The organism is Marinobacter segnicrescens (assembly GCF_900111555.1).
Taxonomy (GTDB): Bacteria; Pseudomonadota; Gammaproteobacteria; order Pseudomonadales; family Oleiphilaceae; genus Marinobacter; species Marinobacter segnicrescens.
Genome location: NZ_FOHZ01000001.1, coordinates 460,598 through 574,814, shown reverse-complemented (window position 1 = coordinate 574,814; position 114,217 = coordinate 460,598). Strand labels below are relative to the sequence as shown.

Below are 114,217 nucleotides of genomic sequence, written 5' to 3'. Positions count from 1 at the left end.
GCGGGTGTAGGCCACGGTGCCCCGGGTGGTGCGCACTTCCCGTCGCTCCGGGCTGATGCCCACCACGAAGGTGTCCGCCAACAGGCGAATCCCGAGTCGGTTTGCCGCATCGGCAGCGCTCTCCCGCACCAGGTCCCCAGGCTGCTGACCCCGGCTCAGGGCCACGGACAGCTCCGGTTTGTGGTAACGGTCAGCATGGCAGGCGCTGACCAGGGTGATGGGGGTCTCGGCGTCCAGGTGGCGGATCGCTTCCACGACTGACCACCCGGCAATGCCGGCACCCACCACGACAATGCCCGGCACCTTGCTGAAGCTGGTGATGCCCACCGGCGCGGCTGCGGTAATCTCCTGCTTTTCCAGCAGCTCGAAGTCGGACTTGGTGACACCGCACAGGGGGCATTCCCAGTCATCCGGAATGTCCTCAAATCGCGTGCCCGGGGGCAAGCCGCTGTCCGGGTCGCCTTCCGCCTCGTCGTAGATCAGGCCACAGGCGAGGCAGATATACTGGCGCCAGGGGCGTTCTTCCAGGTCGGTTTTACGGGTACTCATGCCGGAACCTCCTCTCGCATCAGTTTGTCCATCTCCCAGCGCAGGTGCTTGATGGCCGGTGTCACGATGGCTACGAAGTGGGCTTCACGGATCCGGCGCTGGGGGGCGGAATTCATCAGGTACCCGCGGGCGCCCTGGTGAAGCAGGGCGGACTGGGAGGCCTTCAGGGACAGCTCGGAACCGTGGGCTCTCAGTTCCAGCACATCGAGCAGGTAGTCCTTGCTGCCGTCATAGGGGGTTTCTGCAAGCCGGGCCGCGCGTTTGGCTACCTCGTCAAATTCGGCCTGCAATTCGTCGGGGCGGTTGTGCAGGTACTGATTCACGTGCCCCAGCTGGTTCTCCACCGCACGGATGGAATCGATGGAGCCCTGGATGACACCGGCGGCGATGCCCACCTGCAGCAGGATGAACGCACCGCGGATCTTCTGGATAAACGGCCGGGCCGGGTCCGCAATGATCTGGTCCTCGCTGACGAAGTAGTCGTCCAGGGGCACCGACCAGGTGCTGGTGCCTTCCATACCCGAGAACTCCGGGCAGGGTCGCAGGGGCACCCGGTCATCAATGTCCAGCAGGAACATCACTTCGTGGGAGCGGCTACCGTCATCGCGGTCTACGCCGGCAATGGCGCCACAGTACTGTCCCTGGCCAATGTGGCTGACCCAGGGCAGGGTACCGCTGACCCGGTACCCGCCCGGTACCTTCTTCGCTTTCAGGGCCATTTTCTCGATGCCGGTCAGGGCCTTCATGGGATTGGACAGGGCGGTGCCCCCGAAGGTCTGGCCGGCAGCATGGCCCTGCAATCGCTCCAGCAGGGCCGGGTTGCCGGACTGCTCCATGTAGAGTCCGCAGACATCGTGGCACCAGGTCATGAACCCGGTGGAGCCACAGTGACGGCTGATCTCCTGCATGCTCGACAGCGCCAGTCCGAAGCGACTACCGTGTTGGTCCAGGTGAGTGGCGAAGGCGCCGGCCTGGCCCAGGTCTGCCATGATGTCGGTCGGGTAATAACCTTCATGGTCGATGCGGTAGGCGTTGGGCGCCAGCTGCTCGCTGGCAACCCGGGCGACCTCAGCCTGCACCATGGCGTCATCGGCCCAGGGGCTTAACGGTGGGTTGGATACGGCGACGTTATTCATGGCAGTTCTCTCCTCTTGGTCCTCGCCTCTGTGTGGGCCGGTTCAGTCCATCAGGCTGATGCTGAACGGGATCGGGTTGCGCATGGTGTTGGCCACCGGGGAGAAGTAGTTGGCGTGCTGAACGATCTCGTCCAGCTGTTCCCGGGTGGCATCGCCTTCCACCAGCACCTTGACGCGGATTTCCTGGAAGCCCATCTGATCGGGCTTCATTTCCGCACCACCGGCACCCCAGGCCGCCGGGTTGCCGATATCCCCTTCCAGGAAGATCTCCAGTTTGCTGAGTTTGACCTGCTTCCAGGTGGCCACGGCGGTGATGCCGACGGCGAGGCAGCCACCCAGGCCGGACAGCACGATCTCGCCGGGTGCCGGCGCGGTGTCCTCACCGAACAGGTGCAGGGGCTCGTCCACCACCACTTCATGCTGATTGACGTGGCTGACGGTCCGGTACTGGCCCTCGGTAACCGTGTGGACCTTGTTGGTGCCGCGGGTGCCGGGGTTGTTGCGCCCCTTCTCGGCGAAGGCCAGCAGACCCTCCCGGTCGATCGGACGCAGGTAGGTGGAAACGGTTTCGGGTTTGGTAGGCGTTGCAGTGGTCATTGGCAATTCTCCAGTGGCTTTGATGACACCGCGCGGTCCGGAACGGGCCTCGCGGTAACCTGTTATGTCCAGAGCAGGAGCTGTGCCAGTTTCGTAAGTTTTATTTTTGTGTATTTAAAACAGATGGTTATGATTTTAAGGATGGCGGTTCGGAGGATTTCGGCGGGAAGTGTCGGACATTGTCCTGATGACAATGTCCGACAATGTCGGTTGGTGGTCAGGGCGCATTGGTCAGTTCAAGCTTGTCCAGCCGGTAGCGGAATTGGCGGGCGCTCATGCCCAGTAATGCCGCAGCCCGCGTCTTGTTGCCGCCGGTCTGTTGAAGGGCGTTCAGCAATTGTTCCTCTTCATCCTCCCGGACCCAACGATACGGACGGGAAGAGGCGGCAACAGGGGCTACAAGGCCCGGTTCCGTGATGCGGGTCGTGGCAGCAGGTTCCGCGGCGCGCGGGTAATTTGATACAGCCGCCTGGCCCGCCTCCAGGTGCTTGTTGATCACCGATTCCTGGCGCAGGATGCTCTCGATGTCGCTGACGCTGATGTTGCCGTCCAGTGCAATCAGTACCGCCCGCTTGATCACGTTTTCCAGCTGGCGGATATTGCCGGGCCAGTTGTAGCTCTCCATCCGCTCCAACACACCCCGCCCAAACAGGGTGTAGCGGCCGTACTCGCGATTGGCGCTGAGCAGGAAGTGCCGGGCCAGAATGCGAACATCGCCGTCCCGTTCCCGCAGCGGCGGCAGGTGGACCGGGAACACATTCAAGCGATAGAAGAGATCCAGGCGGAAGGTGCCCTGGTTGACGGCCTCCTGCAGGTTCTTGTGGGTTGCGGTGACAATGCGCACATCCACCGGTACATCCCGGGTACCACCGACCCGCTGGATAACCTGGCCTTCCAGCACCCGCAGCAGCTTGGACTGCAGTTCCATGTTCAGGTCACCGATCTCGTCCAGGAACAGGGTGCCACCGTTGGCCAGTTCGATCTTGCCTGGCTTGGTGGCGGTCGCGCCGGTGAAGGCACCTTTTTCATGACCGAACAGCTCGGACTCCAGCAGCTGCTCGGGAATGGCGGCGCAGTTGATGGCCAGGAAGGGCTGGTCACAGCGTTTGCTGTTGAGGTGGAGAATCTGGGAGAACCGCTCCTTGCCGGTGCCGGACTCACCGGTCAACAGCACCGTGACCGGGGTATCGGCTACCCGGGTAATCTGCAGCAGGGCATCCTTGACGGCGGCGCTTTCCCCCAGGATGCCGTGGTTGTTCTGTTGCTGCTCCAGGGCCACCTTCAGTTCCTGGTTTTCTTCCCGCAGGTGGCTGGTACGCTCTTCGATCAGGGTGTTGATCTTGATGATCTGGGCGATAAAAGTGGCCAGGATGCGTAGGATCACCAGGTCGGCATTGATGGCCCTGGGCCGCATGCGCAGCCGGTGTGCCGCCAGCACACCAACCGTGAGATTGCCCTCCATGATGGGCACCGCCAGGTAGGAGACAATGCCTTCAGGCAGGGTCGCCCGGTCCACGGTCCGGAACAGGAAGCCGGGCTCCTGGTCTACGTCCTGCACCACCGCCTGCTGCCCGGTTTTCATGACCTTCCCGGTAACCCCTTCCTCGAAACTGTAGAGGCCCCGTTTGCGCTCCTGGTCGGTCAGTCCGTAGCTGTACCGAATGGCCAGCAGGCCGTCCTCATCCGATGGTAGCAGCACCCGGCCCCGGTTGAGTCCCAGCATCTGGGACATCAGGCGCAAGGTACCGGTGATGGCCACCCCGGGGGTAGCGGACTGACCGATCAGCCGGGCGGCTTCCTGCACCACGGTGAGGTCGGCAGCGCCGGTGTCAATGGGCGCGTTGGTGGTCACGGACGAAATCGGCTGCGTGTCCATGGTGTTCATTCTCCTGGCTGGGCAACGACAAAAGCCCGCTCAGGGAGCAGGCTTGTTGCAGGAACGGGAATCCGGGCAATGGCTATTCGACATGCCAGTTGAAGCGCTTTATGAGCAGGCCGCAGATGGTATCCAGCCCGTAGCCTATGAGGCCGATGACAAGGACAATCGCTGCCAGTGTGTCGTAGGCCAGGGTGTCCCGGGCATCATTGATGGCGTACCCCAGACCGCTGGTCACCCCCAGGTATTCCGCGGGCACCAGCACCACCCAGGCCACGCCCACGGCAAGCCGGATGCCGGCCATGACATCGGTCATGATCGCTGGAAGGATGATCCGTCGCAGCATCTGCGGGCCGGAGGCGCCGAGGTTCTTCGCCACCTTGAACCAGTTCGGGTCGATGCGGCGAACGCCGTGTGCGGTGGAGAACATGATCGGCCATACGGTGGCCATCACCAGCAAGAAGATGATCGCAGCGTCCCAGGTGGCAAAGGCCAGCACCGCAATCGGCATCCAGGCCAGGGGGCTGATCATGCGCAGGAACTGGAACGGCACGTTGGCGATCTTCATCGCGGTGCCCACGTAGCCGATCAGCACCCCTACAGGGACGCCGATAACCACGCCCCAGAACAGGCCGATCAGGACCCGGTACAGGCTTGAGACAATGGTGGGCCAGATGTCGCCACTGGCCACCAGGTCGTAGAGGGCGCTGAAGGTAGGCGCCGGGGCGAAGTTGGCGAAGGCCCACATGTCCGGGTCATTGGCGACTACGTAGCCCCCCAGCCACCACAGGGCGAGGAGCGTTGTAATGCCAATGGCCGGATAGCGAAGCGCAGCCAGCCAGCTGATGACAGGGGCGAGGTTGACCTGCGCCCCGTTGGCACCGCTGAGTGCCTGTGTTGTCTGAGTACTCATAGCTTGATGGCCTCCTCCCGTTCGAATGGGTTATCGGCGTTAAACCCGGGGCCCTGCTGCCAGCCGGTGTGCTTTTCCATCGCGGCTTTCACAAAGCGGTAATCCACCAGGTCGTCGGCAACAAAGTCCGCGTCCAGGTCTTGCAGGAAGGTGGTATCACCACCCACCAGTGTGTTTTTCAGTTCATTAACGATCAGCCGGGTGGCGGAGGGGTAAGGCCAGGGCTGGAAGTCGATCCGTCCGCTGCCCCATTGCGGGTTCTGGATGGCGTCCGGTGTGGCGTAGCTGTCCTCGTCGTAAAGGGTCATTGCCCGTTCGACAATGTCAGCTTTCATGGGCAGGTAGCCCTTGCCATCCTTCGACAGCATGCGGGCTACTTCCGCCTTGTTCTGCTGCGAATAGATCTGCGCCCGGACGATGGCGTTCATCACTTTCTGACTCCACTCCGGGTTGGCGTTCACCTGGTTCTCATTCATGCAGACCACGCAGCAGGGGTGGTTTTTCCACATGTCGCCGGTGAAGCGCAGCATCTTGCCACCGGCCAGCATCTCGCCAACGGCGTTGAAGGGCTCAGCCACGATAAACGCGTCGATCTTGCGCGCGGCCAGGGCCGGGGGCATGTCCGGTGGGGGCATGATCTGCAGGTTGACTTCGTTGGGTGCCAGCGTGTCCCCCTGGGATTTAATCACTGGCGTCAGGCCAGCGTGGCGCAGGCCCATCTGCAGCACAATGTTGTGCATGGAGTACCAGTAAGGCACGGCGATCTGCTTGCCACCCAGTTCGGCAAAGCTCTCCACATTCGTGTGTCGACCCACCACCAGCCCGGAGCCGTTCAGGTGGGCCCAGGCCATGATCTTGACCGGGAAACCGTTGTTGTAGCGCATCCAGACGGGGATCGGCTTGAGCAGGTGCACCAGGTTGAACTTGGCGGCGGCAAAGCCTTCCACCAGCGGTGACCAGCCCCGGATCAGGGTCGGCGGCTCGGTTTTCAGGCCTTCATCCTCGAAATAGCCCATGGCATGGGCGACCAGCAGAACCGTGGCGTCGGTAATCGGCAGGTAACCGATACGCACCACTTCGTCCTCAGGCGCCTGCATGCTGCCCCAGGCGGAGGCGCTGGCGGTCAGGCCGAACCCGGCCGCCAGGCCGCCGGCGGCCATACTGTCCAGCAGGAAGTCACGCCGGCTCATCTCGTGTTTTTGCAGATAGGCCAGCTCATCGGCGGGGATATTGCTTTGCTTGCTTCTTGGCTTCTTCATGGTCAGGACCTCAATGATTCAGGCAGAGTCTCAGGCGGCGTTTTCGGCGTCGTCATCGGTGGTTTCAGTGATGGCCTTGCGGCCGGCCAGTCCGTCATCGGTATCCTTGAACTGGGTCATCAGCTGGTCGCGCAGGGACTGGAAGCCCGCGTCCATGTGGCGGCGGGGCCAGGGTAATTCCACATCCAGCTCGCCCACGATGCGGCCGGGGTTCTGGGACATGATCATGACGCGATCCGCCATGGCGATGGCCTCATCGATGTCGTGGGTAACGATGACCATGGTGATGTCCAGGTCGCGGCAGATAGCGGGAACCTCTTCCTGCAGGGCGGTGCGAGTGAAGGCGTCCAGTGCGGAAAAGGGCTCGTCCAGCAGCAGGATTTCCGGATCGGTTGCCAGCGAGCGTGCCAGTGCAACGCGCTGTTGCTGTCCCCCGGAGAGGCTCTGCACATTGACGTCCCGCTTGTCATGGAGGCCCAGCATCTCCAGCAGTTCGTCCACCCGGCTGAAGGCTTCGGTCTTGGCCATGCCGGAGAAAAGCAGACCAAGCGCCGCGTTCTCCCGCACGCTCATCCACGGGTAGAGCGAGGCCTTCTGGAACATCATGTTCCACTTGGCGCTGGGCCGGGAAACCTGGTGGCCGTTGACGCGGACGCAGCCTTCAGAGGGAATCAGCAGGCCCGCCAGCATGTGCAGCAGGGTGGACTTGCCACAGCCACTGCGGCCAATCAGCGCGACCATCTCACCGGGTTCGATCCGGTTTTCGATCTTCTCCAGGGTTGGTGCCGCCCCGCGGCTGAAACGGTGGGTGATGTAGTCGAGGGAAATCGTGGCGCCCATAGTGATGCTCCGGTCAGGTATCTGGTCCGGTATCAGCAGGTTGTGTGCCACATCACTAAAGTGACGGTTATACAGCGGGTTGGCTGAAACAGTGAGGCTTTGTCAGGCATTGTCACCACCGGACAATGTCCGACAATGGCGCACTATGGGAAATGTGCACCGGGGCCGGGCGTGGACTAAGTAGTCAGACGGGATACTGGCCCTCAGATAACGTTCGCCACTCCGAACGGAATATGCACCATGGGGATATTGCCCCCGGCGGATTGCAGGTGGCTTTGCTGGTCGTCGAAGAACATGTGGGGGCGAAGCACGCTCAGGATACGGTCCTTGGTCATGCCGCCGAGGAAGAAAACCTCGTTGGCGTCGACGCCCCAGTGCTCCAGGGTAGTGATGACCCGCTCGTGGGCCGGGGCGCTGCGGGCGGTGACGATGGCGGTACGCAGGATGCGCTGGTAGTCCGGGTCAGCGTTGCTGGCCTCGTCTTCCAGTTGCTGCAGTAGGGACAGCTTGCGGAACAGGTCGGCCAGCGGGCCCGGGCTGTGGGGAACGTTGGCCCGGGAGGTTTCATGCTCGTGGAAGGCTTCCAGTTCCTGGCTTTTGTAGACCCGCTCTGAGGCATCATCGGCGATGACCCCATCGAAGTCGAAGGCAATCCTCAGCTCCACGTCGTCTTCCTCATCCACCACATGGGAGGGCAGCACTGTCCCTGCCGGGTATTCATAGGCGATCGCCTTCTGCACATCCTGTTCGTTGGACGACAGGAACAGTGACGCATTAAAGGCAGGGATATAGGGATAGGGCGACTTGCCCTCCAGGAAGGCCGCCCGGCTGATATCCAGGCCGTGGTGGGCGATGGAGCGGAACACCCGCTTGCCGGTAATGGCAGAATTGCGGGACAGCAGCACCACCTCCACCGGGCTTTTTTCCGGGAAGCGCTTGTTGATATTCAGAAACCGGCGCACAAACGGAAACGCCACACCCTTCTCCAGCGGCTGGTCCAGGTGCGCCTCCTGGTAATCCCGGTAGGCGACGGCGCCTTCCTCCTGGAACACCCGGTCTGACTCGGTCAGGTCAAACAGCGCACTGGAGGCGACGGCGATGACCAGTTTCTGTTCAATGGGGAAGGGCATGGGGCAGGGGGTCCTTATTACTTTTCGAGTCTGCTCCTGATCTTTTTGAATACTTCTTCACCGGGAATGGCTTCTCTCTTGCCAGACTCCAGTTCGGCAAGTCGAGCTTGCGCCACCTCAGCCCATTTCTCGTCAAGAGCGACCTCGGTCGGATTCAGGCTTTGTAGCAGGGATTCGATGACGTGCGCCCGTTCATCAACAGGTAGTGCGCTCGCTTCATCAATGAGTTCTTGAATACGCATATCATTCGCTTCTAGTATTGCCGGGCTAATGGCACGCCCAGCGAGAAGGGCTCCAGATGGAACCCTATCAACGGCTACAAAGATTGATTCCTGGGTATTTCAGAACGCAACTGCGCAACCTGCTCCACGGTAAGTCCAGAAATCTCAGCAATCATCTGGTCATCCATGTCAGTGCGGTCGATCAGTTTGTGCGCGGTTTCCAGGCGTGCCTTTTGGAGTCCTTCCTGTCGCCCCTCTTCACGATCTTTCTTCGACCAATGCTGCAGGTTTTCCGCTAACATGCTTTGATCCTCCACCAGGCTGTTCACGTTATCCAGATTCACGTCTGCGCTCATCCGTACCAAGTGCCGCTTAAGCCAACGGGTTATGACCCTATCCAGGCGGTGCTTGTTTGGTGCGGCTTCGATGATCGCAACGATTCGGTTGACTGCCGCTTGCAACGCCTGCCGGCTGCTGGCGAACTCTATTTCGAAAATGCCGCTGAGCGCCGACGGTCGCCCATGCAGTTCCGCTTTAGTGTATGCACCTTCATCCACCAGATAGTACCGAAGGTGCGGCTGGTACGGTCGGAGAAAGTCCGGTGGCTCCGGCACTACCATCTCGTAGATATCCTGCCGGGCCGTCCAACGCCTTGACCCATTATATAACACTACTGGAAACACGGGCGGCAACCCCTGTCCGGAACGGGCGGACTTCTGTTTTCGCAGGTGATCGTAGAAACATGCCACGTAGTGCATCAGCCGGATTGGCATGGTGTGGTCAACGGAAGACTGGAACTCCAACAGAATGTAGACGTAAACCTCCTGCAGGCAGCCTTCCCATGCCATTTGCACTGACCAGACGACATCTTCGAACTTCTCCTCGAACAGCGGGGTGATGTAGTTACCGCTATGGTTCTGAAGCGTAGAGAAATCCATTAACATGGCCAGCTCAGGCGGGGTAAAACCCTCAATCAGTTGCTGAACGAATTCCGGGTGGCTGAAAAGCTCCTTATAGCCGGTGTCATGATGATTCCTTGACATGTATTGCCTCCTGGCTGAATTCCGAATCGCGGGAAGACTATATATTTATACAGTCTTTGGCAATCGGGCAACAAAGCTCTTACTTGGTATTTCACGCACTGTCCGGAAAACCATGTAGGCAAGAAACGTTGCAGCACAGCAGTTAGACTGGGTGAATGCTCAGGGAGGAAAGAAGGCCCCTTATGAAACTCGTCTGCATCTCCGACACCCACAGCATGCACCGCCGCATACCCGAGATTCCGGATGGTGATGTATTGATCCACGCCGGCGACTGCCTGGGTGCCGGCACGCTGGAGGATGTGGCGGACCTGAACGACTGGCTGGGCACGCTGCCACATCGCCACAAGATTGTCATCGCTGGCAACCACGACTGGGTCTTCCAGGAAGCGCCGGACCATGCCCGGGAATTGCTCACCAACGCCACCTACCTGGAAGACAGCGGTATCGAGATTGAAGGCGTGCGCTTCTGGGGCTCACCCTGGTCACCCACCTTTATGGACTGGGCGTTCATGCAGGACCGGGGTGAGCCCATTGACCGTTACTGGCAGCGCATCCCGGCCAATACCAATGTGCTGATTACCCACACCCCGCCCAATGGCATCGGAGATGAGGTAGACACCGGGCTGCGTTATGAAAGCGTTGGCTGCGAGGATCTGTTGGTGAGGGTCCGCCAGGTGAAGCCGCAGGTTCATATCTACGGCCATATCCATGAAGGTTACGGCGAGCATGCCCGCTGGGACACAAGGTTTATCAATGCCAGCACCTGTGATGAGCGGTATCGACCGATTAATCCACCGATGGTTGTAGAGCTGGGGATGGGAGCGCTCGAAGCAGAAACCTCAGACTGAGCATCGAAGTATGGGACACTCGGAGGTAAGTGGCATGGCTCTCATGTCGCGGATTCCGGCATAGCGAACCCTCAAGAACTTTGTTAATTTTCCAGTTCAACAGGAAGTTGTCCGTTATTAACCGATACCCTCAGGGACGAACCATGCCTTCATCCATCTACTACCCGAACCGCGTCTGCTCATCCCGTGACATCGCCAAGATGTCCTGTCCATCTGATCTGTCGCCCGAAGACTTCGAACGGCGCCTTCTGGCAGCCAATGGCCGGCCGATCAACACCAGTAATCTGTGCGCACCACACAAACCGCTCCTGCTGCCCTCTGCCAGGCAGGACGATTCAGTGGATATCAGCCAGGTTCTGTCATGCACGCCGGAGCAACAACACACGCTGTCACATCTGAGCCATTACGCTGGCGGCGCCGCCGTAATGGGCATGGCGGATTTTCTGTGGGACACCAGGCTGTCTGACGTTATGGGTGACCTGAATACCTTTGGCGGTAACGGCATGGGTGCCGCGGTGGCCCAGTCCGACAAAGTGTTGGATGCAATCAATCGCTACGATATCGCGAACAAACGGTTTGAGGACCTGAAGAATCACCGCGCTGCACCAAGAATGGTGAACGCTGCAAAGCTACGGGCAGACGCAGCGTTCCGGGAAATGAACCAGGTTCTCTACAGCCGCTCACTGAATTACCTCAATAACAATGCGTTTCGGATGCGTCAGACCACTAACGCCACCGGCCGGCCAGTATGGGAATCCATACCGGTCCGCAACACAGCTGACGTACAGAAGCTGGCAAGGTTCGCGAAGGTAGGCCGGGTAGCGGGCCCCGGTTTTATTCTGCTTGATGGCTACCTGCGAGCAAACAGCGTTCACCATGCCTGGAAAAATGGCGACCCGACCTGGAAGCGTGAGGCCGTTGTCCAGAGTGGGGCGTTTGCTGGTGGTATTGCTGCCGGGGCCGCGATTGGCTTTGTGATAGCGTTGACGCCGGTTGGGTTGGCTGTTGCTGTGGTCGCTGCTGGCGCAGTAGCAGTCGGATCCGATTACCTCCTTAAAGGCATTTTCGGAGACTTGTACGATCTGGTAACAGAGTGGTGAACATGCCGGTGGGATTGCTTATCTCTATAGTGGCGGGAGGGGGTATGCTACTCGCAATGCTGAGCATGCTATTACTTAGGATTACTCTCACGTACCGCTTAAAGAAGAAGCTGAAACCGACTGGGGAGTACTGGCGTACCGGTACTCTCGATCTGGACTTCGGCAATACCGTTCTGTTTGCGCTGGTCTGCACGCTCCCCTTCGCGCAGAGGTCGGATTTTTACAAGGCCGTCTATCCAGACCTGGATATAAAGGCGTTTGCGAATCCGTTTGAAACGGTTTTAGCCTACAGCATGGTGACCGGGTTCGCGGTGTTTTTTATTGTGGGGCCTTTCTACTATATCTTCGCGTGATCATTTCGTTGGAGATGCGAAGCATTTGCCCGGCCGCCCCGAAAGGCGCTCCCCATAGGTGCAGCGACAGACCTCGGCAGGCCCTTTACGCGGGGTAGGCAAGTGCTCACTACCTGACGAGCGAACACTTGCCTCGTACATCCTCATCGATCGTTCAGACTATAAACCCCCGGCATTACGCCGGGGCACGTTGCTCAGATCCCGTAAGAGGTGACATCGACCTTGGAGAACACTTCCTTCCAATACAGGTCGCGGAGCTCTTCCCGGGTTTCGATGCCTTCGACCTTACCGACCCATTCATCCAGCATTTCCTTGAACTCGGCCATCCTCGCCTCGGCTTGCTGCACGTCGTACCGCTCAGCGTAGCTTGATGCCACCGTCTTGAGGTCTTGTTCGATAAAGTCCCTGGTCATCTGACGAAACTCCTCATCCGGCTCGTGGAGCGTCAGTTCCGGCTGCTCGTCGATCCTCCTCAGGGCCTCCTCATGGTCCTCCAGATAAAGCTTGGCTATCTCGGCGGCAATGGTCGCGGCACCATACAACACCGAGGTGCGATCCTCCTCTGACAGGCCTTTCCAGGCATCGGCATTCATGCTGGTGCCAACCCCGCCGAACGTGCCGCCAGGAACCCCCATGGTGACGTCGCTGGCGATCTCAATAAACTTGAAGTTGAGATAATCCGACAGGTTGTGGGCCGTACAGTCGACCACGCCCTGGTCGAGTCCTTCATAGGTTTCGTTAACCGGAATGGAAACGGGGGAGCCTCCCATGGCCGTAACCCACCGAGACCACTGGGGGCCGCCAATACGGATGCGCTTGCCTTCCATATCCTCTTTGCTGGTAATCGCACCATTGCAGAAGAGGCCGTAGGGCGAAGAACTGGCGAGCCCCAGGAATATCTGATTACGGTCATGGTGTTCCTGCAGGCAAGCGGGACAGTTGTTTATCACGTATTCGGACACTGCGCCGGTGTAGGCAAACACCGCGTCCTGCGGACTCACATCGGCAAGCTCAAGCGCCATGGTTAACTCTGTGAGCATGATGGTATTGGGGAAATCGGACGGGAAATAGGGCGTCAGCACCGTGCCCAGATCTGCCATGCCGTCCCGCAAACCGGCCGGCGTTTCCATAAAACTGAGCAGGGACTGAATGTAGGCTTTGACGGTAACGTCACCTTCCGAGTGCTCTTCAACCGCATCGGCGAAGACGTACACCGCCTTGGCACCCATGGAGTTTAACGGGGTACCGGAAGCAAAGCTGAGTTCCTTGGCGCCTGCGATATTGGCGGTAGCCAGTCCTGCGATGGCAATGCCGGTGGCAATGGTCTTGAGAGGGGGTATCGTTTTCATTGTTGTGTCCTCATTTCGTGAGGTTGGGGGTAACCACCCCTGAGGCAGAGGTGGTCGTGCAAAAAACACCCACTAGTTCACAACGTAGATGGCGGTTCGGTTTACAGCAAGGAAGCGAAAGGGTGTTTTGCGAGGCTTTTTGTCAGGTGGGGGGCGTCGTTTCCAAGGATTCCATGGAAATTCGGTATGTTAAGGGTTAACGTTCTCTTACTGGCTTTCGTTAGCTAGCGAGCATATATGAATGCCCGTGGTCACGATGCCGTTCTCCTGGAAGTCATCAACGTGGAACGTAAATGATGCAGCAGACCGGAATCTATGAGCAGCTGATCACCAAGCTCATTGAAAGCCGCCTGGATAGAAACAGGTTTTACGTTGGCGAACGCCAGCTCGACGGCAGCGAAGCGTCGGTTTGGCTGTCACGATTCCTCTCCAACATCCTGGAGTTTGCCATTGAAGCGGTGCCGTCGGGCGAAGATCGGCTGCAAGAGCAAATCGAACTCTCCAACCAGCTGCTGATGTGGCTCAAGAACCAGATTTCAGACGAAGGCTTTCTTGAGGAAAACCTTCTCGATAGCCAAGGCAAGATCCTCACCGCGCTCTACGAGTTGGAGAACCCCGTTGCTGCCAACCTTAAACAATACGTCGAAGACATTTTCCCGCTAACAGGCCTGACCCAAAGCGAATTGTTCTCCGGCAGTAATGCCGGCCTTTCACTGGAATCTGAGCTCAAGCGCGAGATTCTGTCGGCAGACAAGATTTACTGGCTGGTATCGTTCATCAAGTGGGCCGGCATCCGCATTTTCCGGAAAGAGCTGGAAGCCTTCACTGCCAGTGGGCGAGAGCTGAAAATCATCACCACGTCCTACATGGGGGCGACCGATGCCAAAGCCGTTGAGTACCTGGCCAGCCTGCCGAATACCGAAGTGAAGCTGAGCTACAACACCGAGCGTGAGAGGCTGCACGCCAAAAGCTATTTATTCCTCCGGAACACAGGCTTTCACACGGGTTACATTGGCTCATCAAACCTCTCCCGATCGGCGCTGACTAATGGCCTTGAGTGGAACCTGAAGATCACCTCTCAGGAAATTCCGCACATCATCAACAAGTCTTTGAGTACTTTCGAAACTTACTGGGCGTCAGATGAGTTTGAGCGGTTTGATGGGCAGGCTGAGAGTACTGAAAAACTCAACCGAGCTCTAAAACAGCAAAAAGGCTTGGATGCTCCAGGTACCGCCCACTATTTCGAAATAACTCCGTTCCCCCACCAGAAGGACATTCTGGAGCAGCTAGCTGTTGAGCGAGACGTGCACCAGCGTTTCCGGAACCTCGTGGTGGCCGCCACAGGCACTGGCAAGACCCTGATCTCGGCGTTTGATTTTCAGCGGTTCATGAAAGCAAAGCCGTCCGCCCGTTTTCTGTTTGTGGCGCATCGGGAAGAAATTCTGCGGCAGGCCCGCGAAGCCTATCGTGGCGTGCTGCGAAACAATGGCTTCGGCGAACTTTGGGTGGGCGGTCAGTTGCCTGAGCACTATCGCCAGTTGTTCGTGTCTATCCAGACCCTGAACAACCAGCTGGGTCAGCTGAAGCTGACGGAAGACTATTACGATTACATCGTAATCGATGAAGTGCACCACATCGCTGCATCGAGTTATCGGGCGGTACTGGAGCACTTCTCGCCCAGTATATTACTTGGCCTGACTGCAACACCGGAGCGTAATGATGACGCAGATATCCTTAGCGACTTTTGTGGAGTCATCGCTGCTGAAATCCGGTTGCCGGAAGCAATAAACCGACGTCACCTATGCCCTTTCCAGTATTTCGGTATTGATGATGATACCGATCTGCGAACTATCCCGTGGCGTCGGGGCCGTTATGAGCCCGCTCAGCTGACCAATCTGTATACACATAATCATAGCCGTGTGAAAAAGATTGTTCGCAGTTTGAGAGAGATCGTCACCGATGTAGGAAGTATGAAGGCTTTGGCCTTTTGTGTTGATCATCAGCATGCGAACTTCATGGTGGAGCAACTCCTGCTGCACGGCATCAAGGCAGACATTCTCACCAGTGACAATAGCCACGAGCGCCAACAAAAGCAGCAAGCTATTCGCTCGGGGCAAATAAACGTGCTGTGCGTGGTCGACATCTTCAACGAAGGCGTCGACATTCCGGAAGTCGATACCTTGTTATTCCTGCGCCCAACCGAAAGCTTAACCATCTTCCTGCAGCAATTGGGCCGCGGCCTGCGTTTGTCGGAGGACAAAGAATGCTGCACGGTGTTGGATTTTGTAGGCAACTCCCGTCCTGAATATGACTTTGCCAATAAGTTCAGGGCACTGGTGGGTAAGTCGGAACGCTCGATTACCGAGGAGCTCAAGCAGGGCTTTCCCCATGCACCGCTCGGTTGTCGAATTGAGCTCACCAAGAAAACCCAGGAAATGGTGCTGAGCAACATACGGCAAGCCACACTGACCATGAAGCGGTTGGTATCTCTTGTTCGCCAGTTACCGCAGCATTCCACTCAGCCACTCACGCTGAAAAACTTCATAACCCAGCATCCCTACATCGATCTGAACGAACTATATAAACGGGGCAGTTGGGCGGAACTGGTGAGCAAAGCGAAAGACGAGGACGTAGCCGATGAGTCGTCGTTCAAGCTGGCGAAAAAGGCCATCTACAATCGCATTTTGACCTGTGACGATCACCAGTATCTGCTGTTCCTCAAGAATCTATGCCAGGCAGGGTTTAGATGGGACAGCGCCAGCAATCGCCAGGCACTCATGTGCCATTATGACTTCTGGCAGAAATCCGGGCCACAGCTGGAGTTTGATTCGATTGCCCAAAGCCTGGCGGAACTCAGTAAGCTGGGGCTGGAACAGGAGCTAGTGGACGTGCTCGACTGGAAACTGGCGAAAACCAAGCACGAACAACCGGCCATGCCGGAGTTACAGGCAGTTCCGCTGCGACTGCACGCCCGCTATTCCCGAGAGCAGATTCTGGTTGGCTTTGGTGCCATGACGTTCGAGCACCAGCCGCCATCGAGGGAAGGTGTTTATGTCATTCCGGATCAGAATATTGAGCTCCTGTTTGTGACCCTGGATAAGAACGAAAAGCAGTTCTCCCCAACCACCATGTACCACGACTACGCCATCAACGAGCGGTTGTTCCACTGGCAGTCGCAAAACAGCGCGCGACCAGACAGAGGGAAGGGGAAGAACTACATTCAACACCGTGCCATAAACAAACGGTTAATTCTGTTTGTAAGAGAGAAGGCCAAAGACGAATATGGTCGCACGATGGGGTTTGTGAATTACGGTGAGGTCGATTACGTGTCGCATACTGGCTCGCAGCCCATGAATGTTACCTGGAAGCTTCGGACGCCAATGCCCAACTTTATGTGGCAACAGGCGGCAAAGCTGGCCTCAGCATGACCTACGCCCCCTACAATAAAAACGCCCAAAAGTTCTTCAACCAATACCAGTCCCTGACCTTCGAACAGGTCCACAGCGACTGGTTTCCCCTGCTGGAGAAAAGCTCCGGTCTGGCACTGGATGTCGGTGCGGGCAGCGGCCGCGATGCGCTGGCACTGGCTGAGCGCGGCTGGGATGTCGTCGCCGTGGAACCCGCAGGGGAGTTACGCCGCTTGGGTGAAGCGGCTACCGTCCATCGGAGTATTCAGTGGGTCGACGACAGCCTGCCGGATCTGGCCGAAATCCGTAAACTCAGTTACCGCTTTGACCTGATTCTGGTATCGGCCGTGTGGATGCACATTGCCCCCTCTTCCCGGGAGCGGGCGTTCCGGATTCTGACGGAGTTGCTGGCACCATCGGGCACTTTGGTCATCACCCTGCGGCATGGTCCCGGCGATGGGGAGCGGGTCTTTCATGAGGTCAGCAAGGCAGAGCTGGATGGTTTTGCCCGGCATCGGGCGGTGGTGCCTGTGCCGTTGGTTGGCAGCACGGCGGCAGACCAGTTGGAGCGGCCGGAAGTATGGTGGGAAACGGCGGTTTATCGTCTGCCGGATGATGGCACCGGGGCGCTGCCCACGCTCCGGCATATCATCGTTAACGATGATAAATCCTCCTCTTACAAGCTGGGGCTTTTGCGCACCCTGGTTCGGTTGGCTGACAGCTCGTCGGGGCTTGTAATCAACCGAACAGACGACTGGGTCGATTTACCCTTGGGAGCTGTTGGCCTGTTCTGGCTGATGCAGTATCACCCGCTGGTTTTACGGCACCGGTTGCGGCAGGCGCCTGGCTCGAAGGGTTATGGATTCGCTGGCGAGGACTTCTATGCGCTGGAGCAGTTGTCGCCACTGGATTTCAGGCCAGGGTTGTCGTTGTCGGCTGTGCACGGCCCCCTGGTCATGCGCGCAATCAGGCAGGCCGCTGCCAATATCCTCAAGAACCCCGCCCACTTTACAACCTGGCCAGGAACCAATCGGCCCGTCTTCGAGGGGGCTGCCAACCGCATACGTATTCGTGAAGAGCCGGTTACGCTGGACCGGGAAACACTGTCCCGGTTCGGGGTATTCCGGGTGCCTGCCATGCTGTGGGATACCTTCAGCCGCTATGCCTGCTGGGTGGAGCCCGCCATTGTTAACGAATGGGTCAATCTGATGTCCGGCTGGGAGGTGCGATACTCCACAGAGATTTATCACAAGGCGCTGCAATGGGCGGAAGGCCGGCGGGATACGTCCCTGATGCGAAAGCTGGTGGAGCAGCAACTGGCGGAGGGCAGGGTAGAGTGCGTCTGGACGGCACGTAACCTGTCCCAGCAACGGTATGACATTGACCACTGTTTCCCCTGGTCGCGCTGGAGCAACAATGATTTGTGGAACCTGTTGCCGGCTTCCCAGATGGCCAATGCCGCCAAGTCCGAGAAGTTGCCGTCCGATGCTTTGCTGAAACAGGCTCGCCCAAGGGTGACCGAGTGGTGGGAACGAGCCGTTATCGGAACCGAGATCGAGTCCCGGTTCTTTGCAGAGGCCGAAGCCGCATTGCCTTTGTTGGGTGAGAGCCGTTCTCTTGACTCGGTTTTCGAGGGCATGCTCCAGCAACGCCTGCGGCTGAAAACCAACCTTCAATTGGCTGAATGGCTGGGGGTGTAATTGTGCTCCGGCCCTACCGCGTCGCCGTCTACGGCACCCTGAAACGCCACCAGTCAAACCACCGAGTTCTCGCCGGTTCCCGGTTAGTGGGTGAGTGCTCGCTGAATTCCATCGTGCTCTATGACCTGGGGCCGTACCCCGGGGCGAAGCTGGAGCGCAGTCAGGGTGTCTTGATTGAGGTTTACGAGGTCGACGGTCCTACCTTTGCCCGGCTGGATGCGCTGGAAGGTTATGATGCCGCTTCGCCTGCTATGGGCCTGTATGACCGCAAGCTTTTAGACACGCCCCTGGGCAGGGCCTGGGTGTACATCTACAACCACGCTGTGTCCAAGGGCGGTGAGATCCGGGTGGGTGGATGGCCGCAATAGCTTGTTGCCAGAGCCCAAGCGGATCGTCTGTGGCCCGGCCTCAACGCATGGCTTTCAGCGCCTTCGCCCATTTGGCCATTTCTTCCAGCATGGTGTTGGCAGAGCTGGTATGCATATCGGCCGCGGCAAAGCTGCCGTCATCGGCCAGGTTTTCCCAGGGCATCTGCACCATAACGCATTCCACCATGGGCATCATTTTTACCGTGGTGACCAGGTTCTTGGCGGCCTGGGCAGAGCGTAAGCCCCCGGATACGCCACCGTAACTGACGAAGCCGCAGGGCTTGTAGTTCCATTCGTTGTAGACGTAGTTGACGGCATTCACGAACGAGGGTGGCGGGTTGAAGTTGTATTCCGGCATCACAAACACATAGGCATCGGCACTGGCCACGCTTTCGGACCAGGCCCTGGTGTGGTCGTGCTCGTACTTCTGGGTACGCGGGTGGTTGGGTTCGTCATAAATCGGAAGGTTGAAGCTGGCCAGGTCGACCAGTTCGCTGTCGAATGCTCCGTGGGTACCGGCAACCTCGTGAAACCACTCGCCGACAGATGGGCCGATACGCCCGGGGCGGGTGCTACAGATGATGGTTTGGAGTTTGAGCGACATGATCGGAAATCTCCTTTTTGAGCCACTGCATGGGGTGATGAAGTTATTCGCTTACTAACTTAATCTAGCGCCGTTTCGAACATAATGATATCGGGGCTTTTTGGCAGAGTTGTTCAACCGATTCGACGGTTGATTCGATCTTTGATTGCCACTCGACGCCCGGCATGGGCATCTCTATAATCCGCCACTCCGCAGGAGAGAGGGCTGAGAGCCCCGCCGAAGGCGCAAACTCCCATAAACGCTCAGGCACAGGTACTGCGGGCATTTTTTAACGCCGTCTGGAGAGAGGCTGCACAGCAGCCCACCGAAGGGGCAAGCAGGGTCAGGCCCTGTACACTCTCAGGTATCAGGGACAGGGGGAGAGGCCACAGAAACGCAGGAGTGCTGTGTGCTGACCTCTATCTATATGATTGCCATTACCGCCGAAGCCATGTCCGGAGCGCTGACTGCCGGCCGGCGGAACATGGATCTGTTCGGTGTTGCCGTGATTGCCTTTTTCACGGCCCTGGGCGGTGGCACGGTGCGGGATATCCTGCTGGGTAACTTCCCGGTTACCTGGACCCAGCACCCCCTCTACATCTATATGACGATTACCGGCGGTCTGGTAACCATTGTTATCGCCCGGTTCATGCGCCACCTTCATCAGCTGTTTCTCGTGCTTGACGCCATTGGCCTGGTGGCCTTTACCGTGATTGGCTGCAATGTGGCCCTCAGGCTGGGCTATGAGACGGTCGTGGTGGTCATGGCAGGAATAACCACAGGGATTTTTGGCGGCATTATCCGGGACATCATGTGCAATCGGACTCCCCAGGTACTGCGCCACGAGCTCTACGCCAGCGTTTCCCTGGTGGTGGCGCTGTTCTATCTCACCCTGCTGAACCACGGGGTGGGCGAAAACATCACCCTGCTGGCGGCGTTCAGCCTTGGGCTGTTGCTGCGGATGTCTGCCATCCGCTGGAAGCTGTCGCTGCCGGTGTTCAGTTATTCCCGCGCCCGCTGGGATTGAGGTGGTTTAAACAAGCCGTGTATACCTGAATCAGGGGGTGCCGAATTTGTTTATACCATTCGCTTAAGCACAGCCTCGCCCCGGAAGTGGTGCAGCAGAGTCATGCCGATGTGCCCGATGATCAGGACCGTCATGGACGAGACCAATACAGGACTGTATTCAGCCAAACCGGAAGGCTGAAAGTTGTGTTTTGAGTACCTGCCCGGACCACGGTTTCTGCCCGGTGTCGTCACCTGCGGCGCCGGCGGCCACCATCAGTGGCAACAGGTGTTCCTCGTGCCCTGACGGGTGGCACTGGTGGGCATAGGGTGCTGAGCTCCAGTGGTCGAGCCTGTCCTCCCTTTGCGCCGCTGGCGCTTCCATAGTCTCGCTCAGCCAGGCGTCAAAAGCCTCGGAAAGCGGCGTGAAGTGAGGGTCGCCGTAGCCGCGCATATTATGAAAACTCATGCCGCTGGCGATGATCAGTACGCCCTCCCTGCGCAGCGTCTCCAGGGCCTTGCCGGCCCGCTGGTGGGTTGCAGGGTCCAGGTCGGCGCGCAGGGAAAGCTGCACAACCGGAATGTCAGCGGCGGGGAACATCAGCTTCAGCGGGATAAACATGCCATGGTCAAATCCCCGCTCCCTGTTCTGCCGGCAGGACAGTCCTGACTGGGCCAGAAGGCCGGTAACCCTTTGTGCCAGCGCCGGATCGCCCGGGGCGGGGTAGGTCAGCTCGTAGGTATGTTCGGGAAAGCCGTAATAGTCGAAGATGAGCGCGGGCTGTTTGCCGGCGGTCACGGTGAAATCTTCTGTCAGCCAGTGGGCGGATACCATGAGGATGGCCCGTGGTTTTTCTGGCAACGATGAGTGAATGTTGCGCAGAAAATCTGCCATACCATGCCAGGCGTCAGCGGGTGTCCAGTCCATAAAGAAGCACGGGCCCGCGCCATGGGGAATGAAAAGGACCGGCTGGGTAGCGGGTGCAGCGGAGAACGCTGGATTCGCCATGGTTGGTACCTCGCTGGATATTGCGATTGATCAATAGCTGGTAATTTACGTTTTATTCGCGGGTGCGAGAACCTGCTAAAATCGGAAAACACCTTTAACCAGGAGTGTGAAATAGAATGCTGGACCGCTTTATCAGCATGAGGGTGTTCGTACAGGCGGCCACCCATGGCAGTCTTTCTGCTGCCGGCCGGGTGATGGACATGTCTCCGGCCATGGCTACCAAGCATATGGATGCGCTGGAGGCTCGGCTGGGCGTGAAGTTGCTGCACCGCACCACCCGCAAGCTGACACTGACGGATGCGGGCACGGAGTTCCTGGAGTCGTGCCGCAGCATTCTGCAGGAGCTGGACGAGGCGGAAGCCGAAGTCAGCGTACAGCGCACGGAAGCCGTCGGACGACTGCGCATGAATCTGCCCCACTCTTTCGGCACACGTTTTATTGCGCCCCTGTTACCGGAGTTCAGTCGTCGTTATCCCGGAATCGATGTAGAGGTGGGGCTCAGCGATGCGCAGCATGACCTGATACGGGAAGGCTGGGACCTGGGCGTTCGTATTGGTCACCTGGCGGACAGTTCGCTCAAGGCCCGTCGGCTGGGCAACTGTCAGCTATATGTGTGTGCCTCACCCGACTACCTGGCGCGGCACGGCCGACCTCGCCGGGTGGCGGACCTGGCTGAGCACAACTGCCTTGGCTATACCTTGTCGCCCCTGCAGGGCAAGGGCCCCTGGGCCTTCGGTCGCCAGGGGGATATCAAGGTGCCGGTGCACGGCAATCTGACAGCCAATAATGGCGATGCCTTGCTGGCTGCGGCTGTGGGCGGGCAGGGCATCATCTACCAGCCGGACTTTATCGTGGACCGGGCGATCGCCAAGGGTGAACTGGTGTCACTGGAGCTCGACCAGCCGTTGGTGGAGCTTGGCGGGCTTTATGTGATGTTTCCGCCGGATCGCCGTTTGCCAGCCAAGGTCCGGCTGATGATCGACTTCCTGGTTGAGCAGTTTGTGGGTTCACCCGCCGGATAAAAAAATACCCCGGTACCAGCGGCACCGGGGCGAGGCCTTGAACCGGGAGATGGTCCAGGTCAAGGAGGCAACTTCAGCAAGTCACCGAAGGGTTCTTTTGTTGATTGTCAGCCGTTATCGCGTTTCCAGTCCCGCTTGATCTTCTTGGCCAGGGACCACTTGTGGACCTCGGTGGGGCCGTCGTATACGCGGAAGGCGCGGATTTCACGGAATACCTGTTCCACGATGGTGTGCTCGGTCAGGCCGTTGCCGCCCATTACCTGGACGCAGCGGTCGGCAATGCGCATCAGGGCTTCACTGACGGCGACCTTGGCCATGGAACTTTCGGTGCCGCCTTGTTCGCCCCGGTCCAGCACGCTGGCGCACCAGTCGATCATCAGCTGGCATTGCTGCAGGTCGATCTTGTTCTCAGCCAGCATGAAGCCGACACCTTCGTGGTCAATCAGCTGCTTGCCGAAGGCCATGCGACGGTTAACGTAGTCGGTGGCAATCTCGTTGGCGCGGATACAGGCACCCAGCCAGCGCATGCAGTGTGACAGGCGGGCCGGTGCCAGGCGTACCTGGGCGTAGCGGAAGCCGTCGCCGGCTGCGCCGAGCATCTGTTCTTCCGGCACCCGCAGGTTCTTGATAGTCAGTGTGGCATGGCCCCCAGGCATGGAGCTGTCCATGGTATTGGGCACGTTATCGATCTGGATCGCCGGGTTTGGCAGGTCCACCAGGAACATGCTGGCCCCTTCCGGCGCCTTGGCCATGATGATGCCGACACCCGCGCCCTGGGCACCGGTAATAAACGCCTTGCGACCGTTGATGACCCACTCGTCGCCGTCTTTGTGGCACTCGGTCATCATCATGGACGGGTCAGACCCCGCACCACCTTCCTGGGACGGCTCGGTCATGAAGAACGCGGAGCGCTTCTCGCCAGCCACGATGGGTTTCAGGAAGCGTTCCTTGATCAGGTCGCTGCCCATCTTGCCCAGCAGGAACATGTTGCCTTCGTCTGGTGCGGCCGTGTTACAGGCCAGCGGGCCAAGGGGAGAGAGACCGCTGCGGATCAGCACCATGGCGGTGCCACGCTGGCTCAGGTGACCGCCTTCCGGGAAGATGTGGGGTGTCAGTACGCCGGCCTCCCGGGCCTTGGCGCGCATTTCCTGGGTCAGCTCATCGGTAGGGCAGTCGTGGTGGTCCCGCCGCGGGTCGCTTTCATAGGGAATGACCACATCGCGAACAAACCGTTCGACTTTCTCGGCGATTTCTTCCGCCCGAGCCCGGTCCGGAAAGCTGTCGTCTGTTATCGGGTCCATGGTGGTGTTTGTCATTGTTATCTCCGGCAAAGGTCTTGCAGGCAGTTCGCTCCGTTGAAGGGAGGCGATGCCGATCAGTCTGGTATAGGTCTCATTGTGGCTTCGTGGGCCATAACTGCCATCGTCGTTATGGACGAAATAGTGCGAGCGCTCTATAGATTAAAGCGAGGTGATTGGCCAGACAAGGACTTTTATTAAGGAGGTGGATAAGGGTTGGAGTGCGGATTGACCTGGAGTGGAAACGGCGGGTGGTTCCGCAGGGCCTGGTGGCAAAGCAAGGGCTCTTGAGCTTTACTGTGTTTGTCGTCCACATCGCTTCGCAGGAGGTTTGCGATGAACAGAATTGTGCGATTTGTCGCCGTTTCCATGATGCTCGTTGCACCGGTTGCCCTGGCTCAGGGGCAGGGCAGTCAGGGGCGGCCCGCGGGCACCATGATGTCCCAGGAACAGATGCAGCAAATGCAGCAAAATATGTCCCGTATGCAGGAGATGAACCAGAGAATGCGGGGCGATACCGGTCAACAGCGCGAGCAGCGGAATGAGTTGATGCAGCAGCATATGGAGCAGATGCAGCAGCACATGCAGATGATGCGGGGCATGTCCGGGCCGCAGGGAATGATGAATAACCAGGGTATGGGAAATCGCCAACAGGGCGGTAACAGCCCGGGCATGCGGAATAACCAGGGCATGTCCCCAGGTCAGGGCGGCCCGGGACAAGCCGGCTCCGGGATGAACACTGATGAACGCGTTCAGCTCATGGAGCAGCGCATGGACCAGATGCAGCTGATGATGGAACAGATGCTGGAGCACCAGCGTCAACTTCAGCGTGACTTGCGGTAACGTTTAACCCAAGTAGATTGTCGTAATGGTCGGGGCCTGCCGGCCCCGGCCATTCCGAAACCTGGCTTCGGGTTATTGTTGGGGGGACTCAGGAACTTTCTGCTGCGACGTATCCTTTGAACTGCTCCCGTAGCTTCGTTTTGAGCAGTTTGCCGGTGGCGGTGTGGGGTAGCTCGTCGACGAACGCGATGTCATCCGGCAGCCACCACTTGGCGACCCGTTCACCAAGGAATTGCATCAGGTCGTCGGAGGTAACCGTGGCGCCTTCTTTTGCAACCACGATCAGCAACGGCCGCTCCTGCCAGGTCGGGTGGTGGATGCCGATGACAGCGGCTTCGGCCACGTCAGGATGTGATACCGCCTGGTTCTCAAGCTCCATGGTGGAGATCCACTCGCCGCCAGACTTGATGACGTCCTTGGAACGGTCAACCAGTTGCAGGTAGCCATTGCTGTCGATGGTTGCGATATCGCCGGTCGGGAAGTATCCATCGGCGTCGAGTTGGTCACTGTTGTCTTTCTTGAAATAGCCTGCGGCAATCCATGGGCCCCGTATCATCAGGTTGCCGACGGACTCGCCATCCCAGGGTTGCTCGTTGCCTTCGTCATCGGTGATCTTGGACTCGACGCCCCAGATGCCGCGCCCCTGCTTGGACTTGATGGCAAAGCGCTCGTCCTTGGAGAGGTTTTTGTGCTTGGGTAGCAGGTCGCCGTTCACAAATCCGAGGGGGCTGGTCTCGGTCATGCCCCAGCCCTGCATGACGTCAATACCATTATCTTCGAACCGCTCGATCATGCTCCTGGGTGGCGCAGCCCCGCCGATGCTGACTTTTCTGAGGGGCAGTTTTGACAGGTCCAGCCCGGGCTTTGAATCAATGTACTGCAGGAACATCAGCCAGACGGTTGGCACACCCTGGGAGAAGGTGACACCTTCCGTGGCCATCAGGTCATACAGGTTTTCACCATCCAGCCGGGGTCCCGGCAGCACCACCTTCGCGCCGGTCATGGCGGCGGCGTAGGGTATGCCCCAGGCATTGGCGTGGAACATCGGAACGATCAGGAGCAGGCACTCGGATGCGCTGATGTTGGCGCCGTCCGGGGTTGCGGCCATGATGGTATGGAGGACGGTGGAGCGGTGGGAGTAGAGGACGCCCTTGGGGTTGCCGGTGGTGCCTGACGTGTAGCAAAGCGATGAAGCCGTTCTCTCGTCAAACAGTGGCCACTGGTAGTCGGGCTTTTCTGCCTGCACCAGTTCCTCGTAACAGTAGAGGTTTGGCAGGTCCATGTCCGGCATGGAGTCCTTGTCGGTCATGGCAATATAGAATTCAACGGACTTCAGCTTTGGCGCCAGTTTCTGGACCAGGTCGGTAAAGGCGATGTCGAACATCAGCACCCGGTCTTCTGCGTGGTTGATGATGTATTCAATCTGCTCCTCGAACAGTCGCGGGTTGATGGTGTGCAAAACCGCCCCGGAGCCGGAGACGCCGAAATAAAGCTCCATGTGCCGGTAGGTATTCCAGGCCAGGGTGCCGACCCGGTCCCCTTGCTCGATACCCAATTTTTCCAGTGCGTTGGCTACCTGTTTCGACCGGTTTCTCAGCTCAAGGTAATTGGTCCGGTGGATCGGACCTTCTACCGTTCGGGTGACAATTTCCGAGTCCGGATGAAACCGGGCGGCGTGCTCGATGAGGGAGGAAATCATCAGGGGATGCTCTTGCATGATGCCCAACATCGCGATCTTCCTTATTGTTGTTGGTGTTCCAGGGAATCGCGGCTCCTTCCTGTCGGGGGTGGCCGCGAATGCGTTGAAGCTAATAGTGAGCTTGGTTGCTACTTAAACAACGTAGAAGTGGCCGGGAAATCCGGCCATCGTCGGAATGGACGAATTATGATCAGGGGCAAGGAGGTGCCGGGAGAGAAAGGCGTACTAAATAAGAAGGTTTTCAGCCTGGAACATTGGCCATGGTTGCCTGCATCAAGGCAACGGTTTTTACACTGTCGCCGGAGTAGGCAAGAACCTCGCCCCGGCAAACCGACAGCATCCGGCCAGCGGTTTCCAGCCTGCCAATGGCGACGAAGCGCTCACCGACGGCGGGTCTGACAAAGTTGGTCTTGAATTCAACGGACACCACGGTATGTCCCTCCGGTGCCCGGGTCAGGGCGGCATAGCCGCAGGCGGTATCCACAAGACTGGTGACAACGCCGGCATGCAGGTAGCCAAGCCCCTGGGTAAGGTCTGGCGAGAAGGGCAACTCTATCTGGACTTCACCGTCGGTAATGGACAGCAATCGGGCCCCCAGGGTTTTCATCAGGCCCCGGGCGTGGAAGCTGGATTCAAGTCGGTTCTGGAGATCGTTCATGGGATGTTTTCGGGTCAGGTGTCAGGGTTGTGTTGAAGGTCCAGGCACAGGGCCAGGATGGTACGGCCCAGGTGCTGTGACGTTCTGCTGTAAAGAGCGCTAGCTCGCCTTACGCTGGTTTCGCAGCATCTGGGCTTCTTCCAGGGGCAGCCACTGTATGTTGAGCTGATTTTTCTCGATGTTCACGACGCCCTGGCAGAGGTTGGCCTGGTGCTGACTGGCCCGGTGGCTGATCAGGTCATCCAGGAGTTCCAGCAGTGCCGATTTGAACCCGGATTCCTGGAGTCTGCGCTGGTCCTTTTGGGACAATTGCCAGGTAGCATGGCTCAGGCGTTCACCCTCGTCAGCAAAGAAAATCACATCTCCTGTGACCGGGGTATTCCCCAGATACTGGCTCGCCAGTTGTGCCAGCCTCTCCTGATCCACGGACGGTGTATAAGACATTTCTGTACTCCTGATGCTGCAATTACCTGAGCGCCCATGTCCACCGGGTTTCCGGTTGACTGCGGGTTTTGCCTTCCCCGCTATGGTCGCATGCATGCTCTGGATAGGGAACTAATAAACAGGATATCCGCATCCCGGAGGTCAGCGCAATAAAATTGACCGATCGTTTGGTGGGTACTAGGTTGAGTCTTGTAGCTCGAAACAACAATCACAAAAACCGGGAGATCATCATGAGCGGTATAAGAACGACAAAAACGTTTCTAATCGGCTCTCTGGCCGCAACCTCGATCCTTTCATCAGTCAGTGTCGGTGCAGAAACATTAAAATACACAACGGGTTACCCGCCCAATACTACTGCTGCGATTGCCGCCGAGGATTACGCCAGCTATCTGGATGAGCTATCCGGTGGTTCCCTTACGGCGAAGGTGTATGCCGGGTCTTTGCTTTCCTTTGCCGAGACACCCTCCGGCATCGCCCATGGTATGGCAGATAGCGGTCTGCTTTTCCTCTCTTATTCACTCGCTGAGTTCCCATACTCCAATATGGTCGCAGAGCTCACCATGATGCTCGAAACGACTGGCGTATCTCCGGAAAAAGCTGGCCTGGCCTATGCGGGAGCTATGTCGGAGTTCATTTTCTCAGACTGTCCCGAATGTACGGAAGAATTTGTTGAGCAGAATCAGGTTTTCCTTGGCGGGGCAAGCAGCCCTCCCTATTGGCTGCTTTGTACCACGCCAGTGACTGACATGGACGATATGCAAGGCAAGCGTTTAAGGGCGGGAGGGGCCCAGTGGTCACGATGGGCGGAAGCCATGGGCGCAACACCTATATCTGTTTCGGCAGCAGAAACCTATGAGGCCCTGAGTCAGGGGGTTATCGATTGCACGATGATCGTTACCACAGATCTTTCGGTCTGGAAGCTGGATGAAGTGGTCACGGATATTACCGTCCAGGTGCCTGGCGGCGTTTATGGTGGTTCTGCCATTAACAATACCAACCTGGATGTGTGGAAAAAACTTTCGGTAGATCAGCGAAAGGCGTTGGTGAAGGCATCGGCCATGCTGTCTGCGGAAGCGACCTGGGGGTATGTGCAAGAAGGCCTGAATAACCTGGAAACCGCACGGTCCAGTGAAGATATTCAGGTCCACGAGCCTTCTGATGCCCTGGTTAAAAGGTCAATGGAGTTTATTGCGAATGATATCGAGGCGGTGGCGGCCAGTTATGAAGAGCGTTTTGGTATCGAAAATGCCCACGAACGGATCTCAGGATTCAGGGAAATGCTGAACCGCTGGTCGGACCTGGTCGAGGACGTTGATGATGCGGATGAGCTGGCTGACCTTTACTGGAGGGAGGCCTTCTCAAAGGTTGATGTGGAGCATTATGGTCTTTAGTAACCCATGATCGATAACGAGCTTTGACTCCGGGATTATGACAAGGATGTCGCAGGGCCCGGTGACCGTCACAGTGGTGCTTTGACTATGAAGGTTCAGGGGGAAAGAAGGTGACAGAACAACAATTCGAGCAGCGGTTCTGGCAGAAATTGTATGACCCGGGCCAGCCTGGAGAAATACACCAGGAATACGGAGATATGTTGTCGGTATTCCGGGATGCGGTGCGACAGCGCCCGGACATGCCGGCTATTTTGTACTTTGACGGTAGCTTGTCGTTCAGTGAGGTCGACAAACTTTCGGATCAAATGGCCAGGGCATTTATCAACAACGGACTTGGCGCCGGTGACCGGTTACTGATGGTGATGCAGAACGTGCCGCAGTTTGTGCTGGTACTGATCGCTGCGTGGAAGGTCGGAGCGATCGTGGTGCCTGCAAACCCCATGTACAAGTCGAAAGAGTTCGAATTTGTCCTGGAGGATTGTGAACCGACCATTGTTGTCCTGCAGGATGAGTTTTACCACGCTGTTGGCAAGGACGTTACCGAAAACCACGGGGTGGGAAAGGTTTATGTCACCTCGGAGGCGTTTTTCCAGGGCGAGAACGACCCGAGGGTATTCGGTGATACGGCCTCCGGTGCAGAGTGCCCGGAATTTATGGAGGAAGTTTCGTCGTTACCGGCAGGCGACATCCCCGTTATTGAGCGGACGAATACGGACACAGCAACGATCGTCTATACCTCTGGCACGACCGGCAAGCCCAAAGGCGCCATGCACTCCCACGGCAACCTGTCTTTCAACGCCCAGGTATCCCGGGAATGGCTCAGAATGGCGCCCGGGGAGCCTAACCTGGCCATCGCGCCCCTGTTTCATATTACTGGCCTTGTGGGCAACCTTTGTTCCGCGCTGTTGGCCGGGTCGCCCCTGGTCCTGTACCGGCGATTCGTGCCCGACATGGTGCTGGACGAGATCAGAAGGCACAAACCGGTGTTTACGGTGGCGCCAATTACCGCATTGATTGCCCTGATGAATGTTCCCGGCGTGAAGCCCGGTGATTTCGAGAGTTTCAGGCTGGTTCTTTCCGGCGGGGCGCCGGTACCTCCCGCGGTGCGGGATGCCTTGCGGGAAAAGCTTGGCATCATTGTGCGCAATGCCTACGGGATGACGGAAACCAGCGCAACGGTGACCGTGACGCCCCTCCAGTACGAGGGGCCGGTCGACCCGAAATACGGCGCCCTGTCGATCGGTGTTCCGGTGTTCAATACCGATATCCGGATCGTGGACGACCAGGGCAAGGAAGTACCTGCAGGAGAGGAGGGTGAGCTGCTGATAAAAGGGCCCCAGGTCATCTCCGGTTACTGGCGGAGGCCTGAAGATCAGTCCATTGTTGATGGGTGGATTGCGACGGGCGACATAGCCACTGTCGACAAGGACGGCTGGGTTTACCTGATTGACCGCAAGAAGGACATGATCATTGCCTCCGGTTACAAGGTCTGGCCCAGGGATGTGGAGGATGTGCTTTACACACATCCGCAGGTTCGCGAAGTCGCCGTAGTGCCGGCCAGGGATGATTACCGGGGTGAGACTGTGAGAGCCGTCGTCAGCCTGACCGAGGGCGCAACGGTGACGTCGGACGAACTGATCGACTATTGCAAGGAGCGCCTGGCGGCCTATAAGTACCCCAGAATCGTCGACATTATTGAGGACCTTCCAAAAACCCCGACCGGGAAGATTTTGCGGCGGGCCTTGAAAGAGACCTGAATCAGCTATCTGTCGAAAATCGGAGATATCCCATCCATGTCAGACATAGATCTGTCGGTCGCCGAGCATGTGGCTACCATTACCCTGAGTCGTCCGCCTGTGAACGCGCTGACTCTCGGCATGATGCAGGCGTTGGTCGAGGCCCTGAAAGCAGCCGATGCCAATGAGGAGGTACGAGCGGTCATCCTGACCGGTCAGGGCCGGTGTTTCTCGGCAGGGGTTGATTTGCGTGAGCAGCTGGCGGCGCTTGAAAGTGATACGCCCGGGCCGACCAGTGTTGGCCTGGATATGTACGATGCCCTCCTGAACAGTCGCAAACCCTCCATTGCCGCCATCAATGGTCCCGCGCTGGGCGCGGGTCTTGGTATCGCGTCGAGCTGTTGCATTCTGGTTGCCAGCGATAATACCTATGTCGGTATTCCGGAAGTCAACGTGGGCATGCTCGGTGGTGCCCGCCATGCCATGCGCCTGCTAGGCCACTCCACGGTTAATCGAATGCTACTCACTGGTCACCAGCTGGATGCCCGTGAGCTTTTCCATCGCCGGGTTATCGAAGCCTGCCTTCCACAGGAGGAATTGATGCCCTATGCACGGACCATTGCCAGGGAAATAGCGAAAAAAGATCCCGCCGCGGTTCAGATGGCCCGGAAGAGCCTGGCGGATGTAGAGCAGATGGGGGTGCTGGAAGGTTATGGCCTGGAGATGGGTCTGGCGACGGAGTTGGGCAAAACTGAAAATGCCCGTGGCGCCATGAGGGCGTTCCTGAATCGATGATAGCCGTTCTCCTGGCGATGCTGCGAGTGGCGGAATGAGCAGACTGACTCAGGGTGCGTCTCTGACCGTTGGGCTACCGTGATTTTGCGTTTGATTGGCTGGGGGGCCACTATGAAAATCGGGTTTTCTGGTTGTTCCCTGTCACAGTGCAAACGAGGAGGTTGGTATGACTTATACCCTGGATCGCACAATCCGCGATGCGGACTTTGAAACTGTTGACGAACGCACGCGCAAGGCGTTGGCAGACAAAGGCTTTGGTGTGCTGACCGAAATTGACGTCAAGGCAACCATGAAGAAGAAGCTGGACAAGGACATGGCCGGCTACCGCATTCTGGGAGCCTGTAACCCCGGCATGGCCTGGGAGGCCATCGGCGCTGAACCAAAAGTCGGGGCCATGTTGCCATGCAACGTCATTCTGCGTGAGACGGACGATGGCATTGAGGTCAGTGCCATTGATCCGGTCGAGTCCATGATGGCTGTCGACAACGATGAGCTCAAGCAGATTGCCGGCAAGGTCCGGGATATGCTGGCTGAGGCAGTTCAGGCCATTTGATTAGCCAGGGGGTCAAATGTGTTCCCGGCGAAGCGATGGATAACACTTTGCGTTGTGGGAACCATGGATTCCCGGCGAAGGGATACGTATAGTTGGGTCCGCACCAATATGGTTTCATTTTGAAACAACAATAAAGGAGCTCCCCCAATGAAAAAGTATCCCCTTGCTGCGGCTATCGGTCTGATGGCCATGGGTTCTGTGGCTGTCCAGGCTGCGGAGCTGCGGTTCGCCTCGGGTTATCCGCAGGGCAGTATCACCAGTGATGCCCTGGGCGTGTTTGAAGAGCGCCTGGACGAGCTGTCCGGTGGCGATGTCAGCGTTCGTGTATTCGAGCTGTCGCTGCTGAACCTGCGGGAAACCCCGGCTGGCATCCGCGACGGCATGGCAGATATGGGCGTGGTACTCACGCCGTACTTCCCGGCGGATTTTCCCCACACCAACATGGTGGCGGAAGTGTCCATGTCCATTGAGCTGACCGAGCGTGGCTCATCCCAGGCGGGTCTGGTGTATACCGGTGCCATGTCCGAATTCATCTTCAGCGAATGCACCGAGTGCCGTGACGAGTTTGCCGCCCAGAACCAGCTGTTCCTGGGTAGCGCTGCCACACCGCCTTACTCCCTGTTGTGCCGTGAGAAGGTGGACAGCCTTGAGGCCCTGGAAGGCAAGAACCTGCGTACGTCCGGTGCCCAGTGGGCACGTTGGGCCGAGTCTGTGGGCGCCAACCCTATCACCATGTCTGTTAACGAGATCTATGAAGGTCTGAGTCAGGGTGTGGTGGATTGCTCGGTTCAGTCCACCTCGGAATTGTCCGTCTTCAACCTGTTTGAAGTGGTGGACGACATCACTGTGAACTACCCCAGCGGTACCTTCAGTGGTGTGGGCTCAGCCAACATCAATCTGGACAGCTGGCGCTCCCTGAACGAAGAGCAACGCCAGGCGCTGCTGGAAGCCACATCGGTTCTGTCTGCCGAGTTCAGCTGGGGCTACGAGAAGGGCGCCGTAGACAACGAGCGCACCGCCGAGGAACAGGGCATTGGCCTGACCCAGCCCTCGGAAGCCATGGTTGAGAAGAACCGTGAGTTTATCCGTGAAGACCTGAAGACCATCGCCTCCGCCTACGAGGAGCGCTACGGTATCCAGAATGCTGACGAGAAGATCGAGCGCTTCCGTGAGCTGCTGGGAGAATGGCGCGAGCGTATTGATGGCGTCGAAAGCAGCGAAGAGCTGGCGGACCTCTACTGGGAGCACGTGTTCTCGAAGGTCGACGTTTCTCAGTACGGCCAGTAATCCCTTTCAGGACGATTTGACCGGGCCAGGGACGGCCTGCCTGATCTCTTCCTGTCCATTGCGCTATTCTCCCGAATAGCCTGGCGGCTTCCTGAAGCCGGCCAGTCCCTCTGCTTCAAGCAGCCGTGCGAATCCCAGTGTTGTCAGATCCCTGCCCGGTGCACCGATCACCTGGATGCTATATGGCAGTCCCGCGTTGGTCACTCCAATCGGAACGGAGGTGGCAGGCAGCCCCAGCAACGTGGCGAGGGCAATCCAGCAGAACTGGTCGTAGTAGGGGCGGTTCTCGCCGTTGACCCGGATCTGCCGGCGATAGGGCGGGTCACTCTGGTCGTGGCGGATGGCCGTGACCGGGTTTACCGGCGTCAGCATGACATCCACTTCCCGGAAAATGTCCTCTACCTGTTCCCGCATTTTCTCCCGGGTTTCGTTCCAGTGCATCCAGTGGCCGATGCTCTGGCTGGTGCCTCGGGCGAATTCCGCCATGCCGCAGGTCATGGGTGTTACCCGGCGCAGGGGCTTTTCGGCCAAGGCAAAGAGTTTGAGGCGCCGCTTCTGGCGGCTGGTCATGCCGCTACCCAACAGGCTGCCCAGCAGGTTGAAGTAGGCCGGCATGATGTGGGCCAGAGATAACAGCGGATGGGCCAGGTCCGTCACCAGGGCGCCACCGGCGGCCAGGGTATCGGCCAGTTTCCGATAGGAGTTAGTCAGTTCGTGGTCTACGGGGCACTCCGGGTCGTCCAGCCACAGGCCAATACGGGCTTCGGCCAGGGTTTCAACAGCTGCCGGCTCCATACTCAGTTGCCAGCTGCGGGCCAGTTGGGGGCGCGGGCCGGCAATCACTTTTAACAGGGTTTCCAGGTCCTCCGCCGACCGGGCCATGGGCCCGCCTTCTGCCAGGTCCGGCTGGCTGATGGTGCCCGGCGGGCCAGGGATATGGCCGCGGAAGGAAATCAGCGTGCGGCTGGGCTTGTGCCCGAATACGCCACAGAAGTGGGCCGGGGTGCGGATGGAACCGGCCAGGTCGCTGCCCACTTCCAGTGGTGTCATGCCACTGGCCAGGGCCGCGGCGGAACCACCGGAAGACCCGCCGGGGGTGTGGTCCCGGTTCCAGGGGTTATAGCTGGTACCGTAAACCCGGTTGTAGGTCTGTATGTCGGAGGCGTAGTAAGGCACATTGGTCTTGCCGATGATAATGGCGCCAGCGTCCTGGAGCCGCCGGATTACATCCGCCGGCTGCTCTGGCCGGTATCCGGACAGCACCGGAGCGCCTGCGCAACAGCCCAGGCCGGGTACTTCCCAGGTGTCCTTCACTGTCATGGGCAAGCCATGGAGGGGGCCGCAGGGTTCACCTGCCTGGCGTTTACGGTCGGCTTCCCTGGCGAGGCCAAGGGCCCTTTCCTGGTCCAGGTCGATGACGGCGTTGAGGGCCGGGTTATGTCGTTCAATTCGTTGGAGCAGGGAGCGGGTGATCGCTTCACTGGTCAGGTCGCCTGCCTCCAGTAATTGCATTAGCCCGAAAGCGGTAAGGTAATGCAGCGATTGATCCATGTACGTCTCCCGGATAAGGCATCGGCCCTGACAGGGTCAGAGTTCCTCGCGCCACCGTTTGTGGTGAACCTGGTCCTTTATAGCGTCAATGATCTCCAGCGTCAGGTTGATCAGTACCTCATTGTCCTGGCGACGGGACACTTCGGGTTCTCTGGTGGCGTCGAAGGTCCTGGGGTGTGGCATGAATACATCCACCAGGTCGGCAATGAAGTCGTGGTTGCGACTGCTGGAAAGGTCTTCCATCACCTGGTTGATGATATTGGCGGTGATGTCGCCGATGGCTTCCTCCAGCGTGCCCCGTACCTGGTTACCGAAGATGGGCAGCAGCTTGAGGCGCGAGAGTTCCGGGTTCTGACGGATGGCGTCGCTGATGCGGTCCTCCATATATCCGCGCAGGGCGTCCCGGTTGGGCACATAGCCCTGGTTGGCCATGTCAGCCACCCGGTCCGATATCCAGCCCACCAGGACGTCCCGGCGGGGCAGGATGATGTCATGTGAGATGCGGTCCAGCAGCGGGGAACCCCGGCGTACTTCCTCCTGCATGCCTGACAGTACCTTCAATACGATGCGGTCGGACAACTCTTCCATGAAGGCTTCATAGTAAAACGCGAGGAACTGGTACAGCCGCGTCTTCGTAAAGTCGATAACGCCGTAGCGGTGCAGGCGGTAGATAATGCTGATCACCCGCAACACCCGCAGGAAGCGCATGCCACTGGTCGGTATACAGCCAAGCAGGTCGTACCAGTGGATAAACGGATAGAAATACCACCGCTGATAAAGCCCGATGCGTATGGCGTAGAGCCAGCGCACGAAGAACTCTGTCAGAAAGATGCTGACGAAGATCAGGTCGTAGAAGATGAAATTGCGGTGTACCGGGTGATAGGCATTGTAGAATGCCGGCAGGGATTGCTGGAAAAAGTCCTGGATGGCCGCGAAGCTGTATATGGAATCGAAGATAATCAGTGCCAGGTTGAGGATCAGCAGACCCAGCATCAGAAAGTCGACGACAAACCAGACGGTCTGATGGCTTTTCTTGAGATTCTCCCTGTTGATGGTGAACATCCGCTGGCAACAACTCCCCTGACGCCTGGTTGAATGGAGACGTGTCCGGCAACGACCCCGGCGATCAGTATTTGCCGCCGATTCATGGTGTTGTCAGACGCTTTCCAACAGACTAGCGTATTTGGACGTCCACGACGAACTCCTGACAGGGCAGCCATTTGCCGGGGAAGAACCACAGGCGTCGTTAAACCGGAGCCGGATTTGCGAACCAATTACACATCAGGACGATTCTCCCTCGGCGCTGTGGCGTCGCTGGTGCTGGCACTGGCGCCTTTGGCAAACGCCAACCAGCTTGATATCCGGATTGAAGGGGATTACCCGGAGCTTTTGCAGAACGCCCGCGCTTTCGTCGGCGAGGTGGAGAACCGCAGCCGTCCGTCATTGCGCCGCTACGGTCGCACCGCGGAAGACCAGGTCCGTGAAGCCCTGCGCGCCCTGGGGTACTACAGTCCGTCTATTACCCGCCGGATTCAGGACGGTGACCCGCCGGTACTGATTCTGGAAGTGGTGCCCGGTGAGCCGGTGCGTGTTGCCTCCCGTGAAGTGACGATTTCCGGTCCTGCGTCCGAGGACCCGGACTTCAGCGCCAACCTACCGGAGCAACCAGCACAGGGCGATATACTGAATCATGGCCAGTACGAAACCCTGCGCCAGGTGATCAGCAGCCGCGCCTCACGTCTTGGTTATTTTGACGGTGAGTTCGAGCAACGCACGCTCAGAGTCAATCCGGAGACCCGCGAGGCCGACATCGTGCTGCACTTTGTCAGCGGCGATCGCTATCGCATGGGTCAGGTCAGCTTCAACGAAGACCACGTGTTCGACCAGTCCCTGCTGCGGCGGTTTGTGCAGATTGAGCCGGGTACTCCCTATCATGCTGACAAGGTGGCCGAACTGAGCTCAGACCTGTCCAACAGCGGCTATTTCGAGCAGGTACTGGTGACGGCACCGCCCTCGGAGGCAGAAGACGGCGTTATCCCGGTGACTGCCCGGGTCAGTGAGCGTGATCCCCGCTCGGTGGCTGCCGGTGTTGGCTTCTCCACGGATGTCGGCCCCCGTTTCCGGGGCACCTGGACTGAGCACTGGGTGAACGAATGGGGCCATCGCCGTGGCGCGGAGACCGAATTATCGGCGCCACGCCAGAACATCACTGGCTGGTATGAGTTGCCACTCGATCCGCCGATGACCGATTCCATACGCCTCTCGGCCGGTTACCAGCGGGAGGATATCGAGGATGTGCAGTCAGACCGGTTCACTGTCGGCCAGCAGTGGCGCCACCGGATGGATAATGGCTGGACGCGTGTACTTTCCATGCGCTGGGAGAATGAGCGGTTTGATATCGGCAACGCAGAGTCCGGCAATACCCGGTTATTGCTGCCAGGCATTGCCTTCTCCAAACGCCATGCCGATTCCCCCATCGATCCTTCCCGGGGATACAGGCTGCAGTTTGATGTGACCGGCGGCTTGCGGGACGCTTTCTCGACGGTTGATGTGCTGCATGTGAACTCCGAGGCTCGGGGGCTGATAACCCTGGCAGACAATCACCGCTTCCTGACCCGGTTCCAGCTGGCCGGCGTGGCCACCAACCGGTTCTCTGACGTGCCGCCGTCGCTGCGGTTCTTCGCTGGCGGTGACCAGAGTGTTCGGGGTTACGGTTACGAGACCCTGTCGCCGGAAGACAGTGAGGGCAACGCCGTGGGCGGTCGCTATCAGGTAGTAGGCAGTGTGGAGTATCAGTACGAGGTGGCGGATAACTGGCGCGTGGCCGCGTTTGTGGATGAGGGCAATGCCATTGATAACCTGAACGACCCCCTCGCCACCGGCGCCGGCATAGGCGTGCGCTGGATCAGCCCGGTTGGGCCGATCCGCTTCGATGTGGCCAGGGGTCTTGATGATCAGTTTGGCGGCGGCTGGCGCCTGCACTTCTCCATGGGGCCAGAGCTATGAGCCGGGCGACCCGTTTGTTGACCAGTCTGTTCAAGTGGCTGCTGATCACCCTGGTGATCTTGCTGTTGTTGTTGGTAATCGTGGTTGGCGCAATGCTGGCGGCCTTGCGGTCGGAGACTGGCACTGCCTGGGTGCTGGAGCAGATTCCGGGACTGACAACGGAACAGGCGAGGGGCTCTTTGCTGGGGCAGTGGCAGGCAGCGCAACTTTCCTGGAATGGGTATGGTGTGCAGGTGCATGCCGAGGAGCCTGTCATCGACTGGTCGCCCACCTGCCTGTTCCGCAAAACCTTCTGCCTTGATCGCCTGGAAGTGGCGTCACTGGACGTTACCCGGATGCCCGATAGTACCGTGCAAGAGGACCAGGCCTCGGGGCCGGTGCAACTGCCCGAGGTCAACCTGCCGGTTAACCTGGATATCGGGTCGGTGGACGTTGGCAGGTTCCGTTTCAACGACACCCTGATCTGGGATCGCCTCAGGCTGCAGGGCGGCGGTGGCGGTGCCGACTTTCATATCCGCGAACTCAGCCTGGTCCGGGAAGACGTGACGCTGGCGCTTGACGGTCGCCTGGAAACCCGTGGCGACTGGCCCCTCGCCGTACAGGTGGACCTCAGCCTGCCGCCACCCCGGGGCGAGCAGTGGCGTATCGTCGGCCAGTTCCGTGGCAGTGTGCGTGATTTACGGGCGGAACTGGTGTCCAGTGGCTATCTCGACGGACAACTACAGGCCGAGCTGGCGCCGCTGGCGCCGGACCTTCCCGCCAGTGCCCAGTTCCGATCCGAGGCTTTCCTGGCCCTGGACACGCTGCCAGAAACCCTGACCCTGCAGGAGTGGCGGGTCGATGCCCGGGGCAACCTGGCGGGTGGCTATCGCGTCAATACCCGGGCGCAGCTTCCGGGGCAGCGGGGACCGGTGGACCTTGAGCTGTCTGCCCTGGTGACCGCCCAGGAGGCCAGTGACGTGCAACTGAACCTGACCGGCCCGTCCGCCGGGGGTGATGGCCAGGCCGAGCTGAACCTGGATGGTGCCGTCCATTGGGCAGATGAACTGTCCGTCCGCGCCAATGTGGACATGGGGGCCTTTGCCTGGTTCGACCTGTTACCGGATATGACGCCGCCCCCGGTCACCATTACCGCCCTGCAGGCAAGCGGTGAGTACCGCAACGGTGAATACAGTGCCACCGTGGACCTGGACGCGTCCGGTCCCATGGGCGACGCTACCCTCGACAGTCGCGTGCAGGGTGACCTTGAAAAGGTACGGCTGGACGAGCTGACCATGACCACGGGTGGCGGTCGTCTTCAGGGGCAGGCGGACGTCGGCTTTGCCCAGGCGCTGAGCTGGCAGGGCGAGTTCGTGCTGGAGGAGTTTGATCCAGGCTACTGGGTGCCACAGGCGTCGGCCAGCATCAACGGTACTGTTACCTCCCGGGGCCAGCTGGACGATGAAGGTCAGCCGGAGTTTACCGCCACCTGGGACCTGGACGGCCAGTGGCAGGAGGCGCCGCTGACCAGCCGTGGCGAGCTCAGTGCTGCGGACCGGTTGTGGCAGGTATCTGACGTCATGGCTGCCATTGGGGCGAACCGGCTGTCGGTTTCCGGCGAGCTACGTGACCCGCTGGGAGATGCCCCGGCCATGGCCCTTGAAGGTTCGCTTGATCTGCCTGAGCCGGAAACCCTTCACCCGGAACTGGCCGGCAACCTGCGGGCGGAATTCGATCTGGAGGGACCGATGCTGGCCCCTGCCGGTACCCTGACGGCCTCGGGCGAAGGCCTGGCCTGGCAGGACCAGCTGAGCATCAGCAACCTGTCCCTGACCGCCCGCCTGGACGCGAACCAGGCCCTGGAGGCCCGCCTGGAGGCTGGCATGATTCAGGCCAGCGATCAGACCATCGAGCAGGTGCAGGCAGACCTGGCCGGCACCCTGGAAGACCATCGCCTGGAACTGGGTGTGCGGCATCCCCAGGCAGTTCTTGATATCACGCTGGCCGGCGGCTGGGTGACTGAGGACGGCGGCCAATGGAGCGGGCAGCTGGCGGATGGCCAGGTGCAGCTGTCGGAGCCGGATCAGACCTGGCAGCTTGAAGCCCCCGCGGACCTGGGCTGGCGCAACCAGACCCTGACCCTCGGGGCCCACTGCTGGCGCTGGCAGGACAGCACCCTGTGTGCTGGAGACCAGACCCTGTTACCCGATACCGCGCTGGACCTGGAAATCAGCAATCTTCCTGCCTCTGCCCTGTCACCCCTGTTGCCGGAAACCATTCGCTGGAAGGCTCGAATTGATGGTTCGCTGGTGTTGTCCCTGGGTGGCGAAGGCCCCACCGGCGACGTGCGGGTGTCCGCCGGCCCGGGTGAGGTGGACGTCGTGCTGGATGAAGACTGGGAGACACTCAGTTACCGGACCCTGACCCTGTCAGCGAATCTGACACCGCAGCAGGCGGATGTGGCACTGCGGCTGGACGGTGACAGCCTTGGGGCGCTGTCGGTGGACCTGACCGTTGATCCCAATGCCCCGGACCGACCGGCCAGCGGAACCTTCAGTCTTACCGGTTTTGACCTGGCGATGGTGGGCTCGTTGCTCAACATGGAGGAGGTCAGCGGCCTGGTGGAAGGTTCCGGGCGGCTGGACGGTCCCCTGCTCGCCCCCCGTGTGGACGGTGAGCTGGTGCTCTCTGATGGCCGTGTGATCGATCCCATGGTACCGATTCCCGTGTCTGACCTGAACCTGCGGCTGGCCTTTGCCGGCAAGCGGGCCACCCTGGAAGGCAACTGGCGAAGCAACGGTAGCGGCCGTGGCGAGATCGGTGGTGCGCTGGACTGGGAAGACGCACCGGTGCTGACGCTGGTACTCGAAGGTGACCAGCTGCCGCTCAATTACGAACCCTATGCACAGCTCAAGGTTTCGCCGGACCTGGAGCTGCGCTTTGTCGATGGCGACCTGACCATAGCGGGCCGGGTGGCGGTGCCCAGCGGTCAGATCGAAGTGCGGGGACTGCCGGAACAGGCCGTGGCGGTGTCTGGTGACGAAGTGATTGTCGGCCGGGAGCCGGAGCCGCCGCCGGTCCGGTCCATGAATATGGATGTCACCGTTGTGGTAGGGGAAGACCGGGTATCTTTTGAAGGATTCGGGGTTACTGGCAACCTTGAAGGCGAACTGCGCATTGGTAACAACATGGATACCCGCGGTGCGCTACAGCTGGTTAAAGGTCGTTACGAGGCCTTCGGCCAGGAGCTGGACCTGCGGCGGGCGCGGCTGGTGTTCGTGGGTTCGGTGGGCGAGCCCTACCTGGATATCGAGGCCGTACGGCGGGTCGACAATGTGGTGGCGGGTATCCGGCTCAGTGGATCCGCCCAGGAGCCACAAACGGAAGTGTTTTCGGAACCCCCCATGTCCCAGGACCAGGCGTTATCCTATGTCATTCTGGGGCGTCCCCTGCAAAGCCAGGGCGACCAGGGCCAGGTGAGCCGGGCGGCCCTTTCCCTGGGGCTCAACCGGGCCAGTGGTATTACCCGGGATATCGGTGAGGCGTTCGGCATACAGGACCTGACCCTGGAAGCGGAAGGCTCCGGGGAGGGCTCTGCCGTGGTTGCCAGCGGTTACCTCACAGAAGATCTCAGCCTTCGCTATGGTGTGGGCCTGTTCGAGCCCATTACCACGGTGGCCCTGCGGTATGACCTGGGACGTTATTTCTATGTGGAGGCGGCCAGCGGGCTGGCGTCGTCACTGGATATCTTCTACACCCGGGATTTCTGATGATCGCCTGCCCGCTACGCCTGCCTGTTGTTCAACTTATTCCATTGTGAACGTCGCCTGCACCGTGGCGGTGATTTCCCGGGGCCCCACCTCACTCACGGTGTCGGCCTTTGCGGATGCTTCTGCCATGCGCATCATCACCGGGCCGCTTCCTGAGGATTGCAGGTTCAGGGATTTCACTTCACCGCAGGTCATGTCCAGTTGTGCGGCGGCAAACCGGCAACGCTCCCTGGCATTGCGGATCGCAGCAGCCAGGGCGTCCCGCTGGAGTCTTTCCTCGTCAGAATGGAAGAACTGGTGCTGGCCCAGGCTGTAGTTCATTCCCAGGTTCTGGGCTTTCTCCAGTACCGGGTTGAGCAGGTCCAGGTCGTGGATCTCGAATGTGATGGTCTGGCTGGCCACGGCAATGGTTTGCGGCTCTTCGTCCTGGCTGTTTCCGTCCCGGACTGGCCGTGGTGGTTCCCGGCGCTGGTACAGGTGGGCTGAGGCGTCGCTGTAATCCACCAGTTCCCCCCGTATGTCTTCGATGGCGTCACGCCACTGTTCCATGGTGGACCGGACCTGCTCCAGCGCCTTGTCGGCGTCCGGGTGTTCTGCATTGATGGAGAAGCTGAGCCTGGCACTGTCCGGCATATAACGCACCTGGCCCTCACCACTCAGGCTGACTTCGGGAGTATCGGCAAGTGCTGCGCCGGCTGGTAGCATCAGGGCCAGCATTACCGGGCTGAAGATTCGACGAAAAGGGTGGTCACTCATGGTCTGTTCCTTCTGACGTTGGCGGCGGGCCTTCGGGTTCCGGGTATTCACCCCGGGTCAGGCGGGCCAGTTTCAGTTGTTCGGCGGTGCGTACAAAGTCCCGGAATATGCGTCGGTGTACGCCGTGGTAGAGCAGGTACTCCGGGTGCCACTGAACACCCATCAGCCACTGCCCGTGGGTATTCTCGATGGCCTGCACGAACAGGTCATTGTCCACGGCGCTGACCTTCAGTCCACTGCCCAGCCATTGGATGGCCTGGCTGTGGATGCGGTTGGCGCCGATTTTCCGGGTACCGGCAATACGCCCCAGTCGGGTAGGCTCCACGATGCCCACCGGTTGCAGGGGTAGTAACAGCGGTCGATGGCGGGTTTTAACCCGCAGTGGCGTCACATCCTGGCACAGGGAGCCGCCCCGGAAGACGTTGATCAGCTGCGCGCCCCGGCAGATACCCAGTACCGGCAGGTGCAGCCGCTCCGCTTCGGTCAGCAGGACCTGGTCGGTACTGTCCCGCAGCCGGTCATAGCGTGCATTGATGGTTGGCTGTTGGCCATAGAGTTCCGGATGGATATGACTGCCACCGGACAACACGATGCCATCAAGCAACGAGACATCGACCTTGCTACCGGGCCTGATGTAGTGGGTATGGGCTCCATAGAGCCTCAGCCCCAGGGCGATCAGACGATCGGCGGTACGTTTTCGGGACGGGCCGCTGATGCCGATGGTGAGGCCGGGTACTTCCTGTTCCGCGGCGTTATCGGTTTCAGACATAACCCCGGTTCTCCAGCCAGTGCTGGCAGCGGGTACGCCAGGTGCTGGTGAGGTTACGGAACGACAGGGTGCGGCTCTCCCGGAACAGGTCGTTCAGCTCCTGTTGATGTTCAGGGTTGGCGACGACCTGCTCCAGCACGACCCAGTCGTTCCAGACGGTGGAGAAGTGCCAGCGGGGGTTGTCGATGTCGCAGTCCGGGAGCCGGTAATGCAGGGTAGGGCGGGACTTGATGCGAGGGTCTTCCACATATTCTGCCAGCAGGTCCGCGTTGATATGGGCAAACAGTGGCAGCAGGTCGAGGGCCCGGTTGCGGGTAGGATTATCCTTCAGGTAATCCCGCATCAGGATTTCCATATCCGGCGAATAGCCTTCTGCGACCAGCTTGTCGACGTATTTGCTCGCCCAGGGTTCAATGTAGGTGGTTACCTTGCGACTGAAGTCCAGCTGGTGACGGCCCTTCAGCCAGTCATACAGTGCCGCGAATGTCTGCAGGTAGCGGCGCAGTGTGTCTGCGTCCAGCGCAGGCAATTCGGGATTCAGCTGCAGGCCGAAGGCATAGAGAATGGCCTCACGGCTGCCTACGGCCCCGGCTTCCCGGAGGTGATCCACCAGGGCCTCAATGGTCTCCAGTGCCTCGAACGGGATGGGGGGCGAGACGATTTCCAGTGGCACCAGCCGCTCAGCCGCATAGTCAATAACGTCCATGGCATGGCCGCCCAGCTCGCGCAGGGACTCCGGCACCCTGTGGTCCTGAAGGTCCAGGTCCTTGATCGGGTCAGAGTCCAGTTCGACTGTGAACTCCCCCAGCGGCGAATCAATCCGGCTGACGTAGCGGCTGGCGGTGCTGGCCTTGCCGCCCAGCAGGTCGGCCGTCAGCGCTACCAGTTTTTCGTAGCCCAGGCCCGATATCTCGATTTCCACGCCCACCCGACGTTTTTCACCCTCGTCGGTCGTTAGCACATCGGGCATCTGGCAGCGCTCTGGCATGTATTCTTACTCCCTGAAAGTGGCACCGGATTGAGGTCAGTACGTCAATGTAACAGCTTCCCGGCCCGCTGGAAAAAACCTTGGTAACAGTTCACCTGTGTACCGCAGGCAGTTGTGCGGGGGTAAAAGTCGTGTCGGGGTTTACACTGGATAGAATACTGTATAAAGTTGAGTTACTGTATATAACACCAGCACTAGCCACGAGGGCCACTGCTCATGAAACTCACTGCGAGACAAAGCCAGGTACTGGACATCATCCGTCGTCACGTGGATGAAACCGGGTATCCGCCCACCCGTGCGGAGATTGCCGAAGAGCTGGGCTTCCGTTCGGCCAATGCTGCCGAGGAGCATTTGCGGGCACTGGCTCGCAAGGGTGCCATCGAAATGGTGCCGGGTACCAGCCGTGGCATACGCCTGCCGGAAGAAGAGCAGGACCCGGGGCTCCCGGTCATCGGCCAGGTGGCGGCAGGTAGCCCCATCCTCGCCCAGGAGCACATCGAGGACTATTGCACCCTGCAGCCGGAGTTCTTCAACCCGTCTGCCGATTACCTGCTGCGGGTGCGGGGCATGAGTATGAAGGATATCGGAATACTCGATGGTGACCTGTTGGCAGTGCACCGTACCCAGGATGTCCACAACGGCCAGGTGGTAGTAGCCCGTGTTGGCGAGGAAGTCACGGTCAAACGTTACCGGCGGGAAGGCCCCCAGGTTTACCTGGTGGCGGAGAACGAAGAGTTTGAGCCGATTGTCGTCGACCTGCGGGAGCAGGAGCTGGTCATTGAGGGCCTCGGGGTTGGCGTGATTCGACAGTCCGACCTGCACCAGGTGCATTGATTGTTCAGGCTGGTGCCATCCGGTGTCAGCCCGCAGTATTCCGGGAGGAAGTCATGGAACAGCTGGGTTTGAGTGTAAACACAGAGTTGCTGCCGGTCGCCGAACCGGCACCGGAACCGCGTGGAAACGTGACCGAGGTGATTCTGCCGCCGGGGCAGGTAGAAAACTTCCAGTTGTTGTTGCCCATGCTGACCCAACTGAATCAGGAGCGGCGCTGGCTGGCCTGGATCGACCCGCCCCAGGAGCTGGTCAGCAAGTGGCAAACCATGCACGGGATTGTTGCCAGCGAGCTGCTGGTGCTGAGGTCAAGCCGCGACTATTCCGCCTTTGAGCTGGCAGAGAGGGCATTAGGGGCGGGTACCTGCCATGCGGTGGTAATGTGGACCACCCGGTTGTCGAATCGGGATTTCGGGGCGCTGGAGCAGGCATCTGCCCGCGGCCAGAGCCACGGGGTGATTCTGCGGTGCCGCTAATGACGCAACGTTGCCTGGTTTAGTGCAGGGTGTGGTGGGCGTGCAGCTCGAAATCCTCCGGGTCGGCATCTTCCCAGTCTACTGCATCGTTGATGTGGCTCACGGCCTGGATGCCGGCGTCGATCATGGCGCGGGCAACGGTCATGTCGCGGTTTTCCATCAGCTCACGGGCTTCCTGGGAAAACGAGATCTTCACCAGCGGGGCCGACTCATCGTCCACACGCTTGAGCGCATAGTCGCCGTCGCTCAGTTGTACAATTTCAAAGAATGAAGGTGACATAGAATCCTTACATCAAGCCCGGGCTGCTACCATTCAGCATGGCGCTCGCCCAGGTCTGTCATGAATGCTTTCATGGCTGCCAGGGTTTCCAGCAGGCCGTCCGCAGAGCGATCGGGCCCGGCAGCCGTCGATACAGCGATAATATTCTCTTCCGATACCGTTTTCTGCTGCCGCGGAGGCTCGCTCTGGGCGACCTCCAGCTGCTCCAGGTGGTTCAGCCAGCTACCCGGGGTGCGGGCCAGGTCAGTCAACAGCTCAGCGTCCGGCGTATCGGCGATGAGTGTGGTCAGCTCTTCCACGGTGGCTGGCGTCGCCCGGTTTTGCTGGTGATAGCGGGCTACCAGGGCAAACATCAGTTTGCGAGCCCGCAAAGCCAGCTCAATAGCCCCCTGCAACGTGGCTTCCCGATCAGCGGCGGAAGCCTGCTTACGGGACAGTCCGGCCAACTGGGTTGCCAGGTAGAGCTTCTGTGACACCAGTGTCTGCCACTGTGCTGACATGGCTGGCTGTACCTCGTCGGATGAATCGCTGATTAACGGGGTATCTTACCAGAATCTGTGTGCAATTTCTTCCGCTTTCTGGCGCTGGCACGCGGCTGCGTGTGGCATTGTTTCGCCTGGCCCCCATGGCCAGGCAGGGACTTTGTAGCGCCGTGGCCTGTATACTCGAACGAAGCTGCCTGAATTGGATAAGCCGTCGGCTTAACTCGGGCAACCCTGACAGTATACGGAGGCCTGGCATGACCAATGACGCCCATGAAGCCCTTGCAAGGCTGGATGAACGAATTGACCAGCTGCAACGGGCGCTGGAAGCCCGGGACTGGACGCGACTGGGTGAGCTCAACGCGGATGTCCGGACGCTGATTGACCCGGTGATGGATGCCATGGAGCAGAGACAGCTGGCGCCCACCGAGGTGCAGAAACGTTTGCGCACCCTGGAGCAGTTTGTGCAGCAGGCGGACTCAAAGGCACGCGAAGCCCGCGACGAAGCCAGGGAGGCGCTGGAGCAGGTAGGGCAGAACCGCAAGGCAGCCAGCACCTATGCCAGGGTGTCGGGGCGGGACCGTTCCTAGAGTCCGGGACACTAGCGTCCTGGACACTGGTAGATTGAGGGAGATTTCCGTCATATCAGGTCGCATCCTGCGATAACTGTGTGACCCGCGTCATAAAATTGACTCTCACCGATTAAACGTCTTAAATAGCGCTCAAACAATATCGCTGGACGGATCAGGGCTTCCCCGGGCCCGTGTCCGTTTTTCATGCTGTGCTGACCAAGAGATTCAATCTGAATGTCGATGACCGATACTGTGCTGGTGCTGAGCAGGGATGACTCACGGGCCAGGGATCTGAAAACCATACTGGAGTTCATTGGCAAGGAAACGGTACTGGACGACGGTGCATCCCGTGAACGGTTGGCAAGTAACGACGAGGCGGCCCTGGAAGAACTGGGCCTCGCTGTGATCAGTGCCGAGGATGACAGGGAACTGCGGGAGGACATCGAGCTGGTCTGTCACGCTGAGGCGGGGTTGCCCATACTGGTGGTCGGGGACCCGGATCTGGGCGGGCTGGACAAGGACTGCCAGGACCGCGTGCTCGCCCGGGTGGAGTGGCCCCCCAATTACACCAAGCTGATCGATTCACTGTACCGGGCTCAGATCTACCGGGACCAGCACACCCGCGCCCGGGGCCGGGGCCAGCAACGGGACATCATGCTGTTCCGCAGTTTGGTGGGTACCTCCCGCAGCGTAAAAGGCGTAAGGGAGTTGATGAGCCAGGTGGCAGACAAGGACGTGAGCGTACTGATTACCGGCGAGTCCGGTACCGGCAAGGAAGTGGTTGCCCGTAACCTCCATTACCATTCACCCCGGCGAGAGAAGCCCTTTGTACCGGTCAACTGCGGCGCCATTCCTGCGGAGCTGCTTGAGAGCGAGCTTTTCGGTCATGAAAAAGGTGCGTTCACCGGTGCCATTACCGCCAGGGTAGGTCGCTTCGAGCTGGCAGAGGGCGGTACCCTGTTTCTCGATGAAATCGGCGACATGCCACTCAATATGCAGGTCAAGATCCTGCGGGTGTTGCAGGAGCGTACCTTTGAACGGGTGGGCAGCAACAGGACCCAGAGCGCGGATGTACGGATTGTTGCGGCCACCCACAAGAACCTGGAGGACATGATCGAGAAAGGGGACTTCCGCGAAGACCTCTACTACCGCCTTAACGTATTCCCCATTGAAATGCCTGCCCTGCGCGAAAGGGTTGAAGACATTCCGTTGCTGATCAACGAATTGATTGCCCGCATGGAAAAGGAAAAGCGGGGTTCGTTGCGACTCAACTCCGCCGCCATCCTCAGTCTGTGCCGCCACGACTGGCCTGGCAATGTTCGTGAGCTGGCCAACCTGGTTGAACGTCTCGCGATCATGCACCCCTATGGGGTGATCGGCGTCCAGGAACTGCCCAAGAAGTTCCGCTATGTGGACGACTACGACGAAGACTTGCCCATCGACGAACAGGCCACACCGTCAGGCGGCATGCCCGGACTGGTCGGGTTGGATGCGCCGGCTTTGTTGCCGGTCAATGGCATCGACCTCAAGGACTACCTGTCGAACCTGGAAAAGCAGCTGATTCAGCAAGCGCTCGATGAGGCCAACGGTGTTGTGGCCCGGGCGGCAGAAAAACTGCGAATCCGCCGGACGACGCTGGTAGAAAAAGTGCGTAAATACGGTCTTCGCGACGAAGACGACAGCTGACGGATTTCTGTCAGCGCCGGCGGTCCGGGTCGGGTTTTTGCTTTTTGTGGTCTCCAATCGTTTGTAATTAAAGAAAAAAGACGTTCTGGCACGGGTCCTGCTAATACCCTTCTGAATCATTACATTATGGTCAGGGGGAAGCATGAGACAGATCCAGACGGCAGTACCTGCCTCCCGTGCCGGGAAGTTCGGTTCCGCGAGTACGAGGGATGCGGCTGCGGATGCCAATGACAAGGTAACCGCGTTGTTCCCGGCCCAGGAAGACGATGCGGTGGATTCCGCGCTGGATCTGTTCAATCAGATGTCCCGCCAGATCACCGACTCCTACCGTACCCTGGAGTCCCGGGTGAACCAGCTTTCCGGCGAACTCACTGCCGAAACCCGTCAGCGCCAGCGTGAGCTGGAAGAAAAGGAGCGCCTGGCGGATCGCCTCTCCACCCTCTTGTCTGCCCTGCCTGCCGGCGTGATTGTTCTGGACAGCCAGGGCACGGTTGCCCAGTGCAATCCCGCTGCCATTTCCCTGCTGGGTGAGCCCCTGGAGGGCGAGCGCTGGGTGAGTGTGATCCAGCGATGTTTCGCACCCCGGCGCGACGATGGCCATGAAGTCTCTCTCAAGGACGGCCGCCGTGTCAGCATCGAGATTCGAACCATGGAGAATGAGCCGGGTCAGCTGATCCTGCTCACTGATCTTACCGAGACCCGTCAGCTCCAGGCCCAGTTGGCCCACGCGCAGCGGTTGTCGGCCATGGGCCGCATGGTGGCGTCCCTGGCGCACCAGATTCGTACGCCGTTGTCCGCCGCCATTCTCTATGGTGGGCACCTGTCCCAGCCAGACCTGGATGAAGCATTGCGCCAGCGCTGCGCAAGCCGTCTGATGTCCCGCCTGACCCACCTGGAGTCCCAGGTACGCGACATGCTTACCTTTGCCCGGGGTGAAACCCGGTTGGCGGAGGCACTCTCTTCGGACCGTATTGAGGAGGGCCTGAGGGCGGCGGTCGATGGCCTCAACCTGGCGGATAACCAACAGGTAGAACTGGTCGCCCATGGTGCCCCGGTTCCGCTTATGTGTAACCAGGAGGCACTGGTAGGCGCCTGTATGAACCTGGTTAACAATAGCCTGGAAGCCGGTGCCGGGCGCGTCGAAATCTCGCTCACGGGCTGCCAGGACGAGCTGGTCATTGCGGTATCTGACAATGGTCCGGGCTTCCCCGGCCATAAGGCCGAGCAGCTGATGGAAGCCTTCTACACCACCAAGTCCCACGGCACTGGCCTGGGGCTGGCGGTGGTACAGGCCGTGGTCAAGGCCCACAACGGCCAGTTTAGCCTGGCGCCCACGCCTGGCGGGGGAGCCTCTGCGTCGGTTCGTTTGCCTGCCGCCCGCAACCCGAAAACAACATCCTGACAAAAAAGGACAGTCGGAGGACATCATGGCCCGACCCCAGATTCTCATTGTTGAAGACGATCATGACCTGCGCGAAGCGCTGGTAACCACCCTGGAACTGGCCCGTTTCCGGGTGCGGGAGGCCGCATCCGGTGAAAAGGCGCTGGAGGAGCTGGCCCGTGGGCCCGTGGATATGGTGGTCAGTGACGTCAATATGCCGGGAATGTCCGGCCATGACCTGTTAGCCGAGGTGCTGAAAAAGTACCCCGGCCTGCCCATGATGCTGATTACCGCCTACGGTCAGATCAGCGATGCGGTCAGCGCCATGCAGACCGGCGCTATCGATTACCTGGTCAAGCCCTTCGAGCCCCAGGTGCTGGTGGAGGCGGTGGACAAGGTGGTGGGTGCCACGGTAAGCCGCCGTCGCAGCAGTGACGACCCGGTGGCTGAGGATCCCATCAGCAAGCGGCTGTTCCAGCTGGCGAAGAAGGTTGCTGCAAGCGATTCCACGGTGATGATTTCGGGTGAAAGCGGCACTGGCAAGGAAGTACTCGCCCGCTTTATCCACCAGAACTCCAGTCGCAGTGACCAGCCCTTTGTCGCCATCAACTGCGCTGCGATTCCTGAAAACATGCTGGAGGCCATCCTGTTCGGCCATGAGAAAGGCGCCTTTACCGGGGCCCACGCGTCGGTGCCGGGCAAGTTCGAGCAGGCCAACGGCGGCACCATACTGCTGGACGAGATTTCCGAGATGGACCTGGGGTTGCAGTCCAAGCTGTTGCGGGTCCTGCAGGAGCGGGAAGTGGAGCGGGTTGGCGGTCGTCGAACCATTTCCCTGGACGTGCGGGTGCTGGCCACCACCAACCGGGACCTGGCGGACTACGTTCGTGAAGGCAAGTTCCGGGAAGACCTCTATTATCGATTGAGTGTGTTGCCAATGCACTGGCACCCGCTCAGGGATCGTCCGAAAGACATCCTGCCCCTGGCTGAACACCTGCTGCGCCAGCACAGCCGCAAGATGAAGCTTAGCGGTATCACCCTGGGCGCCAATGCCCGCCAGGCCCTGGAGAATCACCGCTGGCCAGGTAACGTGCGGGAACTCGACAATGCCATCCAGCGGGCGCTGGTGCTGCACCAGGGAGCTGAAATCCAGGCAGAGGACCTGTGCCTGGATATGGGAATCACCGGACTTGGCGGTGTCGCTGCCGTCCCTGCCGCACCAGCGGCACAGGCGGGATCTGCCCCGATGGAGGCCACGGCTAGTGCTGCAGTATGCGGTGATACGGGCGCGACAGCACCTGTGGCTGCGGTGTCGGAGCCTGCGGATGAGTCGGCCTCGCTGGGGGATGAGATCCGGCGTCGGGAGTTCCGGATTATCATTGACACGCTTCGCCGGGAGCGCGGACGTCGCAACCGGGCGGCAGAGCAACTGGGTATCAGCCCCCGGACCCTGCGTTACAAGCTGGCACAGATGCGCGATTTTGGCATCGACCTGGACGCCGAGCTGGCAATGGCGGTCTGACCCTGAAAGCTCTCCGGAAAAGGCGCCTGCGGGCGCCTTTTCTGTTTCTGGCCCGGGTATGCGCCTTCTCCAGCACGTCAAAATCCCGACAGCGTTCTGTGGTCGCAGCGGGCCTTATTATTTAACACGCTGTAATCATTGATTAATTGTTAGTTGGTCAGAACTTTGCATTCACCCCGTCGAAACCTGTTCAGCGCCACCCCAGGACACCGGGCGCGCAAGAGCTTTTGGAACCGGGAGACGAGCAATGGTCCAGCGAGCCGATATCAATAACGTCCTGTCCGAGATGCGCAATCTGCGGGCGCAGATGATGCAGAACCAGCGCATGGATAACGACCTGGCGATACGTGGCCAGGTGGACAAGCCGTCGGGCCCGGAAAAGGTCAACGAAACTCCGGGCTTTGGCGATATGCTCAACCAGGCCGTGAACAAGGTCAACGACCTGCAGTCGACCACCGGCGAACTTCGAACCGCCTATGAGCAGGGCGACCCAAACGTGGATATCACCCGGGTGATGATTGCCTCCCAGAAATCGTCGGTCGCTTTTGATGCCCTGTCCCAGGTTCGTAACCGGGTGGTCAAGGCGTATGAAGACATCATGAACATGCCGATCTGACGGCCGGTATAACGAGTTAGTAGCGGAGCAACCCCATGGCCAGTATACCTGCAGACGCCACCTCCACTGAGCTGTCCACCACCGGTTCGGACACCGAAAGTGAAAGCCGCAGCGACCTGCTGTTTGGCTTCAACCGCCTTAACCTGCTGCGGCAGATCGGACTTATGGTGGGGCTGGCTGCCAGCGTGGCACTGGGCGTGGCCGTGGTGCTGTGGGCACAGGAGCCCAACTACCAGCCGGTGCTGGGAGATCTCTCCAGCTACAACCCGGAAGACGTTTCCCGCATCCTTGACCAGAGTGGCATCGAGTACCGCATGGACGGCCGCTCCGGTGCCCTGCTGGTGGCATCGGACCAGGTCTATGACGCCCGCCTGAAGCTCGCTGCCGAGGGCGTGACCGACAGGGACACCATTGGTTACGAGTTGCTGGACCAGGAGCAGGGACTGGGCACCTCCCAGTTCATGGAAACCATCAGCTTCCGCCGGGGCCTGGAAGGTGAGCTGGCCCGGACTATCGGCAGCATGCGCAGTGTCAAATCCGCACGGGTGCACCTTGCCATTCCGGAGCGTTCCGTCTTTGTCCGTGATGCCCGCAAGCCAACTGCCTCGGTATTCCTGAATGTCTTCGCTGGTCGCCGGGTGGAGCAGGAGCAGATCAAGGCCATCGTCAACCTGGTGGCAGGCAGTGTGCCGGAGATGAGCCGGGAGCAGGTGACCGTGGTCGACCAGAACGGCAACCTGCTGACCGGCCGTGAGGAGGATGCGAATCGCCGGGACATGCAGGAACAGTATGAATACACCGAGCGAACGGAGGAGCGCCTGACCAGCCGGGTGGCTTCCATGATTGCACCGATTGTCGGCGACAGCCGCTTCCGCGCGGAAGTCAGTGCCGACCTGGACTTCTCCTCTGTCGAGCAGGCGGAAGAGCTCTTCAACCCTGAACAGCAGGCCATTCGCAGCGAGCGGGAAATGTCCGAGCAGCGCGCCAGCGGTGCCCAGGGCGGTATTCCCGGTGCGCTCTCCAACCAACCCCCGGGTCAAGCCGCTGTGCCTGAGCAGGCCGCAGCCAACGCGGACGAAGAAGAGGGTGGCCAGGCCCAGCCAGTGGACATCCGCCGTGAATCCACCCGCAACTACGAAGTGGACCGCACCGTCAGCTACATTCGCCAGGCGCAGGGAGGTATCAAGCGCCTGACCGTTGCCGTGGCCGTGGATGACAAGCGGGTGGTGGATCCGGACACCGGTGAGGTCAGTTACCAGCCATGGCAACAGCAGGAGCTGCAACGCCTGAATATGCTGGTACGTGATGCCGTGGGCTACTCCGCTGCCCGGGGTGACAGTGTCACGGTGATGAACACGGCGTTCGCACCGGAGCAGCCGGTGGAATACGTGGAGCCTTCGTTCTGGGAGCAACCCTGGTTCTGGAACCTTATGAAGCAGGTGCTTGCCGGGGTGGTAATCCTGGCGCTGGTCCTGGGCCTGCTGCGCCCGGTCCTCAAGACCATTTCCGGTGGCAGCCGGCATGGCCGGGAGGATGGCGCTGGCTCAGGCGGAGGCTCTTACGATGACCTTGGTATGGGTGCCGACAGGGCACTGGCGGATGCCATGGGCGGTCAGGATGAGTTGCTTTTGCCTGGCGCCGCTGACAGCTATGATAGGCACCTGAACGCTTTGAAGGGGCTGATTGCCGAGGACCCGGCCCGGGTCGCCCAGGTAATGCGCCAGTGGGTGAACGTCGATGAGTGAAGAAAATCGCCAGGACGGGGACAATAAACAACTCCGCCGCAAGATACCCCGGGTAGAGCAGGCCGCAATCCTGCTGATGTCCCTGGGTGAGTCCGACGCCGCCGAGATCCTGCGTCATATGGGCCCCAAGGAAGTCCAGCGGGTCGGGGTGGCCATGGCCCAGATGAAGGACGTGAGCAAGGATGAAGTGTCCTATGTGCTCAATGAGTTTGTCGACGCCGTTGGTGGCCAGACCGGCCTGGGTGTGGGCAATGATGAGTACATCCGCGCCATGCTGACCCAGGCCCTGGGGGACGACAAGGCCAATAGCCTGATCGATCGTATCCTGATCGGCGGTAACACCACCGGCCTCGACACCCTCAAGTGGATGGAGCCCCGCGCCGTGGGCGATATCATTCGCTATGAGCACCCCCAGATCCAGGCCATTGTTATCTCCTACCTGGATCCGGACCAGGCGGCCGAGATCCTTGGCACCCTGGACGACAAGGTTCGGCTGGATGTGATGATGCGGGTAGCGGCCCTCGAGAGCATCCAGCCCCAGGCCCTGCAGGAACTCAACGATATCCTCGAGAAGCAGTTCTCCGGCGGCTCCGGCGCCCAGACCAGCCGTATCGGTGGCGTCAAGCGGGCGGCCGACATCATGAACTTTATGGACCGCTCCATTGAGGGCGGCCTGATGGATTCGATAAAGGATATGGATCCGGACCTGGCGTCAACCATCGAAGACCTGATGTTCGTGTTTGATAACCTGGTGGAAGTGGACGACCGGGGCATCCAGGCCCTGCTGCGGGAAGTGTCTTCCGAGGTGTTGGTGGTTGCTCTCAAGGGTTCTGATGATGCGGTCAAGGACAAGATCTTCCGCAACATGTCCAAGCGTGCCGCCGAGTTGCTCCAGGATGACCTGGAGGCCAAGGGCCCTGTCCGCGTCAGTGAAGTGGAGTCCGCCCAGAAAGATATCATCACCATTGCCCGTCGTATGGCGGAAGCGGGTGAGATCACCCTCGGTGGTGCCGGCGAAGAAATGATGTGATGAAGGATTCCCGTCGCGGTACCCGAGTTCCTCCCGAAGAACTCAGCGCCTGGGAGCGTTGGGAGTTGCCGTTGCTGGACGAGCAGGGCAACGAGATCGCCCGTGAGGAAGAGGTGGACGTCAAGCCGCTGACAGCCGCCGATATTGAGTCCATCCGTCAGTCGGCCTGGGAAGAGGGCCTGGAAGAGGGCCGCAGTTCCGGCTATCAAGAGGGCTTCGCGAAAGGTTCGCAAGACGGCCGTGAGCAGGGCTATCGCGAGGGCCGGGAAACCGGTGAAAGGGAAGGCCGGGAACAGGCCGAGCAGAATGCCCGCAGTGCCATTGACGAAAAACTGGCGCGACTTGAAAGTGTCATGGCCGAGTTGGTGGCACCCATTGAGCAGCACCAGGACGAACTGGAGTCTGCCCTGGTCAACCTGGCTACGGTACTGGCTCGGGCGGTCATCCACCGGGAGTTGTCCCTGGACTCGTCACAGATAAGGCAGGTGGTTACCGATGCGGTCAACAGCCTGCCGTCGACCCGTGAGAATGTCCGGGTTCGCGTTCATCCCTCTGACCTTGACTGGGTCAGTGAAGTCGCCGGGCGCCTCGATGCGGAAGTCGCGATTACCGGGGACGAGTCTATCCTCGCGGGGGGATGTAAGGTGGAAACCCGCCACTCGCTGGTGGATTACACCGTTGAAAAGCGTTTCCAGAAGGCCGTTCAGGGCATGCTGGAGCAGCAGATCGGCAGCGCTTCAACCGGCGAGAGCGAACAGCTGGAGTCGGTGATGGGAGAGCTGTCTGATTTCCACCGGGATGTACTGGACGAGCCGGGGGAGTCCGACGATGACCAGCAGCCTGGCTGATCGCCTGCAGCGACTGAGCGGCAATATACCCCCTGAACCCGCGCCGGAACTGTCCGGGCGCCTGACCCGTATGGTTGGCCTGACCCTGGAGTGCGTGGGCTGTCCCATGGTCGTGGGCGATCGCTGCCTGATCCTGGGCCAGGGTGATGCCACCGTGGAGGCGGAAGTGGTGGGGTTCGAGGACGACAGGGTCTACCTGATGCCCCTGACCGCCATTGATGGCCTGCGCCCCGGTGCCAGGGTGGTGCCATTGTCGGCGGCCAGCAAGGTTCCGGTGGGCGAGGGTTTGCTGGGGCGAGTGATCAATGGCAACGGCGAACCGCTGGATAACCATGGTCCATTGCAGGCCGAAGCCCGGGTGCCGCTCTCCGGCGAGATCATCAACCCGCTGAACCGCGCCCCCGTTCGCACCTCCATGGATGTGGGTATCCGTGCCATCAACAGTCTTCTGACCGTGGGCCAGGGCCAGCGCCTTGGCCTGTTCGCCGGCAGTGGCGTGGGCAAGAGCATGTTGCTGGGCATGATGACCCGGTTTACGGATGCGGATATTACCGTCGTTGGCCTGATTGGCGAGCGGGGTCGGGAGGTCAAGGAGTTCATCGATGACATCCTGGGGGAGGAAGGGCTGTCCCGTTCAGTGGTGGTTGCCTCGCCGGCGGATGACTCGCCCCTGATGCGCCTGCGCGCCGCCATGCTGACCACCCGTATCGCGGAATACTACCGTGACCAGGGCAAGCGCGTTCTGCTGCTGATGGACTCCCTGACCCGCTATGCCCAGGCCCAGCGGGAAATCGCCCTGGCGGTAGGAGAACCACCGGCGACCAAGGGTTATCCGCCATCGGTGTTTGCCAAGCTGCCACAACTGGTGGAGCGCACCGGCAATGGCAAGCCCGGAGGAGGCTCGATTACCGCGTTCTATACCGTGCTCACGGAGGGTGACGACCAGCAGGATCCGGTGGCGGACTCGGCCCGGGCCATTCTTGATGGCCATATCGTGCTGTCCCGGCGCCTGGCGGAAGAGGGCCACTACCCTGCCATTGATGTGGAAGCCTCCGTCAGCCGGGTTATGCCCCATGTTACGGACAAGGACCATTTCGCCCGGGCCCAGCGTTTCAAGCAGGTGTATTCCCGCTACCAGCAGGCCCGGGACCTGATTAGCGTGGGAGCCTATGTGAAGGGCTCCGATCCGGAAACCGACTTTGCCATCCGCTATATTGACGCCATACGTGACTTCCTCCGGCAGGACCTGAATGAGGGCGCCCCGTTTGACCAGTGCGTGGAGCAATTGCTGGCCTTGCTGCCAGAGAAGCCTCCAAAGCCCGGCAATGCGGACAGAAACCAGGCCGGGGGCCGTGAATGACGGTACGGTCGCAACGCCTGCAAGTAGTGCTGTCGCTGGAAGAGCGCAAGGAACAACAGGCCCTGGACCGTATGAACGATGTACGGCGCCAGTGGCAGGAGGAACAGGACCGCCTTGAGGAATTGCAGCGCTACCAGCTGGAGTACCACCAGCAAATGCGGGAACAGCAGCAGGGGACCGTGCCGGTGGCGAGGCTGCAGGGTTGGCAGAACTTCATTGCCCGCCTGGACTTGCTCCTTGGGCAGCAGCAGGCCCGGGTCGAGCAGGCAGAGCAGCGCGTCGAGCAGGCGCGACAGCAATGGCAGCAAGCCTGGGAGCGGCGCCGGGGCATGGAAAAGTACATCCAGGCCTGCCGTGCCCAGGAGCAACGGGACCGTGACCTCGCCGAGCAGAAGCAGTCTGATGAAGCCGCCGCCCGTCAGTTCTCACGGCGGCGCTAAGTATCCGTGCGAGACAGTGCTGGAATACAAAAGCCTACACATTGGCTATCCTGAAGGGCGTGCGCCTGTTCAGAAGTCCTGCCGGTCCACGGATCACAGTGTTGCAGTGGCAGGCGATCAGCGGCAGGATTACCCCAAAGTCAGACCCGGTGTCTGACCCAGGTTAGCGGAGGGAACGACCATGCCTGTGCACACCCGACAAAGCGACGACGGTGAAACCCGCACCATTGCCATCGAGGGACGTTTTGATTTCAGTACCCACCAGGCCTTCCGTGATGCCTATGAAAACGATTCGGAGGGAGTCCGGCACTGGGTGATCGACATGTCTGATACCCGGTACCTGGACAGCTCCGCACTGGGCATGCTCCTGTTGCTGAGGGACTTTGCCGGTGGTGACAATGCCAGCATCTGCATCGAGAACTGCAACGGCGACGTGCGCCGTATCCTGGCCATCTCCAATTTCGAGCAGCTTTTTTCCATTCGTTGACGCGACCGGTGAGGGTGCTGCTGTGTCTGGCAGGCCCTCCGGGTGAGAGGATGCACCCGTGACAGATCCCGATAACCCCAGGCCGTTGCGGCTGCTGATTGCCGATGACAGCAGCACGGACCGGCTGATTCTCCAGGCCATACTTCGACGTCAGGGGCATGAGGTACAGGCCGCCGAGGACGGCCAGGCGGCACTTCAGCTCTATCACCGCTGGCAACCGGATATGGTGTTGCTGGATGTCATGATGCCAAGGATGGACGGTATGGAAGCCGCCCGCCAGATCAAGGCGCTGGCCGGCGAAACCCTGGTGCCGGTGATCTTCCTTACCTCCCTGTCCGATGCCGGTTCCCTGGCCCAGTGCCTTGAAGCCGGGGGTGACGATTTCCTGCCCAAGCCCTACAACCCGGTCATCATCCGGGCCAAGCTTTGGGCGTTTGATCGCATGCGCCGGATGCAGGAGACCCTGGCCCGGCAGCGGGACCTTATCCATATGCGTAACCAGCAATTGCTGGATGAACAGGTGACGGCCCGTCGGGTGTTCGACAATATCGCCCATACCGGCTGCCTCGACGCGCCGAATATCCGCTACCATGCCTCCCCCATGTCCGTCTTCAATGGTGACATCCTGTTTGCCTGTCCCCGACCCGCCGGCGGCATGCACCTGCTGGTTGGCGACTTCACCGGACACGGACTGCCGGCGGCTATTGGCGCCCTGCCGGTGGCAGAAATTTTCTACGGCATGACCAGTAAGGGTTTCAGCGGGCCGGATGTATTGCGTGAGCTCAACCAGAAACTGGTGCGGATCCTGCCCACCGGCATGTTTTGCTGCGCGACCTTTGCTGAAGTGGACTTCCGTCAGGGCGTGGTGCGGGTCTGGAACGGGGGGCTGCCGGATGGTTACCTGATGGACATCGATGGCACCTGCCATTCCCTGGTATCCCGACACCTGCCCCTGGGGGTTCTGGGCCCGGAGCGGTTTGCGGCGCCCATGGAAGAGTATCGGGCGAAGCCGGGGGACCAGCTACTGCTGATGACGGACGGCGTGCTGGAAGCCACCGATGCCGGCGGACAGCACTTCGGTGAGCAGCGATTGCTGCAGGCACTGGCGACCCAGCCAGCTCACGTCTCACCCGTCGACCATGTTATCGAGCAGGTTCAGACCTTTGCCGGTGGCGGCCGGGAATCCGATGACCTTACCCTTCTGGGACTCCGGATGACCAGCCAGGACCCGGTGACGAAGCGGTCAGTGCCTGCTACGCAGTCGGCCCTCACCGGCCCCGCCTTCTGGCGCTGCAGCTATGAGGTGGAGGGCCCCACCCTGGGTCAGTTCAATCCGCTGCCACTCTTGCTCCATGTCTGCATGGCAGTGGCCGGGCTGCGGCAGCACAGCGGCGAAATCTATACCTTGCTGGCGGAACTCTACAATAACGCCCTGGAGCATGGCGTGCTGGAGCTGCCCTCCGCCTGGAAAAATAGTCCGGAAGGCTTTGCCCGCTACTATGCTGAACGGGAGCGGCGCCTTGCCGTTGTGGAGGGGCATTCTATCCAATTTGACCTGGAGCACTGTTTGCGCGACAGCGGGGGGCGACTGATCATCCGCTGCCGGGATTCCGGGCAGGGCTTTGATCCTGAGGCGGTGACTGAGCCCGGGGAGCGAGCATATGCCGGTCGCGGACTGGCGCTAATTCGCCGGTTATCCAGTGGCCTGACCTACAACAAACAAGGAAATCAGGCTGAAGTAGTATATGATTGGGAGCTGACCGAGCACGGGAGCGGGCAAACTTGAGGACTGCCGGGTACGCTCTCCGGTCATCGGGTTGCAATATCACCAACTGCCCAGACTATGATTAGACAAATACATCAAGAGTCACGTTTCACCTGTGGCTCCCGTGAGGTTGGGTATGAACGACAAGCCACACCTTGATGAAGAAGCCCTCGCCGAGCTGCGGGATGTGATGGAGGATGAGTTCGATATCCTCATCCAGACGTACATCAGCGATTCCCGTGAACGAATCCAGGCGCTTCATCAGGCGCTGTCCGACAATGACCCGGACGCATTCGCCAAAACGGCTCACAGTTTCAAAGGCAGCAGTATCAATATCGGCGCGGCCCGGCTGGGCGAACTGTGCCTTGTTATTGAAAAGGCGGGCCGTGACGGAGCGCTGGCCGATGCCCGGCAAAGGATGACGGACCTGGAGGCGGAATTCGCCATCGTCCGGCGTCTCATGGAAGAATCCCTGCTCGCCTGACGGTCCTCGCCCATATAGCTCCCGGAGCCGGTTTTACCGGCCCACTTCCTCTCTGGCACCTAATTTGCAGTATTACTGGAAAACCTGCCCTCCCGGGCGATTTTCAGTGATTCAGCGGCAAGAGGTTGCCATGTCATCGATGGTACTGACCCAGTTACTTAACCCCGAGTCGGGCATTGACCGTAAGGCCACCGGCAAGCTCCCGGACACCCAGGGGTCGGCCGATCAAGGCCCCAGCCGGTACGACGAAGTGGTTCGACAACAGGAAAAGCGCCTCGAACAACGACGCGTTGAAGACCGCGCTCGCGAGCGGGCCATGGAGCAAGGGCGTCAAGCCGAGGCCCGCCATGATGACAGGGCTGACGAGAGAAAGCCGGACCCTTCTGCGCGGGTGGGGAAAGCGGAAGGGCGAGGCGATACGGCTTCCTCGGCAAGGCGACGTAGTAGCGGCGAGGAAGACACTTCACGCCACACGGACGCGCAGGAAGGCGCCGGCAAGGATACCGACCCCGTGGCCGAATCCCGGTCCGCAAACGGCAAACCCGGGGAAGGGGCAGCAACAGAGGGCCAGAAACATTCCCCTGAGGCGCTGGCTGGAGAATTACTGGATTTGGCGGATGCCTCCGAGACGCCTGTTGCCCTTCCGCTCAATGGGGCAATGGTTCAGGGTGGCAATAACGGCACCTTCCAGGGTATCTCGGAAACCGGGTTGATGGCGCCGGGCCTGGTGGCAGGCCAGCAGCGCGGTGCTTCGGCGACTGTTGGCCGTCTGTTTGCCGCCATGCTTGAGACAGGGAAGGAACCCGGTGGCAAGGGTGGCGACTTGCTGGCGGGTTTACAGGGAAATAATACGCAACTGCTGAGTGAGTCGTCGGGCAAGGTTGCAGACAGCCTGATGACGCGGCTGTCTGCACCGGAACTGACGCAGTCACTGAATCAGTCGGCCACCCTTCGAGGTCAGGAAGCCCAGGCCCTGATGCGAAGTTACAGCACGAGTGTTGACGCCCCCGTTGGCGAAAACGAATGGGGTGAGAAAGTCATGGGTAAGCTGGCATGGCTGACGGCCAGCCAGATGTCGGTGGCTGAGATCCATATCACGCCCCCGGAGCTGGGTCCGCTGGATGTGCGGGTTCAGGTGCAGAACGACCAGGCCACTGTGACGGTCCATGCCAGCACCCCTGCCGTTCGGGAACAGCTCGAACTCCATGGCCACAGGCTGCGGGACATGCTCAGCGAGCAGGGCCTCAGCCTTGAGGGGTTTGATGTAAGCGACTCACCCGGTCGCGAAACTGCCGACCAGCAGGGAGACGGTGATGGCCAGGGCGAGCGGGGTCCGGGTCAACGGGTCAGCAGCGCGGAGGAAGGGGACACCGGGACGGTAACCTCCGGAGCCCTGGACCTGTCCTGGCGTGGTGAGGTAGACCTGTACGCCTGAGCCGCAAGCCTGTTGTCTGATCCCGTGAGAGAGCCACTCAAAGAATTCGCCTCCGGGCCGGTCAGGGGTTACACTTTGGCCAGTTGAATCAGAAACGCCAGCCACCGGGCTGGCGTTTCTGTTTGTGGACGGACGTTTCTGTTCGCGGACTGATAGAGGTACACTCTGACGGCACTTTCAACGGTTTTTTCTGGGTTGGCGCAGTGATTGCTTGAGAACCTGGAAAAGCGAATCCTGGCCGCAATCGGCAAAAAATTGACGGACTCCGGAATGGCGGAAAACAATGAGGTGGCAGCGCCACCCAAGAAAGGCAAACTCAAGACCATCGTGCTGCTGGTCGTTGTTCTGCTACTGGCTATAGGGCTGTCAGTGGCGGGTACGCTCTGGTTTCTTACCGATAGTAGTGGCGAAACGGTCGACGGGGCTGCGGAGGAAGTGGAAGAAATCTTTGTTCCCAGTGGCTATATGGTCATGGACCGGCCACTGGTCACCACTGTTCGCCACGCGGGGCGTCAGCGCTATATCCAGGTATACCTGGCATTCGAATCGACACAGGAGCCCGCCCTGGCGGCGGCCAGCAAGCACCTGCCCTTGTTGCGTAATACACTGATCTCCGAGCTGGGGCAGTTGGAGTTCATGGAGTTGCAGACACCTGAAGGACGCCAGGCACTGCCACAGCGCCTGCTGTCGGCGGTCAACGAAATCCTGGCGGCAGAAGGTGAGCCGACCCTTGACAGGGTCCTGTTACGGAATTTCGTGGTTCAATAAAACCCATACGAAGGCAGGGTGCCGGGCTAACCACCCGCATTCGCCTGAGCTGCAGGCAGTCAGAGGCTGATAACTATGCAGGATCTACTCTCGCAGGATGAAATCGATGCGCTGCTCCACGGTGTGGACGACGGCGATATCGACACCTATGACGAGACCGAGGAAGAAGGGGTCAAGCAATATGACCTTGCCAGCCAGGACCGCATTGTCCGTGGCCGCATGCCGACCCTTGAAATGGTCAACGAGCGCTTTGCCCGTTACACCCGCATCAGCCTGTTCAACCTCCTGCGCCGGAACGCGGACGTGTCCACCGGCGGTATCCAGATCATGAAGTTCGGGGAGTACATCCATACCCTGTACGTGCCTACCAGCCTCAACCTGGTGAAGGTGCGGCCGCTTCGAGGCACCGGTCTGTTCATCCTCGATGCCAAGCTGGTGTTCAAGCTGGTGGATAACTTCTTCGGCGGTGAGGGCCGCCACGCCAAGATCGAGGGCAGGGAGTTTACCCCCACCGAGACCCGTATCGTGCAGATGGTGCTCAACCAGGTCTTTGTAGACATGAAAGAGGCCTGGCATGCAGTGCTGAAGGTTGATTTCGACTACCTCAGCTCCGAGGTCAATCCGGCCATGGCCAATATTGTCAGCCCCAGTGAAGTGGTGGTGATCAGTACCTTCCATGTGGAGCTTGACGGCGGTGGCGGTGAGCTGCACATGGCGTTGCCGTACTCCATGATTGAGCCTATCCGCGAGGTGCTTGACGCCGGCGTCCAGAGTGACATCGACGACGTCGATGAGCGCTGGGTTAACGCCCTGCAGGAAGACATCAAGGAAGTACTGGTACCGGTTAATGCAATGGTGTGCCGACGCCGGATTTCGCTACGGGACGTGGCCAATTTCAAGGCAGGGGATGTGATTCCGGTGGAGATGCCGGAAGCCCTGGACATGACTGCCAATGGCATTCCCATCTACAAGGCCACCCTGGGTACCCGGGATGGCAAGATGGCGTTGAGAATCAAGGAACGCACCAAGCTTCCGAAGGTGAAAAAACAACTGAAGGTAGGTAGACATGGCTGACGATAACAAAGACGACCGCGAGCTCAGCGAAGACGAGAAGCTGGCTGCCGAGTGGGAAGCAGCCATGGGAGAGTCCGGTGACGGTGAAGGCGGTGAAGATGGCGCCGGTGACAACCGTGCTGACGAGTGGGCGGCGGCCATGGCCGAAGCCGGGGATTCTGACGAGGGCGCCGGTAAACAGGTTCGCGCGGCACCGATGGAAGACTTCGGTGACCAACCGCAACCAGGGGGCGCCCCGGGCACCGAGCCGGACCTGGATGTGATTCTCGACATCCCGGTGACCATTTCCATGGAGGTGGGCAATACCCAGATTCCCATCCGCAACCTGCTGCAGCTTAACCAGGGCTCGGTGATCGAGCTGGACCGGCTGGCCGGGGAGCCGCTGGACGTGCTGGTCAATGGCACCCTGATTGCCCATGGCGAAGTGGTCATGGTGAACGAGAAGTTTGGTATTCGCCTGACGGATGTCATCAGCCCCGGTGAGCGCATCAAGCGTCTTCAGAAATGACCATGGGCTTTCGTATCAGCCATGTCCTGGCTACAACGCTGCTGGCACCCGCGCTGGTGCTGGCCCAGGATGAAACGGTCCGGGAAGCGCCGGAGAGCACCAGCAGCCAGAGTGATGCCGTAGCCACCCTCGCCACTATGGGCATCGGCCTGCTGGTGGTGGTGGCACTGATTTTTGGCTGTGCCTGGCTGATCCGCCGCATGAATGGCCTGACCGGCATGAACAGCGGTGCCATGAAAGTTGTTTCGGTGATGGCCCTGGGCGCCCGGGAGCGTATCGCGCTGATTGATGTGGCCGGTACCCAGATTCTGGTAGGCATCACCCCCAGCTCCATTCGAACCCTCCATGTCTTCGACGAACCGGTGGTAGTGCCGGGGCAGGCTGTGAGTGGAGACTTTGCCAAAAAGCTCCACGGGCTGATGGGGCGGCACTGGAAACCCGGTGATGCCGGTCGTAAGGGAGACACAGACTGATGCGGTGGCTGTTGATCCTGGCGGGGCTGGCGCTGGCCCCGGATGTATTCGCCCAGGACGGGATTGGTGGTATTCCGGGTATTCCTGCGGTTACCGTGACACCGGGTGAACAGGGGGAGGAGTATTCCGTTACCCTGCAGATCTTGGCCTTCATGACGGCGCTGACCTTCCTGCCCGCCATGCTGATGATGATGACCTCGTTCACCCGCATCATTGTGGTTTTTGCCATCCTGCGCCAGGCCCTTGGGCTGCAATCCACGCCTTCCAACCAGATCCTGCTGGGGCTTGCGCTGTTCCTGAGCATCTTCATCATGAAGCCGGTGTTTGAGGAGGCCAACCGGGTAGGTCTGCAGCCGTACCTGGCGGAGGAAATGACTTCCCTCGAGGCAGTGGAGGCAGCCAGTGTCCCGTTCCGGCAGTTCATGCTGTCCCAGACCCGGGAGAGCGACCTGGGGCTGTTCATACGTATTGCCGACGAGGAGTACGACAGCCCTGAAGACGTATCCTTCTGGGTGCTGATGCCTGCCTTTGTAACCAGCGAGCTGAAAACCGCGTTCCAGATCGGCTTTATCCTGTTTATCCCGTTTCTGATTATCGACATGGTGGTGGCCAGTGTTCTGATGGCCATGGGTATGATGATGCTGTCGCCAATCATTATTTCTTTGCCGTTCAAGATCATGCTGTTTGTGCTGGTGGACGGCTGGGCACTGATCATGGGCACACTCGCTGCCAGCTACGGAATTTAGGGAGGCCCGCCATGACGCCGGAAACCGCCATCGACATCATGCGTGAAGCTCTCTGGATGATCGTAATGCTGTCGGCCTTTATCATCGGACCGGGCCTGGTCATCGGCCTGGTGGTGAGTACCTTCCAGGCTGCAACCCAGATCAATGAACAGACCCTGAGCTTCCTGCCAAGATTGCTGGTGACCCTGTTGGTGATCATCTTTGCCGGCCCCTGGATGCTGACCCAGCTGATTGACCACGCCGAGGGGCTGATTGGCAGCATCCCCTACCTGATCGGATGAGCCGGGTATGATTCCCGCCGATCTCAGTGCGGATGTGATCAGCCAGTGGGTGGGGCAGCACCTGTGGCCGCTGTTCCGCATTGCCAGTTTCTTTATGGTGATTCCGTTTATTGGTACTCAATTGGTGCCGGCGAGGGTTCGCCTGGGTCTGGCCCTGCTGACCACGATCCTTGTGGTGCCCATGCTGCCGCCGGTTCCGCAGGTTGAGGCGCTCAGTGGCGAGGCGGTGATTATCACGCTGCAGCAGATTCTGATCGGTGTGGGTATGGGCTTTGCGCTGACGGCCCTGTTCCAGCTGTTTACCATCGCCGGCCAGATGATCGCCATGCAGATGGGTCTGGGCTTTGCCTCGATGAACGATCCGTCCCACGGGGTCAACGTGACGGTGCTTTCCCAGATCTACACCATTACGATCACTCTGTTGTACCTGGCGATGAACGGGCACCTGGTGGCTATCGAGGTGTTCCTGGAGAGTTTTCGTACCCTGCCTATTGGCCTGGAGGGGCTGGGTCAGGAGGGTGTCTGGCAGCTGGCCCACCGGATTTCGTGGATGTTTGCAGCGGCCCTGTTGCTGGCTTTGCCGGCGGTGACGGCGGTGTTTATCGTGAATATTTCGTTTGGTGTGATGACCCGGGCGGCGCCGCAGATGAACATTTTTGCCCTGGGTTTCCCGATTGGCCTGATTTTTGGATTGTTTGCCATATGGGTGCTGCATGCCAATTTTCTGCCGCACTTTGAGCAGTATACCCGTGAGACCTTTGAGTTTATGAGGGGGCTTCAGGGGCAGCCCTGACGCTCACTACTTCGATGTGGCCTGGTTGTTTGGGTGGCGGGTCACGGCCGGGAACCCCCTTTCCGAAACACGCCCCGCAAGTACGTCCCTGTAGGGCTCGGTCGGCGCCGTCCTTGGCGCCTCACGGTTCCGGAAAGGGGGTTCCCGGCCATGCCCCTCTTACTATGTGTCGCGCCTGCGTGGATGTTTGACGGTAGATATGGCCGAAGAGAACGACAACAGTCAGGAAAAAACGGAAGAGCCGACGCCCCGACGCCTTGAGAAGGCCCGGGAGGATGGCCAGACCGCACGTTCCAAGGAGCTGGCCACCATGGCGGTGCTGCTGGCCGGTGCCGGCGGGCTGCTGGTGTTTGGCAAGAGCCTGGCCATGTCCATGGAGCAGATCATGCGTGGCGCGTTTGTGCTGGAGCGGGGGGAGATTTTTGATACCCGTTTTATGAGCACGCAGCTGATTGGCTCTGCCTGGGACGCCACCGTTGCCCTCAGTCCCCTGTTGTTACTGTTGTTGATTGCCTCGATTGCCGGGCCCATTGGCATTGGCGGTCTGCTGTTCAGTGGCAAGGCCATTGCCCCCAAGCTGAACCGTATGGATCCCATCAAGGGTCTGAAGCGGATGTTTTCTGCGCGGTCGCTGGTGGAGCTGGTGAAGGCGATTCTGAAGGTGAGCCTGGTGCTGGCGGTGGCTATCCTGATTCTGAACCTGCGTACCGAGGATCTGCTGAGCATCGCTGAGGAGCCAGCGGTGCCGGCCATGGCCCATGTGGTGTGGACCATGGCGTGGAGTTTTTTCTTCCTTGCATGCGCCACCATCGTTATCGCTGTCATCGACGTGCCGTTCCAGATCTACGATCACCAGAAAAAACTGCGGATGACGAAGCAGGAGGTGAAGGACGAGTACAAGGACACGGAAGGCAAGCCGGAAGTGAAGGGCAAGATCCGTCAGCTGCAGCGTGAGATGGCTCAGCGGCGGATGATGGCGGATGTGCCGACGGCGGATGTGGTTATCACCAACCCGACGCACTATGCGGTGGCGTTGAAGTACGATCAGAAGTCCATGGGCGCGCCGGTGGTGGTGGCCAAGGGGGCCGATGAGGTGGCCTTCAAGATCATGGAGATTGCCCGGGAGAACAAGGTGGAGCTGCTGCGCACGCCGCCCCTGACCCGTGCGGTTTACCACAACACCAAGGTAGGTGAGGAGATCCCTGATGGCCTGTACATGGCGGTGGCCCAGGTGTTGGCCTATATCTTCCAGCTACGGCAGTTCCGCAAGGGGCACGCGCCCAAGCCGACTATGCCGAACTTCCCCATTCCGAAGGATATGCGGCGGGATATCTAGGCTCTGGGTATTTGAGTTCTGCTTGCTGGTCTGAAGCTTTTGGTGGAGGTACAGCTTGGCCGGGGGGCTTTCTTCACCGCATTGGGGTGGCAGGACGCCCCTCCAATGCGGCGGAAAAAGCCTCCCCCTGGTTGCCGCCTCCCCGCAAACCTGCAGTCTAGGAGCAGACAACACCCGTCCGAGAGAAGGCTTTACCCTCAGTGCTCGTGATGAGCCCGCTCACCCCAGGCAGTATCCGACCCGGGAAGCACCAGGTTCAGCAGAATGGCAACGATGCCACACAGGGCAATACCCTCCACCCCGAAAATCGCCATACCGCCAATACCGAACACCAGGGTCACACCCACGATTACCAGGTTGCGGGCCTGGGACAGGTCCACCTGGTTGCGGATCAGGCTGTTCAGCCCCACCACCGCGATAGAACCGAACAACAGGCACAGGATGCCGCCCATCACCGGAACGGGAATGGTCTGCAGGGCCGCGCCGAACTTGCCCACAAAGGCCAGCACGATAGCTACCCCTGCGGCCCACAGCATCACCCGCGGGTTAAAGTTCTTCGTCAGCATCACCGCTCCAGTCACCTCGGAATAGGTCGTGTTGGGCGGTCCGCCCAGGAACGCGGCGGAACTGGTGGCCAGGCCGTCACCCAGCAGGGTGCGGTGCAGGCCCGGCTTCTTGAGGAAGTTCTTGCCGGTCACGTTGCTGATGGCCAGCACATCGCCAATGTGCTCAATAGCCGGAGCAATGGCCACCGGGATCATGAACAGGATCGCACCCCAGCTGAATGAAGGCGTCTGGAAGGCCGGCATGGAAAACCAGGCCGCTTCCGCAATCGGGGAGAAGTCCACAATCACCGGCGTTACGTTGAAAACGCCGGACAGCCATGTGAGCAGGTAGCCAACGATAATGCCGACCATAATGGGGATCAGCCGGAAAATGCCTTTCGCCCATACGGAAACCACAATGGTCACCAGCAGGGAAATCATGGCAATCACTATGGCTGGCTTGTACGGAACCAGTTCGACTGAGCCATCACCGGTATGGCCAGTGGCCATGTTTACCGCGACCGGGGCCAGCCCCAGGCCGATAACCATGATCACCGGGCCAATGACCACGGGCGGCAACAGCCGGTTGATGAAGCCCGTGCCCCGCAGGCGCACAGCGCCGCTCAGCAGGATGTAGAGCAGGCCGGCCGCCACCAGGCCGCCGAGAATCTCCGGAATGGAGAACTGGTTCTTCGCCGCCATGATCGGTGCAATAAATGCGAAGGACGATGCCAGGAATACCGGCACCTTGCCGCCAGTGACGATGTGGAATATCAGCGTGCCCAGACCGGCAGTGAATAGCGCGACGCTTGGGTCCAGACCGGTGAGCAGGGGCATCAGCACCAGGGCACCAAAAGCCACCAGCAGCATCTGGGAACCGGCCAGGGCCTGGCGCCAGACCGGCTCGCCGGCGTAGTCCTCCCTCAGGGAAGTGGTGTGATCAGCATCCTGCATGTCAGACGTCCTTCTGCTTGGTGCCGAAGATCTTGTCACCGGCATCACCAAGGCCGGGAAGGATGTAGCCTTTCTCGTTCAGGCGTTCGTCCACGGAGGCGGTATAGATGGAGACATCGGGGTGCTTTTCCAGCACCTTTTCGACACCTTCCGGAGCTGCCACCAGGACCAGGGCCCGGATTTCTGTGCTGCCCGCCTTTTTCAGCAGGTCGATGGTGGAAATCAGCGAACCACCGGTTGCCAGCATGGGGTCGACGATCAGTGCCATGCGCTGGTCCAGTTCACCTACCAGTTTCTCAAGGTAGGTGGAGGCTTCCAGGGTTTCCTCGTTGCGGATCTGGCCCACGACACTGACCCTCGCCACCGGTATCAGGCTCAGCACACCGTCCAGCATGCCCAGGCCAGCCCGCAGGATCGGTACGATGGTGACTTTCTTGCCACCGATCTGCTCCACCTCTACCGGGCCTGCCCAGCCATCAATGGTTTCCTTGCTCAGGGTGAAATCCTTGGTGGCTTCGTAGGTCAGCAGCGATGCCACTTCCTGGGCAAGCTCGCGGAAATTCTTGGTGCTGATGTCGGCTCGGCGCATCAGGCCGAGTTTGTGCTGGATAAGGGGGTGTTTGACTTCGTGAATGGGCATGGTTCACCTGTCAGCTGGTCGGGTGGGATTTGCGCAAGGATACCGTATCGGCGCAGCTCAGTCAGGGGGGATTCTGGAGAAAATGTTAGAAATGGTATGGATCTTGCCGCTAGTCCGGGTAAGGCGGCCCGGGCGTCAAAAAAACGGCCCTGGCCATTGCAGCAAGAACCACCATTGTGGAGATTTCCGTCAACATGGACCGGGCCCTTGTCCTGAATAACGTCAAATCCCTGACGCGGGGAAACCTGGGCATTCCCATTATGCTCGTGGCACTGCTGGGCATGATGATCCTGCCGATGCCGGCGTTTCTGCTGGACGTACTGTTCACGTTCAATATTGCCCTGTCCATTACCATCCTGCTGGTGTGTGTGTATGCCCTGCGACCCATGGAGTTCGCGGCGTTTCCCACCGTCCTGCTGGTAGCTACCCTGTTGCGCCTGGCCCTGAACGTGGCTTCCACCCGGATCGTCCTGCTCAACGGGCACGAGGGTGGCGACGCTGCCGGTAAGGTGATCGAGTCTTTCGGTGCGGTACTGATCGGCGGTAACTACGCTGTGGGCCTGGTGGTATTTGCCATTCTCATGATCATCAATTTCCTGGTGGTCACCAAGGGCGCTGGCCGGGTATCCGAAGTCAGCGCCCGTTTTACCCTGGATGCCATGCCCGGCAAGCAGATGGCCATCGACGCCGACCTCAACGCCGGTCTGATCAACCAGGACGAGGCGAAGCACCGCCGGGAAGAGATTGCGCAGGAAGCGGACTTTTACGGCTCCATGGACGGTGCCAGCAAGTTTGTCAAAGGCGATGCAGTCGCCGGCCTGCTGATCCTGTTCATCAACCTGATCGGGGGTATCGGTATCGGCATGCTCCAGCACAGTCTGGATTTTGGCGTTGCCACCCAGAACTATGCCCTGCTGACCATTGGTGACGGCCTGGTAGCCCAGATTCCGTCGCTGTTGCTCTCCACGTCTGCCGCCATCATGGTCACCCGGGTAACCAGCAGCCAGGATATGGGCGGGCAGATCCTCAAACAGATGTTTGATGCCCCCAAGGCGCTGGCCATCGCCGCAGCCATCCTGATCATGCTGGGCCTGATTCCTGGCATGCCCCATGTGGCCTTCCTGGGACTGGGGCTGCTGGCGGCCGGAGCGGCGTGGTGGATCTGGAAGCAGGGCCGCCAGGCGGTTGAGGAAGACGGCAGCAGCAGCTGGCCGACAACCTCACGTAGTGGTGGCGGCCAGGCCGCGCCAACCGGCGGTGCCCGTCCGGAGGCAGGAGACCAGGGGCATGCCTTGCCGGCGCCACCGGAGAATAAGGAACTGGGCTGGGACGACGTGGCAACGGTGGATATTGTTGGCCTGGAAGTGGGCTACCGCCTGATTCCCATGGTGGACAAGTCCCAGGGTGGTCAACTGCTCAGTCGTATAAAAGGGGTGCGGAAGAAGCTGTCCCAGGATTTGGGCTTCCTGATGCCGTCGGTGCATATCCGTGACAACCTGGACCTGATGCCCAACGTTTATCGCATCACCCTGATGGGCGTCACCATCGCCGAGGCGGAAATCCATCCGGAACGGGAACTGGCGATTGATCCGGGGCAGGTGTTCGGCAAGGTGGACGGCATTGCCGGCAAGGATCCCGCCTTCGGCCTGGATGCCATCTGGATCGAGCCGGACCAGAAAGACAATGCCCAGACGCTTGGCTACACCGTGGTTGACGCCAGCACCGTCGTCGCCACACACCTGAACCAGATCCTGCAGAGCCACGCCCATGAACTGCTCGGCCATGAGGAAGTGCAGAAGTGGCTCGACCAGTTGGAGAAAGTTTCGCCCAAGCTTGCGGAAGAGCTGGTGCCGACCACCGTGTCTATCTCCATCCTGCTGAAAGTGCTGCAGAGCCTGCTGCAGGAAGAAGTGCCCATCCGTGATATGCGCTCCATTGCCGAAGCCATCGTCAACGTCCATCCCAAGAGCCAGGATCCGAAGGTCCTTACCACGGCTGCCCGTCAGGCACTGCGGCGAATGATCGTGCAGAGCATCTGCGGTAACGACAAAGAGATACCGGTTATCACCCTGGATCCGCAACTGGAACAATTATTGCTGAAGAGTCAGCAACAGAGTCAACAATCCGGCGGCGGCGACGACATCGGCCTGGTCCTTGAGCCGGGCATGGTGGAGAAACTGCAGCGCTCCCTGCAGGAGAGCGCCCAGCGGCAGGAAATGATGGGCAAGCCCGCCATCCTGCTGGTATCCGCCCCCCTGAGGCCGGTGCTGGCGAAGTTCGCCAGCTACGGGGTAGAGCGCCTGCACGTGCTCTCGTACCAGGAAGTGCCGGATAACAAGCAGATCACCATCGTGGCGTCGGTCGGCCAGTAACGACCCACCGGGAGGTAGAGACAGATGAAGGTAAAACGGTTCTTTGCGGCAACCATGTCCGCCGCCCTCAAGCAGGTCCGCGAGTCCATGGGCGACGATGCGGTGATTCTTTCCAGCCGCCGGATAGATGGCGGTGTCGAGATTGTTACGGCACTGGACTATGACGAAAACATGGCACGCCAAAAGCTTGGCGACGCTGCTGCGGACGCCACCAGCGATGGCCGCCTGGCCGAGCTGCAGGCGGAACAACACCTCCGCCTGCAGGAAGAACTTGACCGCTCCCGTAGCCGTATCCGCAACTTGCGGGAGCAGCGCGGTGGCTACGAGCCCCGGCAGCGGACTCCGGCTGGCAAGGAGTACCTGGATACCGACGACCTGCCATCCCTGTCATCACCCCGTCAGCCTGGCGTGCACGCGAGTGCCGCGGGCGCGGAACGGGCCCATGTTCCAAGTGAGTCCGGTGCCAGTGACGAACTGGCGGTGATGCGCCGTGAGCTGGACTCGCTGAGGGCCATGATCAGCGAGCAGGGCGCCGCTGGCCACCAGGTCACTCCGCTGGCCAGGTCGCAGGCTGACGCGGAAGAGGTCCTGGATGCAGTTCGCAAGCGCCTCGCGGAGCGCCTTGAGGAATTCGGTCTCAGTGGTTCGCTGGCGGCAAGCCTGGCCCGTCAGAGTGGTCGTGGCAAACTCGAGGATAACTGGAAGCGCTCGCTGCGTACCCTGGCAGCGGGCCTCAGAACCGGTAGTGGTGACTGGGCTACTCGTGGTGGTATCTACGCACTGGTAGGGCCTACCGGCTCCGGCAAGACGACTACGATTGGCAAGATTGCCGCCCAGTACGTGCTGGAGCATGGCGCCGACTCCCTGGCGCTGGTCACCACCGATCGCTATCGGGTAGCGGCCCATGAGCAGCTGTTCGTGTTCGGCCGTATCCTGAATGTGCCGGTACGGGTGGTGGATGACAGCCACAGCCTTGATGAGGTGCTGGATGAGCTGGAAGACCGGCACCTTGTGCTGATTGATACCGCTGGCCTGTCCGGCGCCGATCCCGGTTGCCAGGAGCAGCTGGCCGAGCTGGCGAACAGCCGGCACCGGGTGAGTCCGCACCTGGTGGTGCCGGCCACCAGCCAGTCGAGAATCATGAAATCCATGTGGCATTGCTATAAGATGGCGGGTCTTGCAGGCTGCATAATGACCAAGCTGGATGAGGCGCTGACCCTCGGTGAAGTCCTGGGCTTTGCCCTGGAAACCGCCCTGCCTGTGGCCTGGGTCACCGACGGCCAGAAGATTCCCCAGGACCTGCATCCAGCCAATGCGGCGTCACTGGTGCGTCTTGGCGTGGAACGACTGCGGGACGTGCGTAAGCAGCAGGCCATGGCTGAAGGTGCCTGAAGTGCAGCAGCGGCCGGGAACCGGACGTGGTCGGCGCCCTGCAGGCTTATTGTGTGAATAAGTACAACCTCGGCAGGAACAGACAACCACTATGAGCAGACCACATCCGGTTCAGGTAATCGCAGTCACCGGTGGCAAGGGTGGCGTGGGCAAGAGCAACGTTTCGGTCAACCTTGGCATTGCCCTGTCACAGATGGGGCGGCGGGTCATCCTGCTGGATGCCGACCTGGGCCTGGCCAATATTGACGTCCTGCTGGGAATCAGTGCCAAGCGCAACCTCGCTGAAGTGCTGTCCGGTGAATGTGACCTCCGTGACGTACTGGTTAACGGCCCCGGCGGTGTCAGGATTGTACCGGCCTCTTCTGGCACCCAGCGTATGACCCAGCTCTCCCCCATGGAGCACGCCGGCCTGATCAATGCCTTCAGCGAGCTGGGTGACCAGGTAGACGTGCTGATCGTCGATACTGCCGCCGGCATTTCCGAAAGCGTGGTCAGTTTCTTGCGGGCCGCCCAGGAGTTGCTGCTGGTGGTCTGCGACGAGCCTACCTCCATTACCGATGCCTACGCCCTGATAAAACTGATGAACCGGGACTACGGTGTTAACCGTTTCCGCATACTCGCCAACCAGGTCCGTAACGAGCAGGAAGGCAAGCATCTGTTCGGTAAACTGACCCGTGTCACCGAGCGGTTCCTTGATGTTGCATTACAATACGTCGGCATGGTTCCTTATGATGAGGCCGTGCGCAAGGCCGTGCAGCGTCAGCGAGCCGTGCTGGATGCCTACCCGCGGGCCAAGGCGTCACTGGCCATCAAGGCCCTGGCGGAGCAGGTGGACAGCTGGCCCCTGCCCACATCGCCCCGGGGGCACCTGGAGTTTTTCGTGGAGCGCCTGGTAGGCAGTAACACTTGATCCATTCCTGAAGTACGGGTTAACCGGATAAATGACTTTGGCCAGAAGACTCGGAATCTACCACCAGACCGGTCGGGACAGCGCCCATCAGCTGGTGGAACAGCATGCGCCGCTGGTCAAGAAAATTGCCCTGCACCTGATGGCCCGGCTACCGGACTCGGTTCAGCTTGACGACCTTGTCCAGGCGGGCATGGTTGGCCTGCTGGAAGCGGCTGCCAAGTACCAGTCTGACCGGGGTGCATCCTTTGAAACCTATGCCGGCATTCGCATCCGGGGCGCGATTGTGGATGAGATCCGCAAGGGTGACTGGGTGCCCCGCTCCGTTCACCGTAACGCCCGTCGGGTATCGGCCGCCATCAAGGCTGTGGAGGATCGGGAAGGGCGCGAAGCCCAGGACCAGGAGGTGGCACAAGAGCTGGGTATGAGCCTTTCCGAGTACCACTCGTGTCTCAGTGATGCCAGCTCCGGCCGACTTTTTTCCCTCGATGAGCTCAATGAAACCGGCGAGCTGCCGATACAGGAACAGGAAGGTTCGGATAATCCGCTGGATGATGTGTCCGGCGCGGCATTCCGGCATAACCTGGCGGCCGCCATCAATGACCTGCCAGAACGGGAAAAGCTGGTACTCAGCCTGTATTACCAGGAAGAGCTGAACCTCAAGGAAATCGGCGCGGTGCTCGGCGTGAGTGAAAGCCGGGTGAGCCAGATTCACAGCCAGGCCGCACTTCGCTTGCGGGGCAGGCTATCGGACTGGCAGGCAGGGGACGCAGGCTCGGTCTGACGCCTGGCATGGCCGGTATAGAAAGATGGTTACAGCAGAATCGTTCGATAACACATTGAAACGGTAAGCATCGCTCAGACTGCTAGAATGACGCCACGGCTGAGGATCTGACAGCAGTGCGGGCAGGGCAGCGCCTGCCAACGGCCCTGACAGGGCCAGGTCAACATTCCGGCGAAGACCAACTGGAGGTCCCATTGGACAAGAACATGAAAATTCTCATTGTGGACGACTTTTCCACAATGCGGCGGATCATCAAGAACCTGCTCCGTGATCTCGGATTCACCAACACCGACGAGGCGGATGACGGCAACACCGCCCTGCCCATGTTGAAAACAGGCAAGTACGACTTCCTGGTGACGGACTGGAACATGCCAGGCATGTCCGGGTTTGATTTGCTCAAGGCGGTACGGGCCGACGAGAACCTGAAGGATCTGCCGATCCTGATGGTGACGGCTGAAGCCAAGCGAGACCAGATCGTAGCGGCGGCCCAGGCCGGCGTTAACGGATATGTGGTCAAGCCATTTACGGCCGCCGTACTCAAGGAGAAGATTGAGAAGATCTTCGAGCGAATCCAGTAAGGCCCGTTTACGCCTTGAACCCTGAACTGACTGTCCGGATGTGCTCCCATGAGCGAAGACAAACAGAACAGCCCCGGCCTGGACCCGGAAATCACCAGCAAGCTCAAGGAGCAGGCCCAGGCGCTTGTTGAGCAGGTCAACGCTGGTGACTATGCCCGGGCCATGACCCTGATCAATGACCTGAGTGAGGTGAGGGATCAGAGTCTGTACCAGGAGGTGGGTCGCTTGACCCGCAGCCTCCACGAGGCTATCCGCAATTTTCAGATACAGCCCCAGAACCCGGAGCAGCAGGAAGCCCTGTCGAAGATGTCCGATGCCTCGGACCGGCTGCAATACGTCGTTGAAATGACCGGCAAGGCCGCTAACCGCACCATGGACCTGGTGGAAGACGCCATGCCCCGGGCCAACGCCATGTGCGAACAGGCGCGGTCCCTGCGGGATGACTGGCAACGATTGCGTCGCCGCGAAATGGCGCCTTCAGAGTTCCGCGAGCTGTATGGTCGCATTGACCGTTTCTTCGAGAGCCTCGCGGACGACGCCGAGAAGATGTACACCGATCTGTCTGAAATCCTGCTGGCCCAGGATTTCCAGGACCTGACCGGCCAGGTCATCCAGAAAGTGACCGCGCTGGTGAAGGAAGTGGAAGAGAACCTGCTTAGCCTGGTGGTCATGGCCAGCCACGTGGACCAGCTGACCGGAACGGTCCACGAATTGAAGGAAAAGGAATCCTCGATCAAGGGGGAAGGACCCCAGATGCGCGCCGCAGAGCGGTCTGACGTTGTTTCCGGACAGGACGACGTTGACGACCTGCTGTCCAGTCTCGGCTTTTAAGTGAGGTAGTTGCATGGCATTTGATGCAGACGAAGAGATTCTCCAGGACTTCCTGGTGGAGGCCGGGGAGATCCTGGAACTGCTCTCCGAACAACTGGTGGACCTGGAACAGCACCCGGAAGACAGTGATCTGCTCAATGCCATCTTCCGTGGCTTCCACACCGTTAAGGGCGGCGCCGGTTTTTTGCAGCTTGACGCGCTGGTGAACTGCTGTCACTCCGCCGAGAACGTGTTCGATACCCTGCGTAACCACAAGCGCACGGTGACCTCGGACCTGATGGATGTGGTGCTGCAGGCGCTGGATAACGTCAATGCCATGTTCGACGAGGTCCGCAACCGGGAAGAGCCTACCCCCGCGCCCCAGTCACTGATTGCAACCCTGGACCAGTACGCCCTGCCGGAGGGTGAGTCACCGGTGGACGCTCCGGGGGATTCGCCGGCCCGGCCTGCAGACGATGCCGTGGCCGCCGCAGCCGAGGAGGACCACGGCGATATCACCGATGAGGAATTCGAGCAGCTGCTGGACGCCCTGGAAGACGGCAAGGGTAAGGCGGGGGACAGCGCTTGCGAAGATGCCGGCTCCATCGAGGGTGCGGGTTCATCCAACAGTGATGACATCAGCGATGACGAATTCGAGGACCTGCTGGACCAGCTCCACGGCAAGGGCAGGTTCTCCGGCGAGGTGGCCTCCACCGACGTGCCGGACCCGGATGCGGGTGGTCAGCCGGAGGCTGAAAAGCCAGCCGCAGCGGATGACAAAAAAGCCAGTGGTGGCGATAGCGACCTGATTACCGACGACGAATTCGAGCGTCTGCTGGACGAACTCCATGGCAAGGGCAAGAGTCCGGCCCACTCTGCGGGTGATGAAAAGCCCGGGAATTCCGCTCCGCAACCGGCAAGTGACGGTCCTGCTGCGAACAAGTCCGAGCCTGCCACGCAACCCACGGAAGCGTCTGCCCGGCCGACGCCAGCCGCCAAGGCGGCGACGCCTGCGCGTGACAGCCAGGCCCAGGCGGAAACCTCGGTGCGTGTGGATACCAAGCGCCTGGATGACATCATGAACATGGTGGGTGAACTGGTGCTGGTTCGTAACCGCCTGCAGCGCCTGGGTTCGGAGAGCGAAGACAGCGAGATGCACAAGGCGGTGTCCAACCTGGACGTGGTGACCACTGACCTGCAGTCTGCGGTTATGGCGACCCGGATGCAGCCCATCAAAAAGGTCTTTGGTCGCTTCCCAAGGGTTGTGCGGGACCTGGCCCGTAACCTGAAGAAAGAAATTAACCTGGTCATGCACGGGGAAGATACGGACCTGGACAAGAACCTGGTGGAAGCCCTTGCGGACCCGCTGGTTCACCTGGTGCGCAACTCCGTGGACCATGGCATCGAGATGCCGGATGTGCGTGAGCAGGCCGGCAAGCCCCGTCAGGGCACGGTCACCCTGTCTGCTGAGCAGGAAGGAGATCATATCCTGCTGTCCATCGAGGATGACGGTGGCGGTATGGATCCGGAGAAATTACGCCGCAAAGCGGTGGAGAAGGGCATCTACGACCAGGATGCGGCTGATCGGCTGACGGATAATGAGTGCTTTAACCTGATCTTTGCCGCCGGTTTCTCCACCAAGGACCAGATCTCTGATGTGTCCGGGCGTGGTGTGGGCATGGACGTGGTGAAGACCAAGATCAGCCAGCTCAATGGCCAGGTCCACGTGGAATCGAAGCCGGGCAAGGGCACAGCCATTCGCATCAAGGTGCCGCTGACCCTGGCGATCATGCCGACGCTGATGATCATGCTGGGCAACCAGTCGTTTGCCCTGCCGCTGGTCAACGTGGTGGAGATCTTCCACCTGGACCTTAGCAAGAAGAACGTGGTGGACGGCCGTGAATGTATCGTGGTGCGGGACAAGGTGTTCCCGCTTTTCCACATCAAGCGCTGGCTGGTGCCCTCGGACACAGGTACTGCTGAACCTGAGAATGCCCATGTGGTCATCGTGGCTATGGGTACCCGCCAGGTGGGCTTTGTGGTGGACCAGCTGGTTGGCCAGGAAGAGGTGGTCATCAAGCCCCTGGGCCGGGCCTTACAGGGAACGCCCGGTATGGCGGGCGCCACCATTACTGGCGATGGCCGCATCGCCCTGATCATTGATGTGCCCAGTCTGTTGCAGCATTACGGCTGACGGGACGGGTATTGGATAGGGGGAGTGAATGACAGTTTCTGTCCTGGTCGTTGATGATTCCGGGTTCTTCCGCAAGCGACTGACGGAAATTCTCAACGCTTCCGGCTCTATCAAGGTTGTGGGCGCTGCCACCAACGGCCGTGAAGGCGTGGAAATGGCGGAAAAGCTGCGACCGGACGTCATCACCATGGACTATGAAATGCCGGTGATGAACGGCATCGCAGCGGTGAAGGAAATCATGCGCCGTTGCCCGACGCCGGTACTGATGTTTTCCTCCCTGACCTACGAGGGCGCCCGGGTGACCCTCGACGCCCTGGAAGCCGGCGCCGTCGACTTCCTGCCCAAGAACTTTGAAGACATCGCAAAGGACGGCTCGGAACTTCAGCGTATCCTGCGGGAGCGCATCCTGGACGTCGCCCGCAGTAGCCCGCGGGCTGGCCGGGGTCATGCCGCACCATCCTCACCCCGGCCGGCGCCAGCCAGCCCACGACCAGCCGCTGCCCCGCCGGGCCGTCGTGAGCCAGCCGTTTCGCGTCCGGCACCGGCTGATACCCAGGCACCCCGCCAGGAGCCGGAAGCACCGCCACGCCCCAGCCGGCGGCGTACCGCCAGCCGTCACTACGATGTGGTGGCCATCGGTACCTCCACCGGCGGCCCCATCGCCCTGCAGAAAGTGCTGGTGAACCTGCCCGCCAATTTCCCGGCGCCACTGGTATTGATACAGCACATGCCTGGCAGCTTTACCCCGGCCTTTGCCGAGCGGCTGAACAAGCTTTGTCGCATCCAGGTGCGCCAGGCGGAAGACGGCGACATGCTGCGCCCCGGCCTGGCCCTGCTGGCACCGGGTGGCAAGCAGATGATGATCGAGAACCGGGGTGGCCAGGGTCGGGTACGTATCCTTCCCGGCGATGACCGGCTCAACTACAAGCCCAGCGTGGATGTCACCTTTGGCTCCCTGGCCCGCAGCTTCCCCGGGAAGACCCTTGGGGTAATCCTTACCGGTATGGGAGCCGACGGCAAGGAAGGCAGCCGGATGATGAAGCAGACCGGATCGGTGATCTGGTCCCAGGACGAGAAATCGTCGGTCATCTATGGCATGCCCATGGCGGTCGCCCGGGCCGGCCTGAGTGATGAAATCCTGTCGCTGGATGAGGTCGGGCCGCGCCTGGTTGAAGGGGTCCACTGATGGATATCCTCAGCCTGCTGGGCATTATCCTGGCCTTTGCCGCGCTGCTTGGGGGCAATATGCTGGAGGGTGGCACCCTGGCCTCCCTGTTCAACCTGCCGGCGGCACTGATCGTTATCGGCGGCACCCTGGCCGCTACCATCCTGCAGACGTCTGCCGGCCTCCTTCGCCGCGCCTTTAGCCAGGCCCGTTGGGTGTTTTTTCCGCCCTATGTCGGCCTGGAAGAAGGGGTGGGCAAGGTCATGGACTGGAGCGTCAAGGCCCGCAAGCAGGGCCTGCTTGGCCTGGAGGGCATCGCCGAGAAAGAGCCCGAACCCTTTGCCCGCAAGGGCCTGCAGTTGCTGGTGGACGGTGCTGAAACCGAGACCATCCGCAGCGTGTTGGAAGTGGACCTGGAATCCCGCGAACAGCGTGACCTGGAAGCGGCCCAGGTGTTCGAGGCCATGGGTGGATACTCCCCCACCATCGGCATTATCGGAGCGGTAATGGGGCTGATCCAGGTGATGACCAACCTGACGGATCCATCCACCCTGGGTGCCGGTATCGCCACCGCGTTTGTGGCAACCATTTATGGGGTCGCCCTGGCCAACCTGCTGTTCTTTCCCGTTGCCAACAAGATGCGGGAGATCGTGCGCCGCCGCAGTCGCTACGAAGACATGATGATTGACGGTATTATCGCCATCGCCGAGGGCGAAAACCCCCGGTCCATCGAGATGCGTTTGCGGGGGTTTATTCAGTCATGAGCCAGCGCGCAGGGGGAACCCATGAGGCGTCGATCCAGGCGGGCTGAAATAGCCCAGCACCGGGAGCGGTGGCTGATTTCCTACGCGGATTTCATCACCTTGCTGTTCGGGTTCTTCGTGGTGATGTACTCGGTATCGTCGGTGAACGAAGGCAAGTACAAGGTGCTTTCGGAAACCCTCACGGGGGTCTTCAACGCGCCCCAGCGGGCAATTACCCCCATTCCGGTGGGTGAGCACCCCGGCCTGGTGGCACCCGCCCGCGACCAGGTAATCCCGCCACCGGTTGCACCCGCGCCCGCTTCTTCGTCCGAGCCATCGACCACGGTCCGTGAACAGGCCCAGCGCAGTGAAGCCCTGCAGAGCATGGCCAACCAGTTTGCCCTGGAGTTCGACAGACTGATAGGGCAGGGCGTGGTCAGCCTGCAGAGCAGTGACAAGTGGATTGAGTTGAGTATGCGGGATAGCCTGCTGTTCGGCAGCGGTGAAGCCGAACCCCACTATGATGCCTTTCCGGTCATGGAGCGTATCGCCGACATCCTGCGGGACAAGGACAATGCTGTACGGGTGGAAGGCTTCACTGATGACCAGCCTATCCGTACCAGCCAGTACCCCTCCAACTGGGAGCTGTCCTCCGCCCGGGCGGCAGCGGTGGTTCGCATGCTGGCGGGGGAGGGCGTGGATCCATCGAGGATGGCTGCTATCGGCTATGGTGCCTGGCAGCCGGTAGCCCGTAACGATACGGAAGAAGGTCGCCGTCGCAACCGCAGGGTGGTGTTGCTTATTTCCCGGGACGCTGCGATCCGGGGCGTGGTCCGGTCAAGGTGAACCGGCCGGCGGTAGACCGGGGCGTCAGGGGTGGCACGATATCTGTATTACTGTCTGAGAAAGGTTGAATTCGACCGGACAGGAAGCCTGCCGCCGGCAACGGCTTGCCGGCGGCAGGCTTCCGGGCGCATCGGTAAATTTCAGGTAACAGCGGTTTCCCACGGGGGATACCGGATCAGGAGAAGGCTTTGTGCGGATCTGGGCAGTAGCGAATCAGAAAGGCGGCGTGGGCAAGACCACGTCGGTGGTAACCCTTGGCGGCCTGCTCGCCGAGCAGGGACACCGTGTACTGGTGGTTGACCTGGACCCCCACGGCTCCCTGACCAGCTGGTTTGGCTATGATCCTGACCGGCTCTCCCACAGCGTGTTCGACCTGTTCCAGCACGGCGGCAAGGTACCCGAGGACTTGCCCGCGCAGCTGGTTACCGAGACCAGCTGCGAACACCTGTCACTGTTGCCGGCGAGCACCGCCCTGGCTACCCTCGAGCGCAAGATGGTGGGTGTCGAGGGTATGGGACTGATTGTGTCCCGTGCGTTGGCCCGGCTCTGGGATGACTTTGACTATGTGCTACTGGATAACACCCCGTCACTCGGGGTGCTGATGGTAAACGCGCTGGCGGCTGCCCAGCACCTGATCGTTCCGGTGCAGACTGAGTTCCTCGCCCTCAAGGGGCTGGAGCGAATGCTGCATACCTTGCAGATGATCATGCGGTCCCAGAAGAACCGGCTGGAATACACCATTGTCCCGACGCTCTATGACAAGCGTACCCAGGCCTCGGTAAAGAGCCTGAATGAACTGCGGCGCACCTATCCGGAAGAGTTATGGCGTTTCATGATTCCCGTGGATACCCGCTTCCGGGATGCCAGCCAGGCCGGTGTGGTGCCGTCCAGGCTGGATGCGGACACCCAGGGCGTTCGGGCCTACCGGCGGCTGTTGCAGGATCTGCAGGAGGGCACGACCTCATGGCAGCACAACTAGCAATTTCACCGGGCAGGCTTTCAGGTGACGGTTTTTCGACGCCGGGCCTGGTTTGCCAAGGGGGGCGTCATGGCAGCAGAGCGTAGTCCTCGCCGGCGAGCGGAACTGGCAGACCCTTCTGCGGCGCTGGTCAGTTACCTGGACGACCTGCTCCATACCGCCACATCGACGGAGCCAGAGGTGGAGGCGCCTTTGCCTGTCGAGCCGGAGGTGGACACTCCATCCACGGCAGCGAATACAGGGGCTGGAGAAGCCATTGCGCCGGACTTCACCCCTGTCGAGGCAGCACCCGAACCGGAAGTTGCCGAGCAGCTGGCGCCGGTTCCCGCTCCGGTGGCCGAGCCGGTCGTTCGCGAGCAGGCTGAAAACCTGACGGTCCCTGAACCTGAGCCTCTGCCGGAAGGGCGTCCCTGCTGGGCAGACCGACCCTTCGAATGCCTGATATTCCGGGTAGCGGGCCTGCAGTTGGCGGTCCCACTGGTACTGCTGGGCGCCATCCACCGGATTGAAGAGCGGATCAAGCCGATTCCCGGACGTCCGCCCTGGTATATGGGTATGCTGCCGGACCGGGGGGTGAACCTGAAAGTGGTGGACTCCGCCCAGTGGATCATGCCCGGCCGTGCCCCGGCGGATGCCCGTGATGGCTACCGTTTTGTGATCCGGCTGGATGACAGCGACTGGTCACTGGCCTGTGACGAAGTGGCGGAATCCTTCACCCTCGATCCGGATCAGGTACGTTGGCGTACTTCCCGTAGCAAGCGCCCCTGGCTGGCAGGGACGGTGGTGCAGCATATGTGTGCCCTGATTGACGTGGGCGCCATGGCCAGGTTGTTGGCCAGGGCAGAGAAAGAGCAGAGGCTGGACCTGGAGTAGGCGCTTACCCCCTGGATTCCGGGGTCATACTCAAGTTTTCCCCGGCGCCGGCCGATACCCACCTCAGACCGGCATAATGGTACCCGCCGGCAGTTACCAAATGAAACCGTACCACTCTGGCACGGTTTGTGCCCCTGACTATAGTATGGGGCGCTGACGATGGTTTTTTGACATCAGGCTGTCCCGTTGACGGATGGCCTGCCAGGAGATAAGGCATTATGGCATCCGATAACGGACAGAACAGTCAGGCCCGAGACGACAAGGTTCTTCAGTACGTCACCTTCCGCCTGGATGACGAGACCTACGGCATTGATGTAATGCAGATCCAGGAAGTGCTGCGTTACACCGAGATCGCGCCGGTTCCCGGTGCCCCGGACTATGTGCTGGGCATCATTAACCTGCGCGGTAACGTGGTCACGGTAATCGACACCCGTCGCCGGTTTGGCCTGGCGGACGCGGAGGTGACGGATGCCACCCGCATCGTGGTCATGGAGTCTGACAGCCAGGTGATGGGTATCCTGGTGGATTCCGTTGCCGAGGTGGTATACCTGAAAGCCAGTGAGATCGAGACGGCACCCAATGTGGGGAACGAGGAAAGCGCCAAGTTCATCCAGGGTGTCTGCAACAAGAATGGCGAGCTGATCATTCTTGTGGAATTTGACAAGATGCTGTCCGATCACGAGTGGGCGGAAATCGCCGCACTCTGACCCTGAAGATGGTCACCCTCCCTCCGGGAAGGTGATTGGAAAGCAGCGGTCAGGGCCGGTCCACCGCCTGGCGTGATCACTACCTGACGAGGACTGAGTGATGATGACCACCGACTGGACCACCCTGGCACCCTGGGCCCTGACCGTTCTGGCTTTAGTTCTGCTGGGCGTTCAGGGGCTGATGAATGCCCGCCGCATTGCCCGCCTGCGCCAGCAGTTGCGGGATAACAGCGAAAACCTGGTTCGTGAGCTCCATGCCACCAGCAGTGGCAGCATCGGGGTGGGCAACCGGGTGATTGCCTGCGAACGCCAGCTCCATGAGCTGCGTGCCCAGTTTGACGAGATGCGCCAGAACGATCCGCTGAGGGTCTCCTATGATGAAGCCTCGCGCCTGGTGGACCTAGGTGCTGACGTGGATGACCTGATGAATACCTGCGGCATCTCCCGCCCGGAAGCGGAGCTGGTCTCAGCCCTGCGCCGGCGCCAGAAACGGGCGGCGTAAGGCGGAGATTCAGCCAACGTCACCTGGCGTCTTTCCCTGCAGGTGGAAGGCAAACGCCAGGATTTCGGCGATCACCCGGTACAGCGTTTCCGGGATTTCCTCGTCCAGGTCCAGTCGCGCCAGGATTCCGGCGAGTTCGGCGTTCTCGTAAAGAGGCACGTCGTGCTCCCGGGCTATGCGGATAATCTCCTCCGCCACCTCGTCAAGCCCGCTGGCCGCGACGGTAGGCGCCCGCTTGCCGTCGTATTTCAGGGCCACGGCGGTTTCCCTTCCCGGTTTGCCTTGCTCAGTCATGGTGCCCATCCGTTGTCGTGACCCTCATGCCCGGGTATCCAGCAGCCGGTGTTCCAGCCGGGTCGGTGTGACTGGCGGCTGGCCCCGGCGGCATTCCAGTTCCGATATTTCCAGTCCCAGTTCCGTCAGGCGCGTGCGCAGGTCTCCCAGTTGCCGGGTGACCAGTCTGGCGGTGCCTTGCTGTTCAGCCCAGACGCGGGCGGATACCGCACTCTGGCGCAGAGCCACGTCAAAGAACACCTTGCCGGCCTCGTCCAGGTCCATGGCGAGGGACAGTCGCCACTCGGCCACGCCGGTTTTGCGGGGACTGGACGCCCCCTCCTGGCCGGGTTTCTCATAATCGATGCGAAGCTGGGCGGTTCTTACCTCACCGCCCGGAGCCATCCAGGGCAGGTCGGTGATCAGGGTGTTGGCCGGCGTGCCGGCATCGCCGCCGGCGCGGGTGGTCAGCAATTGGCTGTGAAGCTGGTTAACGGTGATCCGGTTAAGCATTCCTGCCAGTAAACGAAGCATCTGGCCTGGTGAGGCCGGCTCCCGGGCTTCGGCCATGGCCACTGGCGGTGTGGTCGGTACCGGGAACTGCAGGGGAGAGGTGACCAGTTCCTGGCTGGGAAGCGGGGTGAAGCGGGTGAACTGGTCGCTGCCGAGGCTCTGATGCTGCAGCAGGGTCAGAGCCAGCCGACCCAGTGCCAGCTTCAGGTCCGCGGGGCCGGCTTCAGTGCTGCCACGTGCCAGGCTGGCCTCGGCGAGTACACCACTGCTGGCCAGCCACTGCCTGACGGCTGCGGCATCCAGCGTACTTTTCAGCGGTGTAGCCTGAGCGGTGGCGCCCGTGCCCTGACCGGTGACGTTCTGGCCGGCCACCGGCCTGAATGTCGGTGGCCCGTTATCCGCCGGCACTTGTGGCAACAACCGGGCAATGACCTGCAAGGCTTCCCGGACCGGCGCGGGCAATGCCTCTATGGAGCCGGGCAGGGTCGTCGCCCCGGGGGCATTCCTGAACCCGCCGGTTAACGTGGCCAGTAATCGGGTCAGGCCGCTGTCCAGGTTCTGCTGCCAGGGCAGGTGACGAAGCAGCGCTTGTCCCAGCCGGGTCTCCGCGGTGGCCGGTAGTTTGTCCAGCAGGGTGAGGGACTGGCCCTCGCGCATGAGACGGATGAGGTCACCGGCTTTCAGCTCGGGTCCGTTGGCAGGCAACTCCACCGTCACTCGTTGCCCGCGCACCTCAAGTATCGCTTGCTGGCCCCCGCGCTGAGTCAGCAATTCGGCCACCCGGGCCACCACCGCCTGGCGGTTTTCCAGCTGCAGTTGCCGGAGTTGTTGCATCGGGTCCGGCTGGACGCTGGCCTTCGCCGCAGACGGTGGTTTCGACGGCTGAGGGGGGATCGGGTTACCGTGCGGTAATTTCATGGCTTTTGTTAAGTACGACGCGTGGTTTTGATGTCAGGCAAGAGTAATCAATGGCCTGTTTCTATATAATAGCGACCTTGCCGGGAGTTCACCCGGTCGCCGCCGGCACTACCGGCGAAAACGCATTATCCGGGGTGGCTTCTGGGGCTGCCCCCCGTACGTCGGGGCCTTGATGACTGAGCCGCTGCAACACGCTGACCACTTGCTGAGGGCCGAGGCCCTGGAATGCGAGCGAGACGGCCGGACGCTCTTCAGTGATCTGAGTTTCTCCATAGTGCCGGGAACCCTCACTCGTGTCGAGGGCCCCAATGGTTCCGGCAAGACTACCCTGTTGCGAATCCTGGCGGGCCTCAATGACAACTGGTCCGGCCAGGTGTATTGGTGCGGCGAGCCCCGGCAACGGCACTGGGACCAGGTGCGCAGGAATGTGCTCTACCTGGGTCACCGTCCGGGTATCAAGATGCTGCTGACGCCGCTGGAAAACCTCCAGGCCCTGGTGGCCGGCCGCCAGTACGTACCGGATAACATTCTGACACAGGCCCTGGAACAGGTCGGTCTTGGACCCTGGACACAGGTACCCTGTAGCCAGTTGTCCGCCGGCCAGAAACGTCGGGTGGCACTGGCCAGGTTACTGTTCGCGGACGAACCAGTGTGGCTTCTGGACGAAGCCTTCACGGCCCTGGATGTGGACGCCGTAGCCGCGGTTGAACGGCTGCTGGAGGACAGGGTGCGTCAGGGAGGGGCCGTGGTCATGACCACACACCATGAACCAGCCCTTAAGGGTATGCGACGTATTCGCCTGGGCGCAGCCGGTGAACCAGAGTCGGTCGCCCACGCAGTGGGGGAGGGGGGCTGAATGGGGCAGCAGGAATCCATGTCGGTAAGGGTACTCGACCCTGTCACCACGTCCCCCGGCCTGTGGCAGTCCATGATCGCGGTGCTGCGGCGGGATCTGCGCCTGAGCGTTCGCCAGAAACAGGACCTCCTGAATCCACTGCTGTTCTTTGTGATGGTGGTGGCGTTGTTCCCCCTGGGCGTCAGTCCCGAGTCGGACTTTCTGAGAGAGGCCGGTGCAGGAATACTGTGGGTTGGTGCCCTGCTGGCGACACTTCTGTCCCTGGATCACCTGTTCCGGTTTGATTACGAGGACGGCACACTGGAGCAGATGGCCCTGCAGCCGCAGCCGCTTTTCGTGCTGGTTCTGGCAAAGACCCTGGCGCACTGGCTGGTCACCGGGCTCCCGCTGGTCATCCTGACCCCCATGTTGGGTATGATGTTGTTCCTGGACGGGAACTCTGTTGCCGTTCTTTGTCTAACGCTGCTGATCGGAACGCCGGTGCTGAGCCTGATCGGGTCGGTGGGAGCAGCGCTGACTGTGGGATTACGGGCCGGAGGTGTGCTCTTGTCGCTGCTGGTGATCCCTCTGTATATTCCGGTGCTGATTTTTGGTACCGGGACTGTCATGGCTGCGGCCGGCGGCTCGGACGTGTCCGGGCACCTGGCCCTGATGGCCGCGATACTGGTCCTGGCGCTGGTGCTGGCGCCACTGGCCGCAGCCGTGGCCCTGAAAATCAGTTTATCGGCGTCCTAGGCCGCGACCCTTTATCACGCAGGCCGATGTCGCCCACAGGTATAAAATCAGGGGATATACCCGATGTGGCAATTTTTTCACAAGCTGGGGTCACCGAAGTGGTTCTATGGCATCGCTGGCCGCTTCATGCCCTGGTTGCTGGGCTTCGGGCTGCTGCTGGCCCTGGCCGGGATCGTCTGGGGGCTGGCATTTGCGCCGAGGGATTACCTGCAGGGTAACAGTTACCGGATCATCTTCATTCATGTGCCAACCGCGTTCCTGGCTCAGTCTGTCTACATGATGATGGCCGTGGCCGGGGTCATTACCCTGGTATGGAAAATGAAGCTCGCGGATGTGTTTGTCCGCGCGGCAGCACCAGTGGGTGCGATTCTCACTGTGCTGGCCCTGTTCACTGGTGCGGTCTGGGGCAAGCCTACCTGGGGAACCTGGTGGATCTGGGATGCACGGCTGACCTCCATGCTGATCCTGCTGTTCCTCTACCTGGGCATTATCGGACTCGCCCATGCCTATTCCGACGAAAAAACGGCAGCCCGGGCGGTGGCGGTGCTGGCGGTCGTGGGGGTGGTGAATATTCCCATCATCAAGTACTCAGTGGAGTGGTGGAACACCCTGCACCAACCGGCCACCTTCAAGCTGACAGAAAAGCCGACCATGGTCCCGGAAATGTGGGTGCCGCTGTTGCTGGCCGTGCTGGGCACCTACCTGTTGTTTGGCTGGGCGGCGCTCTATCGCATGCAGACCGAGGTATTGCGGCGTGAGCGTCGCACCCGCTGGGTGAAAGAACTCATCGCCGCCGGCGGCGGTTCGCAACTCAAATCCAGAGGGGCCTGAGAACATGGCGTTTGATTCCTTCAGTGCCTTTGTCGTCATGGGGGGGCATGGCCCCTATGTCTGGACCTGCTACGGCGTGTTCTTCCTGTTGGTGGCGCTGATAGCCTGGCTCTCCATAAGGGACCGGCGCCAGGTGGTGCGCAGCCAGCAGCGGGAACAGGCAATGGTATCCTCCGGGCAGGCTGACACGGCCCGCAGGGCTCGTGCCGGCGGCGGCTTCCAACGTATTCCAACTACCCAAAATGAGTCGATCAGCAAGTCATGAACCCAGCACGCAAGCGCAAGCTCACCATCGTCCTGTTCCTGCTGGCCGGAGTGGCTGTCGCCGTCGGCCTGACCACCTATGCGTTCCGGCAGAACATAAACCTGTTCTACGATCCCACCCAGATTGCCGAGGGCGAGGCACCCGTCAACGTCCGCATCCGTGCGGGCGGTATGGTGGAAGAAGGTTCCGTGAAGCGGGATCCGGACAGTCTCAAGGTTCAGTTCCGGGTAACGGATTACTCGTCCTCGGTGACCGTGCGCTACGAAGGCATCCTGCCGGACCTGTTTGCTGAAGGGCAGGGCGTGGTGGCTACCGGGCAGCTCAATGAGAACCGGGAGTTTGTCGCCAGTGAGGTACTGGCCAAGCACGATGAGCAGTATATGCCCCCGGAGGTCAGCGAGGCTTTGGAGCGCTCCGCTGCCCGCGCCCGGGAAGAGGGCCGGGAGATGCCCCAGTACTGATTGCCTGACGCCATTTACCCGACTCCAGAACGGAGAGAACCATGCTTCCCGAACTCGGACAAGTCACTCTCATTATCGCCCTGCTGCTCTCGGTGCTGCTATCGGTAGTTCCGCTCTACGGCTCGCTGACGGCCCGTGACAGCCTGCAGGCGTTCGCCCGCCCCCTCAGTGCCGGGCAGTTCGTGTTTATCGCCATCGCCTTTGGCATTCTTACCAATGCCTTTATGGTAGACGACTTCTCGGTGGCCTACGTGGCCAACCAGAGCAACAGTCTGATGCCCTGGTACTTTAAGTTCAGCGCGGTATGGGGTGGCCATGAAGGTTCCCTGCTGTTGTGGATTCTCATGCTCAGCGGCTGGACCCTGGCGGTTGCGACCTTCAGCCGTCGCTTGCCTTCGGTGATGGTTTCCCAGGTGCTTTCCGTAATGGGTATGGTGGCTGTTGGCTTCCTGCTGTTCATCCTGATGACCTCCAATCCCTTTGATCGCATTCTCCCCAATGTGCCGGCGGACGGGGCTGACTTGAATCCGTTGCTGCAGGACTTCGGCCTGATTGTTCACCCGCCAATGCTTTATATGGGGTACGTTGGCTTTTCGGTGGCCTTTGCCTTCGCCATTGCCGCGCTGATCAATGGCCGTCTGGATGCCGCCTGGGCACGGTGGTCCCGGCCCTGGACCACGGTTGCCTGGGGTTTCCTGACGCTGGGTATCGCCCTGGGTAGCTGGTGGGCTTACTACGAGCTCGGCTGGGGCGGCTGGTGGTTCTGGGACCCGGTGGAAAACGCTTCCCTGCTGCCCTGGATTTCCGGTACCGCGCTGATGCACTCCCTTGCGGTGACCGAGAAGCGGGGCGTGTTCAAGAGCTGGACAGTGCTGCTGGCGATCCTCACCTTCGCGCTTAGCCTGCTGGGGGCCTTCCTGGTTCGCTCGGGCGTTATTACCTCGGTACATTCGTTTGCATCCGACCCCACCCGTGGCGCGTTCCTGTTGCTGTTGCTGGCCATTACCGTCATTGGCAGCCTGACGCTTTACGCCTTCCGGGCGCCGGTGGTGCACACCCGGGCAAAGTTTGGTCCGTTGTCCCGGGAAGTCTTCCTGCTGATGAACAACGTCCTGCTGATGGCGGCCATGCTGTTGGTTCTCGTCGGGACCATCTTCCCCCTGATTTCCGACTATTTCGAGCTGGGCAACATCTCCATTGGCGAGCCTTTCTTCAACCTGACTTTCAGCCCGATTGCCGTAGTAGTCGGCATATTGCTGGGTGTAGGGATTTTCTCCCGCTGGAAGAAGACCGATGAGGGCTATTTGCTCCGCAAGATGGTTATTCCCACCGTGGTGAGTTTGATTGTCGCGTTCGTCGTGGTGCTGACCATGGGTAATGCGGTGTCACCTGAGGGTACCGGTTTCTGGAACAACTTCAGTCTGTGGGCGTTTTTTGGCGTACTGTCAGCCAGCTGGTGTGCCGCAGCAACCCTGCAGGATGTATGGAACAAATCCGGTTCCCGCCATGGTCGCCTGCACGGGCTGCGCCGTCAGTCCCGCAGTTTCTATGGCATGGTGCTGGGCCACCTGGGCCTGGCCATGGTGATCGCCGGAGCCACCGTGGTTAACAACTATGGCATCGAGCGGAATGTTCGTATGGGCCCTGGTGACACCGCCACGGTTGGTGACTATCAGTTTCACTTTGCGTCAGTGGGCGAGCGGGAAGGAGCCAACTTTACCGCCCTGGTTTCCCGCTTTGAGATAAGCAGGGACGGCGAACTGGTGAGTACGCTTTACCCCGAACGTCGCCGGTACGTTGTGCAGCGCAACGTGATGACGGAAGCAGGTATTGATGCCGGCTTCCTGCGGGATATCTTTGTGGCGGTGGCCGAGCCGGTATCCAGCAATGCCTGGGCGGTGCGGCTGCAGTACAAGCCCCTGGTCCGCTGGACCTGGCTGGGCGCGCTGGTGATGGCGATTGGTGGCTTCCTTGCCATTGCCGACCGTCGTTACCGCATCAAGGATGAGGCTACGGAGCGCCGCAAGGCCACGGTTACCGGTAATGCAGGCACTGACGGCCGGCCGGCGGAGGCAGGGGCATGAAGCGTGCACTGCTGTTCCTGCCCGTTATCGTGGCCGTGGCATTCGGTATTTTCCTGTATACCGGGCTGGGCAAGGATCCCCAGGAGCTGGAATCTGCCCTCATTGGCAAACCGGTGCCGGCGTTCGAGCTGGCGGATCTGAAGTACCCGGATCGCACGCTCACGCCGGATGTATTCCAGGGCCAGGTGTCCCTGCTTAACGTGTGGGGCACCTGGTGCCCTGCCTGCCGGGATGAGCACGATGACCTGATCTGGCTGGCGGAAGAAAAGGGCATTCCGGTGATTGGCCTGAACTACAAGGACAACCGCAACCAGGCCCTGCGCTGGCTGCAGGACCTGGGCGATCCCTACCAGATCACCCTGTTTGATCCCCAGGGCAAACTCGGCTTTGACCTCGGTGTCTATGGTGCGCCGGAAACCTACGTGATCGACAAGCAAGGTATCGTGCGCTATCGCCATGTCGGTGTGGTTAACCCAGAGGTCTGGGAGCAAAAGCTGGGTCCCGTGGTTCGCCGTTACCAGCAGGAGGGTTCATGAGACATTGGCTGATGATGCTGTTGGTTATGGCGGTAGCAACGGGTGCCCTGGCTCAGTCCGGCAATTCGCCAGCGACTGCCCAGGATATCTACCCGTTGGCTACGGAAGCAGAGCGTGAGCGGTTTGATCGCCTGCTCAATGAGCTTCGTTGTCCGAAGTGTCAGAACCAGAACATTGCCGACTCTGACGCGCCCATCGCTGAGGATATGAGGGACGAAGTCTATCGCATGGTGAAAGACGGAGCGGATGAGCAGACCGTGGTGGCTTCCATGGTCGAACGTTTCGGTGAGTTTGTGCATTACAAGCCAGCCTTCGATGCCCGCACTGCCCTGTTGTGGCTGTTGCCGGCCATCGTGGTGCTGATCGGGTTACTCGTTATCGTGGTGATCGTCCGGCGTTCCGGCAATGGCGGCGAAGACGATGGCGCCCACCTGACCGAGGAACAGCGCCGGCAGGCTGATGAACTGTTACGGCGCCAGTAACCGGCTCCTGAACCCATCCCCGGATTCAACTGACTGATTCTTATGACCAATACTTTCTGGATCATTACGGCGATACTGATCGTTCTGGCTTTTCTTTTTGTACTCTATCCGTTGCTTTTCAGTCGTCCTGAAAAGCGCATATCAGCGGACATTCGCAACCAGAACCTGCTGGCCTATCGCACCCGCCTGTCCGAACTGGAAGAGGAATACCAGCAGGGTGTTATAGACGAGGAAAACTTCCGCATGCTGCGTGAAGAGCTGGCTGGCTCCATGCTGGACGATGTCGGCGAGGAGCAGCCGGCTGCAGAGGTGCGGGCGGCTGACCTGAGAATGGATCATCGTCGTCGCAGCACCTGGGCGGTTGTGGTGCTGGCCGTCGTGCTGCTGCCAGTGGGTGTTTTCCTGCTTTACCAGGAGTGGGGGGCACTGGGTAAGGTGGAACAATACCAGGCCATGCGGGAGCTGCAGCAGGGCGGTGACCGTATGGCCCAGATGACGGAACTGACCCGCCAGCTGGCCGATAGGCTCGAAGCGGACCCGGACAACCCGGATGGCTGGGCCATGCTGGGTCGCAGCTACATGCGGATGGAGCGTTATCCGGACGCGGCGCGGGCGTTTGAAAGGCTGGCTGAAGTGGCTGGTCGAGATGCCGACAAGGCCGTTGCCTGGGGTCTTTCGGCCCAGGCCTGGTTCTTTGAAAGCCAGGGTGCGATGACGGAAGAGGTAACCCGTGCCATGGACCAGGCCCGGGAATACAATCCCGATGAGGTCAACACCCTCGGGTTGCTGGGCATCCACGCCTTTGAACAACGGGATTTTGAAGGGGCCATCCGCCACTGGGAAAAGATCATCGAAGTGGCTCCTGACCATCCGCAACTGCCGTCCATTCGCGAAGGCGTTGCCAGGGCTTACCAGCAGCTCGGCATGGATGTGCCGGAAGATATCCGTAGTGAACCGGCCAGTGGCGGCGAGGCCGTATCAGATCGCGGCGTGACCGTGCGAGTGGAGCTGGATGAGGCCTTTGCTGGCCAGGTAGATCCGGACACAACATTGTTCGTTTACGCCCGTACACCGGACATGCAATCGGCGCCACTAGCGGTGGCCAGGCTGAGGGCAGGGTCGTTGCCCACCGAGCTCAGGCTGGATGACCGCCTGGCCATGGCGCCCCAGTTCCGGATTTCCGGGGCAGACGAGGTGGTGGTTGCCGCTCGTATCAGCCCCTCCGGCGCAGCGACCCCGCAACCTGGTGATTACCAGGGTATCCGGGACGAGCCGGTGCCTGTGGTGAGCGGTGAGAGTGACCCGGTGCTGCTGACCATTGATCAGCAGTTGCACTAGTGTCCCGGGACCCGGTCTGCTGTCAGGGCCGGATTCCCTCCGGGTAGAACTCCGGTAGACCAGGTCTGTTGCCGCGCAGCCGTCGGTCCCGCTGCCAGGATCCGCGCGAGCGTTTGAGGGATTTTTCCAGGGCGGGTCCGTCCGGGGCCGGGGTTCCATCCTTGCCGAACAGGTGCCGTTGCCACTGACTGACAGCCTGGCGAAGCGCTTCGTCATCAAGGCACTCCAGGGCAGCTCCCACAGTATGGCAGGGCTGACCGGTCAACTGCCGGACCCAGGCCGGAAGCTGGTCGAAAAATGCCGGGTCCAGTGCCCGGGCCTGGTCGCAAACGAGGGCGAACCGGCCTCGTTCACTCTCTCCTCCTGCGTCGGCAGGCGAACCTGTGTCGGCCTGGCTCCGGTCTGAACGGCGGGCCTGCAGCCACCAGGCTGCGCCCGTGGTCAGCCAGCCCAGGGCGAAGGTCGCCGCCAGCAGCGGCCATGTCCAATGAGTCCCAGCCGACTCGACACCATTATCAGGTGAAAAAGCGCGATCTTCTGTTTCCCCAGAGCCAGGTGTAGCTGGTGTAATGTCAGCGGTCGCCGCCGGGCTGGCCAGGCGCAGTGTTCGCGCTGGTAAAACCGCGATTTTCTCCCGGTCCTCCTCTACATCCCACCAGGGAATCCGGATCTCGGGCAGGGTGGCTTCACCATTGTGGCCGGGCACCGGCACCAGTGCCACGGTCTGTTGCAGCTGCCCCATTACGCCCTCATCGGTGGCGGAGGACTGCCGCTGGGCTGGCTCCGGATAGGCTCGCAGGGCGTCCGGATACTGAGGCGTCACATCAGGCAGGGTAGTGGCGGGCAGACCTTCCGTTGTCAGAGTCAGGGTACGGGTCAGGTTCTCTCCCGGCTGCACAGGACCTCCCTGGTCGAGGCCCCTTTCACTGATCTCAACCGAGGTGGCAGGCAGCCAGGTGCGGCCACTGAAGCTGTCCGGAATGTCCCGGACATCCAGCGGAAACAGCGTGGCCGAATCGGTGATCCGGTATTGATGGCCACGGGCGTGGCGGGCCGTGCCCTGGAAGTTGATGGGCGGCAATTGCAGTTGACCGGGTTTTTGCGGAAACAGCACGAAGTTACGCTCCACCACCCGGTACCGTTCGCCATCGAGTAGTTCCCGGTACTGCTTTTGTTCCCCGAGCTGTTCAATCATGACGTCGGGGTGTTCCGGATCTGACAGCTGGCCCTGAATCACGTTGTTGGTGTAGTAGAGCTTTACTCGCAGATGCATCTGTTGCTGCACATACAGTTGGTCTTCACTGGCAGACAGCTCGATAAATGCCTGGCGGGCCTCGTTATCCTGTGCCAGCGCCAGCAACGGCAGGCAGGCAAGCAGGGCGGCCAGGAGTCGGTGATGCAGGCAGGTAGTGAGCTTTACCATGGTGTGTCATTCTCGTCCGGTTGCGTGTTGCGGCCTCGGAATTGCTGCAGGAACTTGCGTCGCAGCAGACCACCGGGGTCATCCGGTATCCGCCGCAGCCATTGCTCCTGGGACTGGGTCAGGGCATCGGCCCGGGTGCCTTTGCCTGGGCGGCCGTCAGCGGAGCCCAGACCCGCGGGGTCGCCGTTACTCTGTTCGCCAGGCCCGGATGCGGCCTGTCCCTGACCGGCGTGTTGACCTGCCCGGGCACCGGGTTGCTCCGACAGCTCGTTGCTTTCTGCCGTGCCGGACTGGCTTGCCGGGTCATCACCGCCGGGACCGTCGTAGTCACCGGACCCGTCTTCCTGCAGGGACCGGCTTCCCTTGCTCCCGCCACGTTGGCTGTTGCCCTGCCCTGAACCCTCCTGGTCCTGGTTGTCCCGTTTATCGCCAGACCGGGCTTGCTGTTGCTGTTCCAGGTATTGTCTGACGATCTGCTGGTTCTGCCGGGCTCCCTCGTGATCCGGGTTGCGTGCCAGGGCTTCCTGCCAGGCTTCCAGGGCAGCCTCTGGTTTGCCGGCCCGGGCCAGGGCATTACCCCTGTTGTAATGGGCGGTGGCGGAATCACTCCGGGCAAAGGCATCGACCGCTCCCTCATACTGCCCATCCCGATAAAGCGCGGTGCCCCGCCACAGGGGATCCTGCAGACGGTTGGCGGCACTGGCCGGATCCTGCTCAATCAGTTCCGGTGCCCGTTGTTCCGGCGTACGCCACAGGTCTTGCCATTGTGTATTCCAGTCTGCCGCCCGCGCCGGCCCGGATGGTGTCCACCAGAGGGTACAGGCTACCAGCACCAGCGCGCCCCTGTGCCAGCCGAAAAGGACCAGCGGCAATGCCAGCCAGAGCAGCCAGTAGCCGTCATCCTGGCGGCGCTCGGTCATGCGCTCCCTGACGGCCTGCTGCCAGACATCATGGTCCCGGGCTCGCAGGCCAAGGCGGGTAATGTCCTGATCCGTCGTGGTCATTGGCAGGGCCCTGCCGCCGGTGGATTCGGCAACGCTTGCCAGCTCATCCAGGCTGGCCCGGGTAATGACTACCTGGTCGCCGTCACGGATAAAGCCTCGTTCTGGCAGGGGAATGGGGGCGCCATTTTCCGTACCCACCATCAGGCCGTTCAGTTGCCAAGTTGAGTCTGCCAGTTGCTGGCGAATCCGTTCTCCGTAACGGGGGTTCAGGCTGTCGGTAATCAGCAGGATGCGGCCCCGGCCCGGTGCGCCCTGATCCAGCAGTTCCACGGCCCGGGCCACGCCCAGGTCCGCCCGGTTTCCGCTGGCTGGCATGATCACCGGGTCGAGTGCGCCGAGCATCCCTTCAACTGTGCGGCGGTCGTCGGTTAACGGGGTGACAACGTGGCCATCCGCCCCATAAACCACCAGGCCCGTAAAAGCGCCTTCCCGGGTTGCCAGCAGATCGCGGATCTTGCGGGTCGCCCGGGTCAGCCGGTCCGGCTCTGCGTCGGTGGCCAGCATGGACAGGGACAGGTCGAGTACAACCACCAGCGAGTCGTCCTGCTGTTGCAGGGGCGATGGGGCAGACCGGAACGAAGGGCCGGCCAGGGCCAGTGCCGTCAACGCCAGCACCAGCGGGGCGACCACCCGGATCCTGGTAGCAGAATATGGCCTGCCGCTACCGGCGGGCAACAGCGGTTGCAACAGCGCCCGTGGAATGACCCGGTGCCATTGGCTCTGGCCGGGGCCAGCATGATGCTGTAGCCAGATCAGCAGGGGTATCAGCAACAGGACAAGCAGCCACAGGGGGCGCAGGAACTGGAAATCACTCATGGCATCCTCCCGCCAGGCGGTCGGGCAGCCAGCCTCAGGGCCGGGACCCTGCTGAAGGTAAAGCCAGCCAGCCAGAGGGCCAGCGCCGCCGCGGCCGGCCAGGCGAACAGGTCTGTCACCGGTCGCCAGCTCCTGCCTTCCAGTTCCATGGGTTCCAACCGGTCGATTTCCTGGTAGATACCCTGGAGTTCCTCGATGCTGCGGGCACGGAAGTACTGGCCGCCGGTTGCCGCAGCCACATCCCTCAACAGTGCCTCGTCCAGGTCGCTGGACGGGTTGACCTGGCGACGACCGAACAGGCCCTGGCGTATAGCAGTCTCAGCACCGATACCGATGGTGTGGATACGCACGTTGCTGTCAGCCGCGATGTCCCGGGCTTTGCGAGGGGACAGGTTGCCGGCCGTATTGGCCCCGTCGGTAAGCAGGATCAGCACCCGGTGCTGTTGGGGCCGCTCCCGCAGACGCTTGACCGCCAGGCCGATGGCGTCGCCAATGGCGGTAGCACGGCCCGCCATGCCCAGCCCCGCCTCGAACAGCAGGGTGCGCAGGGTCTGGTGGTCGAAGGTCAGCGGCGCCTGGATGTAGGGTTGTGAACCAAACAATAGCAGGCCCAGGCGATCCCCCTCCCGCTGACTGATAAAGTCGTCGAGCACCACCTTCAACGCTTCCAGGCGATTGAGCGTGCGGCCCTGCAGCACCATATCCCGCTCTTCCATGCTGGGGGAGATATCCACGGCCAGCATCAGGTCACGGCCGGTGACTGGCACCTGAGTGTTTTCCCCTATGTGCTGGGGCCGTGCAAGGGCGATCAACAGCAGTAGCCAGGCGAGGGTGAACAGCATTGTCAGCCAGCGGCGGTTGCCAGCGCCTTGTGGGCCGACACCGGGTAGCCCCGCCAGCCTGGACTGCAAGGGCAGGGCTGGTGCCGCTTCGGTACCGATGGTGGCAGGTGAAGGCCACAGGCGACGTAATAGCCAGGGCAGGGGCAGCAGTGCCAGGAGCCAGGGCCATGCCAGGGTTACCATGGCTGCCTCCGTATCCAGCGTTCCGCCAGCCGGTAGGCTTCTGCAGGGGGCAGTTCACTCTGGCGCTGGTAACTGGCGTTTACCAGCTGTTGCCAGCTGTCACGGGGAATATTCGATGTGCGGGTCAGGAAGTCACGCCATTGATTGCCGCTGAGTGCGGCGGGATGATCGGCCGGGTACAGGCTCAGGGCGGTCTGTTTCAACAGCCGGTTGACGGCGGCGAACCAGTCCGGGCCAGCGTTGTCGGGAATGCCATGGCCTGCAAGCCTTGCCAATGCCTCCCGTCGGGGTGCGTGGCGACGGTGTCGGCGCCGCGCCAGGACGAGCCCCGCAACGACCATGACGACAATCAGTCCGCCCAGAAGCCACCACCCCGGCGCCGGCGGCCACGGGCCGGACAGCGGTGGTGTCTCGATGTCACGGAGCTGTGCCAGCACGTCGGCAGGAATCAAAGTAGTCGCCCCCCGGCCGAGGTGAGGCCATGCATGAGGGAGACCGGGTCTTCTCCGGTAGCCAGGGTAAGGCCGTTGACCCCGGTCTGCTGGAACAAGTGTCGTAATGCGGCCTGGCGAGCATGCGCCTGCTCCCGCCATGCTCGCTGCAAGGCCCTGTCATTGCCATCGAACCAGAGTGTGCCGGAGGGGCCTGACACCGCATAGCGGCCCTGGTCGGGCAGGTGCTCGTCCAGTGGGTCGATAACCATCACTGCAGTGACCTGGTTGTGCGTTGCCAGTCCGGCCAACAGCGCGCGGGTATCTTGGCTGACCCCGAGAAAGTCGCTGATGATGAACAGCCGGCTGCCGGTATGGGCAATACGCCGGGCCTCGGTGAGTGCCGCGTCAAGGTCGCCGGTCCCTGCCCCGAAATCGGCCGCGGGTTGCTGGCGTTGGTTGGTGGCGAGGGCGCTGAGTAGTTGCATGACCGATCGGCGCCGGCGGGACGGGCGGACGATGGCAGTCTTGTCGCCACCAAAGATGATGCCTCCCGCCTGATCGCCGGATCCATGGGCTACCCAGGCCAGCAGGGAGGCCAGTTCTGCGACCCGTACCTGTTTGTAGCTGCCCTCACTGGCGTAGAAAAGGGTAGGGCCAAGGTCACAGAGCACCAGCACAGGGCGCTCCCGCTCTTCTTCATAGACCCGGGTATGGGGCGCCTGGCGGCGGGCGGTGACACGCCAGTCGATACGACGCACGTCATCTCCTGGCTGATAGGGCCTGACCTCGGCCAGTGACATGCCGCGGCCCTTCAGGTGCGACTGATGGCCTCCCCGGCGCTGGCGCAGGGCCCGGCGCGCCGATGGCATTTGCAGGGTGCGGGCCCGGGCCTGCAGCTGAAGCAGCTCATCCAGTGTGATGGCTGATCTGTGCTGGCCGGTGCCGGCTGGTGTCGAGGCGAAAGCTCCCATGCTTGCCACCTTCCTCAGGCGCTCACCGGAACCCGCTCCAGCAGGCGCTGGACCACCTGGTCCGGGGTAATGCCGGCGGCTTCCGCCTCAAAGGTGAGTATCAGGCGGTGACGCATAACATCAGGCGCGACCGCCCTGACGTCGTCCGGAGTGACGTAGTCACGGCCGTCCAGCCAGGCCAGGGCGCGGCTGCAACGATCCAGGGCGATGGTCCCCCGGGGGCTGACGCCAAATGCCAGCCAGCGGTCCAGGTCGTCATCCAGGGCCAGCGGATCACGGGTAGCGAGTACGAGGGCCAGCACATAGTCTTCCACAGCCTCGGCCATAAACACATCACTTACCGCCTTGCGGGCTTCACTGACCTGCTCGGCGGTCACCGGTGTGGCATCGGGAGTCCGGGCTTCCCGTGTCTGCTGGCGGACAAGGTGGAGAATTTCCCGCTCGGCGGCCGGTTCCGGGTAGCCGATGGTCACGTGCATCAGAAAACGGTCGAGCTGCGCTTCCGGCAGCGGATACGTACCTTCCTGTTCGATGGGGTTCTGGGTCGCCATGACCATGAAAGGCTCCGGTAACGGGAAGGTGCGCATGCCGACACTCACCTGGCGCTCCCCCATAGCCTCCAGCAGGGCCGACTGTACCTTGGCGGGAGCGCGGTTGATCTCGTCGGCAAGCACCAGGTTATGAAAGACCGGGCCGCGCTGGAACTCGAACTGGCCGGTTTCGGGCCGAAAGATTTCACTGCCGGTAACGTCGGAGGGAAGCAGGTCGGGAGTGAACTGGATGCGGTGAAAGTCCCCTTCCAGGTGCTCGGCCAGGGCCTTGATGGCGGTCGTCTTGGCAAGCCCAGGGGCGCCTTCCACCAGCAGGTGACCATCAGCCAGCAGGGTAATCAGCAGGCGTTCCACCAGCGCGTGCTGGCCGATAATGCGACTGGCGAGGTGCTGCTTGAGCTCACCGAAGGTCTGTTGCAGGGAGGACATGGCTCTGGCTACTCCGGAAGTGGTTATATCTCGGTTTTACCGTATGAAGTTTTCGCGAATTTACAGCAAATTATCAAGGGTTTGACTATGCTGGAGTTACCATTCGTTCACATCGGTGCCTGACCCTTTTCAGCAGGTGCCCGGACCACAGACAGAGGTGATTGATGAATACCCTGACCGTGACCAGCAAGGAGCAGTTCCTTGAACAACTGGATGAGGAATTATTCCGCAAGCTGCCGAAAAAGGAGGCGGAACGGATCAGTCACTTCAGTCATCAGTACCTTATGCACCTGCCCCTGGATGAGTTGCTGAGCCGGGCGTTCCACGATACCTACGGCGCCGTGCTGGCAGCCTGGCAATTCCTGCAGAAACGGCCTGAGGGCAAGACGCCGGTCGCTGTATTCAATCCCGATCTGGAGAGCGATGGCTGGCAGTCCACCCATACGGTGATCTTTATACTGCATCCGAACATCCCGTTCCTGATCGATTCTGTGCGCATGGCCATTAACCGGCGGGATATTGGAACCCACACCATTCACCACTCGATCCTGGCGGTGGACCGTGACAAGGACGGCACGCTGGTGTCGCTTGAGGCACCAGACGAGGGCGATGAGTCAGGCCATGAGGCATTCATCGTACTTGAGATTGACCGCCACAGCGATCAGAAGGACCTGGCTAACCTGGAGAACCTGCTGCAGGAAGTGCTGCACGAAGTGCGTATCGTGGTCTCGGACTTCGGAGCCATGAAGCAGAAGGCCCTGGAAATCGCCCGGGAACTGGACAGCTCGCCTGCGGACATTACCCCCGACGATGTTGACGAAGCCAGGGCGTTTGTGGACTGGCTTATCGACGATCACTTCACCTTCCTTGGTTACGACGAGTATGACTTCGTCAGCGACAAGAAGGGGACGAACGTTTGCCGGGTGGAGAATTCGGAGCTCGGCATACTGCGGGTCAATAACGAACGCAGTGCAAAAGTGGCCATGCGTGAGTTGCCACGGCGTACCCGCAGTCAGATGACCCGCACCGATGAACTGTTTATCTTTGCCAAGTCGGCCCAGCGTTCGCGGGTTCACCGTCCGGCTTATCCTGACTATATTGCGGTCAAGAAGTTCAACAGCAAGGGCCAGGTGGTGGGTGAGCGCCGTTTCCTTGGCCTGTACACCTCCCGCGCCTACAGCGGTCGCCCCGAGGATATTCCCCTGCTGCGTCGCAAGGTCGAGGCAGTAGTCGAGCGCTCTGGCTTTATGAAGGATGACTACGCCGGCAAGGAGCTGGACCAGATCCTGTCAGTCTATCCCCGGGATGAGCTGTTCCAGATCGAACTGGACGAGCTTTACCAGGCGGCGCTGGACATCCTCTATATCCAGGAGCGGCGGCAGATTCGCCTGTTCATGCGGGAGGATGTCTATGGCCAGTTTGTGACCTGCCTGGCGTTCTTTCCCCGGGACATCTACAACACCGAGCTGCGGCTGAGGGTCGAGGAGGTCCTGTGTGACCGCCTGGAGGCCGAAGACATCAGCTTTGTGACCCATTTCTCCGAGTCGGTGCTGGCGCGGGTTCAGTTCACCATCCGGGTGCCCCGGGCCGGAAGTCGACGCCTGCCGGTGGCGGAAATCCAGGAGCGGGTCATTGAGTTGGCCCAATCCTGGCGGGATGGCCTGGCGGAGGCCCTGCACGAAACCTGGGGCGAGGAGCGGGGCAACGAGCTGATGCGCTGCTATGCGTCGGCCTTTCCTGCCAGCTACCAGGACATGTTTTCCCCTCGCCGGGCTGCCATTGACCTGGAGCACATCTGTGCGGTCTCGGACGGCCGCCCCATGGCCATGAGCTTCTACCGGTCACTGGAAGAAGAAGAGAGCACGGTTCACTTCAAACTGTTCAACCCCACCGAACAGCTGCCCCTGTCCGATGTGATGCCGATTTTCGAGAACCTGGGCTTCCGGGTGATCGGCGAGCACCCCTTCGAGATCGTGGATCATGATCGCAATGTGGTGTGGATCCATGATTTTTCCCTGCAGGCCCGTTCAGGCGCGGTAGTGGATATCCATCGCATACGGCCCATCTTCGAGGAGCTGTTCGAGCGGGTATGGTTCGGTGAGGCTGAGAACGACGCTTTCAACCGGCTGCTGCTGTCCGCATACCTGGGCTGGCGGGATATAGCGATCCTGCGCACCTATGCCCGTTATATGCGTCAGATCCGCTTCAGTAACAGCCAGACCTTTATTGCCAATACCCTGGTTAACCACGTCGGGCTGGCCGGCTTGTTGCTGCAGATGTTTGACACCCGCTTCAATCCGGGCCGAGAGCAGAGCCAGGCCAAGGGTGAGGCAGCGCAGCAAAAGCTGGAGCTGGAATTCAACGCCAGTCTTGACGAGGTGGACAACCTGAGTGAGGACCGTGTACTGCGGCTTTACCTGGACCTGGTCCGTGCCACCCTGCGTACCAACTTTTTCCAGCGGGATGGGCAGGGTCAGCCCAAACCCTACATCAGCGTGAAGCTGGATCCGGCGAAGATCCCCGACATGCCCTTGCCCCTTCCGATGTTTGAGATCTTTGTCTACTCCCCGCGGGTGGAAGGGGTGCACCTGCGTGGTGGCAAGGTCGCCCGGGGTGGGCTGCGCTGGTCTGACCGCTTCGAGGATTACCGTACCGAGATACTGGGGCTGGTAAAGGCCCAACAGGTGAAGAATGCCGTTATCGTGCCGGTCGGCGCCAAGGGCGGCTTCGTGGCCAAGCGCCTGCCAGACCCCTCTGACCGGGAGGCCTTCCAGGCGGAAGGTGTTGCTGCCTACAAGACGTTTATCCGGGGGCTGCTGGATATCACCGATAACCTGGTCGACAACGGGATTCAGCCACCGAGTGACGTGGTGCGCCATGACGGTGATGATCACTACCTGGTGGTAGCGGCCGACAAGGGCACCGCGACCTTCTCCGATATTGCCAACGGCCTGGCCGCCGAATACGGCTTCTGGATGGGGGATGCATTCGCCTCTGGCGGCAGCCACGGTTACGACCACAAGAAAATGGGCATAACGGCCCGGGGCGCGTGGGTGTCGGTTGAACGACACTTCCGGGAGCTGGGTATCAACCCGGCTAACGATACCTTCTCGGTGATCGGCATTGGCGATATGGGCGGCGATGTGTTTGGCAATGGCCTGCTACGCTCCGACAAGGCGCGACTGGTGGCGGCGTTCAACCATATGCACATTTTCATCGATCCGGATCCGGACCCGGGAAAGAGCTTCGCAGAGCGCAAGCGGCTGTTTGAAATGCCCCGGTCCGCCTGGTCGGATTACGACGAGTCGCTGATTTCGGAAGGGGGCGGTGTTTTCAGTCGCAATGCCAAGTCGATTCCGGTCAGCCCCCAGATGAAGAAACTGCTCGGCATCAAGTCTGACCGGGTGCCGCCGAACATGCTGATCACCCATATCCTGAAGGCCCAGGCGGATCTGCTATGGATCGGTGGTATCGGTACCTATGTCAAGTCTGCCCATGAATCCAGCGCGGAAGTGGGCGACAAGGCCAATGATGGCCTGCGGATCAACGGCCGTGATTTGCGCTGCCGCATTGTCGGTGAGGGTGGCAACCTTGGTATGACCCAGCTCGGGCGTATCGAGTTTGCCCTTAATGGCGGCCTTCTCAACACGGACTTCATCGACAACTCCGGTGGTGTGGATTGCTCCGACCACGAAGTGAACATGAAGATCCTGCTCAACCGGGTGGTCGCAGCCGGGGACCTGACCGAAAAGCAGCGTAACCGCATGCTGGAAGACATGACCGAGGAAGTGGCCAACCTGGTGCTCACCAACAACTATCGTCAGACCCAGGCCCTGAGCCTGGCCAATGACGAGGCCGCCAACCGCCTGGAGGAATACCGGCGCCTGATCAACGGGCTGGAAGCGGAGGGCAAGCTCAATCGGGAGCTGGAATTCCTGCCGGATGACGAGGCCCTGGAAGAGCGCAAGGCCGCCGCCAAGGGACTGACCCGCCCGGAACTGGCGGTGCTGATTTCCTATGTCAAAGGTGACCTCAAGCAGGTGTTGATCGACAGCGACCTGCCAGACGACCCGTTGTTGGTGTCTGAAATGCACAAGGTCTTCCCTCAGCCGATGGTGGAAAAATTCCCGAAAGAGCTGGAGTCACACCAGTTGCGTCGGGAAATCATCGCCACCCAGATTGCCAATGACATGATCAACCACATGGGGATCACCTTCGTGGACCGGCTTGCCCAGTCCACAGGTGCCGATGCCCCGGCCATTGCCCTGGCCTGGATCATAGCCCGGGACGTATTCCGGCTTGACACCTGGTGGCGCAGGATCGAAGCGCTTGACTACCAGGTGCCGGCCAGCCTGCAGGTCAGCCTGATGAATGACCTGATGCGGCTGGTCCGCCGGGCGGTACGCTGGCTGTTGCGTAACCGGCGCAGTGAACTCAATATCCAGTCCCACCTGGACCGTTTCACCGACAGCATCGCCAGAATTTCTGCCAACCTTCCGGATTACCTGGGGCAGGGGGCCGAGAAGGACTGGAGGAGCGACCTGGAAAAACTGGAAAAGCAGGGCATACCGGAAGACCTGGCAGCGGTGGTGTCTGGAAGTTCATACCTGTACTCCGCGCTGGGTATTATCGAAGCCCACGAGTCCGCGGGTGTGCCCCTCAAGACGGTGGCAAACCTGTACTACACACTGGGCGAGCGGCTCGACCTGAACTGGTTTGCCGCCGCCATCGCCAATCTCAAGCCAGCCTCCCACTGGCAGGCGCTGGCCCGGGAAAGTTTCCGGGAGGACCTGGACTGGCAGCAGCGCGCCCTGACCACGGGTGTGCTCAGAATGGCGGATGACCACCATAAGGTGGAAGAGTGTGTGGAGAGCTGGATGGCGCAGCACGACACCATGATCCGTCGCTGGAAGAGTATGCTGGCGGAACTCAAGGGGGCGCGCCAGCCGGAGTACGCGATGTTCTCGGTGGCCCTGCGTGAATTGCTGGACCTGGCGCAAAGCAGCATTCATGCACCACTGGCTGAATGAACCCGGGAGTCTGTTCCGGGCACATCCCGGAGCGGGCTTTTCCCGGAGTGTTGCGATTCTCCCGTGAATGCCGTTCAATTCGCCCCACCTGAATCACTGGCTGAGGCAATCACATGACGGCACGCAAGGCATCCAATCGGGATCAGACCGGAGGGCGCAACCCGCTGGCTGCGTTGGAGCGCAACGCTGAGCTGGTGACCGGGCGGACAGGCCTGCTGGGGCTGTCCCTGCCTGAACTTCCCGACCTGCCCGGTGCCGGGCAGCCCCTGGTGATTACCGAACACGCCGGAGTCGCCGCTGCACTGGAGCGGCGGGGTGACTGCCGGGTGCAGTTTGGCTACGAACTGTCTGAGACAGAACGGGGATCGCTGGATACCCTGGTGATCTTTGTGCCCAAGGCCCGGGAAACGCTCGTCATGCAATTGGCGCTGGCCCGGGACCTGCTGTCAGCGCAGGGCCGGCTGGTGCTGGTGGGGGAGAAACGCGAAGGTATTGCCGGCGCCGCCCGCCAGTTGCAGGCCGTCGCACCTGAGGCCCGCAAGGTCGACAGCGCCCGTCATTGCCAGGTCTGGACGGCACGGTTACCGGCGGCAGAAACGCCATTCTGCGCCCAGCAGTGGGTACAGTGGTATGACGTTGACTGCGCCGGCGCCCGGATATCGGTTGCCGGGGTGCCCGGTATTTTCAGTGACGGCCGCCTGGATGAGGGTACAGCCCGGTTGCTGGAAACCCTGGCGGATACACCTGTTCGCGGACCCGTGCTGGACTTTGCCTGCGGCGCCGGTGTGATTGGTGCCTGGCTGCAGGTCCGGTATCCGGAACTGGGGCCGGTGGACGGTGTTGATGTCCAGGCCCAGGCGGTATTCTGTGCTCGCCAGACCTATGAGCGTAACGGCGCAAAGGGTGACATCCTTGCCAGCGATGGCCTGCCGGACCAGCTGGGCAGCTACCTTACGGTCATTACCAACCCGCCCTTTCATACCGGCGTTCGTATCGATACATCGATGACCGAGAGTTTCCTCAGGCAGGTAGGGCGCCACCTGGCCCCCGGGGGAGAGTTGCGACTGGTCGCTAACCGGTTCCTGCCTTATCAGGAGCTGATCGAGGCACACATCGGGCCTTGCCGGGTGCTGGCGGAAGACAAGCGCTTCACTGTTTACCAGGCCGTTCGCCAGAGGCCCGCGAGCGGGAGGGGCAGGCGGTGACCCCTGCCAGCGATGGCAGTTCCGGTTTTCCGGCAGGTACCGCCAGCCTGACGCTGCACCGCCCCCATCGTGGTGGCCGCAGTCTCAGGGCTTGGGATGCGGCCGATGAGCAGTTGGTCGCCGAGGCCCTCAAAAGGCTGGCTCCGGGTCAGCGGGTCGCAGTCGTCGACGACAGTTTCGGAGCGCTTGCCCTTGGTTTGGCAAACTTCCTGCCGGATGTGATTGCGGATAGCGCGGCACTGGCGGAGGGTCTTGCCCTCAATGCCCGGGCCAACCGGCTTCCAGTGCCGGCTGTCCGAAGCTGGGAACAGGAGCTGGAAGCTGTCGCCCGCGGTTCAGCCTCGTCGGCCTCTGGTACGGCCCGTTATGACGCTGTGATTCTCAAGGTGCCGCGTCAGCTGGAGTACCTGGGGTTCCTGTTGCGGTGGTGTAACCAGGTGCTTCGCCCGGGCGGGTGGATTCTCGCCGGCGGCATGATCAAGCACCTGCCGGACCAGGCCGTCAGGGTCTATCAGGAGTTGGTGGTGACCGAGGCGGTGCTGCCAGCAAAGAAGAAAGCCCGGCTGGTGCTGTGTCAGCCGGGCACTCAGACCCTGGAGCACTGGGACCGGCTGTGGCGGGGCTACCCGGTCGGGGAGCTGCCTGCACCGGTACAGGGCTTGCCGGCAGTCTTTGCCCGTGACCGGCTCGACATCGGCAGCCGCGAGTTGCTGCCTTTCATAGCAGAAGCCGTAACGGCTTTACCACCCGGGGCGCCGGTGCTGGACCTGGCCTGTGGCAACGGGCTGCTGGGCCTGGTGGCCCTTTCCGGGCGCCCTGACCTTGCAATGGGTTTTGCCGACATTTCATCCCAGGCGATTATCAGTGCCCGGGTCAATGTCTCCGCGGCGGGTCTGGATAGGGGGCAATGTCGCTTCTACCATGCCGACGGGGCACCACCGCAGTCAGGACCTTTCCGGATGATTCTGCTGAATCCACCCTTCCATGAAGGTGGGGCCGTGGGGGATCACATTGCCTTGCGGCTGTTTGCGGAAGCCGCAGGCTGCCTGACAGGTGATGGCGAGTTACTGATGGTCGGCAACCGCCACCTGGGCTATCACCGCAGCCTGCGGTCATTTTTCACGCAGGTGCAGCAGCTACACGCCTCACCACGTTTTGTGGTGTTCCGGTGTACTGGTCCCCGTCAGCCGGCAGGACGGTCGTAACCCATCCGGGCCAGGGTATCGACAATGGTCTGGGTCTGGCTGTCCACCTCGATGTTCACCCTGTCGCCTGGGTGGATATCGGAGAAGGTGGTGGCCCGCAGGGTCTCCGGGATCAGGTGGACGTTGAACCGGTTCGCCTCCACATCGCCGATGGTGAGGCTGGCGCCATTGACCGCGATATAGCCCTTTGGGAACAGGTACTTCTGCCAGGCTTCCGGCACTTCAAAGGTGAGGGTGCAATTGTTTTCAGGCTGCTCCCGGCTGACTACCCGGGCGGTGCAATGGATATGGCCGGACAGCAGGTGGCCACCGATCTCGTCCCCAATCCTGGCGGCACGCTCAAAGTTCACCTGGCTCCCCTCAGCAAGCTCTCCCAATGTGGTCAGCCTCAGGGTTTCCTGCATGGCATCAAACCATAGCTGGTTATCCTGCTGGGCCGTGACGGTCAGACAGGTACCGTTGATGGCCACGGATGCACCTGTGGTTACGCCTTCCAGGCTGCCCTCCGGAAAACGGATCACAAAGGTGGTCAGGCCAGGACGGGCGTCCAGTGACTCCACCGTGGCAATGCCCTGCACAATACCGGTAAACATGGTTGCACCTCGTTACATTTCGGAACACGCAAGTGTATCGCCCCGGGAGTAAGCTATCAAAAGGGTTTCGCATGGGCTTCAGACGTTAGCCGCTAAAGAATGCCGCCAGGCAGGCGATAACCTTTCAGGGTCCGGCCATTCTGGTGGCCGGGACACTAGCAGGGCGCCAATAACCGAACCGGGCTGACAGCAATGGCAGATACTTTCGTGAAAACCCGAGATACCGCCCCCCCGGGGCAAGATCCGGTGCTTCGCCCTGGCCGGCCAGCGGACCCGGAAGCCTCACCAGGGCTGGCGCGAAATACACCGACGGTATCGGAGCGGAAGGGCCGCCTGCCAGCCGAGGAGCCGGCCAGTGCAGAACTCGTCAGCCCCCGAAGCGAGGAGGTCAGTGCCGCGACCGGCAGTGTTGGTGACGATCAAGTGCTTGTAGCGAGTGATGCCGAATCCGAGGAAATCGAACACCGCTACGCCGAGTCCTATCAGCGTCGGTTGCGCCGGTTGCTGCGACAGTGCGAACGGGTGAACCTGCTGGACTTTAATCTTCTCTCCCTGTCCGGCTGGCCCGACAGTTATACCCTCAATGCCGCCCGCCGGCGCCGGGACAGCTGGTTGTTGTCGGCGACCATCGCGGCGCTGGTATTTCTCAGTGGTATGACCGGCGTGGTGCCGGCCTGGATTGCCGGCGGAGGCTTTGGTGCGTTTGTGGTCATCCTGTTACTGGGGGTGCCGTTTGTACGTCGACTCTATACCTCGAATCCGTCCTACCTGGACCTGATTCTTTACCGGCAGCAATTGTTGCGTGACGCCCGTCGCCACGTTGTCCACCTGGAAGGGGAGCTGGGGCTTATCTGGCAATGTAACGAGCTCTCGGAGTTCAACTCGACCCTGGCAGCGCCCCGATTCAGCACACTCAGGCACCTGTCTGAGCAACGCCGGCTGGCCGCCTCCCTGACCCGGCGGGAGCATTTCCGGCTCTACCTGATTTTCATGCTGGAGGCGGAGAAAGCCTACGAGCGTATGCAGTCTGCCTATTTCGAGGGGCACCAGAAAGCCATCGACCGGGGCTGGCAGTCCGTGGCGCAAACGGTGACTGAATCCGTGCAGGATCCGCAGGCGGAGGATACGCCCTCCGCAGTGCCAGACACAGGTGCAAAGGACGGGGAACCGGGTTCAGAACCGGGTGCAGCGGAGGGCGGGCAGGAGCGCAAGCGCGCTTGACAGACTTGCGTTTGAAACGTATGTTTTAAACATTCGTTTACTCAAGGAAAGTGTTGTGGCCCAGTCAGATACAGTGGACCGGATTCTTGATGCTGCGGAAGAGCTTTTCGCTGAACGGGGGTTCGCGGAAACCTCTCTCAGGATGATAACCAGCAAGGCTGGTGTCAACCTGGCCGCCGTGAATTACCATTTCGGGTCCAAGAATGCGCTTATCCAGTCGGTATTCGCCCGTTTTCTCACCCCTTACTCTTCCACCCTGGACGCCGAGTTCGACGAGCTGGAAGCCCGTCCCGGTGACCGGGCGTTGACCGTTGAAGAGATCCTCGGGGCCCTCACCGGAAGTGCGGTGCGTATGCCCCAGCGAAATGAGCGCGGTATTTCCATCTTCATGCGCTTGCTGGGACTGGCCTATACCCAGTCCCAGGGCCACCTGCGGGAATACCTTGAAGACGAGTACAAGGATATCTTCAATCGTTTCATGGCGTTGCTGAAGCAGGCCACACCGGAGCTTTCCCCGGTGGACCGCTACTGGCGTATCCAGTTCATGCTCGGCGCCACCGCCTTTACCATGTCTTCCAGTGATGCCCTCAGGGATATCCTGCAAACCAAGACCGGGGTGGAAACCCCGATCCAGGAGATTGCCGCCCGCCTGATACCCTTCCTTGCGGCGGGAATGCAGGCACCGGACCTGATGCTGGTACCGCGTCCGGAGGCGTCCGCCACGGGTAATAGCCGCTCGGCAGGCTGAGCCCTTCAGTTGGCGGTGAGGGCCGCGCAGTTGCCTCCGTCTGCCGGGTCCGCTAGCCTTTGCTGCTCAAAGTCAGCATGGCAGGAGCGCCGGAGTGTCCATCTCAGCATCCAACCCGGAAGGGGAGCAGCGTGTGATCATCAGTCTGGACCGCCAGATGCTGGACTGGTTCGGTGGCCATGGCGAACACCTCAGCTGGCCCGTATCCACCGCTCTGAACGGTCCTGGCGAGGCCCAGGATTCCGGCTGTACGCCCCGTGGGCGTCACTATGTCAGGGCCATGGTCGGCTGGGGTAAGCCCGAAGGAACGGTCTTTGTGGCGCGCCGCCCCACCGGTGAGACCTGGTCGCCGGAACTGTCACGGCACTATCCCCAAAGGGACTGGATTCTCTCCCGCATAATCTGGCTCTGCGGCCTGGAAAACGGCTTCAATCGTGGTCCAGGTGTCGATAGCTTTCGTCGTTTCATATACATTCATGGCACCCCGGATACTGAACCCATGGGAAAACCAAGGTCCCATGGATGTATCCGTATGCGAAACCGCGATGTCATCGAGTTGTTTGACCGGCTGGTTGCCGGCACGCCGGTGATCATTGAGCCCGGTCCCCGTCCTGTCAACCAAGAACAGTAAGAGGAGATGTCAGTGGAAGAGACCCCGGAGCTGCTGACCAGTTGGATGGATAACTGGAGCCTGCTGTCCCAGAGTTGGCGAGTTGCCATTGTTGTGTTTGGTCTCGTATTTGCCACCGCAACGGTGGCTTTCCTGGTCAGCCGTATCATTCTTTTGCTGGAGCGTCGCTTCGAGCGCACCAGTAACCTCTGGGATGATGCGATTCTCCACGCCCTCCGGCGTCCTATGGTCGGTTTCGTATGGCTTCAGGGTGTCTATTGGGCAGCAGAGGTGGCGCACAATTATTCTGAAGCCGAGATCTTCTCGGCTAACGAAAAGCTGCTTGAACTGGGGTTTGTATGGATTATTGTGTGGACCCTGTTCGGTGTCATCAAGCAGTCGGAAGAAATCCTGACGTCGCCCATCAAGATGAAGCGGCCGATGGATTACACCACGGTCAATGCCATCAGCAAGCTGCTACGGGCTGTTGTGGCGATCACGGCGGTGCTGACGGTGATGCAGTCCCTGGGCTACAGCATTTCCGGGGTGCTGGCGTTCGGTGGCGTTGGTGGCATAGCGGTGGGCTTTGCCGCCAAGGATCTGCTGGCCAACTTCTTTGGTGGATTTATTATCCACCTGGACCGGCCGTTCAAGGTGGGTGACTGGGTGCGCTCTCCGGACCGGGAAATCGAAGGTACGGTGGAAGTGATCGGCTGGCGTCTGACCACCATTCGTACCTTCGACAAGCGCCCCTTGTATGTGCCCAACTCCGTCTTTACCCAGATTGCGGTGGAGAACCCGTCGCGGATGCAGAATCGCCGTATCTACGAGACGATTGGGATTCGCTATGCCGATGTGAAGGAAATGTCCGATATCGTCTCGGATATTCGGCGTATGCTGGAAAACCATGAGGAAATTGACGCCAACCAGACCCTGATAGTGAACTTCCTCGCGTTCAACAGTTCGTCCCTGGACATTATGGTGTACACCTTCACCAAGACCACCCAGTGGGTGAAATTCCATGAGATCAAGCAGGATGTATTGCTGAAAATCAGTGACATCATCGAGTCCTACGGTGCCGAAGTGGCCTTCCCCACGCGCACACTGCATGTGGCAGAAACCGTGCGTATTGACCGGGAAGCGCGCGATGACAATGAGGAGCGCGATGACGACCGGGATGGTGAGCGCGGCGGTGACCGCGAAAACCGACGCCGGCAGCGGGACAGCGAAGGCAAGGCCGCAGCCCGGGGGCCGGTGCGCGAGCCCTCCGGCCCCGGCCAGGAAACAACCCAGGGCGACGAGGGTGAGGCATGACGGATTTATCGCAAGCGCCACAGGCACCAGCCGAGACGGCTATCATAGGTGGCACGGGCCTGACCGAACTTGAAGGTCTGGCCGTTGTTGATGAGCGGGTGTTCGACACTCCCTGGGGTGCGCCCTCAGGGCCGGTTATTACGGGGGACTTTCGTGGGCACCGGGTGCTGTTCCTTGCTCGCCATGGTCACCCTCACACAATCCCGCCCCACCAGGTCAACTACCGGGCCAACCTCTGGGCGCTGCGCGAAGCCGGGGCAGCCCGGGTCATCGGGGTGAACGCAGTCGGGGGCATTACACCGGCCATGGGGCCCGCCCGCATTGCCGTGCCCCACCAGGTCATCGATTACACCTGGGGGCGTGGGCACACTTACTATGAACAGGTGGGGGAGGCCGTGCTGGAAGGCGTCACCCATATCGACTTCACCTTCCCCTACGACGAATCCCTGCGCCAGGCCCTGCTGGAAGCTGCTTCCCGCAGGCAGGTAATCGCAGTGGATTATGGGGTCTATGGTGCGACCCAGGGGCCCCGTCTGGAGAGTGCCGCCGAAGTGGCGCGCCTGGAAAGGGACGGCTGTGACCTGGTGGGAATGACCGGGATGCCGGAAGCTGCGCTCGCCGCGGAGCTTGGGTTGCCCTACGCTTGCCTCGCCCTTTCCGTTAACTGGGCGGCTGGCAAGTCCGACCACATTATCACCATGGAAGAAATTGCCAGCGCCCTTGCCGAGGGGATGGCCGGTGTCAAGGCCGTGCTTGAAGAAGTGATTCCGGCACTCAAGGGTGTGGAACCTGTCGGCAATCCCTGATGCCCTGTGACCACTGGCGGCAACCAGGGGTGTCAATATTGCAAAGGCGCCTGGAGCTGTTCCAGGCGTCGGCCCGTTAGTCGAGGGGGCGGAAGTAGACCAGCACTCCGATGGTGGGGGAGTCCAGGAAGTGGATTTCCTCGCTGCGCATGCGCCGGGTTTCGCGAATCCAGGTGACAAGCTCCTTGTCGGAGCGGGCTGGCTGCATGGAGTCTTCGATCGCTGCCATACTGCTGTCGCTGCCTTTTACTGGCCCATTTTCAGTGCCCTGATCGTCATCGTCCCTGGATTCCCCTGCCTCCCCGGAGGTTTCCACCTGCATCGGAGCGCTACCGCCGATGGCTTCCCGCCAGTGGTTCAGGGCGACGGTGACCAGGAGGTAGCGGCGGCGGTTGATCTCGATGGTGCCTTCAATGGCCCGATGCCCCGCTGCGTCCAGGTATTCGCCAAGCTCGATGGCCAGTGGCTCGCCGTTATAGTTGTCCGGGAAGCTCTCGATCCAGCCGGTTTTCATCAGCACCCTGTATTTGCCACTGCTTTCGAGCCTGGCCGCGGCGCTATTGAGGGTCAGGTTGGAGGTGGTGTCGATGTCGGAGATGCGGTTGCCGGTACTGTCTACCACCCACAGACGCTTGCCGGCTTCAGTCCGTTCCGGCAACCTGTCGGCCATATTCTCATTCAGAATAGGGTCCGCCAGACGTTCGAGGACTACGATTTCGGCGCGGTAACGGTCCTGGGCCAGGGACGGTGCAGACAGCACCGTCAACAGGGCCAGGATGGCAAGCAGTCGGCTGGCGAAGGTGAAGGCCGGTTTGTGCAAGGTGGGTCTCCTGATCCGTTCGTCGGAATTGACGGTCCGGTTATCAGTTACCGGCCATCTCCTTATCTTCCCGCAGCTGAGCTGCTGGCTGGTTATGCCGCCAGGTCCGCCAATGCCGCCGAGATGGCGTCGAGTTTACCATCGGTTGTATCGTCTTTCAGCCGCACGCTGAAGGTATTTGCCCCTTCCAGCCGGTACTGGTCCGGCGCCTGCTGCACCTTTTGCACCAGTCTGAGCGGGTCAACGGTCGTGTTGTTGCCGAACTCCAGCTTGAGCCAGTCCCGGCCGGCGTCCACTTTTACCACCCCGAGCCCCTCGGCGCGGATCCGCAGGCTGCTCTGACGGATCAGGTTTTTTGCCGGCTGGGGCAGCAGGCCGAACCGGTCGATCATTTCCACCTGCAACTCCTTGAGTTCTTCCTCGGTTTTCACGCTGGCGATGCGCTTGTAGAGCATCAGGCGATTGTGTACATCCGGCAG

At 60.6% G+C, this 114,217-nt stretch carries 108 protein-coding genes and 2 riboswitches (2 of these 110 cut by a window edge); of the genes, 71 read left to right on the top strand and 37 right to left on the bottom strand.

Translation table 11 applies throughout. The features are described 5' to 3' along the window. From BM036_RS02590 to BM036_RS02545, 10 genes are all read right to left on the bottom strand, one after another. Nucleotides 1-549: the 5' end (the start) of an FAD-dependent oxidoreductase gene (locus BM036_RS02590; RefSeq protein WP_091848635.1), read on the bottom strand. It extends 810 nt beyond the left edge of the window; 549 of the gene's 1,359 nt are visible here — the first part of the coding sequence; its start codon is at nt 547-549; its stop codon lies off the left edge, out of view. Then, entirely contained in the window at nt 546-1,685 is a 1,140-nt protein-coding gene (locus BM036_RS02585) for an acyl-CoA dehydrogenase family protein (RefSeq protein WP_091848634.1), read from the bottom strand. Before BM036_RS02585 ends, BM036_RS02590 begins: the two co-directional genes overlap by 4 nt. 42 nt (nt 1,686-1,727) lie before the next feature. Beyond that, nucleotides 1,728-2,282: an OsmC family protein gene (locus tag BM036_RS02580; RefSeq protein ID WP_091848633.1), complete on the bottom strand. Its 555-nt coding sequence runs from the start codon at nt 2,280-2,282 to the stop codon at nt 1,728-1,730. A 217-nt stretch (nt 2,283-2,499) separates the two neighbouring features. Continuing rightward, the gene (locus tag BM036_RS02575) at nt 2,500-4,158 is read right to left on the bottom strand and encodes a sigma 54-interacting transcriptional regulator (RefSeq protein ID WP_091848704.1); all 1,659 of its coding nucleotides are present in this window, start codon (nt 4,156-4,158) and stop codon (nt 2,500-2,502) included. Between the two features lie 82 nt (nt 4,159-4,240). Beyond that, nucleotides 4,241-5,071 carry an ABC transporter permease gene (locus BM036_RS02570; protein ID WP_091848632.1) on the bottom strand — a complete coding sequence of 277 codons (831 nt, stop codon included), beginning with the start codon at nt 5,069-5,071 and terminating at the stop codon, nt 4,241-4,243. Further along, on the bottom strand, nt 5,068-6,330 hold the full coding sequence (locus BM036_RS02565) for an ABC transporter substrate-binding protein (protein ID WP_218144751.1): 1,263 nt from the start codon (nt 6,328-6,330) through the stop codon (nt 5,068-5,070). Before BM036_RS02565 ends, BM036_RS02570 begins: the two co-directional genes overlap by 4 nt. A 30-nt stretch (nt 6,331-6,360) precedes the next feature. Next, the gene (locus tag BM036_RS02560) at nt 6,361-7,170 is read right to left on the bottom strand and encodes an ABC transporter ATP-binding protein (protein WP_091848631.1); all 810 of its coding nucleotides are present in this window, start codon (nt 7,168-7,170) and stop codon (nt 6,361-6,363) included. A 203-nt stretch (nt 7,171-7,373) separates the two neighbouring features. After that, nucleotides 7,374-8,300, bottom strand: coding sequence for a 5'-nucleotidase (locus BM036_RS02555; protein WP_091848630.1), 927 nt, complete (start codon nt 8,298-8,300; stop codon nt 7,374-7,376). Nucleotides 8,301-8,317: 17 nt separating this feature from the next. Continuing rightward, nucleotides 8,318-8,542 carry an addiction module protein gene (locus tag BM036_RS02550; protein ID WP_091848629.1) on the bottom strand — a complete coding sequence of 75 codons (225 nt, stop codon included), beginning with the start codon at nt 8,540-8,542 and terminating at the stop codon, nt 8,318-8,320. A gap of 74 nt (nt 8,543-8,616) precedes the next feature. Next, nucleotides 8,617-9,564, bottom strand: coding sequence for an Rpn family recombination-promoting nuclease/putative transposase (locus BM036_RS02545; RefSeq protein WP_091848628.1), 948 nt, complete (start codon nt 9,562-9,564; stop codon nt 8,617-8,619). 182 nt (nt 9,565-9,746) lie between these two features. Here BM036_RS02545 and BM036_RS02540 point away from each other — a divergent pair, with 182 nt between their 5' ends. The 3 genes from BM036_RS02540 to BM036_RS02530 all read left to right on the top strand — a co-directional run bounded on the left by BM036_RS02540 (nt 9,747) and on the right by BM036_RS02530 (nt 11,865). After that, nucleotides 9,747-10,412, top strand: a complete 666-nt coding sequence (locus BM036_RS02540; protein WP_091848627.1) for a metallophosphatase domain-containing protein — start codon at nt 9,747-9,749, stop codon at nt 10,410-10,412. Between the two features lie 143 nt (nt 10,413-10,555). Next, entirely contained in the window at nt 10,556-11,512 is a 957-nt protein-coding gene (locus BM036_RS02535; RefSeq protein ID WP_091848626.1) for a hypothetical protein, read from the top strand. A gap of 44 nt (nt 11,513-11,556) precedes the next feature. Beyond that, nucleotides 11,557-11,865, top strand: a complete 309-nt coding sequence (locus BM036_RS02530) for a hypothetical protein (RefSeq protein ID WP_143066554.1) — start codon at nt 11,557-11,559, stop codon at nt 11,863-11,865. 194 nt (nt 11,866-12,059) lie between these two features. Here the strand turns inward: BM036_RS02530 and BM036_RS02525 are convergent, their stop codons facing one another. Then, nucleotides 12,060-13,214, bottom strand: a complete 1,155-nt coding sequence (locus BM036_RS02525; RefSeq protein WP_091848624.1) for a C4-dicarboxylate TRAP transporter substrate-binding protein — start codon at nt 13,212-13,214, stop codon at nt 12,060-12,062. Nucleotides 13,215-13,510: 296 nt separating this feature from the next. Here BM036_RS02525 and BM036_RS02520 point away from each other — a divergent pair, with 296 nt between their 5' ends. From BM036_RS02520 to BM036_RS02510, 3 genes are read left to right on the top strand one after another with little or no spacing between them, the layout of a single operon-like run. Beyond that, the gene (locus tag BM036_RS02520; RefSeq protein WP_091848702.1) at nt 13,511-16,642 is read left to right on the top strand and encodes a DEAD/DEAH box helicase; all 3,132 of its coding nucleotides are present in this window, start codon (nt 13,511-13,513) and stop codon (nt 16,640-16,642) included. Further along, on the top strand, nt 16,639-18,321 hold the full coding sequence (locus BM036_RS02515; protein ID WP_091848623.1) for a class I SAM-dependent methyltransferase: 1,683 nt from the start codon (nt 16,639-16,641) through the stop codon (nt 18,319-18,321). The genes BM036_RS02520 and BM036_RS02515 overlap by 4 nt, the downstream gene beginning before the upstream one ends. Before the next feature lie 2 nt (nt 18,322-18,323). Beyond that, entirely contained in the window at nt 18,324-18,689 is a 366-nt protein-coding gene (locus BM036_RS02510; RefSeq protein ID WP_245742414.1) for a gamma-glutamylcyclotransferase family protein, read from the top strand. Between the two features lie 40 nt (nt 18,690-18,729). Here BM036_RS02510 and BM036_RS02505 read toward each other — a convergent pair whose 3' ends face one another. Then, the gene (locus BM036_RS02505; protein WP_091848621.1) at nt 18,730-19,293 is read right to left on the bottom strand and encodes an NADPH-dependent FMN reductase; all 564 of its coding nucleotides are present in this window, start codon (nt 19,291-19,293) and stop codon (nt 18,730-18,732) included. Between the two features lie 182 nt (nt 19,294-19,475). Continuing rightward, a riboswitch (glycine riboswitch) is annotated at nt 19,476-19,561 on the top strand. Beyond that, nucleotides 19,562-19,659: riboswitch (glycine riboswitch) on the top strand. Between the two features lie 40 nt (nt 19,660-19,699). On the opposite strand from BM036_RS02505, the gene BM036_RS02500 reads away from it, so the two are divergent. Then, on the top strand, nt 19,700-20,299 hold the full coding sequence (locus BM036_RS02500) for a trimeric intracellular cation channel family protein (RefSeq protein WP_245742431.1): 600 nt from the start codon (nt 19,700-19,702) through the stop codon (nt 20,297-20,299). Nucleotides 20,300-20,458: 159 nt separating this feature from the next. Here BM036_RS02500 and BM036_RS02495 read toward each other — a convergent pair whose 3' ends face one another. Continuing rightward, nucleotides 20,459-21,286, bottom strand: a complete 828-nt coding sequence (locus BM036_RS02495; RefSeq protein WP_091848619.1) for a DODA-type extradiol aromatic ring-opening family dioxygenase — start codon at nt 21,284-21,286, stop codon at nt 20,459-20,461. 116 nt (nt 21,287-21,402) lie between these two features. On the opposite strand from BM036_RS02495, the gene BM036_RS02490 reads away from it, so the two are divergent. After that, nucleotides 21,403-22,308 carry a LysR family transcriptional regulator gene (locus BM036_RS02490; protein ID WP_091848618.1) on the top strand — a complete coding sequence of 302 codons (906 nt, stop codon included), beginning with the start codon at nt 21,403-21,405 and terminating at the stop codon, nt 22,306-22,308. A gap of 107 nt (nt 22,309-22,415) precedes the next feature. On the opposite strand, the gene BM036_RS02485 is transcribed toward BM036_RS02490, so the two are convergent. Continuing rightward, nucleotides 22,416-23,624: an acyl-CoA dehydrogenase family protein gene (locus tag BM036_RS02485; RefSeq protein ID WP_245742413.1), complete on the bottom strand. Its 1,209-nt coding sequence runs from the start codon at nt 23,622-23,624 to the stop codon at nt 22,416-22,418. Nucleotides 23,625-23,942: 318 nt separating this feature from the next. Here BM036_RS02485 and BM036_RS02480 point away from each other — a divergent pair, with 318 nt between their 5' ends. Continuing rightward, a complete protein-coding gene (locus tag BM036_RS02480; protein ID WP_091848617.1) occupies nt 23,943-24,449 on the top strand; it encodes a hypothetical protein in 507 nt (168 codons plus the stop codon). Nucleotides 24,450-24,537: 88 nt separating this feature from the next. On the opposite strand, the gene BM036_RS02475 is transcribed toward BM036_RS02480, so the two are convergent. The 3 genes from BM036_RS02475 to BM036_RS02465 all read right to left on the bottom strand — a co-directional run bounded on the left by BM036_RS02475 (nt 24,538) and on the right by BM036_RS02465 (nt 27,250). Further along, nucleotides 24,538-26,178 carry a 3-(methylthio)propionyl-CoA ligase gene (locus BM036_RS02475; protein WP_091848616.1) on the bottom strand — a complete coding sequence of 547 codons (1,641 nt, stop codon included), beginning with the start codon at nt 26,176-26,178 and terminating at the stop codon, nt 24,538-24,540. A gap of 211 nt (nt 26,179-26,389) precedes the next feature. Further along, nucleotides 26,390-26,806, bottom strand: coding sequence for a PaaI family thioesterase (locus BM036_RS02470; RefSeq protein WP_091848615.1), 417 nt, complete (start codon nt 26,804-26,806; stop codon nt 26,390-26,392). A 99-nt stretch (nt 26,807-26,905) separates the two neighbouring features. Then, complete coding sequence (locus BM036_RS02465; protein WP_091848614.1) at nt 26,906-27,250, bottom strand: hypothetical protein; 345 nt, start codon at nt 27,248-27,250, stop codon at nt 26,906-26,908. 230 nt (nt 27,251-27,480) lie between these two features. Here BM036_RS02465 and BM036_RS02460 point away from each other — a divergent pair, with 230 nt between their 5' ends. The 5 genes from BM036_RS02460 (at nt 27,481) to BM036_RS02440 (ending at nt 33,012) form a co-directional block, all read left to right on the top strand. Continuing rightward, on the top strand, nt 27,481-28,641 hold the full coding sequence (locus BM036_RS02460) for a C4-dicarboxylate TRAP transporter substrate-binding protein (protein ID WP_091848613.1): 1,161 nt from the start codon (nt 27,481-27,483) through the stop codon (nt 28,639-28,641). Between the two features lie 110 nt (nt 28,642-28,751). Beyond that, nucleotides 28,752-30,398: a class I adenylate-forming enzyme family protein gene (locus tag BM036_RS02455; RefSeq protein WP_218144750.1), complete on the top strand. Its 1,647-nt coding sequence runs from the start codon at nt 28,752-28,754 to the stop codon at nt 30,396-30,398. A 36-nt stretch (nt 30,399-30,434) separates the two neighbouring features. Beyond that, complete coding sequence (locus BM036_RS02450; protein WP_091848611.1) at nt 30,435-31,172, top strand: enoyl-CoA hydratase-related protein; 738 nt, start codon at nt 30,435-30,437, stop codon at nt 31,170-31,172. A gap of 166 nt (nt 31,173-31,338) precedes the next feature. Then, the gene (locus BM036_RS02445; protein ID WP_091848610.1) at nt 31,339-31,725 is read left to right on the top strand and encodes a DUF302 domain-containing protein; all 387 of its coding nucleotides are present in this window, start codon (nt 31,339-31,341) and stop codon (nt 31,723-31,725) included. A gap of 147 nt (nt 31,726-31,872) precedes the next feature. Then, on the top strand, nt 31,873-33,012 hold the full coding sequence (locus tag BM036_RS02440; protein WP_091848609.1) for a C4-dicarboxylate TRAP transporter substrate-binding protein: 1,140 nt from the start codon (nt 31,873-31,875) through the stop codon (nt 33,010-33,012). A gap of 63 nt (nt 33,013-33,075) precedes the next feature. Here BM036_RS02440 and BM036_RS02435 read toward each other — a convergent pair whose 3' ends face one another. Further along, on the bottom strand, nt 33,076-34,563 hold the full coding sequence (locus BM036_RS02435) for an amidase family protein (protein WP_091848608.1): 1,488 nt from the start codon (nt 34,561-34,563) through the stop codon (nt 33,076-33,078). Between the two features lie 36 nt (nt 34,564-34,599). Further along, nucleotides 34,600-35,625 (bottom strand): hypothetical protein, encoded by a 1,026-nt coding sequence (locus BM036_RS02430; protein WP_091848607.1) that lies wholly within the window; start codon nt 35,623-35,625, stop codon nt 34,600-34,602. Between the two features lie 201 nt (nt 35,626-35,826). On the opposite strand from BM036_RS02430, the gene BM036_RS02425 reads away from it, so the two are divergent. Beyond that, nucleotides 35,827-37,569 carry an autotransporter assembly complex protein TamA gene (locus BM036_RS02425; protein WP_342714283.1) on the top strand — a complete coding sequence of 581 codons (1,743 nt, stop codon included), beginning with the start codon at nt 35,827-35,829 and terminating at the stop codon, nt 37,567-37,569. Next, complete coding sequence (locus BM036_RS02420) at nt 37,566-41,318, top strand: translocation/assembly module TamB domain-containing protein (protein WP_245742412.1); 3,753 nt, start codon at nt 37,566-37,568, stop codon at nt 41,316-41,318. Before BM036_RS02425 ends, BM036_RS02420 begins: the two co-directional genes overlap by 4 nt. Before the next feature lie 36 nt (nt 41,319-41,354). On the opposite strand, the gene BM036_RS02415 is transcribed toward BM036_RS02420, so the two are convergent. Genes BM036_RS02415 through BM036_RS02405 form a run of 3 tightly spaced genes read right to left on the bottom strand, consistent with a single transcriptional unit; the run spans nt 41,355 to nt 43,831 of the window. Further along, nucleotides 41,355-42,074 (bottom strand): SIMPL domain-containing protein, encoded by a 720-nt coding sequence (locus BM036_RS02415; protein ID WP_245742410.1) that lies wholly within the window; start codon nt 42,072-42,074, stop codon nt 41,355-41,357. Then, nucleotides 42,067-42,843: a gamma-glutamyl-gamma-aminobutyrate hydrolase family protein gene (locus tag BM036_RS02410; RefSeq protein WP_091848606.1), complete on the bottom strand. Its 777-nt coding sequence runs from the start codon at nt 42,841-42,843 to the stop codon at nt 42,067-42,069. Before BM036_RS02410 ends, BM036_RS02415 begins: the two co-directional genes overlap by 8 nt. Further along, nucleotides 42,836-43,831 carry an amidoligase family protein gene (locus BM036_RS02405; RefSeq protein ID WP_091848605.1) on the bottom strand — a complete coding sequence of 332 codons (996 nt, stop codon included), beginning with the start codon at nt 43,829-43,831 and terminating at the stop codon, nt 42,836-42,838. Before BM036_RS02405 ends, BM036_RS02410 begins: the two co-directional genes overlap by 8 nt. Before the next feature lie 216 nt (nt 43,832-44,047). Here BM036_RS02405 and lexA point away from each other — a divergent pair, with 216 nt between their 5' ends. Together lexA and BM036_RS02395 are read left to right on the top strand one after the other, a co-directional pair. Next, complete coding sequence (lexA, locus tag BM036_RS02400) at nt 44,048-44,665, top strand: transcriptional repressor LexA (protein WP_091848604.1); 618 nt, start codon at nt 44,048-44,050, stop codon at nt 44,663-44,665. Nucleotides 44,666-44,718: 53 nt separating this feature from the next. Then, nucleotides 44,719-45,138 (top strand): cell division inhibitor SulA, encoded by a 420-nt coding sequence (locus BM036_RS02395; RefSeq protein WP_091848697.1) that lies wholly within the window; start codon nt 44,719-44,721, stop codon nt 45,136-45,138. 19 nt (nt 45,139-45,157) lie between these two features. Here BM036_RS02395 and BM036_RS02390 read toward each other — a convergent pair whose 3' ends face one another. Together BM036_RS02390 and BM036_RS02385 are read right to left on the bottom strand one after the other, a co-directional pair. Then, nucleotides 45,158-45,418, bottom strand: coding sequence for a hypothetical protein (locus tag BM036_RS02390; protein ID WP_091848603.1), 261 nt, complete (start codon nt 45,416-45,418; stop codon nt 45,158-45,160). A gap of 26 nt (nt 45,419-45,444) precedes the next feature. Then, a complete protein-coding gene (locus tag BM036_RS02385) occupies nt 45,445-45,918 on the bottom strand; it encodes a DUF6586 family protein (protein WP_091848602.1) in 474 nt (157 codons plus the stop codon). A gap of 239 nt (nt 45,919-46,157) precedes the next feature. Between BM036_RS02385 and BM036_RS02380 the strand changes: the two genes are divergently transcribed. The 22 genes from BM036_RS02380 to flhB all read left to right on the top strand — a co-directional run bounded on the left by BM036_RS02380 (nt 46,158) and on the right by flhB (nt 67,250). Beyond that, nucleotides 46,158-46,490 carry a hypothetical protein gene (locus tag BM036_RS02380; RefSeq protein WP_091848601.1) on the top strand — a complete coding sequence of 111 codons (333 nt, stop codon included), beginning with the start codon at nt 46,158-46,160 and terminating at the stop codon, nt 46,488-46,490. Between the two features lie 216 nt (nt 46,491-46,706). Further along, on the top strand, nt 46,707-48,158 hold the full coding sequence (locus BM036_RS02375; RefSeq protein ID WP_091848600.1) for a sigma-54 dependent transcriptional regulator: 1,452 nt from the start codon (nt 46,707-46,709) through the stop codon (nt 48,156-48,158). 142 nt (nt 48,159-48,300) lie between these two features. Further along, nucleotides 48,301-49,560, top strand: coding sequence for a sensor histidine kinase (locus tag BM036_RS02370; RefSeq protein ID WP_091848599.1), 1,260 nt, complete (start codon nt 48,301-48,303; stop codon nt 49,558-49,560). Between the two features lie 25 nt (nt 49,561-49,585). Next, complete coding sequence (locus BM036_RS02365; RefSeq protein ID WP_091848598.1) at nt 49,586-51,061, top strand: sigma-54-dependent transcriptional regulator; 1,476 nt, start codon at nt 49,586-49,588, stop codon at nt 51,059-51,061. A 247-nt stretch (nt 51,062-51,308) separates the two neighbouring features. Next, the gene (gene fliE / locus BM036_RS02360; protein ID WP_091848597.1) at nt 51,309-51,677 is read left to right on the top strand and encodes a flagellar hook-basal body complex protein FliE; all 369 of its coding nucleotides are present in this window, start codon (nt 51,309-51,311) and stop codon (nt 51,675-51,677) included. Between the two features lie 35 nt (nt 51,678-51,712). Continuing rightward, complete coding sequence (fliF, locus tag BM036_RS02355) at nt 51,713-53,422, top strand: flagellar basal-body MS-ring/collar protein FliF (protein WP_091848596.1); 1,710 nt, start codon at nt 51,713-51,715, stop codon at nt 53,420-53,422. Next, nucleotides 53,415-54,452, top strand: a complete 1,038-nt coding sequence (fliG, locus tag BM036_RS02350; protein WP_091848595.1) for a flagellar motor switch protein FliG — start codon at nt 53,415-53,417, stop codon at nt 54,450-54,452. The genes fliF and fliG overlap by 8 nt, the downstream gene beginning before the upstream one ends. Continuing rightward, nucleotides 54,452-55,300: a flagellar assembly protein FliH gene (locus tag BM036_RS02345; RefSeq protein WP_091848594.1), complete on the top strand. Its 849-nt coding sequence runs from the start codon at nt 54,452-54,454 to the stop codon at nt 55,298-55,300. The genes fliG and BM036_RS02345 overlap by 1 nt, the downstream gene beginning before the upstream one ends. Then, a complete protein-coding gene (fliI, locus tag BM036_RS02340; protein WP_091848593.1) occupies nt 55,281-56,660 on the top strand; it encodes a flagellar protein export ATPase FliI in 1,380 nt (459 codons plus the stop codon). The genes BM036_RS02345 and fliI overlap by 20 nt, the downstream gene beginning before the upstream one ends. Continuing rightward, complete coding sequence (gene fliJ / locus BM036_RS02335) at nt 56,657-57,100, top strand: flagellar export protein FliJ (RefSeq protein WP_091848592.1); 444 nt, start codon at nt 56,657-56,659, stop codon at nt 57,098-57,100. Before fliI ends, fliJ begins: the two co-directional genes overlap by 4 nt. Before the next feature lie 181 nt (nt 57,101-57,281). Beyond that, a complete protein-coding gene (locus BM036_RS02330; RefSeq protein ID WP_091848591.1) occupies nt 57,282-57,587 on the top strand; it encodes an STAS domain-containing protein in 306 nt (101 codons plus the stop codon). A gap of 58 nt (nt 57,588-57,645) precedes the next feature. Beyond that, the gene (locus BM036_RS02325; protein WP_245742408.1) at nt 57,646-59,373 is read left to right on the top strand and encodes an ATP-binding SpoIIE family protein phosphatase; all 1,728 of its coding nucleotides are present in this window, start codon (nt 57,646-57,648) and stop codon (nt 59,371-59,373) included. A 115-nt stretch (nt 59,374-59,488) separates the two neighbouring features. Then, on the top strand, nt 59,489-59,836 hold the full coding sequence (locus BM036_RS02320; RefSeq protein ID WP_091848590.1) for an Hpt domain-containing protein: 348 nt from the start codon (nt 59,489-59,491) through the stop codon (nt 59,834-59,836). Between the two features lie 130 nt (nt 59,837-59,966). Further along, nucleotides 59,967-61,271, top strand: a complete 1,305-nt coding sequence (locus BM036_RS02315) for a flagellar hook-length control protein FliK (protein WP_091848589.1) — start codon at nt 59,967-59,969, stop codon at nt 61,269-61,271. Nucleotides 61,272-61,541: 270 nt separating this feature from the next. Further along, nucleotides 61,542-62,039, top strand: coding sequence for a flagellar basal body-associated FliL family protein (locus BM036_RS02310; RefSeq protein WP_091848695.1), 498 nt, complete (start codon nt 61,542-61,544; stop codon nt 62,037-62,039). Nucleotides 62,040-62,114: 75 nt separating this feature from the next. After that, nucleotides 62,115-63,113, top strand: coding sequence for a flagellar motor switch protein FliM (fliM, locus tag BM036_RS02305; RefSeq protein ID WP_091848588.1), 999 nt, complete (start codon nt 62,115-62,117; stop codon nt 63,111-63,113). Beyond that, entirely contained in the window at nt 63,106-63,621 is a 516-nt protein-coding gene (fliN, locus tag BM036_RS02300) for a flagellar motor switch protein FliN (protein ID WP_091848587.1), read from the top strand. The genes fliM and fliN overlap by 8 nt, the downstream gene beginning before the upstream one ends. Nucleotides 63,622-63,623: 2 nt before the next feature. Further along, entirely contained in the window at nt 63,624-64,094 is a 471-nt protein-coding gene (gene fliO, locus BM036_RS02295) for a flagellar biosynthetic protein FliO (RefSeq protein ID WP_091848694.1), read from the top strand. Then, nucleotides 64,091-64,840, top strand: coding sequence for a flagellar type III secretion system pore protein FliP (gene fliP / locus BM036_RS02290; RefSeq protein ID WP_281247003.1), 750 nt, complete (start codon nt 64,091-64,093; stop codon nt 64,838-64,840). Before fliO ends, fliP begins: the two co-directional genes overlap by 4 nt. Before the next feature lie 11 nt (nt 64,841-64,851). Further along, the gene (fliQ, locus tag BM036_RS02285) at nt 64,852-65,121 is read left to right on the top strand and encodes a flagellar biosynthesis protein FliQ (RefSeq protein ID WP_091848585.1); all 270 of its coding nucleotides are present in this window, start codon (nt 64,852-64,854) and stop codon (nt 65,119-65,121) included. Nucleotides 65,122-65,128: 7 nt separating this feature from the next. Next, the gene (gene fliR, locus BM036_RS02280; protein WP_091848584.1) at nt 65,129-65,914 is read left to right on the top strand and encodes a flagellar biosynthetic protein FliR; all 786 of its coding nucleotides are present in this window, start codon (nt 65,129-65,131) and stop codon (nt 65,912-65,914) included. 199 nt (nt 65,915-66,113) lie between these two features. Continuing rightward, nucleotides 66,114-67,250 carry a flagellar biosynthesis protein FlhB gene (flhB, locus tag BM036_RS02275; protein ID WP_091848583.1) on the top strand — a complete coding sequence of 379 codons (1,137 nt, stop codon included), beginning with the start codon at nt 66,114-66,116 and terminating at the stop codon, nt 67,248-67,250. A gap of 197 nt (nt 67,251-67,447) precedes the next feature. Here flhB and BM036_RS02270 read toward each other — a convergent pair whose 3' ends face one another. Then, complete coding sequence (locus BM036_RS02270) at nt 67,448-68,749, bottom strand: uracil-xanthine permease family protein (protein WP_091848582.1); 1,302 nt, start codon at nt 68,747-68,749, stop codon at nt 67,448-67,450. A gap of 1 nt (nt 68,750) precedes the next feature. Next, entirely contained in the window at nt 68,751-69,389 is a 639-nt protein-coding gene (gene upp, locus BM036_RS02265) for a uracil phosphoribosyltransferase (RefSeq protein ID WP_091848581.1), read from the bottom strand. Between the two features lie 194 nt (nt 69,390-69,583). Here upp and flhA point away from each other — a divergent pair, with 194 nt between their 5' ends. From flhA to BM036_RS02195, 14 genes are all read left to right on the top strand, one after another. Next, entirely contained in the window at nt 69,584-71,761 is a 2,178-nt protein-coding gene (gene flhA, locus BM036_RS02260; RefSeq protein WP_091848693.1) for a flagellar biosynthesis protein FlhA, read from the top strand. Between the two features lie 24 nt (nt 71,762-71,785). Beyond that, nucleotides 71,786-73,153 carry a flagellar biosynthesis GTPase FlhF gene (flhF, locus tag BM036_RS02255; protein WP_091848580.1) on the top strand — a complete coding sequence of 456 codons (1,368 nt, stop codon included), beginning with the start codon at nt 71,786-71,788 and terminating at the stop codon, nt 73,151-73,153. A gap of 91 nt (nt 73,154-73,244) precedes the next feature. Then, nucleotides 73,245-74,063, top strand: coding sequence for a MinD/ParA family protein (locus BM036_RS02250; RefSeq protein ID WP_091848579.1), 819 nt, complete (start codon nt 73,245-73,247; stop codon nt 74,061-74,063). 31 nt (nt 74,064-74,094) lie between these two features. After that, nucleotides 74,095-74,844: an RNA polymerase sigma factor FliA gene (locus BM036_RS02245; protein ID WP_091848578.1), complete on the top strand. Its 750-nt coding sequence runs from the start codon at nt 74,095-74,097 to the stop codon at nt 74,842-74,844. A gap of 194 nt (nt 74,845-75,038) precedes the next feature. Further along, the gene (cheY, locus tag BM036_RS02240) at nt 75,039-75,422 is read left to right on the top strand and encodes a chemotaxis response regulator CheY (RefSeq protein WP_091848577.1); all 384 of its coding nucleotides are present in this window, start codon (nt 75,039-75,041) and stop codon (nt 75,420-75,422) included. A 48-nt stretch (nt 75,423-75,470) separates the two neighbouring features. Further along, nucleotides 75,471-76,253 (top strand): protein phosphatase CheZ, encoded by a 783-nt coding sequence (locus BM036_RS02235; protein WP_091848576.1) that lies wholly within the window; start codon nt 75,471-75,473, stop codon nt 76,251-76,253. Nucleotides 76,254-76,266: 13 nt separating this feature from the next. Next, nucleotides 76,267-78,426 carry a chemotaxis protein CheA gene (locus tag BM036_RS02230; RefSeq protein ID WP_091848575.1) on the top strand — a complete coding sequence of 720 codons (2,160 nt, stop codon included), beginning with the start codon at nt 76,267-76,269 and terminating at the stop codon, nt 78,424-78,426. Nucleotides 78,427-78,454: 28 nt separating this feature from the next. Next, nucleotides 78,455-79,612, top strand: a complete 1,158-nt coding sequence (locus BM036_RS02225) for a protein-glutamate methylesterase/protein-glutamine glutaminase (protein ID WP_091848574.1) — start codon at nt 78,455-78,457, stop codon at nt 79,610-79,612. Beyond that, nucleotides 79,612-80,355, top strand: coding sequence for a flagellar motor protein (locus BM036_RS02220; protein WP_091848573.1), 744 nt, complete (start codon nt 79,612-79,614; stop codon nt 80,353-80,355). The genes BM036_RS02225 and BM036_RS02220 overlap by 1 nt, the downstream gene beginning before the upstream one ends. Before the next feature lie 21 nt (nt 80,356-80,376). Next, nucleotides 80,377-81,180 carry a flagellar motor protein MotD gene (motD, locus tag BM036_RS02215; protein ID WP_091848572.1) on the top strand — a complete coding sequence of 268 codons (804 nt, stop codon included), beginning with the start codon at nt 80,377-80,379 and terminating at the stop codon, nt 81,178-81,180. Between the two features lie 190 nt (nt 81,181-81,370). After that, the gene (locus BM036_RS02210; protein WP_091848571.1) at nt 81,371-82,159 is read left to right on the top strand and encodes a ParA family protein; all 789 of its coding nucleotides are present in this window, start codon (nt 81,371-81,373) and stop codon (nt 82,157-82,159) included. 69 nt (nt 82,160-82,228) lie between these two features. Beyond that, nucleotides 82,229-83,032 (top strand): chemotaxis protein CheW, encoded by an 804-nt coding sequence (locus tag BM036_RS02205; protein ID WP_091848570.1) that lies wholly within the window; start codon nt 82,229-82,231, stop codon nt 83,030-83,032. 218 nt (nt 83,033-83,250) lie between these two features. Further along, nucleotides 83,251-83,739 carry a chemotaxis protein CheW gene (locus BM036_RS02200; protein WP_091848569.1) on the top strand — a complete coding sequence of 163 codons (489 nt, stop codon included), beginning with the start codon at nt 83,251-83,253 and terminating at the stop codon, nt 83,737-83,739. A gap of 103 nt (nt 83,740-83,842) precedes the next feature. Then, the gene (locus BM036_RS02195; protein WP_091848692.1) at nt 83,843-84,241 is read left to right on the top strand and encodes a DUF2802 domain-containing protein; all 399 of its coding nucleotides are present in this window, start codon (nt 83,843-83,845) and stop codon (nt 84,239-84,241) included. Between the two features lie 9 nt (nt 84,242-84,250). On the opposite strand, the gene BM036_RS02190 is transcribed toward BM036_RS02195, so the two are convergent. Together BM036_RS02190 and fliK are read right to left on the bottom strand one after the other, a co-directional pair. Next, nucleotides 84,251-84,535, bottom strand: coding sequence for an EscU/YscU/HrcU family type III secretion system export apparatus switch protein (locus BM036_RS02190; RefSeq protein ID WP_091848691.1), 285 nt, complete (start codon nt 84,533-84,535; stop codon nt 84,251-84,253). A gap of 24 nt (nt 84,536-84,559) precedes the next feature. Then, nucleotides 84,560-85,945 (bottom strand): flagellar hook-length control protein FliK, encoded by a 1,386-nt coding sequence (gene fliK, locus BM036_RS02185; protein WP_091848568.1) that lies wholly within the window; start codon nt 85,943-85,945, stop codon nt 84,560-84,562. 172 nt (nt 85,946-86,117) lie between these two features. On the opposite strand from fliK, the gene ccmA reads away from it, so the two are divergent. The 9 genes from ccmA to ccmI all read left to right on the top strand — a co-directional run bounded on the left by ccmA (nt 86,118) and on the right by ccmI (nt 93,533). Next, a complete protein-coding gene (gene ccmA / locus BM036_RS02180) occupies nt 86,118-86,801 on the top strand; it encodes a cytochrome c biogenesis heme-transporting ATPase CcmA (RefSeq protein ID WP_091848567.1) in 684 nt (227 codons plus the stop codon). A 72-nt stretch (nt 86,802-86,873) separates the two neighbouring features. Further along, nucleotides 86,874-87,536, top strand: a complete 663-nt coding sequence (gene ccmB, locus BM036_RS02175) for a heme exporter protein CcmB (protein ID WP_245742429.1) — start codon at nt 86,874-86,876, stop codon at nt 87,534-87,536. 63 nt (nt 87,537-87,599) lie between these two features. Then, on the top strand, nt 87,600-88,367 hold the full coding sequence (locus tag BM036_RS02170; RefSeq protein ID WP_091848566.1) for a heme ABC transporter permease: 768 nt from the start codon (nt 87,600-87,602) through the stop codon (nt 88,365-88,367). 4 nt (nt 88,368-88,371) lie between these two features. Next, nucleotides 88,372-88,632, top strand: coding sequence for a heme exporter protein CcmD (ccmD, locus tag BM036_RS02165; protein WP_091848565.1), 261 nt, complete (start codon nt 88,372-88,374; stop codon nt 88,630-88,632). After that, nucleotides 88,629-89,093, top strand: coding sequence for a cytochrome c maturation protein CcmE (gene ccmE, locus BM036_RS02160; RefSeq protein WP_091848564.1), 465 nt, complete (start codon nt 88,629-88,631; stop codon nt 89,091-89,093). The genes ccmD and ccmE overlap by 4 nt, the downstream gene beginning before the upstream one ends. Nucleotides 89,094-89,134: 41 nt before the next feature. Further along, nucleotides 89,135-91,177, top strand: a complete 2,043-nt coding sequence (locus BM036_RS02155) for a heme lyase CcmF/NrfE family subunit (RefSeq protein WP_091848563.1) — start codon at nt 89,135-89,137, stop codon at nt 91,175-91,177. After that, the gene (locus BM036_RS02150) at nt 91,174-91,713 is read left to right on the top strand and encodes a DsbE family thiol:disulfide interchange protein (protein ID WP_091848562.1); all 540 of its coding nucleotides are present in this window, start codon (nt 91,174-91,176) and stop codon (nt 91,711-91,713) included. The genes BM036_RS02155 and BM036_RS02150 overlap by 4 nt, the downstream gene beginning before the upstream one ends. Before the next feature lie 14 nt (nt 91,714-91,727). Beyond that, the gene (locus BM036_RS02145; RefSeq protein WP_091848689.1) at nt 91,728-92,195 is read left to right on the top strand and encodes a cytochrome c-type biogenesis protein; all 468 of its coding nucleotides are present in this window, start codon (nt 91,728-91,730) and stop codon (nt 92,193-92,195) included. Nucleotides 92,196-92,237: 42 nt separating this feature from the next. Further along, nucleotides 92,238-93,533 (top strand): c-type cytochrome biogenesis protein CcmI, encoded by a 1,296-nt coding sequence (gene ccmI / locus BM036_RS02140; protein ID WP_091848561.1) that lies wholly within the window; start codon nt 92,238-92,240, stop codon nt 93,531-93,533. 22 nt (nt 93,534-93,555) lie between these two features. Here the strand turns inward: ccmI and BM036_RS02135 are convergent, their stop codons facing one another. From BM036_RS02135 to BM036_RS02110, 6 genes are read right to left on the bottom strand one after another with little or no spacing between them, the layout of a single operon-like run. Continuing rightward, on the bottom strand, nt 93,556-94,956 hold the full coding sequence (locus tag BM036_RS02135; protein WP_091848560.1) for a BatD family protein: 1,401 nt from the start codon (nt 94,954-94,956) through the stop codon (nt 93,556-93,558). Further along, nucleotides 94,950-96,776, bottom strand: coding sequence for a VWA domain-containing protein (locus tag BM036_RS02130; RefSeq protein ID WP_091848559.1), 1,827 nt, complete (start codon nt 96,774-96,776; stop codon nt 94,950-94,952). The genes BM036_RS02135 and BM036_RS02130 overlap by 7 nt, the downstream gene beginning before the upstream one ends. Beyond that, nucleotides 96,773-97,801: a VWA domain-containing protein gene (locus BM036_RS02125; RefSeq protein WP_091848558.1), complete on the bottom strand. Its 1,029-nt coding sequence runs from the start codon at nt 97,799-97,801 to the stop codon at nt 96,773-96,775. The genes BM036_RS02130 and BM036_RS02125 overlap by 4 nt, the downstream gene beginning before the upstream one ends. After that, nucleotides 97,795-98,253: a DUF4381 domain-containing protein gene (locus BM036_RS02120; RefSeq protein WP_177185967.1), complete on the bottom strand. Its 459-nt coding sequence runs from the start codon at nt 98,251-98,253 to the stop codon at nt 97,795-97,797. The genes BM036_RS02125 and BM036_RS02120 overlap by 7 nt, the downstream gene beginning before the upstream one ends. Continuing rightward, a complete protein-coding gene (locus BM036_RS02115) occupies nt 98,250-99,206 on the bottom strand; it encodes a DUF58 domain-containing protein (protein WP_091848556.1) in 957 nt (318 codons plus the stop codon). Before BM036_RS02115 ends, BM036_RS02120 begins: the two co-directional genes overlap by 4 nt. A gap of 14 nt (nt 99,207-99,220) precedes the next feature. Next, entirely contained in the window at nt 99,221-100,186 is a 966-nt protein-coding gene (locus BM036_RS02110; protein ID WP_091848555.1) for an AAA family ATPase, read from the bottom strand. Nucleotides 100,187-100,350: 164 nt separating this feature from the next. Between BM036_RS02110 and BM036_RS02105 the strand changes: the two genes are divergently transcribed. The 3 genes from BM036_RS02105 (at nt 100,351) to BM036_RS02095 (ending at nt 107,626) form a co-directional block, all read left to right on the top strand. Next, the gene (locus BM036_RS02105; protein ID WP_091848554.1) at nt 100,351-105,216 is read left to right on the top strand and encodes an NAD-glutamate dehydrogenase; all 4,866 of its coding nucleotides are present in this window, start codon (nt 100,351-100,353) and stop codon (nt 105,214-105,216) included. Between the two features lie 113 nt (nt 105,217-105,329). Next, a complete protein-coding gene (locus BM036_RS02100) occupies nt 105,330-106,421 on the top strand; it encodes a methyltransferase (protein ID WP_091848553.1) in 1,092 nt (363 codons plus the stop codon). Further along, nucleotides 106,418-107,626, top strand: a complete 1,209-nt coding sequence (locus BM036_RS02095; protein ID WP_245742406.1) for a class I SAM-dependent methyltransferase — start codon at nt 106,418-106,420, stop codon at nt 107,624-107,626. Before BM036_RS02100 ends, BM036_RS02095 begins: the two co-directional genes overlap by 4 nt. Here BM036_RS02095 and BM036_RS02090 read toward each other — a convergent pair. Next, nucleotides 107,605-108,219: a riboflavin synthase subunit alpha gene (locus BM036_RS02090; RefSeq protein ID WP_091848552.1), complete on the bottom strand. Its 615-nt coding sequence runs from the start codon at nt 108,217-108,219 to the stop codon at nt 107,605-107,607. The two genes, BM036_RS02095 and BM036_RS02090, sit on opposite strands and share 22 nt — an antisense overlap. Nucleotides 108,220-108,426: 207 nt before the next feature. Between BM036_RS02090 and BM036_RS02085 the strand changes: the two genes are divergently transcribed. The 5 genes from BM036_RS02085 (at nt 108,427) to BM036_RS02065 (ending at nt 112,918) form a co-directional block, all read left to right on the top strand. Further along, on the top strand, nt 108,427-109,440 hold the full coding sequence (locus tag BM036_RS02085) for a hypothetical protein (protein ID WP_177185966.1): 1,014 nt from the start codon (nt 108,427-108,429) through the stop codon (nt 109,438-109,440). 55 nt (nt 109,441-109,495) lie between these two features. Continuing rightward, entirely contained in the window at nt 109,496-110,188 is a 693-nt protein-coding gene (locus tag BM036_RS02080) for a TetR/AcrR family transcriptional regulator (protein WP_091848551.1), read from the top strand. A gap of 136 nt (nt 110,189-110,324) precedes the next feature. Beyond that, nucleotides 110,325-110,819, top strand: coding sequence for a L,D-transpeptidase family protein (locus BM036_RS02075; RefSeq protein WP_425434067.1), 495 nt, complete (start codon nt 110,325-110,327; stop codon nt 110,817-110,819). Between the two features lie 45 nt (nt 110,820-110,864). Next, on the top strand, nt 110,865-112,112 hold the full coding sequence (locus BM036_RS02070; RefSeq protein WP_245742428.1) for a mechanosensitive ion channel family protein: 1,248 nt from the start codon (nt 110,865-110,867) through the stop codon (nt 112,110-112,112). Further along, nucleotides 112,109-112,918 (top strand): S-methyl-5'-thioinosine phosphorylase, encoded by an 810-nt coding sequence (locus tag BM036_RS02065; RefSeq protein WP_091848549.1) that lies wholly within the window; start codon nt 112,109-112,111, stop codon nt 112,916-112,918. Before BM036_RS02070 ends, BM036_RS02065 begins: the two co-directional genes overlap by 4 nt. Nucleotides 112,919-112,994: 76 nt before the next feature. On the opposite strand, the gene BM036_RS02060 is transcribed toward BM036_RS02065, so the two are convergent. Next, complete coding sequence (locus tag BM036_RS02060) at nt 112,995-113,738, bottom strand: CsiV family protein (protein ID WP_177185965.1); 744 nt, start codon at nt 113,736-113,738, stop codon at nt 112,995-112,997. Nucleotides 113,739-113,830: 92 nt separating this feature from the next. Beyond that, on the bottom strand, nt 113,831-114,217 hold the 3' portion of the coding sequence (gene mfd, locus BM036_RS02055; protein WP_091848548.1) for a transcription-repair coupling factor. It continues 3,120 nt past the right edge of the window; 387 of the gene's 3,507 nt are visible here — the last part of the coding sequence; its start codon lies beyond the right edge, outside the window; its stop codon occupies nt 113,831-113,833.

Excerpts from the sequence above, each read along its gene's own strand:
- ccmA (WP_091848567.1), top strand. The coding sequence starts at position 86,118 with ATGACTGAGCCGCTGCAACACGCTGACCACTTGCTGAGGGCCGAGGCC.
- BM036_RS02205 (WP_091848570.1), top strand. The coding sequence starts at position 82,229 with ATGGCAGCAGAGCGTAGTCCTCGCCGGCGAGCGGAACTGGCAGACCCT.
- BM036_RS02465 (WP_091848614.1), bottom strand. The coding sequence starts at position 27,250 with ATGTCTTATACACCGTCCGTGGATCAGGAGAGGCTGGCACAACTGGCG.
- BM036_RS02250 (WP_091848579.1), top strand. The coding sequence starts at position 73,245 with ATGAGCAGACCACATCCGGTTCAGGTAATCGCAGTCACCGGTGGCAAG.
- fliI (WP_091848593.1), top strand. The coding sequence starts at position 55,281 with ATGACCAGCAGCCTGGCTGATCGCCTGCAGCGACTGAGCGGCAATATA.
- ccmI (WP_091848561.1), top strand. The coding sequence starts at position 92,238 with ATGACCAATACTTTCTGGATCATTACGGCGATACTGATCGTTCTGGCT.
- BM036_RS02310 (WP_091848695.1), top strand. The coding sequence starts at position 61,542 with ATGGCGGAAAACAATGAGGTGGCAGCGCCACCCAAGAAAGGCAAACTC.
- flhA (WP_091848693.1), top strand. The coding sequence starts at position 69,584 with ATGGACCGGGCCCTTGTCCTGAATAACGTCAAATCCCTGACGCGGGGA.
- BM036_RS02450 (WP_091848611.1), top strand. The coding sequence starts at position 30,435 with ATGTCAGACATAGATCTGTCGGTCGCCGAGCATGTGGCTACCATTACC.
- BM036_RS02485 (WP_245742413.1), bottom strand. The coding sequence starts at position 23,624 with ATGACAAACACCACCATGGACCCGATAACAGACGACAGCTTTCCGGAC.
- BM036_RS02365 (WP_091848598.1), top strand. The coding sequence starts at position 49,586 with ATGGCCCGACCCCAGATTCTCATTGTTGAAGACGATCATGACCTGCGC.
- BM036_RS02065 (WP_091848549.1), top strand. The coding sequence starts at position 112,109 with ATGACGGATTTATCGCAAGCGCCACAGGCACCAGCCGAGACGGCTATC.
- BM036_RS02580 (WP_091848633.1), bottom strand. The coding sequence starts at position 2,282 with ATGACCACTGCAACGCCTACCAAACCCGAAACCGTTTCCACCTACCTG.
- BM036_RS02390 (WP_091848603.1), bottom strand. The coding sequence starts at position 45,418 with ATGTCACCTTCATTCTTTGAAATTGTACAACTGAGCGACGGCGACTAT.
- BM036_RS02130 (WP_091848559.1), bottom strand. The coding sequence starts at position 96,776 with ATGAGTGATTTCCAGTTCCTGCGCCCCCTGTGGCTGCTTGTCCTGTTG.
- BM036_RS02385 (WP_091848602.1), bottom strand. The coding sequence starts at position 45,918 with ATGTCAGCACAGTGGCAGACACTGGTGTCACAGAAGCTCTACCTGGCA.
- BM036_RS02105 (WP_091848554.1), top strand. The coding sequence starts at position 100,351 with ATGAATACCCTGACCGTGACCAGCAAGGAGCAGTTCCTTGAACAACTG.
- BM036_RS02530 (WP_143066554.1), top strand. The coding sequence starts at position 11,557 with ATGCTACTCGCAATGCTGAGCATGCTATTACTTAGGATTACTCTCACG.
- BM036_RS02195 (WP_091848692.1), top strand. The coding sequence starts at position 83,843 with ATGACCACCGACTGGACCACCCTGGCACCCTGGGCCCTGACCGTTCTG.
- ccmB (WP_245742429.1), top strand. The coding sequence starts at position 86,874 with ATGATCGCGGTGCTGCGGCGGGATCTGCGCCTGAGCGTTCGCCAGAAA.
- BM036_RS02575 (WP_091848704.1), bottom strand. The coding sequence starts at position 4,158 with ATGGACACGCAGCCGATTTCGTCCGTGACCACCAACGCGCCCATTGAC.
- BM036_RS02370 (WP_091848599.1), top strand. The coding sequence starts at position 48,301 with ATGAGACAGATCCAGACGGCAGTACCTGCCTCCCGTGCCGGGAAGTTC.
- BM036_RS02245 (WP_091848578.1), top strand. The coding sequence starts at position 74,095 with ATGACTTTGGCCAGAAGACTCGGAATCTACCACCAGACCGGTCGGGAC.
- BM036_RS02420 (WP_245742412.1), top strand. The coding sequence starts at position 37,566 with ATGAGCCGGGCGACCCGTTTGTTGACCAGTCTGTTCAAGTGGCTGCTG.
- BM036_RS02500 (WP_245742431.1), top strand. The coding sequence starts at position 19,700 with ATGATTGCCATTACCGCCGAAGCCATGTCCGGAGCGCTGACTGCCGGC.
- ccmD (WP_091848565.1), top strand. The coding sequence starts at position 88,372 with ATGGCGTTTGATTCCTTCAGTGCCTTTGTCGTCATGGGGGGGCATGGC.
- motD (WP_091848572.1), top strand. The coding sequence starts at position 80,377 with ATGAGGCGTCGATCCAGGCGGGCTGAAATAGCCCAGCACCGGGAGCGG.
- BM036_RS02320 (WP_091848590.1), top strand. The coding sequence starts at position 59,489 with ATGAACGACAAGCCACACCTTGATGAAGAAGCCCTCGCCGAGCTGCGG.
- BM036_RS02405 (WP_091848605.1), bottom strand. The coding sequence starts at position 43,831 with ATGCCAGAGCGCTGCCAGATGCCCGATGTGCTAACGACCGACGAGGGT.
- BM036_RS02520 (WP_091848702.1), top strand. The coding sequence starts at position 13,511 with ATGCAGCAGACCGGAATCTATGAGCAGCTGATCACCAAGCTCATTGAA.
- BM036_RS02110 (WP_091848555.1), bottom strand. The coding sequence starts at position 100,186 with ATGTCCTCCCTGCAACAGACCTTCGGTGAGCTCAAGCAGCACCTCGCC.
- BM036_RS02430 (WP_091848607.1), bottom strand. The coding sequence starts at position 35,625 with ATGTTCACCATCAACAGGGAGAATCTCAAGAAAAGCCATCAGACCGTC.
- BM036_RS02550 (WP_091848629.1), bottom strand. The coding sequence starts at position 8,542 with ATGCGTATTCAAGAACTCATTGATGAAGCGAGCGCACTACCTGTTGAT.
- BM036_RS02090 (WP_091848552.1), bottom strand. The coding sequence starts at position 108,219 with ATGTTTACCGGTATTGTGCAGGGCATTGCCACGGTGGAGTCACTGGAC.
- fliQ (WP_091848585.1), top strand. The coding sequence starts at position 64,852 with ATGACGCCGGAAACCGCCATCGACATCATGCGTGAAGCTCTCTGGATG.
- BM036_RS02200 (WP_091848569.1), top strand. The coding sequence starts at position 83,251 with ATGGCATCCGATAACGGACAGAACAGTCAGGCCCGAGACGACAAGGTT.
- flhF (WP_091848580.1), top strand. The coding sequence starts at position 71,786 with ATGAAGGTAAAACGGTTCTTTGCGGCAACCATGTCCGCCGCCCTCAAG.
- BM036_RS02395 (WP_091848697.1), top strand. The coding sequence starts at position 44,719 with ATGGAACAGCTGGGTTTGAGTGTAAACACAGAGTTGCTGCCGGTCGCC.
- BM036_RS02475 (WP_091848616.1), bottom strand. The coding sequence starts at position 26,178 with ATGTTGGGCATCATGCAAGAGCATCCCCTGATGATTTCCTCCCTCATC.
- fliO (WP_091848694.1), top strand. The coding sequence starts at position 63,624 with ATGGGCTTTCGTATCAGCCATGTCCTGGCTACAACGCTGCTGGCACCC.
- fliJ (WP_091848592.1), top strand. The coding sequence starts at position 56,657 with ATGACGGTACGGTCGCAACGCCTGCAAGTAGTGCTGTCGCTGGAAGAG.
- fliM (WP_091848588.1), top strand. The coding sequence starts at position 62,115 with ATGCAGGATCTACTCTCGCAGGATGAAATCGATGCGCTGCTCCACGGT.
- BM036_RS02190 (WP_091848691.1), bottom strand. The coding sequence starts at position 84,535 with ATGACTGAGCAAGGCAAACCGGGAAGGGAAACCGCCGTGGCCCTGAAA.
- BM036_RS02460 (WP_091848613.1), top strand. The coding sequence starts at position 27,481 with ATGAGCGGTATAAGAACGACAAAAACGTTTCTAATCGGCTCTCTGGCC.
- BM036_RS02540 (WP_091848627.1), top strand. The coding sequence starts at position 9,747 with ATGAAACTCGTCTGCATCTCCGACACCCACAGCATGCACCGCCGCATA.
- BM036_RS02220 (WP_091848573.1), top strand. The coding sequence starts at position 79,612 with ATGGATATCCTCAGCCTGCTGGGCATTATCCTGGCCTTTGCCGCGCTG.
- BM036_RS02470 (WP_091848615.1), bottom strand. The coding sequence starts at position 26,806 with ATGAACGATCTCCAGAACCGACTTGAATCCAGCTTCCACGCCCGGGGC.
- BM036_RS02270 (WP_091848582.1), bottom strand. The coding sequence starts at position 68,749 with ATGCAGGATGCTGATCACACCACTTCCCTGAGGGAGGACTACGCCGGC.
- BM036_RS02100 (WP_091848553.1), top strand. The coding sequence starts at position 105,330 with ATGACGGCACGCAAGGCATCCAATCGGGATCAGACCGGAGGGCGCAAC.
- BM036_RS02150 (WP_091848562.1), top strand. The coding sequence starts at position 91,174 with ATGAAGCGTGCACTGCTGTTCCTGCCCGTTATCGTGGCCGTGGCATTC.
- BM036_RS02330 (WP_091848591.1), top strand. The coding sequence starts at position 57,282 with ATGCCTGTGCACACCCGACAAAGCGACGACGGTGAAACCCGCACCATT.
- BM036_RS02495 (WP_091848619.1), bottom strand. The coding sequence starts at position 21,286 with ATGGCGAATCCAGCGTTCTCCGCTGCACCCGCTACCCAGCCGGTCCTT.
- BM036_RS02070 (WP_245742428.1), top strand. The coding sequence starts at position 110,865 with ATGGATAACTGGAGCCTGCTGTCCCAGAGTTGGCGAGTTGCCATTGTT.
- BM036_RS02145 (WP_091848689.1), top strand. The coding sequence starts at position 91,728 with ATGCTGTTGGTTATGGCGGTAGCAACGGGTGCCCTGGCTCAGTCCGGC.
- BM036_RS02135 (WP_091848560.1), bottom strand. The coding sequence starts at position 94,956 with ATGGTAAAGCTCACTACCTGCCTGCATCACCGACTCCTGGCCGCCCTG.
- fliR (WP_091848584.1), top strand. The coding sequence starts at position 65,129 with ATGATTCCCGCCGATCTCAGTGCGGATGTGATCAGCCAGTGGGTGGGG.
- BM036_RS02415 (WP_245742410.1), bottom strand. The coding sequence starts at position 42,074 with ATGAGTGACCACCCTTTTCGTCGAATCTTCAGCCCGGTAATGCTGGCC.
- ccmE (WP_091848564.1), top strand. The coding sequence starts at position 88,629 with ATGAACCCAGCACGCAAGCGCAAGCTCACCATCGTCCTGTTCCTGCTG.
- fliK (WP_091848568.1), bottom strand. The coding sequence starts at position 85,945 with ATGAAATTACCGCACGGTAACCCGATCCCCCCTCAGCCGTCGAAACCA.
- BM036_RS02515 (WP_091848623.1), top strand. The coding sequence starts at position 16,639 with ATGACCTACGCCCCCTACAATAAAAACGCCCAAAAGTTCTTCAACCAA.
- BM036_RS02410 (WP_091848606.1), bottom strand. The coding sequence starts at position 42,843 with ATGTCTGAAACCGATAACGCCGCGGAACAGGAAGTACCCGGCCTCACC.
- BM036_RS02585 (WP_091848634.1), bottom strand. The coding sequence starts at position 1,685 with ATGAATAACGTCGCCGTATCCAACCCACCGTTAAGCCCCTGGGCCGAT.
- BM036_RS02435 (WP_091848608.1), bottom strand. The coding sequence starts at position 34,563 with ATGGATCAATCGCTGCATTACCTTACCGCTTTCGGGCTAATGCAATTA.
- BM036_RS02225 (WP_091848574.1), top strand. The coding sequence starts at position 78,455 with ATGACAGTTTCTGTCCTGGTCGTTGATGATTCCGGGTTCTTCCGCAAG.
- BM036_RS02480 (WP_091848617.1), top strand. The coding sequence starts at position 23,943 with ATGAACAGAATTGTGCGATTTGTCGCCGTTTCCATGATGCTCGTTGCA.
- BM036_RS02230 (WP_091848575.1), top strand. The coding sequence starts at position 76,267 with ATGGCATTTGATGCAGACGAAGAGATTCTCCAGGACTTCCTGGTGGAG.
- BM036_RS02380 (WP_091848601.1), top strand. The coding sequence starts at position 46,158 with ATGACCAATGACGCCCATGAAGCCCTTGCAAGGCTGGATGAACGAATT.
- fliE (WP_091848597.1), top strand. The coding sequence starts at position 51,309 with ATGGTCCAGCGAGCCGATATCAATAACGTCCTGTCCGAGATGCGCAAT.
- BM036_RS02525 (WP_091848624.1), bottom strand. The coding sequence starts at position 13,214 with ATGAAAACGATACCCCCTCTCAAGACCATTGCCACCGGCATTGCCATC.
- BM036_RS02235 (WP_091848576.1), top strand. The coding sequence starts at position 75,471 with ATGAGCGAAGACAAACAGAACAGCCCCGGCCTGGACCCGGAAATCACC.
- BM036_RS02490 (WP_091848618.1), top strand. The coding sequence starts at position 21,403 with ATGCTGGACCGCTTTATCAGCATGAGGGTGTTCGTACAGGCGGCCACC.
- fliN (WP_091848587.1), top strand. The coding sequence starts at position 63,106 with ATGGCTGACGATAACAAAGACGACCGCGAGCTCAGCGAAGACGAGAAG.
- BM036_RS02345 (WP_091848594.1), top strand. The coding sequence starts at position 54,452 with ATGAAGGATTCCCGTCGCGGTACCCGAGTTCCTCCCGAAGAACTCAGC.
- BM036_RS02315 (WP_091848589.1), top strand. The coding sequence starts at position 59,967 with ATGTCATCGATGGTACTGACCCAGTTACTTAACCCCGAGTCGGGCATT.
- lexA (WP_091848604.1), top strand. The coding sequence starts at position 44,048 with ATGAAACTCACTGCGAGACAAAGCCAGGTACTGGACATCATCCGTCGT.
- BM036_RS02545 (WP_091848628.1), bottom strand. The coding sequence starts at position 9,564 with ATGTCAAGGAATCATCATGACACCGGCTATAAGGAGCTTTTCAGCCAC.
- BM036_RS02570 (WP_091848632.1), bottom strand. The coding sequence starts at position 5,071 with ATGAGTACTCAGACAACACAGGCACTCAGCGGTGCCAACGGGGCGCAG.
- BM036_RS02155 (WP_091848563.1), top strand. The coding sequence starts at position 89,135 with ATGCTTCCCGAACTCGGACAAGTCACTCTCATTATCGCCCTGCTGCTC.
- flhB (WP_091848583.1), top strand. The coding sequence starts at position 66,114 with ATGGCCGAAGAGAACGACAACAGTCAGGAAAAAACGGAAGAGCCGACG.
- BM036_RS02535 (WP_091848626.1), top strand. The coding sequence starts at position 10,556 with ATGCCTTCATCCATCTACTACCCGAACCGCGTCTGCTCATCCCGTGAC.
- BM036_RS02170 (WP_091848566.1), top strand. The coding sequence starts at position 87,600 with ATGTGGCAATTTTTTCACAAGCTGGGGTCACCGAAGTGGTTCTATGGC.
- BM036_RS02505 (WP_091848621.1), bottom strand. The coding sequence starts at position 19,293 with ATGTCGCTCAAACTCCAAACCATCATCTGTAGCACCCGCCCCGGGCGT.
- fliF (WP_091848596.1), top strand. The coding sequence starts at position 51,713 with ATGGCCAGTATACCTGCAGACGCCACCTCCACTGAGCTGTCCACCACC.
- BM036_RS02555 (WP_091848630.1), bottom strand. The coding sequence starts at position 8,300 with ATGCCCTTCCCCATTGAACAGAAACTGGTCATCGCCGTCGCCTCCAGT.
- BM036_RS02560 (WP_091848631.1), bottom strand. The coding sequence starts at position 7,170 with ATGGGCGCCACGATTTCCCTCGACTACATCACCCACCGTTTCAGCCGC.
- BM036_RS02115 (WP_091848556.1), bottom strand. The coding sequence starts at position 99,206 with ATGGGAGCTTTCGCCTCGACACCAGCCGGCACCGGCCAGCACAGATCA.
- BM036_RS02375 (WP_091848600.1), top strand. The coding sequence starts at position 46,707 with ATGTCGATGACCGATACTGTGCTGGTGCTGAGCAGGGATGACTCACGG.
- upp (WP_091848581.1), bottom strand. The coding sequence starts at position 69,389 with ATGCCCATTCACGAAGTCAAACACCCCCTTATCCAGCACAAACTCGGC.
- BM036_RS02440 (WP_091848609.1), top strand. The coding sequence starts at position 31,873 with ATGAAAAAGTATCCCCTTGCTGCGGCTATCGGTCTGATGGCCATGGGT.
- fliG (WP_091848595.1), top strand. The coding sequence starts at position 53,415 with ATGAGTGAAGAAAATCGCCAGGACGGGGACAATAAACAACTCCGCCGC.
- BM036_RS02565 (WP_218144751.1), bottom strand. The coding sequence starts at position 6,330 with ATGAAGAAGCCAAGAAGCAAGCAAAGCAATATCCCCGCCGATGAGCTG.
- BM036_RS02125 (WP_091848558.1), bottom strand. The coding sequence starts at position 97,801 with ATGGTAACCCTGGCATGGCCCTGGCTCCTGGCACTGCTGCCCCTGCCC.
- BM036_RS02445 (WP_091848610.1), top strand. The coding sequence starts at position 31,339 with ATGACTTATACCCTGGATCGCACAATCCGCGATGCGGACTTTGAAACT.